General features: G+C 71.4%; 106 protein-coding genes, 5 pseudogenes and 1 riboswitch (2 of these 112 running past the window's edge). Of the genes and pseudogenes, 66 read left to right on the forward strand and 45 right to left on the reverse strand.

Annotated features, from left to right (window positions below):
* Positions 1 to 162: the 3' end of a GntR family transcriptional regulator gene (locus G3I78_RS02785; protein WP_164421093.1), read on the forward strand. The gene continues 702 nt to the left of window position 1, outside the view; 162 of the gene's 864 nt are visible here — the last part of the coding sequence; its start codon lies beyond the left edge, outside the window; its stop codon occupies positions 160 to 162.
* Positions 163 to 656: 494 nt separating this feature from the next.
* On the opposite strand, the gene G3I78_RS02790 is transcribed toward G3I78_RS02785, so the two are convergent.
* Together G3I78_RS02790 and G3I78_RS02795 are read right to left on the reverse strand one after the other, a co-directional pair.
* Entirely contained in the window at positions 657 to 1,430 is a 774-nt protein-coding gene (locus G3I78_RS02790; protein ID WP_164421094.1) for a hypothetical protein, read from the reverse strand.
* A gap of 127 nt (positions 1,431 to 1,557) precedes the next feature.
* Positions 1,558 to 3,231 (reverse strand): PucR family transcriptional regulator ligand-binding domain-containing protein, encoded by a 1,674-nt coding sequence (locus G3I78_RS02795; RefSeq protein WP_164421095.1) that lies wholly within the window; start codon positions 3,229 to 3,231, stop codon positions 1,558 to 1,560.
* Positions 3,232 to 3,574: 343 nt separating this feature from the next.
* On the opposite strand from G3I78_RS02795, the gene G3I78_RS02800 reads away from it, so the two are divergent.
* The 5 genes from G3I78_RS02800 to G3I78_RS02820 all read left to right on the forward strand — a co-directional run bounded on the left by G3I78_RS02800 (position 3,575) and on the right by G3I78_RS02820 (position 10,223).
* Positions 3,575 to 4,465 carry a xanthine dehydrogenase family protein subunit M gene (locus G3I78_RS02800; protein ID WP_164421096.1) on the forward strand — a complete coding sequence of 297 codons (891 nt, stop codon included), beginning with the start codon at positions 3,575 to 3,577 and terminating at the stop codon, positions 4,463 to 4,465.
* Positions 4,465 to 5,001 carry a (2Fe-2S)-binding protein gene (locus G3I78_RS02805; RefSeq protein WP_164421097.1) on the forward strand — a complete coding sequence of 179 codons (537 nt, stop codon included), beginning with the start codon at positions 4,465 to 4,467 and terminating at the stop codon, positions 4,999 to 5,001. Before G3I78_RS02800 ends, G3I78_RS02805 begins: the two co-directional genes overlap by 1 nt.
* Positions 5,002 to 5,003: 2 nt before the next feature.
* Positions 5,004 to 7,391, forward strand: a complete 2,388-nt coding sequence (locus G3I78_RS02810) for a molybdopterin cofactor-binding domain-containing protein (protein WP_164421098.1) — start codon at positions 5,004 to 5,006, stop codon at positions 7,389 to 7,391.
* 171 nt (positions 7,392 to 7,562) lie between these two features.
* Positions 7,563 to 9,020, forward strand: coding sequence for an NCS2 family permease (locus tag G3I78_RS02815; RefSeq protein ID WP_164421099.1), 1,458 nt, complete (start codon positions 7,563 to 7,565; stop codon positions 9,018 to 9,020).
* A 45-nt stretch (positions 9,021 to 9,065) separates the two neighbouring features.
* Positions 9,066 to 10,223 carry an XdhC/CoxI family protein gene (locus G3I78_RS02820; RefSeq protein ID WP_164421100.1) on the forward strand — a complete coding sequence of 386 codons (1,158 nt, stop codon included), beginning with the start codon at positions 9,066 to 9,068 and terminating at the stop codon, positions 10,221 to 10,223.
* On the opposite strand, the gene G3I78_RS02825 is transcribed toward G3I78_RS02820, so the two are convergent.
* Together G3I78_RS02825 and G3I78_RS02830 are read right to left on the reverse strand one after the other, a co-directional pair.
* Complete coding sequence (locus tag G3I78_RS02825; RefSeq protein WP_164421101.1) at positions 10,175 to 11,467, reverse strand: lanthionine synthetase LanC family protein; 1,293 nt, start codon at positions 11,465 to 11,467, stop codon at positions 10,175 to 10,177. The two genes, G3I78_RS02820 and G3I78_RS02825, sit on opposite strands and share 49 nt — an antisense overlap.
* Positions 11,468 to 11,622: 155 nt before the next feature.
* Entirely contained in the window at positions 11,623 to 12,054 is a 432-nt protein-coding gene (locus G3I78_RS02830; RefSeq protein ID WP_164421102.1) for an SRPBCC family protein, read from the reverse strand.
* Positions 12,055 to 12,239: 185 nt separating this feature from the next.
* Here G3I78_RS02830 and G3I78_RS02835 point away from each other — a divergent pair, with 185 nt between their 5' ends.
* The 3 genes from G3I78_RS02835 (at position 12,240) to G3I78_RS02845 (ending at position 15,186) form a co-directional block, all read left to right on the forward strand.
* Entirely contained in the window at positions 12,240 to 13,253 is a 1,014-nt protein-coding gene (locus G3I78_RS02835; protein ID WP_164421357.1) for a DUF2278 family protein, read from the forward strand.
* Between the two features lie 79 nt (positions 13,254 to 13,332).
* On the forward strand, positions 13,333 to 14,547 hold the full coding sequence (locus tag G3I78_RS02840; protein ID WP_164421103.1) for a cytochrome P450: 1,215 nt from the start codon (positions 13,333 to 13,335) through the stop codon (positions 14,545 to 14,547).
* A gap of 69 nt (positions 14,548 to 14,616) precedes the next feature.
* Positions 14,617 to 15,186 carry an HAD-IIIA family hydrolase gene (locus G3I78_RS02845; protein ID WP_164421104.1) on the forward strand — a complete coding sequence of 190 codons (570 nt, stop codon included), beginning with the start codon at positions 14,617 to 14,619 and terminating at the stop codon, positions 15,184 to 15,186.
* Between the two features lie 30 nt (positions 15,187 to 15,216).
* On the opposite strand, the gene G3I78_RS02850 is transcribed toward G3I78_RS02845, so the two are convergent.
* The 6 genes from G3I78_RS02850 to G3I78_RS02875 form a co-directional block, all read right to left on the reverse strand.
* Positions 15,217 to 15,525: a DUF3040 domain-containing protein gene (locus G3I78_RS02850; RefSeq protein ID WP_164421105.1), complete on the reverse strand. Its 309-nt coding sequence runs from the start codon at positions 15,523 to 15,525 to the stop codon at positions 15,217 to 15,219.
* A gap of 77 nt (positions 15,526 to 15,602) precedes the next feature.
* Entirely contained in the window at positions 15,603 to 17,042 is a 1,440-nt protein-coding gene (locus G3I78_RS02855; RefSeq protein WP_164421106.1) for a family 43 glycosylhydrolase, read from the reverse strand.
* Positions 17,043 to 17,080: 38 nt separating this feature from the next.
* Positions 17,081 to 18,553 carry a family 43 glycosylhydrolase gene (locus G3I78_RS02860; RefSeq protein WP_164421107.1) on the reverse strand — a complete coding sequence of 491 codons (1,473 nt, stop codon included), beginning with the start codon at positions 18,551 to 18,553 and terminating at the stop codon, positions 17,081 to 17,083.
* Between the two features lie 188 nt (positions 18,554 to 18,741).
* A complete protein-coding gene (locus G3I78_RS02865; RefSeq protein WP_164421108.1) occupies positions 18,742 to 19,293 on the reverse strand; it encodes a DUF305 domain-containing protein in 552 nt (183 codons plus the stop codon).
* Positions 19,294 to 19,346: 53 nt separating this feature from the next.
* On the reverse strand, positions 19,347 to 19,724 hold the full coding sequence (locus tag G3I78_RS02870) for a DUF6153 family protein (RefSeq protein WP_164421109.1): 378 nt from the start codon (positions 19,722 to 19,724) through the stop codon (positions 19,347 to 19,349).
* A 35-nt stretch (positions 19,725 to 19,759) separates the two neighbouring features.
* A complete protein-coding gene (locus G3I78_RS02875) occupies positions 19,760 to 21,547 on the reverse strand; it encodes an FAD-binding dehydrogenase (protein ID WP_164421110.1) in 1,788 nt (595 codons plus the stop codon).
* Positions 21,548 to 21,731: 184 nt separating this feature from the next.
* Between G3I78_RS02875 and G3I78_RS02880 the strand changes: the two genes are divergently transcribed.
* Positions 21,732 to 22,859 (forward strand): helix-turn-helix domain-containing protein, encoded by a 1,128-nt coding sequence (locus G3I78_RS02880; RefSeq protein WP_164421111.1) that lies wholly within the window; start codon positions 21,732 to 21,734, stop codon positions 22,857 to 22,859.
* Positions 22,860 to 22,935: 76 nt separating this feature from the next.
* Positions 22,936 to 23,787: an isocitrate lyase/phosphoenolpyruvate mutase family protein gene (locus G3I78_RS02885; protein ID WP_164421112.1), complete on the forward strand. Its 852-nt coding sequence runs from the start codon at positions 22,936 to 22,938 to the stop codon at positions 23,785 to 23,787.
* Here G3I78_RS02885 and G3I78_RS02890 read toward each other — a convergent pair.
* The 4 genes from G3I78_RS02890 to G3I78_RS02905 all read right to left on the reverse strand — a co-directional run bounded on the left by G3I78_RS02890 (position 23,762) and on the right by G3I78_RS02905 (position 26,259).
* Positions 23,762 to 24,373, reverse strand: coding sequence for a hypothetical protein (locus G3I78_RS02890; protein ID WP_164421113.1), 612 nt, complete (start codon positions 24,371 to 24,373; stop codon positions 23,762 to 23,764). The two genes, G3I78_RS02885 and G3I78_RS02890, sit on opposite strands and share 26 nt — an antisense overlap.
* A gap of 93 nt (positions 24,374 to 24,466) precedes the next feature.
* Positions 24,467 to 25,195 (reverse strand): DUF1775 domain-containing protein, encoded by a 729-nt coding sequence (locus tag G3I78_RS02895; protein ID WP_164421114.1) that lies wholly within the window; start codon positions 25,193 to 25,195, stop codon positions 24,467 to 24,469.
* Positions 25,196 to 25,265: 70 nt separating this feature from the next.
* Positions 25,266 to 25,901, reverse strand: a complete 636-nt coding sequence (locus G3I78_RS02900) for a hypothetical protein (protein ID WP_239157580.1) — start codon at positions 25,899 to 25,901, stop codon at positions 25,266 to 25,268.
* 136 nt (positions 25,902 to 26,037) lie between these two features.
* On the reverse strand, positions 26,038 to 26,259 hold the full coding sequence (locus G3I78_RS02905; RefSeq protein ID WP_164421116.1) for a twin-arginine translocase TatA/TatE family subunit: 222 nt from the start codon (positions 26,257 to 26,259) through the stop codon (positions 26,038 to 26,040).
* 204 nt (positions 26,260 to 26,463) lie between these two features.
* Here G3I78_RS02905 and G3I78_RS02910 point away from each other — a divergent pair, with 204 nt between their 5' ends.
* The gene (locus tag G3I78_RS02910; protein WP_164421117.1) at positions 26,464 to 26,850 is read left to right on the forward strand and encodes a BlaI/MecI/CopY family transcriptional regulator; all 387 of its coding nucleotides are present in this window, start codon (positions 26,464 to 26,466) and stop codon (positions 26,848 to 26,850) included.
* Positions 26,851 to 26,856: 6 nt separating this feature from the next.
* Positions 26,857 to 27,939: a M56 family metallopeptidase gene (locus G3I78_RS02915; RefSeq protein WP_164421118.1), complete on the forward strand. Its 1,083-nt coding sequence runs from the start codon at positions 26,857 to 26,859 to the stop codon at positions 27,937 to 27,939.
* A 35-nt stretch (positions 27,940 to 27,974) separates the two neighbouring features.
* Here G3I78_RS02915 and G3I78_RS02920 read toward each other — a convergent pair whose 3' ends face one another.
* Positions 27,975 to 28,943 (reverse strand): sporulation protein, encoded by a 969-nt coding sequence (locus tag G3I78_RS02920; RefSeq protein ID WP_203614082.1) that lies wholly within the window; start codon positions 28,941 to 28,943, stop codon positions 27,975 to 27,977.
* Positions 28,944 to 29,150: 207 nt separating this feature from the next.
* On the opposite strand from G3I78_RS02920, the gene G3I78_RS02925 reads away from it, so the two are divergent.
* From G3I78_RS02925 to G3I78_RS02940, 4 genes are all read left to right on the forward strand, one after another.
* Positions 29,151 to 30,467 carry a hemolysin family protein gene (locus G3I78_RS02925; RefSeq protein WP_164421120.1) on the forward strand — a complete coding sequence of 439 codons (1,317 nt, stop codon included), beginning with the start codon at positions 29,151 to 29,153 and terminating at the stop codon, positions 30,465 to 30,467.
* Positions 30,464 to 31,486, forward strand: a complete 1,023-nt coding sequence (locus G3I78_RS02930) for a hemolysin family protein (protein ID WP_164421121.1) — start codon at positions 30,464 to 30,466, stop codon at positions 31,484 to 31,486. The genes G3I78_RS02925 and G3I78_RS02930 overlap by 4 nt, the downstream gene beginning before the upstream one ends.
* A 144-nt stretch (positions 31,487 to 31,630) precedes the next feature.
* Positions 31,631 to 32,953, forward strand: coding sequence for a hemolysin family protein (locus G3I78_RS02935; RefSeq protein WP_164421122.1), 1,323 nt, complete (start codon positions 31,631 to 31,633; stop codon positions 32,951 to 32,953).
* On the forward strand, positions 32,950 to 33,993 hold the full coding sequence (locus tag G3I78_RS02940) for a hemolysin family protein (RefSeq protein ID WP_164421123.1): 1,044 nt from the start codon (positions 32,950 to 32,952) through the stop codon (positions 33,991 to 33,993). Before G3I78_RS02935 ends, G3I78_RS02940 begins: the two co-directional genes overlap by 4 nt.
* Here G3I78_RS02940 and G3I78_RS02945 read toward each other — a convergent pair.
* From G3I78_RS02945 to nac, 4 genes are read right to left on the reverse strand one after another with little or no spacing between them, the layout of a single operon-like run.
* A complete protein-coding gene (locus tag G3I78_RS02945) occupies positions 33,990 to 35,015 on the reverse strand; it encodes an L-idonate 5-dehydrogenase (protein WP_164421124.1) in 1,026 nt (341 codons plus the stop codon). The genes G3I78_RS02940 and G3I78_RS02945 overlap by 4 nt on opposite strands.
* Positions 35,016 to 35,049: 34 nt before the next feature.
* Positions 35,050 to 35,820, reverse strand: coding sequence for a glucose 1-dehydrogenase (locus G3I78_RS02950; RefSeq protein WP_164421125.1), 771 nt, complete (start codon positions 35,818 to 35,820; stop codon positions 35,050 to 35,052).
* Entirely contained in the window at positions 35,817 to 36,812 is a 996-nt protein-coding gene (locus tag G3I78_RS02955; protein ID WP_164421126.1) for a D-glycerate dehydrogenase, read from the reverse strand. The genes G3I78_RS02950 and G3I78_RS02955 overlap by 4 nt, the downstream gene beginning before the upstream one ends.
* Before the next feature lie 55 nt (positions 36,813 to 36,867).
* A complete protein-coding gene (gene nac, locus G3I78_RS02960; RefSeq protein WP_164421127.1) occupies positions 36,868 to 37,764 on the reverse strand; it encodes a nitrogen assimilation transcriptional regulator NAC in 897 nt (298 codons plus the stop codon).
* Between the two features lie 199 nt (positions 37,765 to 37,963).
* Between nac and G3I78_RS02965 the strand changes: the two genes are divergently transcribed.
* The 14 genes and pseudogenes from G3I78_RS02965 to G3I78_RS03030 all read left to right on the forward strand — a co-directional run bounded on the left by G3I78_RS02965 (position 37,964) and on the right by G3I78_RS03030 (position 52,813).
* Positions 37,964 to 38,746: a 5-oxoprolinase subunit PxpA gene (locus G3I78_RS02965; RefSeq protein WP_164421128.1), complete on the forward strand. Its 783-nt coding sequence runs from the start codon at positions 37,964 to 37,966 to the stop codon at positions 38,744 to 38,746.
* A 1-nt stretch (position 38,747) separates the two neighbouring features.
* Positions 38,748 to 39,497, forward strand: coding sequence for a carboxyltransferase domain-containing protein (locus G3I78_RS02970; RefSeq protein WP_164421129.1), 750 nt, complete (start codon positions 38,748 to 38,750; stop codon positions 39,495 to 39,497).
* Positions 39,490 to 40,488, forward strand: a complete 999-nt coding sequence (locus tag G3I78_RS02975; protein WP_164421130.1) for a biotin-dependent carboxyltransferase family protein — start codon at positions 39,490 to 39,492, stop codon at positions 40,486 to 40,488. The genes G3I78_RS02970 and G3I78_RS02975 overlap by 8 nt, the downstream gene beginning before the upstream one ends.
* A 120-nt stretch (positions 40,489 to 40,608) precedes the next feature.
* Entirely contained in the window at positions 40,609 to 41,922 is a 1,314-nt protein-coding gene (locus G3I78_RS02980; RefSeq protein ID WP_164421131.1) for an MFS transporter, read from the forward strand.
* A 36-nt stretch (positions 41,923 to 41,958) separates the two neighbouring features.
* A complete protein-coding gene (locus G3I78_RS02985; RefSeq protein ID WP_164421132.1) occupies positions 41,959 to 42,702 on the forward strand; it encodes an SDR family oxidoreductase in 744 nt (247 codons plus the stop codon).
* A 4-nt stretch (positions 42,703 to 42,706) separates the two neighbouring features.
* A complete protein-coding gene (locus tag G3I78_RS02990; protein ID WP_164421133.1) occupies positions 42,707 to 43,924 on the forward strand; it encodes an aspartate transaminase in 1,218 nt (405 codons plus the stop codon).
* Positions 43,921 to 44,595, forward strand: coding sequence for a 4-carboxy-4-hydroxy-2-oxoadipate aldolase/oxaloacetate decarboxylase (locus G3I78_RS02995; RefSeq protein WP_164421134.1), 675 nt, complete (start codon positions 43,921 to 43,923; stop codon positions 44,593 to 44,595). The genes G3I78_RS02990 and G3I78_RS02995 overlap by 4 nt, the downstream gene beginning before the upstream one ends.
* 147 nt (positions 44,596 to 44,742) lie before the next feature.
* A complete protein-coding gene (locus G3I78_RS03000) occupies positions 44,743 to 45,831 on the forward strand; it encodes a LacI family DNA-binding transcriptional regulator (protein ID WP_164421135.1) in 1,089 nt (362 codons plus the stop codon).
* 102 nt (positions 45,832 to 45,933) lie between these two features.
* Positions 45,934 to 47,238 (forward strand): sugar ABC transporter substrate-binding protein, encoded by a 1,305-nt coding sequence (locus G3I78_RS03005; RefSeq protein ID WP_164421136.1) that lies wholly within the window; start codon positions 45,934 to 45,936, stop codon positions 47,236 to 47,238.
* A gap of 10 nt (positions 47,239 to 47,248) precedes the next feature.
* On the forward strand, positions 47,249 to 48,217 hold the full coding sequence (locus G3I78_RS03010) for a sugar ABC transporter permease (protein ID WP_164421137.1): 969 nt from the start codon (positions 47,249 to 47,251) through the stop codon (positions 48,215 to 48,217).
* Positions 48,214 to 49,056: a carbohydrate ABC transporter permease gene (locus tag G3I78_RS03015; RefSeq protein ID WP_164421138.1), complete on the forward strand. Its 843-nt coding sequence runs from the start codon at positions 48,214 to 48,216 to the stop codon at positions 49,054 to 49,056. The genes G3I78_RS03010 and G3I78_RS03015 overlap by 4 nt, the downstream gene beginning before the upstream one ends.
* A 56-nt stretch (positions 49,057 to 49,112) precedes the next feature.
* Positions 49,113 to 50,093, forward strand: coding sequence for a hydroxyacid dehydrogenase (locus G3I78_RS03020; protein WP_164421358.1), 981 nt, complete (start codon positions 49,113 to 49,115; stop codon positions 50,091 to 50,093).
* Positions 50,094 to 50,132: 39 nt separating this feature from the next.
* Positions 50,133 to 52,061: pseudogene (locus G3I78_RS03025) on the forward strand (DUF2264 domain-containing protein).
* A complete protein-coding gene (locus G3I78_RS03030; protein WP_164421139.1) occupies positions 52,058 to 52,813 on the forward strand; it encodes a TIM barrel protein in 756 nt (251 codons plus the stop codon). Before G3I78_RS03025 ends, G3I78_RS03030 begins: the two are co-directional and overlap by 4 nt.
* A gap of 5 nt (positions 52,814 to 52,818) precedes the next feature.
* On the opposite strand, the gene G3I78_RS03035 is transcribed toward G3I78_RS03030, so the two are convergent.
* Entirely contained in the window at positions 52,819 to 54,465 is a 1,647-nt protein-coding gene (locus tag G3I78_RS03035; protein WP_164421140.1) for an allantoin permease, read from the reverse strand.
* Between the two features lie 284 nt (positions 54,466 to 54,749).
* Between G3I78_RS03035 and G3I78_RS03040 the strand changes: the two genes are divergently transcribed.
* On the forward strand, positions 54,750 to 55,193 hold the full coding sequence (locus G3I78_RS03040; RefSeq protein WP_164421141.1) for a DUF664 domain-containing protein: 444 nt from the start codon (positions 54,750 to 54,752) through the stop codon (positions 55,191 to 55,193).
* Between the two features lie 275 nt (positions 55,194 to 55,468).
* On the opposite strand, the gene G3I78_RS03045 is transcribed toward G3I78_RS03040, so the two are convergent.
* Positions 55,469 to 55,924, reverse strand: coding sequence for a TerB family tellurite resistance protein (locus G3I78_RS03045; RefSeq protein ID WP_164421142.1), 456 nt, complete (start codon positions 55,922 to 55,924; stop codon positions 55,469 to 55,471).
* Positions 55,925 to 56,133: 209 nt separating this feature from the next.
* On the opposite strand from G3I78_RS03045, the gene G3I78_RS03050 reads away from it, so the two are divergent.
* Positions 56,134 to 57,048: a squalene/phytoene synthase family protein gene (locus G3I78_RS03050; protein WP_164421143.1), complete on the forward strand. Its 915-nt coding sequence runs from the start codon at positions 56,134 to 56,136 to the stop codon at positions 57,046 to 57,048.
* Positions 57,049 to 57,102: 54 nt separating this feature from the next.
* Here G3I78_RS03050 and G3I78_RS03055 read toward each other — a convergent pair whose 3' ends face one another.
* Positions 57,103 to 57,366 carry a GlsB/YeaQ/YmgE family stress response membrane protein gene (locus G3I78_RS03055; protein WP_164421144.1) on the reverse strand — a complete coding sequence of 88 codons (264 nt, stop codon included), beginning with the start codon at positions 57,364 to 57,366 and terminating at the stop codon, positions 57,103 to 57,105.
* Positions 57,367 to 57,541: 175 nt separating this feature from the next.
* Here G3I78_RS03055 and G3I78_RS03060 point away from each other — a divergent pair, with 175 nt between their 5' ends.
* Together G3I78_RS03060 and G3I78_RS03065 are read left to right on the forward strand one after the other, a co-directional pair.
* Positions 57,542 to 58,117, forward strand: a complete 576-nt coding sequence (locus G3I78_RS03060; protein WP_164421145.1) for a TerD family protein — start codon at positions 57,542 to 57,544, stop codon at positions 58,115 to 58,117.
* Positions 58,118 to 58,142: 25 nt separating this feature from the next.
* Entirely contained in the window at positions 58,143 to 58,712 is a 570-nt protein-coding gene (locus G3I78_RS03065; RefSeq protein WP_164421146.1) for a hypothetical protein, read from the forward strand.
* A gap of 38 nt (positions 58,713 to 58,750) precedes the next feature.
* On the opposite strand, the gene G3I78_RS03070 is transcribed toward G3I78_RS03065, so the two are convergent.
* On the reverse strand, positions 58,751 to 59,017 hold the full coding sequence (locus G3I78_RS03070; RefSeq protein ID WP_164421147.1) for a GlsB/YeaQ/YmgE family stress response membrane protein: 267 nt from the start codon (positions 59,015 to 59,017) through the stop codon (positions 58,751 to 58,753).
* Between the two features lie 273 nt (positions 59,018 to 59,290).
* Here G3I78_RS03070 and G3I78_RS03075 point away from each other — a divergent pair, with 273 nt between their 5' ends.
* The 8 genes from G3I78_RS03075 (at position 59,291) to G3I78_RS03110 (ending at position 66,379) form a co-directional block, all read left to right on the forward strand.
* A complete protein-coding gene (locus G3I78_RS03075; protein ID WP_164421148.1) occupies positions 59,291 to 59,656 on the forward strand; it encodes a metalloregulator ArsR/SmtB family transcription factor in 366 nt (121 codons plus the stop codon).
* Positions 59,657 to 59,701: 45 nt separating this feature from the next.
* Positions 59,702 to 60,361, forward strand: a complete 660-nt coding sequence (locus G3I78_RS03080; RefSeq protein ID WP_164421149.1) for a lytic transglycosylase domain-containing protein — start codon at positions 59,702 to 59,704, stop codon at positions 60,359 to 60,361.
* A 183-nt stretch (positions 60,362 to 60,544) separates the two neighbouring features.
* Positions 60,545 to 62,245 carry an LCP family protein gene (locus G3I78_RS03085; protein WP_203614084.1) on the forward strand — a complete coding sequence of 567 codons (1,701 nt, stop codon included), beginning with the start codon at positions 60,545 to 60,547 and terminating at the stop codon, positions 62,243 to 62,245.
* A 71-nt stretch (positions 62,246 to 62,316) separates the two neighbouring features.
* A complete protein-coding gene (tatA, locus tag G3I78_RS03090; protein ID WP_164421150.1) occupies positions 62,317 to 62,514 on the forward strand; it encodes a Sec-independent protein translocase subunit TatA in 198 nt (65 codons plus the stop codon).
* A 59-nt stretch (positions 62,515 to 62,573) separates the two neighbouring features.
* Positions 62,574 to 62,656: riboswitch (cobalamin riboswitch) on the forward strand.
* 161 nt (positions 62,657 to 62,817) lie between these two features.
* The gene (locus tag G3I78_RS03095) at positions 62,818 to 63,840 is read left to right on the forward strand and encodes an iron ABC transporter permease (protein WP_203614293.1); all 1,023 of its coding nucleotides are present in this window, start codon (positions 62,818 to 62,820) and stop codon (positions 63,838 to 63,840) included.
* A gap of 2 nt (positions 63,841 to 63,842) precedes the next feature.
* Positions 63,843 to 64,595 carry an ABC transporter ATP-binding protein gene (locus tag G3I78_RS03100; protein ID WP_164421152.1) on the forward strand — a complete coding sequence of 251 codons (753 nt, stop codon included), beginning with the start codon at positions 63,843 to 63,845 and terminating at the stop codon, positions 64,593 to 64,595.
* 40 nt (positions 64,596 to 64,635) lie between these two features.
* Positions 64,636 to 65,634, forward strand: coding sequence for an ABC transporter substrate-binding protein (locus G3I78_RS03105; RefSeq protein WP_164421153.1), 999 nt, complete (start codon positions 64,636 to 64,638; stop codon positions 65,632 to 65,634).
* Positions 65,635 to 65,698: 64 nt separating this feature from the next.
* Positions 65,699 to 66,379, forward strand: a complete 681-nt coding sequence (locus G3I78_RS03110) for a DNA alkylation repair protein (RefSeq protein ID WP_164421154.1) — start codon at positions 65,699 to 65,701, stop codon at positions 66,377 to 66,379.
* 12 nt (positions 66,380 to 66,391) lie between these two features.
* Here the strand turns inward: G3I78_RS03110 and G3I78_RS03115 are convergent, their stop codons facing one another.
* The 3 genes from G3I78_RS03115 to G3I78_RS03125 are packed head-to-tail and all read right to left on the reverse strand — an operon-like array spanning position 66,392 to position 69,409.
* Positions 66,392 to 67,885 carry a tripartite tricarboxylate transporter permease gene (locus G3I78_RS03115; protein ID WP_164421155.1) on the reverse strand — a complete coding sequence of 498 codons (1,494 nt, stop codon included), beginning with the start codon at positions 67,883 to 67,885 and terminating at the stop codon, positions 66,392 to 66,394.
* A gap of 1 nt (position 67,886) precedes the next feature.
* Positions 67,887 to 68,429: a tripartite tricarboxylate transporter TctB family protein gene (locus tag G3I78_RS03120; RefSeq protein WP_164421156.1), complete on the reverse strand. Its 543-nt coding sequence runs from the start codon at positions 68,427 to 68,429 to the stop codon at positions 67,887 to 67,889.
* A complete protein-coding gene (locus G3I78_RS03125; RefSeq protein WP_164421157.1) occupies positions 68,426 to 69,409 on the reverse strand; it encodes a tripartite tricarboxylate transporter substrate binding protein in 984 nt (327 codons plus the stop codon). Before G3I78_RS03125 ends, G3I78_RS03120 begins: the two co-directional genes overlap by 4 nt.
* 115 nt (positions 69,410 to 69,524) lie before the next feature.
* On the opposite strand from G3I78_RS03125, the gene G3I78_RS03130 reads away from it, so the two are divergent.
* Positions 69,525 to 70,247, forward strand: a complete 723-nt coding sequence (locus G3I78_RS03130) for a response regulator (protein WP_164421158.1) — start codon at positions 69,525 to 69,527, stop codon at positions 70,245 to 70,247.
* Between the two features lie 7 nt (positions 70,248 to 70,254).
* Here G3I78_RS03130 and G3I78_RS03135 read toward each other — a convergent pair whose 3' ends face one another.
* Positions 70,255 to 70,608 (reverse strand): VOC family protein, encoded by a 354-nt coding sequence (locus G3I78_RS03135; RefSeq protein WP_164421159.1) that lies wholly within the window; start codon positions 70,606 to 70,608, stop codon positions 70,255 to 70,257.
* Positions 70,609 to 70,693: 85 nt separating this feature from the next.
* Positions 70,694 to 71,581: a helix-turn-helix transcriptional regulator gene (locus G3I78_RS03140; protein ID WP_164421160.1), complete on the reverse strand. Its 888-nt coding sequence runs from the start codon at positions 71,579 to 71,581 to the stop codon at positions 70,694 to 70,696.
* 128 nt (positions 71,582 to 71,709) lie between these two features.
* On the opposite strand from G3I78_RS03140, the gene G3I78_RS03145 reads away from it, so the two are divergent.
* Positions 71,710 to 72,483: an MBL fold metallo-hydrolase gene (locus G3I78_RS03145; protein WP_164421161.1), complete on the forward strand. Its 774-nt coding sequence runs from the start codon at positions 71,710 to 71,712 to the stop codon at positions 72,481 to 72,483.
* Positions 72,484 to 72,689: 206 nt separating this feature from the next.
* Entirely contained in the window at positions 72,690 to 73,364 is a 675-nt protein-coding gene (locus tag G3I78_RS03150) for a polysaccharide lyase family 7 protein (RefSeq protein WP_164421162.1), read from the forward strand.
* Positions 73,365 to 73,461: 97 nt separating this feature from the next.
* Here the strand turns inward: G3I78_RS03150 and G3I78_RS03155 are convergent, their stop codons facing one another.
* Positions 73,462 to 75,099 carry a serine/threonine-protein kinase gene (locus G3I78_RS03155; protein WP_164421163.1) on the reverse strand — a complete coding sequence of 546 codons (1,638 nt, stop codon included), beginning with the start codon at positions 75,097 to 75,099 and terminating at the stop codon, positions 73,462 to 73,464.
* A 134-nt stretch (positions 75,100 to 75,233) separates the two neighbouring features.
* Between G3I78_RS03155 and G3I78_RS03160 the strand changes: the two genes are divergently transcribed.
* The gene (locus G3I78_RS03160; protein ID WP_164421164.1) at positions 75,234 to 75,803 is read left to right on the forward strand and encodes a PH domain-containing protein; all 570 of its coding nucleotides are present in this window, start codon (positions 75,234 to 75,236) and stop codon (positions 75,801 to 75,803) included.
* Here G3I78_RS03160 and G3I78_RS03165 read toward each other — a convergent pair.
* Both G3I78_RS03165 and G3I78_RS03170 read right to left on the reverse strand, forming a co-directional pair.
* Positions 75,800 to 76,843, reverse strand: a complete 1,044-nt coding sequence (locus G3I78_RS03165) for a CU044_5270 family protein (protein ID WP_164421165.1) — start codon at positions 76,841 to 76,843, stop codon at positions 75,800 to 75,802. The genes G3I78_RS03160 and G3I78_RS03165 overlap by 4 nt on opposite strands.
* On the reverse strand, positions 76,840 to 77,517 hold the full coding sequence (locus G3I78_RS03170) for an RNA polymerase sigma factor (RefSeq protein ID WP_164421166.1): 678 nt from the start codon (positions 77,515 to 77,517) through the stop codon (positions 76,840 to 76,842). The genes G3I78_RS03165 and G3I78_RS03170 overlap by 4 nt, the downstream gene beginning before the upstream one ends.
* Positions 77,518 to 77,709: 192 nt before the next feature.
* Here G3I78_RS03170 and G3I78_RS03175 point away from each other — a divergent pair, with 192 nt between their 5' ends.
* The gene (locus G3I78_RS03175) at positions 77,710 to 79,275 is read left to right on the forward strand and encodes a serine/threonine-protein kinase (RefSeq protein WP_164421167.1); all 1,566 of its coding nucleotides are present in this window, start codon (positions 77,710 to 77,712) and stop codon (positions 79,273 to 79,275) included.
* Positions 79,276 to 79,400: 125 nt separating this feature from the next.
* Here the strand turns inward: G3I78_RS03175 and G3I78_RS03180 are convergent, their stop codons facing one another.
* Complete coding sequence (locus tag G3I78_RS03180; RefSeq protein ID WP_164421168.1) at positions 79,401 to 80,186, reverse strand: CPBP family intramembrane glutamic endopeptidase; 786 nt, start codon at positions 80,184 to 80,186, stop codon at positions 79,401 to 79,403.
* 98 nt (positions 80,187 to 80,284) lie between these two features.
* Here G3I78_RS03180 and G3I78_RS03185 point away from each other — a divergent pair, with 98 nt between their 5' ends.
* Positions 80,285 to 81,943 (forward strand): penicillin-binding transpeptidase domain-containing protein, encoded by a 1,659-nt coding sequence (locus tag G3I78_RS03185; RefSeq protein WP_164421169.1) that lies wholly within the window; start codon positions 80,285 to 80,287, stop codon positions 81,941 to 81,943.
* 830 nt (positions 81,944 to 82,773) lie between these two features.
* Here G3I78_RS03185 and G3I78_RS03190 read toward each other — a convergent pair.
* Positions 82,774 to 83,502: an SDR family oxidoreductase gene (locus G3I78_RS03190; protein ID WP_164421170.1), complete on the reverse strand. Its 729-nt coding sequence runs from the start codon at positions 83,500 to 83,502 to the stop codon at positions 82,774 to 82,776.
* Positions 83,503 to 83,594: 92 nt separating this feature from the next.
* Here G3I78_RS03190 and G3I78_RS51685 point away from each other — a divergent pair.
* Positions 83,595 to 83,723: pseudogene (locus G3I78_RS51685) on the forward strand (MerR family DNA-binding transcriptional regulator); the annotation flags it as partial.
* Between the two features lies 1 nt (position 83,724).
* Here the strand turns inward: G3I78_RS51685 and G3I78_RS51040 are convergent.
* Positions 83,725 to 83,895: pseudogene (locus G3I78_RS51040) on the reverse strand (IS5/IS1182 family transposase); the annotation flags it as partial.
* A gap of 68 nt (positions 83,896 to 83,963) precedes the next feature.
* Between G3I78_RS51040 and G3I78_RS03200 the strand changes: the two are divergent.
* The 3 genes from G3I78_RS03200 (at position 83,964) to G3I78_RS03210 (ending at position 86,263) form a co-directional block, all read left to right on the forward strand.
* Positions 83,964 to 84,347, forward strand: a complete 384-nt coding sequence (locus G3I78_RS03200; protein WP_164421171.1) for a DUF1963 domain-containing protein — start codon at positions 83,964 to 83,966, stop codon at positions 84,345 to 84,347.
* Positions 84,323 to 84,892, forward strand: a complete 570-nt coding sequence (locus G3I78_RS51045) for a hypothetical protein (protein WP_203614088.1) — start codon at positions 84,323 to 84,325, stop codon at positions 84,890 to 84,892. The genes G3I78_RS03200 and G3I78_RS51045 overlap by 25 nt, the downstream gene beginning before the upstream one ends.
* 843 nt (positions 84,893 to 85,735) lie before the next feature.
* Positions 85,736 to 86,263 (forward strand): helix-turn-helix domain-containing protein, encoded by a 528-nt coding sequence (locus G3I78_RS03210; protein WP_239157581.1) that lies wholly within the window; start codon positions 85,736 to 85,738, stop codon positions 86,261 to 86,263.
* A 94-nt stretch (positions 86,264 to 86,357) separates the two neighbouring features.
* On the opposite strand, the gene G3I78_RS03215 is transcribed toward G3I78_RS03210, so the two are convergent.
* Positions 86,358 to 87,248: a TIGR03619 family F420-dependent LLM class oxidoreductase gene (locus G3I78_RS03215; protein WP_164421172.1), complete on the reverse strand. Its 891-nt coding sequence runs from the start codon at positions 87,246 to 87,248 to the stop codon at positions 86,358 to 86,360.
* 478 nt (positions 87,249 to 87,726) lie between these two features.
* Positions 87,727 to 88,776, reverse strand: a complete 1,050-nt coding sequence (locus G3I78_RS03220; protein ID WP_164421173.1) for a methyltransferase — start codon at positions 88,774 to 88,776, stop codon at positions 87,727 to 87,729.
* Between the two features lie 374 nt (positions 88,777 to 89,150).
* Between G3I78_RS03220 and G3I78_RS53085 the strand changes: the two genes are divergently transcribed.
* Entirely contained in the window at positions 89,151 to 90,065 is a 915-nt protein-coding gene (locus tag G3I78_RS53085; protein WP_343243634.1) for a helix-turn-helix domain-containing protein, read from the forward strand.
* A gap of 22 nt (positions 90,066 to 90,087) precedes the next feature.
* Positions 90,088 to 90,300 (forward strand): annotated as a pseudogene (locus tag G3I78_RS03230) (IS110 family transposase); the annotation flags it as partial.
* Positions 90,301 to 90,640: 340 nt separating this feature from the next.
* Here the strand turns inward: G3I78_RS03230 and G3I78_RS03235 are convergent.
* Complete coding sequence (locus G3I78_RS03235) at positions 90,641 to 91,564, reverse strand: trimeric intracellular cation channel family protein (RefSeq protein WP_239157582.1); 924 nt, start codon at positions 91,562 to 91,564, stop codon at positions 90,641 to 90,643.
* Positions 91,565 to 92,136: 572 nt separating this feature from the next.
* Between G3I78_RS03235 and G3I78_RS03240 the strand changes: the two are divergent.
* Positions 92,137 to 92,289: pseudogene (locus tag G3I78_RS03240) on the forward strand (peptidase); the annotation flags it as partial.
* A 270-nt stretch (positions 92,290 to 92,559) separates the two neighbouring features.
* Here G3I78_RS03240 and G3I78_RS03245 read toward each other — a convergent pair.
* Positions 92,560 to 93,732, reverse strand: coding sequence for a magnesium and cobalt transport protein CorA (locus G3I78_RS03245; RefSeq protein WP_203614090.1), 1,173 nt, complete (start codon positions 93,730 to 93,732; stop codon positions 92,560 to 92,562).
* Between the two features lie 152 nt (positions 93,733 to 93,884).
* Between G3I78_RS03245 and G3I78_RS03250 the strand changes: the two genes are divergently transcribed.
* Positions 93,885 to 94,994, forward strand: coding sequence for a winged helix DNA-binding domain-containing protein (locus G3I78_RS03250; RefSeq protein ID WP_164421176.1), 1,110 nt, complete (start codon positions 93,885 to 93,887; stop codon positions 94,992 to 94,994).
* A gap of 162 nt (positions 94,995 to 95,156) precedes the next feature.
* Here G3I78_RS03250 and G3I78_RS03255 read toward each other — a convergent pair whose 3' ends face one another.
* The 4 genes from G3I78_RS03255 to G3I78_RS03270 all read right to left on the reverse strand — a co-directional run bounded on the left by G3I78_RS03255 (position 95,157) and on the right by G3I78_RS03270 (position 100,771).
* On the reverse strand, positions 95,157 to 95,804 hold the full coding sequence (locus G3I78_RS03255; protein WP_164421362.1) for a LysE family translocator: 648 nt from the start codon (positions 95,802 to 95,804) through the stop codon (positions 95,157 to 95,159).
* Between the two features lie 168 nt (positions 95,805 to 95,972).
* Positions 95,973 to 96,764: a serine protease gene (locus G3I78_RS03260; RefSeq protein ID WP_164421177.1), complete on the reverse strand. Its 792-nt coding sequence runs from the start codon at positions 96,762 to 96,764 to the stop codon at positions 95,973 to 95,975.
* A 216-nt stretch (positions 96,765 to 96,980) separates the two neighbouring features.
* Entirely contained in the window at positions 96,981 to 99,797 is a 2,817-nt protein-coding gene (locus G3I78_RS03265) for a helix-turn-helix transcriptional regulator (RefSeq protein WP_164421178.1), read from the reverse strand.
* A gap of 143 nt (positions 99,798 to 99,940) precedes the next feature.
* Positions 99,941 to 100,771 carry a LuxR C-terminal-related transcriptional regulator gene (locus G3I78_RS03270; protein ID WP_343243635.1) on the reverse strand — a complete coding sequence of 277 codons (831 nt, stop codon included), beginning with the start codon at positions 100,769 to 100,771 and terminating at the stop codon, positions 99,941 to 99,943.
* A 117-nt stretch (positions 100,772 to 100,888) separates the two neighbouring features.
* On the opposite strand from G3I78_RS03270, the gene G3I78_RS03275 reads away from it, so the two are divergent.
* Together G3I78_RS03275 and G3I78_RS03280 are read left to right on the forward strand one after the other, a co-directional pair.
* Entirely contained in the window at positions 100,889 to 102,556 is a 1,668-nt protein-coding gene (locus tag G3I78_RS03275) for an AMP-binding protein (RefSeq protein WP_164421179.1), read from the forward strand.
* Positions 102,553 to 104,139, forward strand: coding sequence for an AMP-binding protein (locus G3I78_RS03280; protein ID WP_164421180.1), 1,587 nt, complete (start codon positions 102,553 to 102,555; stop codon positions 104,137 to 104,139). Before G3I78_RS03275 ends, G3I78_RS03280 begins: the two co-directional genes overlap by 4 nt.
* A 142-nt stretch (positions 104,140 to 104,281) precedes the next feature.
* Here the strand turns inward: G3I78_RS03280 and G3I78_RS03285 are convergent, their stop codons facing one another.
* Positions 104,282 to 104,965 (reverse strand): hypothetical protein, encoded by a 684-nt coding sequence (locus G3I78_RS03285; RefSeq protein WP_164421181.1) that lies wholly within the window; start codon positions 104,963 to 104,965, stop codon positions 104,282 to 104,284.
* Positions 104,966 to 105,121: 156 nt separating this feature from the next.
* Here G3I78_RS03285 and gcl point away from each other — a divergent pair, with 156 nt between their 5' ends.
* Positions 105,122 to 106,906, forward strand: coding sequence for a glyoxylate carboligase (gene gcl / locus G3I78_RS03290; protein WP_164421182.1), 1,785 nt, complete (start codon positions 105,122 to 105,124; stop codon positions 106,904 to 106,906).
* 550 nt (positions 106,907 to 107,456) lie between these two features.
* Here gcl and G3I78_RS03295 read toward each other — a convergent pair.
* Positions 107,457 to 108,347 carry a 2-hydroxy-3-oxopropionate reductase gene (locus G3I78_RS03295; RefSeq protein ID WP_164421183.1) on the reverse strand — a complete coding sequence of 297 codons (891 nt, stop codon included), beginning with the start codon at positions 108,345 to 108,347 and terminating at the stop codon, positions 107,457 to 107,459.
* Between the two features lie 28 nt (positions 108,348 to 108,375).
* Positions 108,376 to 109,197 carry a TIM barrel protein gene (locus G3I78_RS03300; protein ID WP_164421184.1) on the reverse strand — a complete coding sequence of 274 codons (822 nt, stop codon included), beginning with the start codon at positions 109,195 to 109,197 and terminating at the stop codon, positions 108,376 to 108,378.
* A gap of 137 nt (positions 109,198 to 109,334) precedes the next feature.
* Here G3I78_RS03300 and G3I78_RS03305 point away from each other — a divergent pair, with 137 nt between their 5' ends.
* The 6 genes from G3I78_RS03305 to G3I78_RS03330 form a co-directional block, all read left to right on the forward strand.
* Positions 109,335 to 109,586 carry a hypothetical protein gene (locus G3I78_RS03305; protein ID WP_164421185.1) on the forward strand — a complete coding sequence of 84 codons (252 nt, stop codon included), beginning with the start codon at positions 109,335 to 109,337 and terminating at the stop codon, positions 109,584 to 109,586.
* Between the two features lie 47 nt (positions 109,587 to 109,633).
* The gene (locus G3I78_RS03310) at positions 109,634 to 109,942 is read left to right on the forward strand and encodes a helix-turn-helix domain-containing protein (protein ID WP_164421364.1); all 309 of its coding nucleotides are present in this window, start codon (positions 109,634 to 109,636) and stop codon (positions 109,940 to 109,942) included.
* 83 nt (positions 109,943 to 110,025) lie between these two features.
* On the forward strand, positions 110,026 to 110,535 hold the full coding sequence (uraD, locus tag G3I78_RS03315; RefSeq protein WP_164421186.1) for a 2-oxo-4-hydroxy-4-carboxy-5-ureidoimidazoline decarboxylase: 510 nt from the start codon (positions 110,026 to 110,028) through the stop codon (positions 110,533 to 110,535).
* Between the two features lie 5 nt (positions 110,536 to 110,540).
* Positions 110,541 to 110,933 carry a hydroxyisourate hydrolase gene (gene uraH, locus G3I78_RS03320; RefSeq protein ID WP_164421187.1) on the forward strand — a complete coding sequence of 131 codons (393 nt, stop codon included), beginning with the start codon at positions 110,541 to 110,543 and terminating at the stop codon, positions 110,931 to 110,933.
* A gap of 6 nt (positions 110,934 to 110,939) precedes the next feature.
* Positions 110,940 to 111,836, forward strand: a complete 897-nt coding sequence (pucL, locus tag G3I78_RS03325) for a factor-independent urate hydroxylase (RefSeq protein WP_164421188.1) — start codon at positions 110,940 to 110,942, stop codon at positions 111,834 to 111,836.
* 14 nt (positions 111,837 to 111,850) lie between these two features.
* Positions 111,851 to 112,144 carry the 5' end (the start) of an 8-oxoguanine deaminase gene (locus tag G3I78_RS03330; protein WP_164421189.1) on the forward strand. It continues 1,083 nt past the right edge of the window, so only the first 294 of its 1,377 coding nucleotides appear in the window; it begins with the start codon at positions 111,851 to 111,853; its stop codon lies off the right edge, out of view.

The following is a 112,144-nucleotide window of genomic DNA, read 5'->3' on the forward strand; positions in this document are numbered from 1 at the left end:
CGGCGGTCGCAGTGGCCGTTGGAGGGTGGGGTGGGGGTTCGGGGGCGGGTGGATCTTGTTGCGGATGCGGCGGAGCATACGGCGTTGTTGGACGCGTTGATCGCTCGGGATCTGGATGTGGTGCGGGGGTTGGTGGGGGAGCATTTTGCGTCGGTGGGGTGAGGGGTGGGTGTCTGCGGGTGCGGGTGTCGTCTGCGGGTTCGGTGGGGGCGGGCGTTTTGCGCAGTTCCCCGCGCCCCTGAGATGCCTGCGGCGGCCCGCTCGGCCCCGGTGGGGGCTTGTGTAGCGCGTGCTGGTGCGTTGTGGGTCGGGGCCGGGGTGGGGGGTATCCGTCCTCGGTCCGGCGGCTCGGTCACTCAAAGAGGTGCTCGGTTATGGACGCCGGCCGCTGCGGGCGGACACCCCCCACCCCGTCCCCTGCGCACCGTCCGCGGCCAACGGCCCGTGGTGGCGCGCGTCAGGTGCAACCCCCCAGGGGCGCGGGGAACTGCGCGACAAGCCACGACGGACCCGCACCCGCCAGACCACACCACGAGGCACCCTCATAGGCGCCCGGCTCAAGCCCAGCGCAGCTGCCCGCGGGGAACTGCGCGACAAGCCACAACTCACCCGCACCCGCAACACAACCGAACCTGGCACCCCCCTAGGCGAACAGCTCACGCACTCGCAGCCGGTGGAGTCAACTGGCGGGCCAGCCACGTCGGTACGCCGCCCAGCAATCGGTACAGCCGGCGCGCCTCCTCGCGGAGTCGGGATGCCTCGGGTTCTGATTCCGCGTCGGCGAGGGAGGCCAGGGCCGGGGCTGTTCCTACGAGGTAGCCCAACTCCTCGCGGATGCGGAGGGATTCGGCGAAACCGTGGCGGGCTTCGGTCAACTCGCCGTCGCGCAGGGCGAGTCCGGCGAGGTGGCGCCAGGTGAAGGAGAGGAGCAGGGGGTCGGACTGGGCCGTGGCGCCGGCGTGGGCTCGGCGGTAGGCGGCTCGGGCCGACTGGGGGGAGTGGGCGAGGTTCTCCGCCAGGAGGCCGCGGCGGAAGTCGAGGAGGGCTCTGCCCTCGGCTCCGGGAGGGATCAGGGCCGCGGCCCGGCCCAGTGCCGCCCGCGCCTCGTCCGCACGGTCGCGGACCCCGTGCAGCGTCGCCGCGTACGCAAGGTGCCCGCGTTCACAAGCGGCCGCCCCCCGCTCGTCGTCGCTGTGGGCCAGCGCCTCCGCGGTGCGCAGGGCGTCCTCGGCCTCGGGCCAGCCCTGTTCGGTGTAGAGACAGCGCTCCACCAGCAGTGCCGTGCGTTGGAGCGCCGCCTGTGCCGTGACCGGTTGGAGCAGGGCGGCCGCGTCGGCCCAGCAGGCCCTTGAGCGCAGCCGCCATACCGCGGTCTGGAGTGGATCGTCACCGGCGGTCGTTCCGTTACCAGACATGGCGGTATCCGCCACATTGCCCTCCCCGAGCGCGCCATCGAGCTATGAGTGGTGGGCGCAGTTCAGCATGAATCCGCGGGCCCGGCCAAGGGGGTGGGTGAAGGAATTCACAAAGTCGTGGGGGCCCGACGGCTCACAGGTTTCAGCTCATCCGCAGTGCCAGGAAGAAATCCAGCTTGTCCTCAAGGCGTGACAGGTCACGGCTCGTCAACTGCTCGATGCGGCCGACGCGGTAGCGCAGCGTGTTGACGTGCAGGTGGAGGCGGGTGGCGCAGCGGGTCCAGGAGCCGTCGCAGTCCAGGAAGGCCTCCAGGGTGGGGATGAGTTCGGCGCGGTGGCGGCGGTCGTACTCGCGGAGCGGGTCGAGGAGACGGGCGGTGAAGGCTCGTCGTACGTCGTCGGGGACGAAGGGGAGCAGCAGGACGTGGGACGCCAGTTCCTGGTGGCCCGCCGCGCAGACCCGTCCCGGGCGGGCCGCCGCCACCCTGCGGGCGTGCCTCGCCTCCTCCAGGGCGCCGCGCAGGCCCTCCGCCGAGTGGACCGACGCGCTGACGCCCAGGGTGACCCTGCCGTCGTCGTCCAGGCCCGCGGAGAGGGGGTCGCGGACAGACTCCAGGAGGGCGTCCGCCAGGATGCCCGTCTCCGAGCCGTCGTGTTCCGCGGCGACCGCGGGGAGGGGCACCAGGGCGATCGCCTCGTCGCCGGTGTGGGCCACCGCTATGCGGTCGGAGGGCTCCGGGCCCATGGCCGCGGGGTCCACCAGGATCTCCTCCAGCAGGGACTGGGCCACCGGGCCGCCCTCCAGGTCGGCGTCCTGCCATTCGACCCGCGCCACGACCACCTGCCAGTGCGGGGCCGCTCCGAGGCCGGGGAGGAGGACCGGGGCCGCGACGCGCAGGCGGGCCGCGATCTCGGCGGGGGCGGCTCCCGTTTGGACCAGTTCCAGGACCTCCTGGGCCAGGCGGCGGCGGACCGTGCGGGCCGCGTCCCTGCGGTCGCGTTCCACCGAGATCAGCTGGGTGACGCCCTGGAGGAGGTCCAGGCGCTCCTCCGGCCAGTCGCCCGCGTCCGCCTCCACCGCGAGCAGCCAGTCCGACAGGACCGTCTCGCGGACGTCCCGCGAGGCCTGGGGGGAGCGGCCGCTGCTGCGGACCGGGAACAGGGAGTACGTCGACGGGCCGAGCGTGACTCTGTGCGGGCCCCGGCGGCCGGTGCGGGCCGCCGCCAGGTGCTCCGCCGCGAGCTTCGCGCAGGTGTCCGCCGGGAGGCCGGGGCCCGCCGCCTTCGGCCCCGCGATCAGGCGGCCCGTGGGGGACATGACCCAGGCGCGCAGGTCCAGGTCGGAGCCCAGGAGGTCCAGGACCACGTCCGGGCCGCCGCCCGCCGGGCCCGACGTCATCATGCGCCGGTGCCGGTCCACCACGGCCGCCAGGTCACCCGCGCGCTCGCCCGAGACCTGCCGTACGACATGCTCGGTGATCGTCGCGAACGCCACCGACTCGTGCACGGCGAACAGGGGGAGGCGGTGGCGGGCACAGGCCACCGCGAGGTCGTCCGGGACGTCACCCAGCTCGGCCTCGCCGGCCGCCAGCGCGACCACTCCGGCCTGCACGAGGAGTCGTACGAACGGCTCCGAGTCGGCCGCGTCCCGGCGCCAGGCGAGGCCTGTCAGGACCAGTTCCCCGCCCGAGAGATAGCGGCTGGGGTCGCGCAGGTCCGTGGTCATCACCCCGCGCACGGTGCGATCCAGTTCGTCCTCGCCGCCGAGCAGCCGCAGGCCCAGCGCGTCGGTGTCCAGCAGTGCGCGCAGCCGCATTCTCGTCGCCGCCGATCTTTGTCTCGAAATCTACGATGGGGAGGGGGTCCGGTGGAGGGGGGAGCGGCTTCTGCCGTCTCCGGGGCTGTGTCGCAGGTCACGTGGCCTGTGGCGCACGTTTCCGCAGGAAAGCATGGAGGTTACCGGTGACCTCCGTTCATACGAATCTACAAGATGAGGGCGCCGACCAGCCAACTCCTTCATGGTTTCCGTGACTGACCCCGTCGGAGTACACCGCTGTGTACTGGCTCCACTCCACGTAAACAGCACATGAACGAGCCGGGCCCGCCGCACACGATCTGGCTCGATCCGAACGATCACGAGACGTAGAAGAGAGCCGGTCATGGACTTCCTTCGCCCCGCCAGCTGGGAGGAGGCGCTCGCCGCCAAGGCTGAGCACCCCACCGCTGTGCCCATCGCGGGCGGCACCGATGTGATGGTCGAGATCAACTTCGACCACCGGCGGCCCGAGTACCTGCTCGACCTCAACCGGATCACCGAGCTCACCGAGTGGGAGGTGGGCCAGGACTCCGTGCGGCTCGGCGCGTCCGTGCCGTACACCGGGATCATGGAGCACCTGCGCGGCGAGCTGCCGGGCCTGGCCCTCGCCTCGCACACCGTGGCCTCCCCGCAGATCCGCAACCGCGGCGGCGTCGGCGGCAACCTCGGCACCGCCTCCCCGGCCGGAGACGCCCACCCCGCGCTCCTTGCGGCGGGCGCCGAGGTCGAGGTGGAGTCCGTACGGGGATCGCGTCTCATCCCGATCGACGAGTTCTACACCGGCGTGAAGCGCAACGCGCTGGCCGCCGACGAACTCATCCGCGCCGTTCACGTGAAGAAGGCCGACGGGCCTCAGCAGTACTCCAAGGTCGGCACCCGCAACGCCATGGTCATCGCCGTGTGCGCCTTCGGGCTCGCGCTGCATCCCGAGACGCGGACCGTGCGGACCGGGATCGGCTCCGCTGCCCCCACGCCCGTGCGGGCCAAGGCCGCCGAGGAGTTCCTGAACGCCGCGCTGGACGAGGGCGGGTTCTGGGAGAACGGCAAGATCATCACCCCTTCGGCCGTCAAGCAGTTCGCGGACCTGTGCGCCGCGTCCTGCAACCCGATCGACGACGTCCGCGGCACGGCGAGCTACCGCCGCCACGCGGTCGGCATCATGGCCCGCCGCACGCTGACCTGGACCTGGGAGTCGTACCGCGGTACCCGCCGCGCCACGGAGGGAGCTGCGTAATGCGCGTCAACTTCACTGTCAACGGTCGTCCGCAGGAAGCCGACGACGTCTGGGAGGGCGAGTCCCTGCTGTACGTGCTGAGGGAGCGGCTCGGGCTGCCGGGGTCCAAGAACGCCTGCGAGCAGGGTGAGTGCGGGTCCTGCACGGTCCGGCTCGACGGTGTTCCGGTGTGCTCGTGCCTCGTCGCGGCCGGGCAGGTCGAGGGGCGCGAGGTCGTCACCGTCGAGGGGCTCGCCGACTACGCCAAGCAGCGTGCGTGTGGGCATCCGGCTCCCGAGGGCCAGGACTCCCAGACCGGCGAGGGCGCCGAGCTCTCCCCGATCCAGCAGGCGTTCATCGACGCTGGTGCCGTCCAGTGCGGCTTCTGCACACCGGGGCTGCTGGTCGCCGCCGACGAGATGCTGGAGCGCACCCCCAACCCGAGCGACGCGGACATCCGTGAGGCGCTGTCGGGCAACCTGTGCCGCTGCACGGGCTACGAGAAGATCATGGACGCGGTCCGCCTCGCGGCCGCCCGGCAGTCCGAGGGGGTCTGAGCATGCCCGCCAAAGGCGCTCCCACGAAGATCAACCAGGGTTCCCAGACCAAGGGCGGCATCGGCGAGTCCACGCTCCGCCCGGACGGCACCCTCAAGGTCACCGGCGAGTTCGCGTACTCGTCCGACATGTGGCACGAGGACATGCTCTGGGGGCAGATCCTCCGCTCGACCGTCGCGCACGCCGAGATCGTGTCCATCGACACGAGTGAGGCCCTCGCCATGCCGGGCGTGTACGCCGTCATGACGTACGACGACCTGCCGACCGAGGTGAAGAACTACGGCCTGGAGATCCAGGACACCCCGGTCCTCGCCCACGGCAAGGTCCGCCACCATGGCGAGCCGGTCGCCATCGTCGCCGCCGACCATCCCGAGACCGCTCGTCGCGCCGCCGCCAAGATCAAGGTCGAGTACCGGGAACTGCCCGTCATCACCGACGAGGCCTCCGCGACCGCCCCGGACGCGATCCTCGTCCACGAGGGCCGCGACGACCACCACATCGGGCACGTCCCGCACCCGAACATCGTCCACCGCCAGCCGATCGTCCGTGGCGACGCCCGACAGGCCGCCGAGCGGGCCGACTTCGTCGTCAAGGGCGAGTACACCTTCGGCATGCAGGACCAGGCCTTCCTCGGCCCCGAGTCGGGACTCGCGGTGCCGGACGAGGACGGCGGTGTCCATCTGTACATCGCCACCCAGTGGTTGCACTCCGACCTCCGGCAGATCGCGCCCGTGCTCGGGCTGCCCGAGCGCAAGGTCCGTATGACGCTGTCCGGTGTCGGCGGGGCCTTCGGCGGTCGCGAGGACCTGTCGATGCAGATCCACGCCTGCTTGCTGGCGATGCGGACGGGGAAGCCCGTCAAGATCGTCTACAACCGGTTCGAGTCCTTCTTCGGACACGTCCACCGGCACCCGGCCAAGCTGTACTACGAGCACGGGGCCACGCGTGACGGCAAGTTGACGCATGTGAAGTGCCGGATCGTCCTCGACGGGGGCGCGTACGCCTCCGCCTCCCCGGCCGTGGTCGGCAACGCCTCCTCGCTGTCCATCGGGCCGTACGTCGTCGACGACGTCGACATCGAGGCCATCGCCCTCTACACCAACAACCCGCCCTGCGGCGCGATGCGCGGCTTCGGCGCGGTCCAGGCCTGCTTCGCCTACGAGGCCCAGATGGACAAGCTCGCCGACGCGGTGGGCATGGACCGGGTGGAGTTCCGGCAGCTCAACGCCATGGAGCAGGGGACCATCATGCCGACGGGGCAGCCGGTGGATTCGCCCGCCCCCGTCGCCGAACTCCTGCGCCGCGTCAAGGCGATGCCTCTTCCTCCGGAGCAGCAGTGGCTCTCCGCCGGCGAGGCCGCGGACGTACGACAGCTGCCGGGCGGTCTGTCCAACACCACTCATGGCGAAGGCGTGGTGCGGGGCGTGGGCTACGCGGTCGGCATCAAGAACGTCGGTTTCTCCGAGGGGTTCGACGACTACTCCACCGCCAAGGTGCGCATGGAGGTGGTCGGCGGTGAACCCGTCGCCACCGTGCACACCGCCATGGCGGAGGTCGGGCAGGGCGGGGTCACCGTGCACGCCCAGATCGCCCGCACCGAACTCGGCGTCGCCCAGGTGACCATCCACCCGGCGGACACCCAGGTGGGCTCGGCCGGTTCGACCTCGGCCTCCCGGCAGACGTACGTCACCGGCGGCGCCGTCAAGAACTCCTGCGAGCTGGTCCGGGAGAAGGTCCTGGAGATCGGGCGCCGCAAGTTCGGTTCGTACCACCCCGCTTGGGCCACCGCCGAGCTGCTCCTGGAGGGCGGCAAGGTCGTCACCGACGGCGGCGAGGTCCTCGCGGATCTGGTCGACGTGCTGGAGAACGAGTCCGTCGAGGTCGAGGCGGAGTGGCGGCACCGGCCCACCGAGGCCTTCGACCTGCGCACCGGACAGGGCTTCGGACATGTCCAGTACTCCTTCGCCGCCCACCGCGCGGTCGTCGAGGTCGACACCGAGCTCGGCCTGGTCAAGGTGATCGAGCTGGCCTGCGCCCAGGACGTCGGCAAGGCGCTCAACCCGCTGTCCGTCATCGGCCAGATCCAGGGCGGCACCATCCAGGGTCTCGGCGTCGCGGTGATGGAGGAGATCATCGTCGACCCGAAGACCGCCAAGGTCAGGAACCCGTCCTTCACGGACTACCTGATCCCCACCATCCTCGACACGCCGACCATCCCCGTCGACGTGCTCGAACTCGCCGACGACCACGCGCCGTACGGGCTCCGTGGCATCGGCGAGGCACCCACGCTGTCCTCGACTCCCGCTGTGCTCGCGGCGATCCGCAACGCGACGGGGCTGGAGCTGGACAGGACGCCGGTCAGGCCCGAACACCTCACGGGCCAGGCGTAGCAAGACTCTCCGGGCGGCGCCGGGAACGTCACACTTCGCCGCGCCGCCCGGAGTGCCCAGTTCGTTCGTCTCGGGCCGTCCCCCGGGTCGTGCGGCCGAAGCAGTTTCCCAAATCCCGCAGCCGCAGAGGCGGTTGACGGGGGCCCCTGTGAACCTTGGGAGTAGGCCCACATGACCCAGCAGTCACTGGAGCCGGAGACCGTCGCCGAAGACGCGGGAGAAGGCACCCGCGTCCCGGCCGGACGGTCCTGGCTCGACCGGTACTTCCACATCTCCCAGCGAGGGTCGACCGTCGCCCGCGAAGTGCGCGGCGGCACCACGACCTTCATGGCGATGGCGTACATCCTCCTGCTCAACCCCCTGATCCTGTCCGGCAAGGACGTGGCGGGCGACACCCTCGGCCAGAAGGCGCTGATCACCGCGACGGCCTTCGCGGCGGCCTTCACCACGCTGCTGATGGGCTTCTTCGGCAAGGTGCCCCTCGCGCTCGCCGCCGGCCTCTCCGTATCCGGAGTGCTGTCCTCGCAGGTCGCGCCCGCGATGACCTGGCCGCAGGCCATGGGCATGTGCGTGATGTACGGCGTGGTCATCATGCTGCTGGTCGTCACCGGCCTGCGCGAGATGATCATGAACGCCATTCCGCTGGCCCTCAAGCACGCGATCACCATGGGCATCGGCCTGTTCGTCGCCCTGATCGGCTTCTACAAGGCCGGCTTCGTCCACCAGGGCAAGGCGACCCCGGTCACCCTCGGCCCGACGGGTGAACTCGCGGGCTGGCCCGTCCTGTTGTTCGCCGTCACCCTGCTCGCCATCTTCATGCTCCAGGCCCGTGGAGTGCCCGGCGCGATCCTGATCGGGATCGTCGGCGGGACCGTACTCGCCGTAGTGCTCAACGCCGTTGGCGCCATCGCCCCCAAGCAGTGGGCGAGCGGAGCCCCTGAACTGCACGGCAGCGCGGTGTCGATGCCGGACTTCTCGATCTTCGGGAAGGTGGAGTTCGGCGGCTGGGGCCAGGTCGGCGCGATGACGGTCGGCATGATCGTGTTCACGCTGGTGCTCGCCGGGTTCTTCGACGCGATGGCCACCATCATCGGCGTCGGCACCGAGGCCAAGCTCGCCGACGCGCAGGGCCGGATGCCGGGCCTGTCCAAGGCGCTGTTCATCGACGGCGCGGGCGGTGCGATCGGCGGAGTGGCGGGAGCCTCAGGCCAGACCGTCTTCGTCGAGTCGGCGACGGGTGTCGGCGAAGGAGCCCGCACGGGGCTGTCCTCCGTCGTCACCGGCCTGTTCTTCGCGGCCTGTCTCTTCTTCACCCCGCTCACGGCGATCGTGCCCGGCGCGGTCGCGGCCGCCGCCCTGGTGGTGATCGGCGCCATGATGATGATGAACGCCCGCCATGTCGACTGGGCCGACCGCGCCACCGCGATCCCGGTCTTCCTGACCGTCGTGATCATGCCGTTCACCTACTCGATCACGGCGGGTGTCGCCGCGGGCGTCATCTCGTACGTCGCGATCAAGACCGCCCAGGGCAAGGCCCGCGAGATCGGGGCGTTCATGTGGGCCCTGACGGTGATCTTCGTCGTCTACTTCGCCCTCAACCCCATCGAGAGCTGGATGGGCGTGCACTAGCAGCCCCCAACTCCCCTGTACGCAACCGCTGTTAAGGAGACCGAGATGCTGGACATCGCCGAAGAGCTGCACCGGTGGGTCGAGCAGGGACGTGACTTCGCCGTGGCCACCGTGGTGGCCGTCGGCGGCAGCGCGCCCCGCCAGCCCGGCGCCGCCCTCGCGGTGGCCGCCGACGGCACGGCGATCGGCTCGGTCTCCGGCGGCTGTGTGGAGGGCGCGGTGTACGAACTGTGCGGGCAGGCCCTGGAGGACGGCGAGTCGATCCTCGAACGCTTCGGCTACAGCGACGACGACGCCTTCGCGGTCGGTCTGACCTGCGGCGGAGTCATCGACATCCTCGTCACCCCGGTCCGGTCCTGCGACCCCGTCCGCCCGGTCGTCACGGCCGCCCTCGAAGCCGCCGTGAAGGGCCGGGCGGCGGCGCTGGCCCGGATCGTCTCCGGCCCGCGCGAACTCGTCGGCCGCGCGCTCGTCGTACGTCCCGAGGACGGCCCGGCGTACGACGGCGGCTTCGGCGCCCATCCCGAACTGGACCGCACGGTCGCCGCGGAGGCCGCCGCCGTCCTCGACGCCGGCCGCACCGGCACCCTGGAGATCGGCGAACAGGGCTCCCGCTGCGAAGCCCCCCTCACGGTCCTGGTGGAGTCCTCCGTCCCCCCGCCCCGGATGATCGTCTTCGGCGCGATCGACTTCGCCTCGGCACTGGTACGCGTCGGCAAGTTCCTCGGCTACCGGGTCACGGTGTGCGACGCCCGCCCGGTGTTCGCGACGCGGGCCCGCTTCCCGGACGCCGACGAGATCGTCGTCGAGTGGCCCCACAAGTACCTGGAGCGCACCGAGGTGGACCCCCGCACCGTCCTGTGCGTCCTCACCCACGACGCCAAGTTCGACGTCCCCCTCCTGCGCCTCGCCCTCAAGCTCCCGGTCGCCTACATCGGCGCCATGGGCTCCCGCCGAACCCACCTCGACCGCAACGACCGCCTCCGCCAAGTAGGCGTCACCGAACTGGAGTTGACCCGCCTCCGGTCCCCGATCGGCCTCGACCTCGGCGCCCGCACACCGGAGGAGACGGCCCTGTCGATCGGCGCGGAGATCGTCGCGAACCGGCGGGGCGGGAGCGGGGTGTCACTCGCCGGGGCGCATACGCCGATCCATCATGACGGGGCGGCGGTACCGGCCCGGCGGATCGGCTCGGTGGCCTGAGCCGACACCGGCGGCTGGTCCGGCCAGCTGAACGCGTACCCCGTCTCCCCACCCCGGCTCACCCGCACGAACCGCAGCAGTTCGCGCACGATGCCCGCGTTGCCCTGTGCCCAGTCCGGGCGGGGTGCCAGGTCGCTCGGGGTGGCGCGGTGTTCGGTGTTGGACCAGCGGGCTCCCGTGCTGTCGTGGGTCGCCCGGGTGGTGAGGTCGGTGACGAGCAGGGTCGCGAAGTCGTGGGCGTCCCGGCCTTCGGCGAGGCGGTCGCAGGCCAGGGCGAGGACCCCGGCGGTGCCGCAGCAGCGGCCGTTGTTGTCCCAGAAGCCGGGGTGCCGGCGGCGGGGGAGGCCGGAGTGGGTGACGGTGTGCCAGCAGCGGTCGGCGAGGGCGGACCAGGACGGGTCGCCCTGGGTGTCGCGCAGCAGGCGGAAGAGCTGGGCGTCGCCGGTCGGACCGTGGCACCAGCCGTAGCTGATCGGGTCGATCACGTCCGGGCGGAACTGCGGGGTGGAGTGGCGGACCAGGAAGCCGTCCGGGCCGTCCTCGTCACGGGCCACGACGTCCCCGACCCCGGCCAGCGCCGTCCCGACCAGGTCCGCCCGGCCGGTCGCGTGGCCGATCCGGGCGAGGGAGTAGGCGATGCCGAGGGTGCCGTGCGACATGTGGTGCATACGGGCGTCCGTGCCGGGGCGGTGCGGCCACGTGACACCCGTCGGGGTGGGCTCCGCCGCCCGTAGGTACGGCTCCACCGCGAGGACGGCGAACTCCGGGTCACCGCAGGCCAGGGCCGCCAGACCGATCCCGCCGTTGCCGCCCATCAGCTCGAACAGCTCGCCCCAGCGCTCGCCGTCGAAGTGCGCGCGTACGAGGGCCAGGGCGCGGTCGGACGCCGTACGGCAGGCGGTGTCGCCCAACTCGTCGTGCAGGGCCCGCAGGGCGAGCGCCATGCCGGCGCGGCCGAAGTACAGGGAGTCGTCCTCGTGGTCGTCGACGGCGGCCGCCACGCTGCGGCCCGCGCGCAGCGCCAGGTCGGCGTAGGAGTCGTCGCCGAAGTGCCGCCAGGCCTCCAGCAGTACGGGGACGATGCCCGCCGTGCCGCTGTAGAGGGTCGGGTTCGAGGGGGACGACGACCAGGAGAGGCCCCCGTCCGGCGTCTCCCCGGCCTCGGCCACCAGCCACCGCAGCCCGTCCACCGCGAGCTGCTCGACCTCGTCCACCCGCACCGTCGTACCGTCAACTGCCGTCATGGCGCCCACTTTCGCACGTCGGTCACCGCTCCGGCAGCAGCCCGGATCAAGGCCTGCCGGGCGCCGTCCGCCGGTCCCCGCACATGCCTGCCGAACACCGCCCGCCCCGTCACCCGCCCCGCGGCAGCCGATTCACCACCACCACGGCAACCGATTCACCGCCCCCGCAGCAACCGATTCAACGCCCGCCCGAACACCGACCTCGCCGCCACCCCCAGCACCACCCCCGGCACCAGCGGAACCCGCAGCTCCTCCCGCCAGATCACCCGGGCCCGGCCGCCGGGGCCCGGGCGTACCTCCAGTTCGGCCCAGCCCCGCACCACCCGGCCGCGCTTCTCCAGCCGGCACAGCCCTGAGACGCCCTCTGCGGGCGGGCGCCAGACGGTGACCTCCATGGTGTCGTCGAAGGCGAGCGGGCCCACCCCCGAGCGGGCCACGACGCGTGTGCCCTCGGTCGTCGGGCCCGGTGGGACGACGGTGACGCGGGTCAGGGGGACGACCTCGCCATGGCGGGGCCACTCCGTGAGGCGGCGCCAGGCCTCGTCCTGGGAGAGCGGGGCCGTGCGTTCGAGGAGGAAGGTGACCACGGGGCCGATCTTAGGGAATCCGGCCTGCTCAGCGGGGATTTCATAGCGGTCTCACATACATGGCGCAGCCGGACCCGGGCGCGCGGACGTACGTCGGGTGAACTCGCCCTCGCGGCAGGCCGGGGAGTCCTACCCTTTGCCCCATGGAGGGGCAGTCCGTCCCTCTTCAGGGGGAGTTGATCGTCATGCCTTTGAAGACCTACGGCGTACTGATCACGCGGGCCGACGACACCCGGCGCGAGGGTGGCCACGACACACCGCACTACCAGATCCACCTCGCCGACGACGCGGGCACGCACTACCGCGCGGCCGTCAACGTCCTGTCCTCGGAGCAGCCCTCCGAGCTGCTCTATCTCGTCAGCGAGGACTTCCGGCACCCCGTCACGGACCGGCTGGAGGGGCTGGAGGGCGGCTGGAACACCCTGCCGTCCGGACCCGGCGGGCCCAACCTCGACTTCGTGCGCGGCAACCTCTTCGACCCGGCGCTCCTGCGTACCCTGCCGCCGGACGTCTCCGGGCCCGACAACGACCTCGCCGACCTCCTCGACCACCACGTCCGACGTGCCGTCGCCGACCCGCAGGCCCGGCTGTACGTGTTCGGTGAGCGCTGGGGGCCCGAAACCGGCGTCAAGGACAAGGTGTTCGGCTTCAAGCCGGGCAACGGCATCCACGACATCCACATGAACCAAGGCAACAGCAGGCGCTTCCAGGGCGACGACGGCGTGTGGCAGGACGGCGGCCTCCTCATCCACTTCCCGGCACAGCGGCGCTGGGTCGGTGTCTTCCTCGCCTTCCAGAGCCAGTCCTGGCACACCGACGACCTCACCGGCCACACCCTGGAGGGCGTCGACCCCACCCGGCCCGAGCCCGGCACCCAGCCCGTCCGGCTCGTCGCCGCGCTCGTCAACCCTCGCGGCCCGGCCCCCGAACCGGAGAGCGTGACCCTCCTCAACGCCTCGCCCGACCCCGTCGACCTGACCGGCTGGCGTCTCCTCGACCGCCTGGGCCAGTCCTCCCCGGTACCGCCGGGGCCGCTCGCCGCCGGCGCCACTCTGCTCGCGCCCCTCGGCGGCGGCGGTGCCCAACTCGGGAACCACGGCGGCGAGATCACCCTCCTCGACGCCAACTCCCTGAAGGTGCACGGGGTTTCGTACACCGCCGAGCAGGCCGGGCGCGAGGGCTGGTCCGTCGTGTTTTGACGCGCGCTTGCATGTACACCCCCGCGGCCGTACGGGACCATGAGCGCGACTCGCACCGACCGGCCGCAGGGGGCGTCCCGTGGACAGCGAACGGCACGGCAGACTCGACGCGTTGCAGAGCGACCCGTACCCGCACTACGACCACGCACGGAACGCCGACGGCCTGGCCCGCGTCGCCGAACTCGACGCCTGGCTGGTCGCCCGGGACGCCGACGTACGCGAAGTGCTGCGCCGCCCCGAGGACTTCTCCTCGGCCAACGCCCTCGTGCCCGACGTCCTGCCGTCTCCCGCCGCGCTCGCCGTCCTCGGCGGCGGGTTCGGCGGGCGCCCGGTCGTCGTGACCGCCGACGGCGACCTGCACCAGCGGCTGCGCGCGCCGATCGTGCGCGGACTCTCGCCGTCGCGGGTCGCCGCGGTCCTTCCGTACGCCGCCGAGCGCGCGGCCGCCCTCGTCGACGGGTTCGCCGAGGACGGCCGGGTCGAGCTGATGTCGGCGTACGCCCAGCGGCTGCCCGGCGATGTCATCGGGCGGATCGTCGGCCTCGACCCCGCCGACGTCCCGGCCGTCGTGCACGGCGGGCACCGCGCCGAGGAGCTGCTGTTCCGGCCGCTGGAGGAGGCCGAGCAGGTCGCCGCCGCCGAGGACGTGGTGGCGATGCAGCACCTCCTCGACCGGTACGCGCGCGAGCGGCACGCCGGACCGCGCGAGGACCTGTGCACCGAACTCGTCGCGTCCCTCACCGAGCCGGGCGAACTCACCCTCGACCACCGCCACGAACTCGTCGCACACCTCCAGAACCTGCTGATCGCCGGGCATTTGACCACCACCGCGCTGATCGGCACGACCGTTCTGCATCTGTTGCGCCACCCCGGCCAGTGGGAGCTGCTGTGCGCGGAGCCGGAGCGCATCCCGGCCGCCGTCGAGGAGGCCGCCCGTTACGACGGAGCCCTCCAGGGCTTCCGCCGGGTCACCACCCGTGCCGTCACCCTGGCCGGTACCGAACTCCCCGCAGGCGCAACGGTGTTCGTGGCCTTCGCCGGCGCCAACCGGGACGGAGTACGGCATCCGCGCCCCGACGCCTTCGACATCACCCGCCCGCCCGGCCGCCATCTCGCCTTCGGATTCGGGGTGCACAGCTGCCCCGGCTCCCAACTGGCCCGCGAACAGCTCCGCCTCACCCTCCAGGAGCTGACCCGCCGGCTGCCGGGGCTGCGGCTCGCCGAGGGAGAGCCGGTCACCATGCGGCCGACGATGATCCACCGCTCGCCCCAACGCCTGCACCTGACCTGGTAGATCACACTCGTCTCGCATGGAAGGACCCCGTCGGGTTACCCGGACCGAGGAGAACCGGGAGGTGGCCCCATGGCGCGCACCCGCACGCGTACGGTGCTGTTCGACCGCGACAGCATCCTCGCCGACGACACCCTCGACCCGGACCGGCTGCGCCCGGCCCCCGGCGCCGGCGAGGCCCTCGGCCTGCTGCGCCTGCACGGCGTGCGCACCGGATTCCTCGCCGTGGGGAAGGGGGCACGGAAGGACCTGAGCGACGCCGACGTACGGGCCCTCAACCACCGCGTCGACGCACTCCTCGGCCCCTTCGACATCCGCGGAGTGTGCCCGCACGGCCCCGACGAGCACTGTCACTGCCGGCCACCCGAACCGGGCCTGATCCTCTGGGCGGCGGGCCGTCTGTGCACGGCCCCCGCCGACTGCGCGGTCGTCGGCACCGCCGCGGACGCCGAGGCCGCGGCCCGGGTGGGCGCCCACGGGATCCTCGTGCCGGACGAGCGGACCCGGCCGGAGGAGACGGCACGGGCCGAACAGGTGGCGCCGGACGTCCTGACCGCCGTACGGGCGCTGCTGACCGGGCCGCCGCAGGGGCGGGTCCTGGTGGACGAACGGCCGATCGAGGAGGCCTTCGGGGACGGCTGACCGAGTGGGCCCCCGGCGGCGGCCGACCGCTCAGCGTTCCGTCCACCGGCACACCAGCCGGAACACCGCGAACAGGGTCAGCGGCCAGACGCCCGCGAAGGCCCAGATCACCGGGGGCCGGGCGGTGACGATGCCGGTCACCAGGAGTGCCGTCGAGACCGCGAGCAGCAGGCTCACGGTCAGGACGTGCGGCCGGTAGTGGGTGACCCGGGACAGGTCAGGCCGCCGGCGCAGCCGCAGCGTGCGCAGCCGGCGGTCCAGACGGCGGTCGCGACGCAGGGCGCGTTCCACCTCGTCCAGAATGCGCTGCTCGTGATCGGGGAGTCGCCCTGTCGTCACTGTCGCTCCTCGCGGATCCGGAGGGGTCCTTCTCCGAGTGCCCGGAGAAGGACCCGCGAACCGTCCGGTGACCGGGCTCACTGGGCGTAGAAGGTCGCGTCCCCCTGGTCCGTGGCCGTGCCCGGAGTCTGCACGTACAGCAGGTAGTTGTAGTGCCGGACGTAACGGCCCGCGTAGTTGTACGACTCGTACGAGACTCCCGCCGAGTCGGCGAGCCCGGCCCGCTGGTAGAAGCTGGCGTCGGCGGCGAAGGCCGTCGTGCCGTCGTTCTTCTCCAGCCACACCTCGAAGTTCTTGTGGCGCAGGTAGTAGCCGGGGAAGTTGGCCGACTCCAGGGAGACCGTGCCGGTACCGGCGAGCCCGGTGACGACCCTGAACTGCGAGTCCGCCAGCGGCGACACGTTCGTCTCGATCTTCGCCCGGTACTCCCAGTGCCGCACGAAGCGGTCCGCGAAGTTGTACGACGAGAAGCGCTTCGGAGTGACGCCGTCGGCGACCGGGATGCCGAAGTCGGGGGTGCCGTCGGCCTTCCAGTAGACCTTCTGCACGCGGGTGCGGCGGTTGGGGTCGTTCAGCGGGTCGCCGCTGATGTCCTTGTAGCTGCGGTCGTGGTAGACGAGGATGTCCGACTTGCCGTCCTCGGACGTGGTGAAGGAGTTGTGGCCCGGACCGTACTGCGAGGTGGCGGCGCTGGACTGGAAGACCGGGGTCTGGGACTTCGTCCAGGACGCCGGGTTCGTCAGGTCGGCCGTCGCGGACGCGGTCAGCATCCCCAGACAGTAGTTGGCGTCCGTCGCGCTCGCCGAGTACGTCAGGAACACCTTGCCGCCGTGCTGGATCAGCGCGGGGCCCTCGTTGACCTTGTAGCCGATCGTCTCCCAGGACAGCGTCGGCTGGGACAGCTCGGCCGGAGTCCCGCTGATGGTCCAGGGGTTGGCCAACTTGGCGATGAAGACACTGGTGTTGTTGTCCTCGGCCGGGTTGCGCTGCGCCCACGCGAGGTAGCGCACGCCGTTCACGACGAAGGTCGTCGCGTCCAGCGAGAAGCTCTCCCAGGTGGTCTTGATCTGCCCCTTCTCGGTCCAGGTCGCGGTCAGCGGGTTGGCGCCGGTACCTTCGAGGACGTACATCCGGATCGCCCACACGTCACTGGTCGACCCGGCGGCGAAGTACACGTACCACTTGCCGTCGATGAAGTGGATCTCCGGCGCCCAGATGTGCGCGCCCATGACCCCGCTGGAGTGCTTGGTCCAGATCGTGGTCTCGGCGGCCGTCGCGAGGCCCTGGATGGTGGTGGCCCGGCGCAGCACGATCCGGTCGTACTCGGGGACGGTCGCGGTGAAGTAGTAGTAGCCGTCGGTGTGTTTGAAGATGTGCGGGTCGGCCCGCTTCTCGGCGATCGGGTTGGTGTAGGTCACGGCGGGGGAGTCGGGCACGGCGGCGTGGGCGGGGACGCCGACGCCTATCAGGACGGCGGCGAGGACGGCTGTCAGCAGCCGAACGACGGTGCGTCTCAAGGGAGTTCTCCAGTTCCGGGCGGGCCCGGTCGGGCCGGTCACGTCGTCGGTACGAGGCGCCACTGCTGGCAGTTGTTGTTCAGCCAGGTCCACTGCCGTACGTCGGCTCCGTTCGCGGTGGAGCAGTCGGCGACGTCGGCGACCTTGCCGGTGGACTCGTTGACGAGCCGGACGTAGTCACCGCCGGCGGTGAACACCAGGCGGAAGCGCTGGCACTTGTTGTTGAGCCAGGACCACTGGCGGATGTCGGCGCCGTCCGCGCTGGAGCAGTCGGCCACGTCGGCCACCTTGCCGGTCGCCACGTTCACCAGCCGGTTGGTGTCGTCGGCGAGATCCTCGATCCGCCACTTCTGGTTGGAGCCGCCGGTGCAGGTCCACTGGAAGATGTTGGCGCCGTCGGCCGTCGAACCGTTGTTGAGGTCGAGGCACTTGCCGCTGTTGCGGTTGACCAGGGTGTACGACGTCGGCGTGGCCGCGGTCTCGCCGGACGGGCCGGGCAGGCTGGTGCCGAGGGCGACCGGGGTGCCGAAGTTCGGGGTGCCGTCGGCGTTCCAGGTGAACTCCTGGGCGCGGGTGGTGCGTCCGTTGCCGCAGCCGCCGTTCGCGGCGGAGTTGGCGTGGTAGACGATCCAGTTCTCGGTGCCGTCCGGCGAGGTGAAGAAGCCGTTGTGGCCGGGCCCGTACACGCCATTGGCGTCACTGCGCTGGAAGACCGGGGTCTGCTTCTTCGTCCAGGACGCCGGGTTCAGCGGGTCGGAGCCGGTCAACTCCAGTTGGCCGAGCTTGTAGTCGGCCGTTGCGCAGAAGCTCGCCGAGTAGGTCAGGAAGGTGCGGCCGTCGTGGTACAGCGGCTCGGGGCCCTCGTTGACCGCGCCGCCGGAGGTCTCCCAGCTCAGCGTGGGGCTGGAGATGACGGTGAAGGTGTTGCTGGCCAGCGTGTACGGATTGCTCATCGGCGCGATGACCAGGCTCTGCGTACTGCCGTTGACGAACCCGCTTCCGACCAGGTACAGACTCCCGTCGTGCTGGAGCACGCTGGCGTCGATGAGCCAGCCGCTCGGCGTGAGGTTGGAGCCGGTGAGCGTGTTCTTGTAGGTGTAGGGGCCCATCGGGTCGGTCCCGGCGCTCTCCAGCACATGGGTGCGCTGGGAGTCGCAGCAGGCGACCCCGCTCTGGCCGGCCGAGTAGTACAGGTACCAGTGGCCGTCCAGGAAGTGCAGCTCCGGCGCCCAGATGTTGGTGTTGCGGGTCGACGTGGTGTCCGACCACACCTGGACGTTCGGCGCGGTGGCCAGACCCGCCAGGGTCGGGGACTTGCGGATGCCCAGGATGCCGGTGAACGTCGTGGTCACCAGGTAGTAGTTGCCGTCGTAGTACTCCAGCCAGGGATCCGCGCCCTTCGACGACTTGAGCGGATTGGTGTAGGGGCGGCCGTCGGCCGCGGTGGCCGAGGGGTTCGCCGACACCAGGGCGAGCAGCAAGGCGAACACACAGACCAGCAGTCGACGCATCCGGGACCGTCCGTCCTGTCCGTAATTTCGAACGCAGTTCGTAACTTCGGTCAGAAGATAAGGGCGGGTCAAGAACTCGTCAACGCTTCCGTCACACGCATTTCATCTGCACGAGACACCCCAACCGCCCCGGGAGGCCGCGGTGTCCGCACCGAGGGGCGCGGACACCGCGGCGACAAGCGGACGTGTCACTTCTCGCCGAGCAGCTTCCTCATCTCGCTGATCTCGGCGTTCTGCGTGGTGACGATGGAGTCGGCCATGGCCGTGGCGTCCTTGTACTCGCCCTTGGCCTTCTCGGCCGTGGCCATCTCGACGGCACCCTCGTGGTGTTCGACCATCATGGTCAGGAACAGGGAGTCGAAGTCCTTGCCGGACACCTTCTCCAGCTTGCCCATGTCGGCGTCGTCCATCATCCCGGCCATGCCGGAGTGCGCGGAGTGGTCCATCCCGGCCATCGACGACGGGACGTCCTCGCCCCAGGTCTTCAGCCAGCCGCTCATGGTCCTGATCTCGGGCCCCTGCGCCTTCTCGACGCGTGCGGCGAGGTCCTTGACCTGGCTGGAGGAGGCTCGCCCGTCGGCGAGTCGGGCCATCTCCACGGCCTGCCGGTGGTGCGGGATCATCCCCTGGGCGAACGAGACGTCCTGGGAGTTGTGCGACTCGGCGCCGTCACCGCCCCCACAGGCGGCGAGGGCGAACACGGCGCTGACGGACAGCGCGGCGAAACGGGTGGTGCGCATGCTGGAACTCCTGTTGTGCGAAACGGATCCGGACGCGACGAAGCACGCTGTCTCTAGATCCGCAGCAACTGGAGTTCCGACAGGGAGGGCGGCGCCCGGGCCCCGTCCTGCGACGCGACCACCTCGGAGCACGGCTCGTCCTGGCCCACGACGGTCAGGGCCGGGTCGGGAGCGAGCGCGGGCAACACCGGCCCACCGCTCAGCGCTCCCGACGCACAGGTCGAGTCGGCATGGTGAAGATGCCCGGACCCGCACCCGTCATGACAGCCCTCGTCGAGGGTCACCGCATGGGCGGACTCCACCCGTTCATGCCCATGGACCCCGCCCCCGGGAGCCAGCCCGTGCATCCCGAGGAGCCCGACGAGCAACGCGAGCAGGAGCAACGCCCGCCACCGGGGCGGGCGCGCGTCACTCTGCTTCGGTCGGGTCATCGGGCTCATCCTAGAGCCACGGCACCGACCGGGTGCTACGCCGTCGCCGCGGCCGCCGCCTTCCCGGCCTGCCGCCCCGAGAACAGGCACCCGCCCAGGAACGTCCCCTCCAGCGACCGGTATCCGTGCACCCCGCCACCCCCGAACCCGGCAACCTCCCCGGCCGCGTAGAGCCCGGGCACCGGCGCTCCGTCGGCGCCCAGCACCCGCCCGGCCAGATCCGTCTGCAGCCCCCCGAGCGTCTTCCGGGTGAGAACGTTCAGCCGTACGGCGATCAGCGGCCCGGCACTCGAATCGAGGATCTTGTGGATGGCGGCCGTCCGACTCAGCGAGTCCCCGGGGTAGTTGAGCGCGTTGCGAATCCCCATCACCTGGAGGTCCTTGGTGTACGGATTGTCGATCTCGCGGTCCCGCGCCTCGATCTGCCGCTTCAGATCGGCGAGTCGGATCAGGTTGTCCCCGGTCAACTTGTTCATCCCGGCGACGAGTTCGGACAGCGTGGACGCGACCACGAAGTCCTCCCCCTTCTCCTTGAACCGCTCGATCGGCTCCGGCGTCTGCCAGATCCGGGACAGCAGCTGCCAGATGTCCTTGTTGGTGAGGTCGGGGTTCTGCTCGGACCCGGAGAGCGCGAACTCCTTGGCGATGATCTTCTGCGTGGTGACGAACCACGAGTAGTCGTACCCGGAGTCGGTGATCGACTTGAGGGTGTGGAGGGTGTCGTAGCCCGGCAGGTCGGGTGCCCCGAAGCGGCGGCCCTTCGCGTCGAACCACATCGAGGACGGGCCCGGCAGGATGCGGATGCCGTGACCGGGCCAGATCGGGTCGTAGTTGCGCAGGCCCTCGGTGTAGTGCCACATCCGGTCGGGGTTGACGATCCGCCCGCCCGCCTGCTCGGTGATCGCCAGCATCCGGCCGTCGACGTGCGCGGGCACCCCCGTCACCATGAACTTGGGCGGGGTGCCGAGCCGGGCCGGCCAGTTCTGCCGTACGAGGTCGTGGTTGGCGCCGATGCCGCCCGAGGTGACGACGACCACCGGGGCGCGCAGCTCGAAGTCGCCGACGACCGTACGGGAGCTGGGCTTGCCGCGGGCGGCGCCGCTCGGCTCCAGGATCGCGCCGCGCACACCGGTGACCGTCCCGCCGGTGGTCACCAGCCCGTCCACGCGGTGCCGGAACTTGAAGGTGACCTTGCCGGCGGCGACCGCGGCCCGGACTTTCTTCTCGAACGGCTCGACCACGGCGGGACCCGTGCCCCAGGTGACGTGGAAGCGCGGCACCGAGTTGCCGTGTCCGTCCGCGAGGCCGCCGCCGCGCTCGGCCCAGCCGACGATCGGGAACCACTGCACGCCGAGCCCGGCGAGCCAGGACCGCTTCTCGCCGGACGCGAAGTCCACATATGACTCGGCCCACTTGTAGGCCCAGTAGTCCTGGCCCGAGGGGTCGTCGATACCGCGGTCGAAGCCGGCCGTGCCGAGCCAGTCCTGCCAGGCGAGTTCCCTGGAGTCCTTGACGCCCATCAGGCGCTGTTCGTCGGAGTTGACGAAGAAGAGCCCGCCGAAGGACCAGAACGCCTGGCCGCCCAGGCTCGCCTCCGGCTCCTGGTCCAGGAGCAGCACCTTGCGTCCCGCGGCGGCGAGTTCGGCGGTGGCGACCAGTCCGGCGAGGCCGTGGCCGACGACGATGGCGTCGGCGTCCTGCGACTCGGCGGCGAAGGCCGGGAAGGCGCTCTGGGCGAGGGCGGCACCGGCCAGCACACCTCCGGCCACGGTCAGGGCGTGGCGGCGGGTGACGCCGTCGCCGGCGGATACGGGTGTGTCCATGGAGCACCTCCGGGGCAGATGACAGGGGAAGTCAAGAGAGGGCAAAGGGTGTTGCTGCGCCAACTGCGCTGTTACCGTCGGTAGCCCACAGGAAAGCAGCACGTCGTTCCGGAGCGGTAGTGGCCGGGTGTCAACGCGGCCCCCCTCGCGTTGTGTCCCGGAGACAGTCGCGGGAGGGGAGCTCATGACCGTGGTCCACGGCCCCGAGCCGGTCATCGGCATCCTGCTGGACATGGCCTCGGACACCGACGTCTGCGGAGAACTCGTCCGCGCAGCCCGCACCCGCTCCCCGGAACTGGCCAGGATCGGCGAGGCGGAGACCCGCTCGCACGTCACGGCGCTGATCCGGGCGGCCGGACCCTGGCTCGCCGCCCTGGGACGCGCCGAGGCCGTCGACGAACAGGACTTCGGCGCCGCCCTGTTGCTCGGCGCCGACCGCGCCGTGCAGGGGGTCGCCGTGACGGCCGTGCTCCAGGGCGTCCAGGCCGGGCTCACCCGCGCGGTGGAACTGGCCGTCGACCGCTGCCGCGACGCCGGGATCCCCGACGCCGCACTGCTCTCGGTCGTGCTGCGGATGAAGGAGTACGGCGACGCGGTCGAACGCCATGTCGTCAACGGCTACCGGGCCGCCGAACAGGAGGCGCCCAGGGAGGCGGGCGCGGTCCGGGGACGGCTGCTGCGGCAGCTGCTGATCGACGGAGTCGTGCCGCCCGCCGAGGAGTTGACGCGGGCGGGCCTGCACCCGAACGCCGACGGACTGCACCACTGCTTCGCCGCCACCGCGGCCCGTCCGCACACCCTGCCCGTCTCCGCCCTCCTCGACGGCCGTGTGGCCGGCCTCGCCCCGCGCCCGCCGGACCCCGGGGAACTCCCGCCCGGCGCCCTGGTCGGCGTGGCCCCGGCCGCCCCCGCCGCCGAACTGCGCGCGCTGTACCGGCTGTGCGCCCGGGCCGTCGACCTCGGCGGACCCCAGGGCCGGGTCGGCCTGTACGACCTCACCGACCTCGCCGCCGAACTCGCCCTCGCCGAACAGCCGCTCCTCGGCGCCCACTTGAGCAGCCGCCTGCTCGGCGCGCTGGACCCGGCGGACGACTTCCACCGCCAACTCGCCCTGACCGCACGGACCTTCCTGGAGCACGGCCGACGGCTCGACCAGACGGCGGCGGCCCTGTTCACCCACCCCAACACCGTCCGCTACCGCCTCGGCCGGTTCCAGCAGATCACCGGCGACCAGCCGGGGGAGGGCAGTTCGGGCCCGCTGCACACCCTCCAGTGGTGGTGGGCGCTCACGACCTGGCTCGGCGTGGCGTAGCCGACATGCGCCGCCGGGCCCCGCGGCGTACCTTCGCCGTGAGCCCGTCGAGGGGCGACGGGCCGGGAAGGACCGCGTGGACACCGACAGCCGAGCCAAGGCGCAGCGCTTCGCCGACCTGCACCGGGAGGGCTGCTTCCTGCTCCCCAACGCGTGGGACGTGGGCAGCGCCCGCGTCCTGGAGGCGGCCGGGTTCCCGGCCGTGGCAACCACCAGCGCGGGCGTCGCGTTCTCTCTCGGACGGCCCGACCACGACTTCTTCGCCGAACAGCCGCCCGAGGACCGCGTCGACCGCGACACCATGCTGGGCCGGGTCCGGGAGATCGCGGCCGGGATCGCCGTACCGCTGAGCGCGGACCTGGAGGACGGGTACGGCGAGTCGCCCGAGACCGTCGCCGCCACCGTCGCAAGGACGCTCGCCGCCGGGGCCGCGGGCGGCAACATCGAGGACTTCACCGGCGACCGCGCCCGCCCGCTCCACGACGAGAAGCTCTCCGCCGACCGCATCCGCGCCGCCCGCGAGACCCTGGCGGCCGGCGGCGAGCCCTTCGTCCTGGTCGGCCGCACCGACGTGCTCCTCGTCGGCGGCCCGCTCGACGAGGCCGTACGGCGGGCCAACGCCTATCTGGAGGCGGGCGCCGACTGCGCGTTCGTCCCCGGCGCCGCCGACGCGGAGACCATCGCCACCCTGGTCCGGGAGATCGACGGCCCCCTCAACGTGGTGATGGGCCTGACCGGCAACGCCCTCTCCCTCGACGACCTGCGCGAACTCGGCGTCCGGCGGGTCACCGTCGGCGGCAGCATCGCCCGCGCGATGTACCGCCATCTGCTGGACGCGGCACGGGAGTTGGCCGACCGGGGCACCTTCTCCTACGCCTCGGACCAGCTCTCCCAGACAGAGCTCAACGACCTGTTCCGGCAGGGCTAGCCGACACGAGCGCACAGCTCGGCGCCTCGGGGGCGTCCTCGGCGTGCCGGGTCAGCCCGCAGACCGTGCGCAGGGCGACCTTCCAGTTCCCGTCCTGGAGTACGGCCGCCCCCGGGCCGCCGGTGTCCAGCCGGCGGTCGTCGAGCGTGAGGTCGTAGGCCACCCGGGCGGCCGTGTCCGAGGTGTACGACACGGAGGTCACCTCGGCGCGCAGCCTGCCGCCGGTCCGGTCGCGGAAGAGGTTGTCGATCATCAGGGCGTTCTCGTCGCCGTCCTCGACGACGTCACTGCGCTCGTCCAGGGAGGACTTCGGGTCGAAGAGCACCGTCCACGCCTCCCGGACGTCCCGCTCGGCGCCCTCCGGGTCCGCGGGCGCGGTGGCGGTCGGCGTCGGGGAGGGGGAGGGCGCCGGGGAGCCCCCGGTCGAGGGCGGGCCCGGTGAGCCGGTGGCGGAGGGCCGGGCCGTCCGGGACGCCCCGGCGTCACCACCGTCGCCGTCGTCGCAGGCTCCGGTGAGGACAAGGGCGGTGACGGCGAGGGCCACCGCCCAGATCCCGTGCCGTGTGGGGGAGTTCGTGCAGGTCATGGCACTCCATCTCCGGGTACGCCGTGTGGCTGGCCTACCCGGAGGCGGGAGATTCATCCGGGACCCGCGGGAAAACCCCGGGACCGGGAGCGCCTACTCCTCGGTGCCGGTGCCGGTGTTGGTCGCGCCCCGGCGCCGTACCGCGAAGACCACGGCGGCCACCGCCACCAGGACGCCTGCGCCGATGCCGGTCCAGGCGCCCGCGGACAGCCCGCCCTCGTCGTCCTTCGCGGTGGCGGCGGCCTGCGGGGAGGACTCGGGGGCCGTCTCCTCCGGGGTGGTCCGCGCGGGTGCGGGCGTGGGGCTCGCCGTCACGCTCGGCGAGGGGCTGACCGCCTTCGCGCCCGGTGCCGCCGCCTTCAGCTTCAGCGTCGGTGCCGGGGTCTCGCTGTTCTCGTCCAGCTCGATCCAGCGGTCCACGTGCCCGTCGCCGTAGGTCTGGAGGGTCTTGAAGGGCACCTCCTCGGCGTCGGGCAACTGCCGTACGACGACGGAGTACTCGGCGCTCGCACCGGTCTTCAGCTCCGGGCCCCCGACCGTGTAGCCGTCGGCGCTCGCGGTGAACTTCCAGCCCTTGGGGCCCTCGCCGTACTTCACGTCGGCCGGGGCGATCCCCTCGGGCAGGACCACGCGCACCGACGTGATCCCGGAGCTGTCGGACTCGGCCTCGGCGTGGAACGAGACGGTGACGTTCTCGGCCAGGGCCTGCGCCTTGTCGGCCTCGACCTCGGTGTGGGCGGCGGCCGGAACGGCGGTGAGCAGCACGGTGGTTGCCGCGAAGGCGGCGGCGACGGACAGGCGGGGCAGGGTGATACGGGACATGCGTGTCTCCAGGCAGGGTGGTACGACGGGACAGCTGTCCGGGGTGGCCGGACCGGCGCCCCGGTCGGGGTCAGTGGGCGAGAGCCGTGCCCGCCGCCGGAGGACCCCGCCGTACCACCGCGTGCGCCAGCAACGGCCGTGCGGTGAGCGGCCGTTCGTCGTACACCGGCACGGCGGTCACCGAGGCCGTGCGCGCCGGTGCCGTGGGCCGGGCGAACAGCAGCCGGGCGGCGGCCAGTCGGGCCCGTACCGCGTCGAGCGCCGCCGTCACCCCGCGGGCCACCGTCCAGCAGGCCGCGTCCGCGCGGTGCAGCAGGACGGCGACGAGCGTGGCGGCCACCGCGTGCGCCGCCGTCATGGCCAGGGAGCCGTGCAGCCGCTCGTGCCACGCCAGATGGGCTCCGTGCGGTTGCCCGCCGTGCCGATGGAGGGCCGGAGTGTGCGCGGTCAGCGACAGCCACAGATGCAGCCCGGACTGTCCCGCCACACTGCACGCGACGACCGCGGCCAGACTCCGGGGCCGCTGCGCGCCGACCAGCCCCACCGCGAACAGCACCGCCGCCGCGGCCGCCCCCTGCCTCCAGGGCACCGGGCCCTCGGCGAGCAGATGATGGGCGCTGACCCCGAGCACCGTGCCGACGACGGCGAACACCGCGGCCCGCGGAACGGGCAGAGGCGCGCGAGTCGTCGTGACGGAACTGTGCATGGCCCGCTCATCATGGGCCATCCCGGGCCCCCTTGGCAGGCGGGTCCGGCAAAGGCCCGTGCTCCCGGCAGCGTATGTACCGATCGGTCCCCGCCCTCACGGCGGGAACGTGAAGATCCGGAGGCCGCGGTACGGCTCAGCGGCTGCCCGGCCCCTGCGGCTCCGAAGCCGTGCCGGGCTCGACGACCTCGCCCTGGATCACCTGGGGCGCCGGCTGCCCCTCCTGCGCGGCCCGCTTCTCCGCCTTGAGGATGCGGGCCGACTTGCCCGCCGAGCGCGCCAGTTCGGGGCCCTTCTTGACGGCGAGGACCGCTATGACGACGATCAGGATGATCGCGAGTTCGCTCAGTCCGAACATGTGAAGTCCTCCGTCAGACGTAGACGCCGAAGTCGGACGCGACGCCCGCCGGACCGGCAGCGTACCCGCATCCTCCCGCTGTGCGAAGCGCTGGACGAGCGTGACTCTACAGCACTGTAGAAATCACGTCAGGGGCGCGCGGGGCCCCGGTGTCCTTACGATGGACCGCCCGTGACGTGCGCGGCAGCGGAAGGGAGACAGAGCATGACGGACCACCGGCGACCCCGGCGGCGGGGACAGGGCGAGCTGGAGGTGCAGGTCCTGTCGGCCCTGCGGGCGGCGGACGGACCGGCGACCGCGGGCTGGGTGCAGGAACGCCTCGGCTCCGACCTCGCCTATACGACGGTCATCACCATCCTGACCAGGCTGCTGGCCAAGGGCGCGGTCACCCGGGAGCGCTCGGGCCGCTCCTTCGCCTGGACCCCGGTCGCGGACGAGGCCGGGCTCGCGGCGCACCGGATGCGCAGGCTGCTGGACGGCGAGAGCGACCGGGAGGCGGTGCTGGCGAGCTTCGTCACCTCGCTCGACGCCGACGACGAGAAGCTGCTGCGGGAGCTGCTGGGTCGGACCCGGGACGAAGGGGAAGACTAAAGCCTCATGGGGTTGTTCGTCTTTCTGCCACTGGTCCTGCCGCTCACGGCCTGGCCCATCGCCCGGCTCGCCGAGCAGCATCTGCACCCACGCGTCGCCACCCGGCTGCTGACCGCCGTGGCCGGCGTGATGGCCCTGTGCAGCACGGTCTGCCTCGGCCTGCTCATGGTCGTCGGCACCGCGCAGCTGCCCGGCAACCCGCTGCCCGACGGCTGGTCCGACCCGGAGGTGCGGGCGGCCGTGCCCTACGACGAGGTCGCGGGCAAGGCCGCCATCCCGGGCCTCCTCGCCGTCGCCGCGGTGGGCTTGCGCACGCTGTGGCGGCACGGCCGGGTGCGCCGCCGCGCCCATCGCGCGCTGACCGGGCTGCCGGGCACGGAGGTCGCGGTGCTCGCCGACGAACTGCCGTACGCCTACGCCCTTCCCGGCGGCACCCGCGACCGCATCGTGGTGACCACGGCCCTGCTCACCGGCCTGCGGCCCGCCGAGCGCCGCGCCCTGTTCGCCCACGAGCGCGCCCACCTGGCCGCCCGCCACCACCGCTTCCTGCTGGTCGTCCAGCTGGCCGCGGGCGCCAACCCCTTCCTGCGGCCCCTGCGTACGGCCGTCTCGTACACGGCGGAGCGCTGGGCCGATGAGGAGGCGGCCCGCGTGGTCGGCGACCGCAGGACCGTGGCGCAGGCGATCGGCAGAGCGGCCCTGATCTCCCGCGGCACACCGGTCCCGACGCTGGCGGGTTTCGCGGCCCCGGGGCGCGGGCGCACCGGTCTCGGCTTCGGCGGGGCCCGGTGTTCCGGTCCCGCCGCTCCGGTGCGGAGGCTCGTCGCCCGCCGCGGCCCGGCGCCGGGGTCCTCCGGTTCGGGCGACCCGGGCTCCGCGCTGCCCCGTTTCGCCCTGCCGGGCCCCGTGCCACGGCGGGTGGCCGCCCTGCTGGGGCCCGCGCCCGCGACCCGCAGCTGGCCCTCGCTGTTCACGGCCGTGGGGGCGGCGGCCTGGACGGCTGCCGCCGGTACGGCCATGTCGGCGATGTCCTCCGCGAACTCGGCGCTGACCCTGGCCCTGGTGCTGCACGCGGCGACGCCCCTGTAGCCGACGCGGGCCGGGAGGGCGTCCCCGCGCGTGACTCAGTCCTCCTCGTCGCCCTCGAAGAAGTCGCCGACCTCGTCGATCACCTCGGCCGCGACCATCCCGCCCACGACACCGACCGCGAGTCCGGCCGCGCCCGCGGCCACGGCGGTGCCGATGCCCGGTCCCGAGCGGTGGCCGTCGTGGCGGTCCTCGTGGTGGTGCTCGCCGTGCGCGTAGTGGCTCTCGTGCCCGTACGACCCCCGGTGCTCGACCAACTGGCTGATCCACCCGTCCACTTCGGTGTTCCAGTCCCGGACGTCGTGGTGGCCGACGAAGACGCGGGTCAGGGCGTCCTGGCCCGACGAGAAGAGCCCGCCGCGCTTGTCCGCCTCCAGGACGACCTCCAGACCCGCGGGGCCCGCCAGGAAGGTCACCTCGATCTCGTTCACCTGGTGCGCGTAGCGCGGGGACGGGGTGATCTCGATCTCCTGGTAGAACGGCAACTGCTGGCCGGTGCCGCCGATCCGCCCGTACTCCAGGTCGGCCGACCTGAAGCCGAAGCCCAGCTGCCCGAAGGCCTCCAGGATCGCCTCCTGCGCCGGCAGCGCCGTCACGGTCAGCTGGTCCAGGTCGCCCTTGTCCTTCGCGCCGGCCACCGCCAGCTCGGTGCGCAGCCCCAGCACGACGCCCAGCGGCTGGCCGTACAGCTCGGTGATCGGTGTCTCCCACGGCAGCGTCACCGTGAACGGCACGCTGTGCCGCTCGCCCGCCGCGAGCCGGAAGCCGCCGCCGACGGTGAACCGCTCGAAGACGACGACCCCCTCGCTCTCGCCGTCCTCGTGCTCGGCCTCGACCCGCGCCACCAGTTCCAGGCCGATGTGCTCGATGTCGAAGTCGGCCTCGCCGCCCACCAGATGGACCTGCCCCGACAGTCCGCCGCCCGGCCGGACCGCGCCCGGGTCGAGGACCGTGTCCACCGTGGGCCCGCCCACGCCGAGCGAGCCGAGCAGCCGTTTGAACACCATGGCGGTATTCACTCCCCATTCTCCGTTGCTTTTCTCTACAGGTGCGTAGAAGCATAGGGTGATCGCACCCCGCCAGGTTGCTTTGCCTGTCCTTTACCATTGGGTGAGACCAGTCCCGACCCGAAGGAGCCACGGACCCGCAATGGGTGAGCCTCCCAGTACCGACCGCGCCGCGTCCCACCCGTACGGGCGAGCGGGGGTGGCCAGGTGACCGAGATCCTGCTGCTCGCGCTGGCCCTGCTGCTGACGCTGGCGTGTGCCGTGTTCGTCGCCGCCGAGTTCTCCCTGACCACCGTCGAGCGCGGTGACCTGGAGCGGGCCGCCGAGTCCGGTGAGCGGGGCGCCGAGGGCGCCCTGAAGGCCGTACGCCGGCTGACCTTCCAGCTCTCCGGCGCCCAGCTCGGCATCACCGTCACCTCCCTGGTGATCGGCATGCTCGCCGAACCCTCCCTCGCGGCCCTCCTCAGAGGCCCGCTGGCGGCGATCGGCCTGGGCGGAGCCTCCGCGCCGGTGGCGACCGCGCTGGGCGTGGCCCTGTCCACCGTCGTGCTGATGGTGGTCGGCGAGCTGGTGCCGAAGAACTGGGCCATCTCCCGCCCCCTGGCCGTCGCCAAGGTGGTGGCCGGACCGCAGGCCGCCTTCACCGCCCTCTTCGGCCCGTTCATCCGGCATCTCAACAACACCGCGAACCGGTTCGTACGACGCTTCGGCCTGGAGCCCGCCGAGGAGCTGGCCTCCGCCCGCAGCCCCGAGGAGCTGGTCGCGCTCGCCGAGCGCTCGGCCGCCGAGGGCGCCCTGGAGGCCGACTCCGCCGAGCTGTTCGTGCGCACCCTGCACCTGGGCGAGCTGACCGCGGAGAACGTCATGACCCCGCGCGTCGACGTCAAGGCCCTGGAGACCCACGCGACCGCGGCCGACGCCGCGAACCTCACCCACGCCACCGGCCTGTCCCGCTTCCCGGTCTACCGCGACAGCCTGGACGAGGTCGTCGGCACCGTGCACATCCGGGACGTGCTCGCCCTGGAGCCCGGCAAGCGGGCCGTCACCCCGGTCACCGAACTCGCCACCGCGCCCCTGCTGGTCCCGGACAGCCTCACCGCCGACCGGCTCCTGGAGCGGCTGCGGGCCACCCGCACCATGGCCGTCGTCATCGACGAATACGGCGGCACCGCGGGCGTGGCCACCGTCGAGGACATCGTCGAGGAGGTCGTCGGCGAGGTCCGCGACGAACACGACCCCGTCGAAGTGCCCGACCTGCGGCCCGCCGGTGCCGGGACCTGGGAGGCGGAAGGCTCCGTCCGCGTCGACCGGCTCGGCGGAATAGGCCTCACCGCGCCCGAGGGGCCGTACGAAACCGTGGCCGGACTGGTCGCCACCCGGCTCGCCCGTATCCCCGCCAAGGGCGACGACATCGAGGTCGACGGCGGCTGGCGCCTTGAGGTCCTGGAGGTCGAGCACCACCGCGCCGACCGGGTCCGGATCACCGCGCCGGTCCTGGTCCGGACGGGGGAGGAGTCCCGATGACCACCGTGCAGCTGCTCGTCGGCGCCCTGACGCTGCTGACCAACGCCTTCTTCGTGGGCGGCGAGTTCGCCCTGATCTCCGTGCGCCGCAGCCAGATCGAGCCACGCGCGCGTGCGGGCCACAAGCGGGCCCGGATGACCCTGTGGGGTCTCGAACACCTCTCCGCGATGATGGCCACCGCCCAGCTCGGCATCACCGTCTCCTCGCTGGTCCTCGGCGCAGTCGCCGAACCGGCCGTCGCGCACCTCCTGGAGCCCGGCTTCGAGGCGGCCGGCGTCCCGGACGGGCTGGTCCACCCGATCGCCTTCGTGATCGCGCTCTCGCTGGCCACCTATCTGCACATGCTGATCGGCGAGATGGTCCCGAAGAACATCGCCCTCGCCGCCCCCGTGCCCACCGCGCTCCTCCTCGGACCGCCGCTGGTGGCGCTCACGCGCGCGCTCAGGCCGTTCGTGTTCGGCATCAACGCCTTCGCCAACACCCTGCTGAAGCTGCTGCGCGTGGAGCCCAAGGACGAGGTCGAGTCGGTCTTCACCGACGACCAGCTCGCCCGGATGGTCGTCGAGGCCGGTGAGGCGGGGCTGCTCTCGCCCGCCGACGGCGAACGGCTCAGGGACGCCCTGGAGCTGGGCACCCGCCCGGTCGGCGAGATCCTCGTCCCGGTCCCCAAGATGCGGACCGTCGACGCCTCGGTCACCCCGGCCCGCCTGGAGCGGCTGGCCGCCGACGCCGGCTACTCCCGCTTCCCGGTCACCGGACCCGACGGCACCCTGCTGGGCTATCTGCACATCAAGGACACCCTCGGGGTCACCGACCGCGACCGGCCCTTCCCGCGCTCCGCCCTGCACCCGGTCACCCGGGTCCGCATCGACACCCCGCTGGACGACACCCTCACCGCGCTGCGCGCCGGTGGCAGCCACCTGGCCGCGGTCACCGGGGAGGCCGGTGCCGTGCTCGGCTTCGTGACCATGGAAGATGTCCTGTCCGAGCTGGTCGGCCCGGCACCGGCCGCGCTGTGACCGGCGCGCGGGCGTGACGTACGGCTGGTAGACCTGGGAACGCCGTTCCCGGCCCGGCCGTTCACCCGATGAACATCACTATCGAAGGAGCAAGCCCGTGTCCGCCCCATCGACGGACTCCCGCCCGACGCGATCGACGCGCCGTTGAGTACCACCAGTGCCGTCCTGGGCCTGCTGGCCGTGTTCCTGCTGACCGCGGGCACCGGCTACTTCGTCGCCCAGGAGTTCGCGTACGTCTCGGCGGACCGCCTCGCCCTCGCCCGCGCCGCGGAGGCCGGTGACAAGAAGGCCGCCCGCGCGCTCAAGGTGCTGGAGCGGCTGTCGTTCATGCTCTCCGGCGCCCAGCTGGGCATCACGGTCACCGGTCTGGTCGTCGGCTTCATCGCCGAACCCTCGGTCTCCGCGCTGCTCAAGCCGGTTCTCACCGGCATGGGCATCCCCGAAGGGGCGGTCGGCGGCATCTCCGTCGTGCTGGCGTTCGTCCTGGCCACCGTCGTCCAGATGGTCCTCGGCGAGCTGGCCCCGAAGAACCTCGCGATCGCCGTCCCCGAGCAGCTGGCCAAGGCCCTCGCGCCCTCCACGATCGCCTACCTCAAGGTCGTCGGCCCGCTGGTGCGCGTCTTCGACGGCGCCGCCAACCGGCTGCTGCGCGGGATCGGCATCGAACCCGTCGAGGAACTCCACCACGGCGCCACCCTGGAGGAGCTGGGCCATCTCATCGGCGAGTCCCACGAACAGGGCGAGCTGCCCAAGGACACCGCCGAACTCCTCGACCACGCCCTGGAGTTCTCCGAGCGCACCCTCGACGAGGTGATGGTGCCGCGCGTCGACGCCGTCTTCGTCCGCAAGGACGCCACCGCCGCCGAGGCCGTCGACCTGATCGCCAAGCACGGCCACTCCACCTACCCCCTGCTCGGCGACCACCCGGACGACGTCCCGGGCGTCCTGGGCGTACGCGAGCTGATGCGGCTGTCCGCGGACGAGCTGTCCCGGGCCACCGCGGGCGCCCTCGCCCGCACCCCGCTGCTGCTGCCGGACACGCTTCCGCTGCCGGAGGCCGTCGAGCAGATGCGGGAGCGGGACGACGAGTTCGCGGTCGTCCTCGACGAGCACGGCGGGGTCGCCGGGATCGTCACCTACGAGGACATCGCCGAGGAACTGGTCGGCGACATCGCCGACGAGACCGACACCGTCACCGAGATCGCCGTCGCGGACGGGCCGGGCTGGCTGGTGGACGCGGGCCGCCGTCTCGACGAGGTCGCCGAGGCCACCGGTGTCGAACTGCCCGAGGAGGACGACTACGACACCGTGGCCGGCCTGATCGTCGACCGGCTCGGCCGCTTCCCGGCGATCGGCGACCGGATCACCGTGGACCTGCCGGACGGCGGGTGCGCGCGGATCGACGTACGCACTCTGGACCGGCATGTGCCGGAGCGGGTCCGCATCGAGAGGACGGGCGAGGCATGAGCTTCCCTACGGCGATCTTCGTCACCGTCCTGCTGCTGATCGGCAGCGGGTTCTTCGTCGCCGCCGAGTTCGCGCTGGTCGCCGCCAAGCGGCACCGCATGGAGAAGGCCGCCGCGGAAGGCCGTCGCGGTGCGAAGGCGGCGCTGGCCGGGATGCGTGAGCTGTCCCTGATGCTGGCGGGCGCCCAACTCGGCATCACCGTCTGCACCCTGGGCCTCGGCTCGGTCTCCAAGCCCGCGATCTCCCACGAACTCGACCCGCTGCTCCATGACCTGGGCCTGCCCAGCGCGCTCAGCTACGGCGTGGCCTTCGTGTTCGCCATGATCGTCGTGGTGTTCCTGCACATGGTGGTCGGTGAGATGGCCCCCAAGTCCTGGGCCATCGCCCACCCCGAGAGTTCCGCGATGCTCCTCTCGCCGCCCTTCCGGGGTGTCGTCAAGGTCGTCCGGCCGCTGATCTCGGTGCTCAACCGGATGAGCAACACGCTGGTACGGCTGTGCCGGGTCACCCCGCGCGACGAGCTGACCGCCGTGCACAACCGTGAGCAACTGACCCATCTGGTCGAGGAGTCGGAGCGGCTCGGACTGATCAGCGAGGCTGACTCCGAGCTGCTCACCCGCTCGCTCACCGAGCCCGATACGCCGGTGCGTGAACTCCAGATCCCGGCCGCGGAGATCACCTCGGTACCGGGCACCGCCGACCTCGACGCGATCCTGCGCACGGCCGCCGAGCACGACCGTACGCGGATGGTGGTGCGCGAGGGCCGGGAGGGGGACGGGGTCCCGGGGGACCGGATCCTCGGCTCCCTGCACGCGCGCGACGCGCTCGTCGCCCGCGCGCAGGGCCGCGCCGGCACCGCCCGCACCCTCGCCCGCCCGATCCCGGAGCTGACCTGCACCACCACGGTCGCCGACGCGATCGACCTGCTCCGCAGACACCGGGCGTCGCTGGCGGTCGTACGGGACGAGAACGGCGAGCTGACGGGCCTGGTGACCCTGGACGACCTCCTCGCCCGGTACCTCCAGCCTCAGGGAGGCTAACGCCGGTCGTCGAGATCCAGCAGCACCTTCGAGGCGACCCTCCGGTCGTGGGCGATGTCGAAGGCCGCGCGGGACTCGGCGAGCGGGAAGGTGTGGGTCACGATCGCGTCGACCGGGAGGTCCCCGGCGAGCAGGGTGAGGGCCTCGTCGAACTCCGTGTCGAAGCGGAAGGCCCCGCGCAGGTCGAGTTCGCGGGTGACGGCGATGTTGCCCAGGAGGGGGACCTCGCCGGGCGGCAGCAGGCCGAGGAGGACGACGGTGCCGCCGCGCCGGACGCGTTCCACGCAGGTGCGCAGGCCCGCGGGGGCTCCGGAGGCCTCGACGGCGATGTCGAACTCCCCGCCCCAGGCGCCGGGTTCGTCCGCACGGACCGTCGCGGTGGCGCCGGACGCCGAGGCGATCCGCAGTGGGGTCTCCAGGAGGTCGCTCACCACGACCTCGGCGGCGCCCCGGTGGCTCAGTACCGCGGTGACCAGACAGCCGATCGGACCGGCCCCGGTGACCAGGACCCGCCGTCCGCGCACGTCACCGGCCCGGTGCACGGCGTGCAGGGCCACCGACAAGGGCTCCGCCAACACCGCGCGGCGCAGGGGGAGTTCCGGCGGCAGTGGACGGATCTGCGCGGCGGGCACGGTCACCCGCTGGGCGAACCCGCCCTGGACGTGCGGGGTGCGGGCGGCGCTGCCGAGGTAGCGGGTGTCCGCGCAGATGTTGCGGTGCCCGGTGGCGCAGTGGACGCACCGGTCGCACGGGGTGGCCGGGTGCACGGCGACCGGGGTGCCGACCGCGGGACCGTCGGTGCCGGGGCCGACGCCCGCGACACGGCCGACGATCTCGTGCCCGAGCACCATCGGCTCCCGCACGTCGAAGTCCCCGACCCGGCCGTGCCGGTAGTAGTGCAGATCCGAGCCGCAGATCCCGCCGAGGGCGACCGACACGGTCACCTGACCGGGGCCGGCGGCGACGGGCTCGCGCTCCTCGACGCGGAGGTCTCCCGCCTTGTGGACGACGCAGGCGTGCATGTGGACGTCTCCTTCGATCACTGGAACAGGGGCCTCACAGGACGGACAGCATGCCTCCGTCGACGTACAGCACCTGGCCGTTGACGAAGTCGGACGCGGGGGAGGACAGGTAGATCAGGGCGCCCACCAGGTCCTCGACGTTCCCCCAGCGCCCGGCCGGGGTCCGCTTGCGGACCCACGCGCTGAACTCCTCGTCGGCGACCAGGGCCGAGGTGAGCTCGGTGTCGAAGTAGCCGGGGCCGATGCCGTTGACCTGGATGCCGAGCGGGCCGAGGTCGGCGCACATGCCCTTGGTGAGCATCTTCAGACCGCCCTTGGTCGCCGAGTAGGGCGCGATGCCGGGGCGGACCGCCTCGCTCTGCAACGAGCAGATGTTGACGATCTTGCCGTGGCCGCGCGGGGCCATGCGGCGGGCGACCTCGCGGCCCACGAAGAACGCGCTGGTGAGGTTGGTGTCGACGAGCCTGCGCCAGTCCTCGTCGGTGAACTCCAGCAGGGGCGTGCGGTGTTGGACCCCGGTGTTGTTCACGAGGATGTCGAGCGGACCCGTCTCCTCCTCGACCCGGGCGATCCCGGCCGCGACCTCCGCCGAGTCCGTGACGTCGAAGGCGGCCGTGCGCACCCGGTCCCCGAAGGCGGCGGCGAGTTCCGCGCGGGCCTCCTCCAGTGTCTTGGCGTCCCGGCCGTTGAGGACGACCGTGCAGCCCGCCTCCAGGAGTCCCTTGGCCAGCGCCTTGCCGATGCCCCGGCTGGAGCCGGTCACCAGGGCCACCTTGCCGGTGATGTCGAACAGGGGGTGGCTCACGCGGCCACCCCCGCGCGGGCCGCCGTACCGGGAAGCGGGGTGCGGGCGGGCCGGCCGTCCAGGACGTCCAGGATGTTGTCGACGGCCAGGTCGACCATCGCCGCCCGGGTGGGCTCGGTGGCCGAGCCGATGTGCGGCAGCGTCACCACGTGCTCCTCCGCCACCAGCGGCGACAACTCCCGTCCCATCGGCTCGCGTTCGTAGACGTCGAGCCCGGCGGAGTGCAGCCGCCGCGACCGTACGGCGTCCAGCAGGGCCGCCTCGTCCACGACCCCGCCGCGCGAGGTGCTGACGAGGGTGGCCGTGGGCTTCATCGCCGCCAGTTCGCGGGCCGCGATCAGATGCCGGGTCTCGGCGGTGAGCGGGACGTGCAGGGAGACGACGTCCGACTCGGCGAGCAGCGTGGTCAGGCTCGCCGGGGTCGACAGGCCGTCGTCGGAGGTGACGTCCGCGTAGGGGTCGTAATGGAGTACGCGCATGCCGAATCCCTGCCCCCGGCGGGCCACCGCACGCCCGATCTGGCCGTAGCCGATCAGGCCCAGCGTGGCGCCGTGGACGTCCAGGCCCAGGTAGTCGTGCATGCGGAAGACGTCCCAGGACCCGGCGGCGAGGCTCTCGGTCGCGGCGCCCAGGCGGCGGCGGGCGGCCAGGATCAGGGCGAAGGTGAGGTCGGCGGTGGTCTCCGCGAGGACGCCCGGGGTATGGGTGACGACCACACCGCGTTCGGCCGCGGCGGTCCGGTCCACGTTGTCGTAGCCCATGCTCGCCAGCGCGATCACCCGCAGGGAGGGGCCCGCCGCGTCCATCAGGGCGGCGTCGACGGGGTCGTTGCCCAGCGCCAGCACGGCGCTCACGCCCGGCGCCAGCGCGGCCAGGTCCGCGGGACCGGGCTTGGCGGCCGCGGACCAGGCCACCACGTCGGCCGCCTCGGACAACCGGTCGAGGCCGTGGCCGGGCAGATTCTCACGGGTGGTCAGCACACGCTTTTTCATGGCGTGGACGCTAACCGCGACAGGGGCCGGAGACAAATAGCAATTCGATGTGACGCTATTGCTGTTCCTTATCCAGGGCGGTGACCAGTTCCAGGAAAAGATCGTGCACGGCGAGTGCGGGCTCGGAAAGCGGCTGGCCGTCCGCGGTCACCACGGAGAGTTTCACCGGGATCACCGGGTCCACGATCCGGCGCACCGCGAGCGCGCGGACGTCGAGGATCGCGCGGGCGGCCGACCAGGGCAGGACCGTGGCCCCGAGCCCCGCGTCCACGGCGTTGACGAGGGTCAGCGCGGACTCGACCTCGCCGACCACCCGGGGCCGCAGCGAGGCCTGCTGGAACGCGGAGTCGACCACCTGCCGGATGGTGTGGATACGGCTCGGGAGCAGCAGCGGCACCTCCGCGAGCTCCTCCAGCGGCACCTCGCCCGCCCCGCCGGGCGCGCCGATCAGGAACAGGTCCTCGGAGCGTATGGGCTCGAACTGCACCCCTTTGAGCGGCCCGGCGCCGTAGATGAACGCCATGTCCATCCGCCCGGTCATGATCGCTTCGCTGATCACCCCGCCGAAGTTCTCGTTGATGTGCAGCAGGATGCCGGGGTAGCGCTCGCGCACGCTCTTGAGCAGGGGGAGCGCGAGGGCCGCGCCCATGCTGTACGGGGCGAGGCCCACCGACACCCCGCCGGCGGGGGCCCGGCCCGAGACCTCCACGGCCGCGTGCGCGAGGTCGACCTGGCGGAGGATGAGCTGGGCGTGCCGGTACAGCGCCCGGCCCGCCTCGGTCGGGGCGATCCCGCGCTTGCTGCGGATCAGCAGCTGCTGCCCGAACTGCGCCTCCAGTGCCGAGAGCTGCTGGCTGAGGGCGGGCTGCGCGATGTGCAGGATGTCCGCCGCGCGCGTGATGCTCCCCGCGTCGACGATCTTGATGAACGAGTAGAGACGCCTGGTGTCCATGCGGGGCCCTCCGATCGAGCGGAGCCTCATCGTAGGGAGCGGGGCGTGTGACCCGGGTCATAGCGGTCCGCGATAACGCCAAAGTGAACGCGTATTGGTCGCCGGGCGAGCGGCGCACTACGTTGTGGGAAACACATTCCAGGCCGTGCCGCCAAGGCGCCGGAATTCCTTTTCTTCTTTTCCTCGTTCGGAGGGCCCCATGACGCATACGGTCGATCTCGTGGCCGATCTCGGCGAGGGATTCGGCGCCTACACGATGGGCGACGACGAAGCCCTTCTCGAATTGCTGACGTCGGCCAATGTCGCCTGCGGATTCCACGCCGGGGATCCGCGCATCATGGACACGACGGTTCGGCAGTGCGTGGAGAAGGGCGTGGCCGTCGGCGCGCACCCGAGCTTCCCCGACCTCGTCGGGTTCGGGCGCCGCGCGATGGACCTGACCCCGGACGAGGTCCGCACCGACGTGCTCTACCAGGTCGGCGCGCTCCAGGCCTTCGCCGTCGCCCACGGCACCCGGGTCCGCCATGTCGCCCCGCACGGCCGCCTCGGGAACCTGGTCGCCGTGCGCGACGACTACGCGCGGGCCGTCGTGGACGCGGTCGCCGCCCTCGACCCGTCGCTGATCGTCCTCGCGCAGGACGGCGAACTCGCCGACGCGGCCCGCAAGCGCGGGCTGCGCGTGGGGATCGTCGGGATCGCCGACCGGGCCTACCGCGACGACGGCACGCTCGTGCCGCGCTCCGAACCGGGGGCCGTGATCCACGACGCCGAGGAGATCGCCCGGCGGACGCTGAGGATGGTCACGGAGGGGGTGATCCGCAGCGTCGGCGGACGTGACGTCCCCGTCGACTGCGACACGGTCCTCCTGCACGGCGACACCCCGGGGGCACTCGCCCTGGCCGCCCGGGTCCGGGAGCAACTCCTGGCGGCAGGCGTGAAGTTCGCCGCTCTGGACGAGGTCCTCGACGCCAAGGGGGCCTGACATGACCGGCCACCTCACCGTCAAGGACTGCGGTGACTCCGCCGTCGTCGCCAGGGCCGTCGGCCTCGACCAGGAGGCCGCCTGGCGGCTCGTGCACACGCTCGCCGACGCTCTCGACGCCGTGCACCTGCCCGGTGTGCACGGGCTGGTGCCGGCGTACGACGCGCTGCTCGTGGAGTTCGACTGCGCGGACACGGGCCACGAGACCGTACGACGGCTGCTGTGGCACGAGGCCGCACGGCTCGGCGTCGATCCCGGGCCCACGGCCGCGCCCCGCCGTTTCGTCGTCCCCGTCGTCTACGGCGGTGAGCACGGCCCCGACCTGCCCGTGGTCGCCGCCCAACTCGGCCTGACCGAGGGCGAGGTGGTCGCCCTGCACTCCGGGTCCGACCTCACCGTGCGCTGCCTGGGCGCGCCCGCCGGAGCGCCGATGACGGACGGACCGCCCTTCCCGGTGCCGGTGCCCCGGCTGGCCTCGCCCCGTACCCGGGTCGACCCCGGCTCGGTCGCCGTCGCCGGCCGCCAGGCGGTGATCTGCCCGATGCCGTCCCCCGGCGGCTGGCCCCTCCTCGGCCGCACCCCGGTACGCGTCCTCGACCTCCATGCCGACCCCCTCACGCCGTACCGGCCCGGAGACACGTTCCGGTTCGTGCCGATCGGGGCGGAGCGGTGGGGGGAGTTCGCGGGGGTGTCGCTGGCGGAGTGTGCGGAGGGACGGGCGGATGGCCCGAGGCTGGTCCGGCATGGCTGACACCCTCACCGTCCGTACCCCCGGTCACACCACCGTCCAGGACCTCGGCCGCACCGGTCGCTCCCGGCACGGCCTCCCCGCCAACGGAGCCCTCGACCAGCACTCCGCCCGCGTGGCCAACATCCTGTGCGGGAACGACGAGCGCGCGCCCCTGCTGGAGCTGACCGCCCTCGACTTCGCCTGCGTCCCCTCCGCCGACATCCTCGTCGCGGTCACCGGCGCCCCCGCCGACGTGACCGTCTCCGCCGCCCCCCGACCCCAGTGGGAGCCGTTCGTCGTCCGCGCCGGGGAGCCCCTCCGCGTCGCCGGCATCCGGCAGGGACTGCGGGTCTACCTCGCCGTCCTCGGGTCGGTCGAGACCGAGTACCTCCAGGGCAGCTGCGCCCCCGACACCGTCCTCGGCTTCGGCCCCGCCCTGCGTGCCGGTGACGAACTCACCCTGCGCGCCTCCTGCCCGCCCCTCGACCACCCCTACTCCCGCATCCCCCTCTTCCGCCTGGCCGCCCCCGCCGCCGCCGCCTTCCCGGCGACCACGTGGACCATCGACGTCACCGACGGCCCCGACCGGGCCGAGTTCGGCGACACCGCATCCCGGCTCTTCGGCGCGCCCTTCACCGTGAGCCCGCGCAGCAACCACATCGGACTGCGGCTGGGCAGCGAAGGGCGCCTGCCCCGTCGTACCGATACAGGCGAAGTGCTCTCCCGGGGCGTACCGATCGGCGCCGTCGAGGTGCCCGCCGGGGACGAACTCCTCGTCCTGCACCGCGGGCGCGGTGTGACGGCCGGCTACCCCGTCCTCGCCGTCGTCACCGCCACCGGCCTCTCCGCCCTCGGCCAGGTCCGCCCCGGCCAGGCCCTCCGCTTCCGGCACCGCACCCTCGACGAGGCGGTCACGGCGTACCGCGCACAACGCGCCGCCGTGGACGCGCTCCGGGCCAGGGTCCGCACCGCCTTCGACACCCTCCGCATTCCGGTCCACGCCGGCGGCTGACCCCGACTGCCCCGCGTATCCGGGCCCAGACACCACAGGCCCCGCCCCCGCCCCCTCCCCCGCCCGCCCCCACCGAGCCGAGCCCACCTCATCCCGCCCCTCCTCCCCGACAGGAGAGCCATGAGCACCGTGGCCGCCGCTCAGCCGATACCGAACACCGTCGATCCCAGAACCGCCCGGAAGATCACCCTCGCCGGATGCGTCGGCATCTTCGCCGAGCTCTACGACAACGGCATCTTCGGCTTCATGGCCGGCACCCTCGCCGCCGTCTTCTTCCCCGGCTCCGAGAACGCCGTCCAGCTCGTCTTCCTCGGCTACGCCGTGTCGTTCTTCTTCCGCCCCCTCGGCGGGATCATCTGCGGCCACCTCGGCGACCGCATCGGCCGCCAGCGGATGCTGGTCTTCGTCATCATGCTGATCAGCGTCGCGACCGCCGCCATCGGCGTCCTGCCGACGTACGCCAGCATCGGCGTCGCCGCCCCCGCCCTGCTGATCCTGCTCCGCGTCGCCCAGGGCTTCTCCGTCGGCGGCGAGGCCTCCGGCGCGATGAGCTTCCTCGCCGAGCACGCCCCCGAGGGCAAGCGCGGGCTCTACACGAGCTACGCCCAGATCGCCTCGTTCCTCTCCCTGCTCACCGGCACCCTGATCGCCGCCGCCATGACCAGCGGACTCGGCGCCGAGCGCATGGAGTCCTGGGGCTGGCGCATCCCGTTCCTGCTCGCCGTGCCGCTCGGCATCACCGGCATCTACATCCGCAAGCGGATCAGCGACACCCCCAACTTCACGCGCCTGCAAGAAGAGGGCGGTCTGTCCAGGAACCCGCTCAAGGAGGCGTTCTCCTCCGCCGAGCACCGCCGCGCGATGCTGCTCGCCCTGTTCATCCCCCTGATGAACGGCTCCGGCTACTACGTCCTGTTCAGCTACATGCCCACCTTCATGAGCAGCGAGCTGGACTTCAGCAAGGTCCAGGGGCTCCTCGTCACCGCGTCCAGCCTGGTCGCGATCTGTATCGCCATCCCGTACATGGGCCGGCTCTCCGACCGGGTCGGCCGCAAGAAGGTCATCGCCGGGGCCGCGGTCGCCATGGCCGTCGTGGGCATCCCCTGCTACCTCCTGATCGGCACCGGCAACGTCGCACTCGCCGTCCTCGGCGCCTGTCTCATGGCCCTCGTCTTCGCCGGGCACACCGGTGTCATCCACATCCTGCTCGTCGAGCTCTTCCCGACCCGGGTCCGCTACTCCGCCTACGGCCTCGGCTACAACGTCTCCGCCGCCCTCTTCGGCGGCACCGCCCCGCTGCTCATGACCTACCTCATCGACCGCACCGGCGACGTCCACATGCCGGCCTACTACGCCGTCGTCACCGCCCTGGGCACGCTCCTCGCCGTGTCCCGGGTCAAGGACCGGGCCCATCTGCCCCTGCGCGACGTCTGACACCCCCCCGAAAAACACCGAACAAGGAGCACCCGCATGCCCATCTCCGACTACAGGACCGCACTCGTCACGGGAGCGTCCACCGGAATCGGAGCCGTGGTCGTGGAACGCCTGGCCAAGCGTGGGCTCGAAGTCCACGCCGTGGCCCGCAACGCGGAACGCCTCGAAGCCCTCGCCGACGCCACCGGCTGCGTCCCGCACGCCGTCGACATCACCGACACCACCGCGCTCACCGCCGCCCTGGGCGGCCTGGAGATCGACGTCCTCGTCAACAACGCGGGCGTCTCCCGCACCGGCAACATCCTCACCGCCGACGAGTTCGCCGTGGACGAGCAGGTCGCCGTCAACATCCAGGCCGTGCTGCACCTCGTACGGCTGCTCATGCCGGGCATGGTCGAGCGGGACCTCGGCCACATCGTCAACATCAGCTCCATCGCCGGGGTCTACAACTTCGGCGGCAACACGATCTACCACGCCACCAAGGCCGCCGTGCACACCCTCTCCCGCCAGCTGCGGGTCGACGGCTACGGCAAGCGGGTCCGGGTCACCGAGATCTGCCCCGGCCGGGTGGAGACCGAGATCTTCGGCCGGCTCCTCGGCGACATGGCGGAGGCCCAGCGGCAGTTCTACGACGGCTACGAGTCCCTCAAGCCCGAGGACATCGCCGACTCCATCGAGTTCGCCGTCGACTCGCCCCGGCACGTCAACATCGGCCACATCGAGATCCTGCCGACCTTCCAGGTCCCCGGCGGCCTCAACTTCGAGCGCAGGGAGGGCTGATCGCATGCCTACGGCAGCACGGGTCCGCCGTATCAAGCCCTCGCCCAGCACGGCGGCGGCCCAGCGCGTCCGCGAACTCAAGGCCCAGGGCCACACGATCCTCGACCTGACCGTGGGCGAGCCCGACTTCGACACCCCCGACCACGTCAAGGCGGCCGCGATCCGCGCGATCGAGGCGGGGGAGACCAAGTACACGCCGGTGAACGGCACTTCGGAGCTGCGCGCGGCGATCAGGGGCAAGCTCCTGGACCGCCACGGCCTGAAATACGACGACTCGCGGATCACCGTCGGCGGCGGGGCCAAGCAGGTCATCTTCCTCGCGCTCATGGCCACCCTGGACGAGGGCGACGAGGTCGTCGTACCGGCCCCGTACTGGGTGTCGTACCCCGACATGGTCCGCGCCAACGACGGCACCCCGGTGATCGTCGACTGCCCGGAGTCCGACGGCTTCAAGCTGACCCCGGCCGGCCTGCCGGCCGCCCTCACCGACCGCACCCGCTGGCTGATCCTCAACACCCCCGGCAACCCGACCGGCGCCGCCTACACCACCGGCGAACTCCGGGCGCTCGCCGAGGTGTTGCTGGACCATCCGCAGGTCCGCGTCCTCACCGACGAGATCTACGACGAGATCTGGTACGACGAGGGTGCCGGGCTGTCCCTCGCCGCCGCCGAACCCCGCCTGGCCGACCGGGTGTTCCTCACCAACGGGGTCTCCAAGACGTACGCCATGACCGGCTGGCGGATCGGCTACGGGGTCGGTCCGGCCGACCTGGTGACCGCGATCAACACCCTCCAGTCGCAGATCTCCTCCTGCCCGTCCTCCGTCAGCCAGGCCGCCGCGGCCGCCGCGCTCACCGGACCGCAGGACTTCGTCCGGGAGACCGTCGAGGTGTACCGGGCCCGCCGGGACACCACCGTCAAACTCATCGGCGAGATACCGCAGTTGAGCTGCACCAGCCCGAGCGGCGGCTTCTATCTGCTGGTGAACTGCCGTGCGGCGCTGGGCCGGTCGACCCCCTCCGGTGAACTCCTGCGAGACGACGAGGACTTCGCCCGCTACCTCCTCGACCGTGAACAGGTGGCGGTGATCCACGGCTCCGCGTACGGCGCGCCCGGCTACTTCCGTATCTCCTTCGCCACGTCGGCGGACGTCCTGACCGAGGCGTGCGCGCGTCTCGCCGCCGCCTGTGCCGAACTGACCCCGTCCGAAAGGCCGTCATGATCCGCGTCAGCACGAAGTTCGACCGTCCCGCGCCGGAGTTGGTCGAGCGGCTCGGCACGTACTCCTCGGCCACCATCCACGAAGCGCAGGGCAGGCTCGGCGCGCTGGACTCGTCCATCAAGCCGGTCGACCACCGCATGTCGCTGTGCGGACCCGCGTTCACGGTCCAGTGCGCGCCCCGCGACAACCTGATGCTCCAGACCGCCATCGCCTACGCCCGCCCCGGCGACGTGGTCGTGGTCTCCGCCGGCGCCTACACCGAGGCCGGCTCCTTCGGTGACGTCCTCGCCAACGCCTGTCAGTCCAAGGGCCTCGCCGGCCTCGTCACCGACACGGGCGTTCGCGACACCGAGGACCTGCGCGCCCTCGGCTTCCCGGTCTTCTCCCACAGCGTCTGCATCAAGGGCACGGTGAAGGAGACCGTCGGCCCGATGTGCGAACCGGTCACGATCGGCGGCCAGTTGGTGCGCCCCGGTGACGTGGTCCGCGCGGACGCCGACGGCGTGGTGGTCGTCCGCCGCGAGGACGCCGAGCAGGTGGCCGAGGCTTCCCGGCAACGCGTCGACACCGAGGCCGAGTACATCGCCGCGTACCGGGCCGGGAAGACGGTGACGGAGATCTGCGGACTGGAGCCGCTCCTCGCGGCCAAGGGACTGGTCATCGAGGAGTAGAGGAGTAGAGGAGCAGCGGGGTAGGGGGGAGGAGCAGAGGCGCGGGCAGTCCGCCGTGGGCAGCGCCCGCATCCGCCGCCCTCACCTTCTGATCGATTGATCGGTACGATGACACCGTCCCGGACAATCGATCGGAAACGGTGAGCCATGCGGGAGTCGGCGCGGCAGCGGCAGGCCCGGATCGCGGAGCTGGTGCGCGTGCGGGGGGTCGCGCGGATCGCCGACCTCGCCGACGAGCTCGGGGTCTCCGTCGTCACCGTGCGGCGGGACGTCGAGGAACTGGCGCACCGGGGGGAGGTGCGGCGGGGGCACGGGGTGGCGCGGTCGCTGCGGCCGGTGCCGGAGCAGAGCCCGGCCGGCGGGGACGCGGTCGCCATGATCGTGCCCGAGCGCAACACCTACCTCACCGACGCCGTCCAGGGCGCCCGGGAGGCCGCCGAGAAGGCCGGACTCCGCGTCGAACTGCACATCGCGCCCGGCGACGGCGGCGCCGAGCGCGAGGCGGTGCGCCAGGCACTGGACGGCGGCGCGCGCGGCCTGCTGCTCTCCCCGCACTGGCGCACCCGCGCCGAGGAGCTGGACGCGGACCACTCCTGGCTCACCGAACTGGACGTCCCCGTCGTCCTGGTGGAGCGCCGACCCGCCCGCACCAGCGCCATCTACCCCATGGACTCGGTCCGTTCGGACCACGCCTACGGCGTCCACCTGGCCCTGGAGCACCTGACCGCCCTCGGCCACCGCCGTGTCGTCCTGGCCGCCCGCGACGACAGCCCCACCGCCCGGGTGATCCGCGGCGAGTTCGCGGGCCAGACCGGTGCGAGAGGCCTCGCCGAGGGCTGCCGTACGATCCTCAGCTCCCGCGCCGCCGGCCCCGACCCGTCCGCCGCCGGCCCCGGCGCCGCCGACCTCGTGGCCGCCGTGCGCGAGGCGGGCGCCACGGCCGTGCTGATCCACAGCGACATGGACGCCCTGGTCCTCGTGCAGCGGCTCCAGGCCGCCGGGATCGACGTGCCGGGACGCTGCTCGGTGGTGGCGTACAACGACGTCGTCGCCGACATGGGCCCGGTCCCGCTGACCGCCGTCGCCCCGCCCAAGACCGAGCTGGGCCGCATCGGCCTCGGACTCCTGCTGCGCCGCCTCGACGCGGCCCGCGAGGGACTGCGGCCCATCGCGACCCGGCACGTGGAACTGCTCCCGGGCCTGGTGGTGAGGGGATCGACCGCCCCGGCCCCCTGATTTGTTCGTTTGACCGCTTTATTTTCTTCTGTTCGATCCATTGACGCTTTTTTCGTCGCCCGCCCAAGATGCTGATGACCCAGCAGAGACGCGGGAGGCCCCATGCCCGGCCGACGTGCCGCCGTACTGATCGTCACCGTCGCCCTGATCCTGGCGGGCTGCTCCTCCTCCAGGAGCGGCACCGGCACCGGGAGCGGGCCCGTGCACCTCACCTTCTGGTCGGCCCTGCGCGGCACCCAGGAGGTCGTGGACGAGTACAACCGCAGCCAGGACAGGATCCGCGTCGACTACCAGCAGGTCCCCTCCGGACCCCAGGGCGGCTGGGCCAAGCTCAGCAACGCCGCCCGCGCCGGCAACGCCCCCGACGTCGCCACCATGGAGTACCCCCAGCTCCCCGGCTACGCCATCGACGGCGTCCCCCGCGACCTCACCGACCTGCTCCCCGCCTCGGTACGCGCCGAGTTCCTCCCGCAGGCCCTCGACCTGACCACCCTCGACGGCCGTGTCTACGCCGTACCGGTGGACATCGAGCCGATGATGTTCTTCTACCGCAAGGACGTCTTCACCAAGTACGGCATCCAAGTCCCCAGGACCTGGGCGGAGTTCGAGACCGCGGCCCGCAAGCTGAAGAAGGCCGACCCCGGCACCCGGATGGCCAGCTTCTTCACCAACGGCTCCCAGCACATGGCCGGTTTCGCCTGGCAGGCCGGCGGCCAGTGGTTCAGGGCCGTCGGCGACACCTGGCGGATCACCATGGCCGACGCCCCGACGAGCAAGGTCGCCGCCTACTGGCAGAACCTCGTCGACCAGGACCTGGTCCGGGTCGAACCGGTCGACAGCCAGCAGTGGCGGGCCCACCTCCAGAACGGCGAGACGGTCGGCTACATGGCAGGCGCCTGGGCCGCGGGCTCCCTGATGAAGTCCACCCCCGACGGCAAGGGCAAGTGGGCCATCGCCCCCCTCCCGCAGTGGAACCCCGCCGAACCCTCGCTCGGCACCCAGGGCGGCTCCACCTTCGCCGTCACCAAGGACAGCCGACACCCCAAGGAGGCACTGGAGTTCATCACCTGGATGGTCACCAGCCCGGACGCCCTGCGCGCCAAGCTCTCCAGCGGGGTCAGCAGCGCCTACCCCGCCGTACCGGCACTCGTCCCCGTGGCCCGCAAGGAGATGGACACCTCCTACTACTCCGGCCAGGACATCTTCGGCCTCTTCCAGCAGTCCGCCGAACTCATCTCCCCGCGCTGGCAGTGGGGTCCGCGGATGACCTCCACGATCACCTCCGTCGAGGACGGCTTCGCCAAGGCGGGCGCAGGCAGCGGCAGCATCATCGGCTCCCTGCGCGAAGGAGAACGCCGGACCCTGCCCGATCTGAAGAGCCTCGGCCTGTCGGTGACGACCAAGTGAGGTGCACCCCGTGAGCACAGTCCTTACCCCCGGCGAACGCACGGGGACCAAACCGCCCGCCCCGAGCGAGCCCCGCCCCCGCCGCGCCGGCCGCCGTCAGCAACTCCTCGCCTGCGCCACGCTCCTGGCCCCCTTCACGGCCCTGCTCGTCGCCGTCTTCCTCATCCCGGTCGGCTACGCGATCTACCTCAGCCTCTTCTCCCAGGACCACGAGGGCCTCGGCTTCGGCGGCGGCACCACCGTCTTCACCGGCCTGCGCAGCTACCTCGCGGTCCTCGGCGACCCGAGCTTCCGCTCCGGCTTCGGCGTGATCGCCCTCTACTGCCTGATCTTCGTCCCGGCGGTCGTCGTCGGCGCGCTCGCCCTCGCCCTGCTCCTGGACTCCGGCCTGGTCCGGCTGCGGCGCACCGCGCAGATGATGCTCTACCTGCCGCACGCCGTGCCCGGCATCATCGCCGCCGTCATCTGGCTGTACCTCTACACACCCGGACTCAGCCCCGTCATCAGGGCGTTCGGCGCGGCGGACATCCACATCGACTTCCTCGGCCTGCACACCGTGCTGCCCGCCATCGTCAACATCGCCCTGTGGAGCGGCCTCGGCTACAACATGGTCATCTTCTACGCCGCCCTCCAGGCCCTGCCCCGCGAGGTGATCGAGGCCGCCCGCATCGACGGCGCGGGCGGGATGCGCACCGCGCTGCTCGTCAAGGTCCCCATCATCCGCGGCACCGTCGTGATGGTCTGCGTGTTCGCCCTGATCGGCGCGCTCCAGCTGTTCACCGAACCCACCCTGATGAACCAGGCCACCCCGATGGTCAACTCCCGCTACACGCCCAACATGTACATCTACGACGCCGCCTTCCGCCGCAACAACTACGGCCTGGCGTCCGCCGCTTCCGTGATCCTCCTCCTCGTCACCTGCGCCCTGTCGTACGCGGTGACCCGCTGGACCGGCCGCAAGGAGCGCAGCCCCCGATGACCACCAGCCGACTCACCAGCCGCAGCGTCGCCAACGCCGTCGTCCTGATCGCGGCCCTCTACACCCTGCTGCCCGGCCTGTGGCTGCTGCTCGCGTCCACCAAGAACTCCGACGCGCTCTTCGGCAGCGACATCCTCTCCCTCGGCGACTTCTCGCTCGGGCAGAACCTGCGCGACCTGTTCTCCATGGAGGACGGCGTCTACGACCGCTGGTACCTCAACAGCCTCCTCTACGCCGTCGGCGGCGCCCTCGTCGGCTCGCTGATCAGCGTCGCCGCGGGGTACGCCTTCGACAAGTACGCCTTCCCGCACAAGGAGAAGCTGTTCGGCCTCGTCCTCGCCGGAGTCATGGTCCCGCCGACCGTCCTCGCCCTGCCGCTCTACCTGGTGGCCTCCGGCATCGGCCTGGTCAACACCTTCTGGGCGGTGTTCGTCCCCGTCCTCTTCAACCCCTTCGGCGTCTACCTGGCCCGCCTGCTCAGCAACGGCTATGTGCCCAACGAGGTGCTGGAGGCGTCCCGGGTCGACGGCGCGGGGGAGCTGCAGACCTACGTCCGGGTCAGCCTGCGCATGCTCGGACCCGGCTTCGTCACCGTCTTCCTCTTCCAGCTGACCGCGATCTGGAACAACTTCTTCCTGCCGATGGTGATGCTCTCCGACGAGCACCTGTATCCGCTCAGCCTCGGCCTCTACACCTGGAACAGCTCCGCCACCGTCTCACCCGAGTACTACCCGCTCGTCGTCATCGGCTCCCTGCTCGCCGTCGTCCCGCTGATCGTCGCGTTCGTGACGCTCCAGCGGTACTGGAAGTCCGGACTGACCGCCGGGAGCGTCAAGTGACCAGCAAGGAGCCCCGGTTGACGCAGATCCGCCGCCGCCCGCGCACCGTCCTCGCCATGGCGCACCGGACCGCACGCCAGGTCCTCGACACCGACGTACGGCGCAGACTCGCGGCCCTCACCGACCTCGAACCGGACCTCGTCCTCGACGACTTCACCACCCGGGAAGCCCACCGTGCCCTCGCGGACGCCGAGTTGCTCGTCACCGGCTGGGGCTGCCCGCCCGTCGACGCCGAAGTCCTGGCCGCCGCACCCCGGTTGCGGGCGGTCGTGCACACCGCGGGCACGGTACGCCACCACATCACGCCCGCCTGCTGGGACCGCGGCCTGCTGGTCTCCTCCGCCGCCGCGGCCAACGCCGTACCGGTCGCCGAGTACACCCTCGCGATGATCCTCCTCGCCGGCAAACGGGTCCTGGAGACCGCCCGCGTCTACCGCGCCGAGCGCCGCCGCCTGGACTGGAACGACCGGCTCGCCGACGACGGCAACTACCACCGCACGGTGGGCATCCTCAGCGCCTCCGTCATCGGCCGCCGCGTCATCGAGCTGCTGCGCCCCCACGACCTGACGGTCCTGCTCCACGACCCCTACGTCACCGCCGCCGAGGCACACGACCTCGGAGCCGAACTCGTCCCGCTGCCCGAGCTGTTCACCCGGGGTGACGTCGTCAGCGTGCACACCCCCTTACTGCCGGAGACCCGCGGACTGGTCAGCCGCGAGTACCTGGCCCGGATGGGCACCGGCGCCACCCTGATCAACACCGCACGCGGAGCCGTCGTCGACCAGAACGCCCTCGTCGACGAAGTCGTCCCGGGCCGCCTCCACGCCGTCCTGGACGTCACCGAACCGGACGTCCTGCCCGCCGACTCGCCGCTTTACGACTGCCCGAACGTCCTGCTCACCCCGCACATCGCCGGCTCCAAGGGCGGTGAGCTGCGCCGCCTCGCCGAACTGGCCCTGGCCGAGGTGGAGTCGTACACGCTGGGCCGTCCCTTCGCCCACCCCGTCCGCCCCGAACGCCTGGCCCGCCTCGCCTGACGCGGGAGCCCTGCGAAGAAGAGGAGGCGTGGCCCGGCCATGCTCCGACTGCCGCCCGAAGACCGCACCCTGAGCCCGTACACCGGCTGCACACGAGCCCACTGGGAGGCCGCGGCCGACCAACTCCTCGACGCGGCCCTCCGGTACGCCACCCCGGGCCACGCCCTCCTCGACCTCCCCGGCCCGCCCTCCAGGTCCGGAGTCCGCTCCGACGGCCTCGAAGGCTACGCCCGCACCTTCCTGCTCGCCGCCCTGCGCACGGCGGGCGCCTCCGGCAAGGACCCGCGCGGCTACCTGGAGCGCTACACCGCGGGGCTCGCCCGGGGCACCCGCACCCCCGGCCGCGACGACACCGAGTCCTGGCCGGAGATCGGCCACCACGGCATCCAGGGCCAGCCCATGGTCGAGTCCGCGTCGGTCGCCCTCGCGCTCCGCCTCACCACGCCCTGGACCTGGGACACCCTCCCCGGCGCCGACCAGGACCGCGTCGAGCACTGGCTGCGCGGCGCGCTCACCCACACGCCCGCGCCCAACAACTGGTACCTCTTCCCGCTGACGGTCGCGGGCTTCCTGGAGTCGGTCGGACGCGGCGACACCGACACCCGGCGGGCGATCGAGCGGGGCCTCGGGCTGCTGGAGGGCTGGTACCAGGGCCAGGGCTGGTACTCCGACGGCGACGGCCGCGCCTTCGACCACTACAACGGCTAGGCCCTGCATCTCTACCCGCTGCTCCACGCCCACCTCGCCGAGGACCGGGCACTCTCCGATCAACTGGGCCCGCGACTGCGGGAGTTCCTCGACGGCTTCTCCCTGCTCTTCGACGCGAACGGCGCCCCGATCCACCACGGCCGTTCCCTGACCTACCGTTTCGCCGCGACCGCCGCCGTGGCCCTCGGCGCCCTCACCGGCCACACCCCGCTCACCCCCGGCACCACCCGCCGCCTCCTCAGCGGAGCCCTGCGCCACTTCCTCGACCGGGGCGCCCTCACTCCCGACGGCCTCCTCACCCTCGGCTGGTACGGCCCCCACGCGGCGACCCTCCAGCGCTACTCCGGCCCCGGCTCCCCGTACTGGGCGTCCAAGGCATTCCTCGCCCTGCTCCTTCCGCCCGAACACCCGGTGTGGACGGCCACCGAGGAGCGCGCGCCCGCCGAGGGCCCCGACCGGGTCCTCGCCCTGTCCGCACCCGGACTGCTCGTCCAGACCACCGCCCGGGACGGTCTCGTACGGCTCCACAACCACGGCAGCTTCAAGCCGGACCCCCGTGAGCCGGCGCGCGAGACCCTCGGCAACCCGCTCTACGCCCGCCTCGCCTACTCCACCCGCACCGGCCCGACGAGCGCCGCCAACACCCCGGACAACCACATCGCGTTGGAGTCCCGGGGCACCCGCAGCGCCCGCCTCCGCGTCAACCCCCTCGCGGCGGGCCCGAACTGGCTCGCCTCCTGGCATCACCCGGTCTTCCCCGACGGCGGCCCCGTCCTGCCCTCGGCCCGCGTCGAGAGCCTCACGCTGGCCCGCGGCCGGTTCGAACTCCGTGTGCACCGGACGGTGGGCGTGCCGCCGGGAACGCCGGTCCATCACTCCGGCTGGGCGGTCGCCCTGCCCCCTGAGGCACAGCCCGACGACACCGGCGACGAGATCCGCCTCGACGGCCCGGAGGTGACCGGCCAACTCCTGGGCCTGCACGGCTGGTCGGCCGACCGGGTCCGCCGCGCCCCCGAGGGCACCGCCTACGGCCCCTGGGCCCTCGTCCCCGAACTCACCGGAGCAGTGCGGGAGTTCCCGCCTGGCACCGTGTTCGTGGCGCTGGCCTCCCTCACCTCCGAACCCGACCCGCCCCCGCTCGCCGGCCAGGTCACCGCCGAGGTCGCCGACCTCACCGTCGTCGCGCGCTGGGCCGACGGCGGCCGTACCGTCGTACGACTCGGCGACGGCGCTCCGACCGTGTCCGAGGAGCCGTCATGACCCCGCGCATGGGCCTGTGTTCGGTCACCCTGCGCCACCTGGACGTGCCGGACGTGCTGAGGGCGGCGGCGGACGCCGGTCTCGACTGCGTGGAGTGGGGAGCCGACGTCCATGTCCCGGCCGGCGACACGGACACCGCGGCCCGGGTCCGGGACGACACGGCCGCCGCGGGGCTGGCGGTCGCCTCGTACGGGTCGTACTACCGCGCGGGGCACAGCGATCCGGCGGAGTTCAAACCGGTGCTCAGGTCGGCCGTCCGGCTGGGCGCACCCCGCATCCGGATCTGGGCGGGCGCGACGGGCACGGAGGCGACGAGTCCGGAGCGGCGTGCGGCGATCGTCGACGACACCCGGCGGACGGCGAGGGCGGCGGCCGAGGCGGGCATCGAGCTCGCCTACGAGTTCCACCGCAACACCCTCACCGACGGCGCCGAACACACCCTGCGGCTGCTCGACGAGGTCGACCGGGCCGCCGTACGGACGTACTGGCAACCGCCGTTGGACCTGGCGGACGCGGAGGCTCTCGCCGGTCTCGACCTGCTGGGCGACCGGGTGGCCGCCGTGCACGCCTTCTCCTGGTGGCCCGGGACGACCCGGCTGCCCCTCGATGCCCGAACCGGCCTGTGGCGGGCGGCCCTTGGGCGGCTCCGGGACCGGGACCTCGACGTGCTGCTGGAGTTCGTCCCGGAGAACGACGAGAGAGTACTGACCCGCGAGGCCCGGACGCTCCGGGCACTCGCGGGTGCGGTCTGAGACCGTCAGACGGTGGCGGGCAGCACGTGGTCGCCCACCTTGTCGGTGCTCAGGCACAGCGAGCAGACCACCGCGTCGTGCGTGGCGCAGGCGGCCAGGTCGGGGCGCTCGTAGGGCTGGTGGCAGACGTGGCAGTCGTAGGTGACCGCGCTCGGGTTGCCGTCGGCGTCCAGCATCGGCTCGTCGATGCCGTCGTCGGTGCGGCGCAGGTAGTACTTGCCCTTCGTGACGATCGCCATCAGCGGGGTGAGGACGAAGGCGATGACGGCCGCGGCGACGGGGGAGTACGGCTGGAGGGTGTCGCCCAGGGCGTGGAAGTACATCGCGATGGACAGGCCGGAGGCGGCGACGAAGGCGACCACGCCGACGGGGTTGACGGCGTAGAGCATGCCGCGGCGGAACTCGGGGGCGTGCGGGGAGAGTTTGAGCAGGTACTTGTTGATGCCGATGTCGGTGGCGACGGTGACGACCCAGGCGATGGCGCAGTTCGAGTAGAAGCCGAGGATGTCGTTGAGGAAGCTGAACATGTCGGCCTCCATCAGGGCGAGCGCGAAGCCGAGGTTGACCAGGACGAAGACCATGCGGCCGGGGTAGTGCTTGGTGATGCGGGTGAAGGAGTTGGTCCAGGCGAGCGAGCCGGAGTAGGCGTTGGTCACGTTGATCTTGATCTGGCTGATCACGACGAGGACCACGGCCAGCGGGAGCACCAGCCAGGACGGCATCATCGCGTCGAAGGCGCCCTTGAACTGCTGGATCGGTTCGGGCGCGACGTCCGGGCCGACCTTGGCGAGGATGTACACGGCGAGGAAGACACCGATGGCCTGCTTGAGCGCGCCGAGGACGACCCAGCCGGGTCCGGCCATGATGACGGCGGTCCACCAACTGCGCTTGTTCGCCTCGGTCTTGGGCGGCATGAAGCGCAGGTAGTCGATCTGTTCGCCGATCTGCGCGATGAGCGAGAGACACACACCGGCGCCCAGCAGCACCGAGGCGGTGTTGACCCCGCCTTCGCCGTCGGTGCCCGCGTAGGCGAGGAAGCGGTCGACCGTGCCCGGGTCGGTGGAGATCAGGTAGACCAGCGGGCCGACCATCAGCAGCAGCCAGATCGGGGTCGTCCACACCTGGAGCTTGCTCAGCGCCTTCATGCCGTAGATGACGAGCGGGATCACCATGAGCGTGGAGACCAAGTAGCCCAGCCAGAGCGGGAGTCCGAGGCCGAGCTTGAGGCCCTGGGCCATGATCGAGCCTTCGAGGGCGAAGAAGATGAAGGTGAAACTGGCGAAGATGACGCTGGTGAGCACCGAGCCGTAGTAGCCGAAGCCGGAGCCGCGGGTGATCAGGTCGAGGTCGATGTTGTAGCGGGCGCCGTAGTAGGCGAGCGGGAAGCCGGTGACGAAGATGACCACGGCGGCCACGGCGATCGCCACGAGCGCGTTGCCGGTGCCGTGCGCCAGGCCGATGCCGGCGCCGATGGAGAAGTCGGCCATGTAGGCGATGCCACCGAGGGCCGTGGTGGCCACGACCATCGGGGTCCAGCGGCGGTAGGTGCGGGGCGCGAAACGGAGGGTGTAGTCCTCCAGGGTCTCCTGGGCCGCCTGGTCGGCGGACTTCGTCGGGTCTGCCGTTGCCGACCGTGACTCGGTTGTGCTCATGTCACGCCTCCCGGTGGGGCTCGGAGCGGATGGTGGGGGGACGCGTGGGAACCCCGCCGGGCGTCGTCGGCCGGAGGCGGTCGCCGGGTCGTCGTCAGCTGCCCGGCGGCCCTGTATACGACTGCGATCCCACGGCCCGCCACGTTAGAAAGGGGTTGTTACCGAGGAGTCGGGCCGTAGTGAACGCGGTGTTTCCGGAAGCTCACGCGGGGAGCGCGGGGAGCGAGCGGGGCGGAACGGAGCGTGGCTGGACGGAGCGTGGCGGAACGGAGCGTGGCTCGGCGGTGCGGGCGAAATCCGTTTGGCGGCGCGCGCCCCGCAACCTCGATGGACCCAGCCCCGAAGGGGAGTTGGCCACCCTCCAGGACGTCCTCACCAACTTCCGTCTGACCCTGCGCATGAAGTGCGAGGGCCTGGACCCGGAGCAGCTCGCCCGCAGGTCCGTCCCCCCGTCGACGATGTCCCTGCTCGGCCTCCTGCGCCATCTCGCCGAGTCCGAGCGGGACTGGCTCAACTGGATCAGCGGCTCCGACCCGCTGCCGAAGCTGTACGGCGAGCAGTCCGCGACCGACGCCCTGCTGGCCCGGCACCCCGACCCGGCCGAGCGGCTGGGCGAGGGCGGGGCCTCGGTCCGGGAGCTGATGGTGCACCGGGTCGAGGAGTACGCCCGGCACTGCGGTCACGCCGACCTGTTGAGGGAGTGCGTCGACGGCAGGGTGGGGCAGTAGGGCCCCTGCGCCGACGGGAGGCCGGCACCCTCGACGACACCGGCGCGCCATGTCCGGCCCTCACCGGGAACCATGGGACGCGTCGGCCGAGCCGATGACGGGCGGCCCGTCCAACGCCGGGATCACCGACCTGCTCGTGGTCGGCGAGAGCGCGGTCGCCAGGCTCATCGACAGCATCCTCGCCGGTTCCTGCGCGTGGCCTGAGCCCGGCCCGGGGGAGAGGCGCCCCAGCCGGAAGTACGGCCACGGCCGAGGGCGCCCGCACCACAGGTCGGTCAGAGGTCGAACTCGTGCGGCGCGAGCCCCAGCGCGAAGCACGCCTCCCGGACCACGGCCTGCTCGGTCTTGTCGAAGTCGCCGTCCGCGCCGCCGATGACGATGCCGATCTGGACCACGGCACGCGCCTCGGCGGGCTTCTTCTTCGCCTTGGCGATCTCCTGGAGCACGCTGACCTTGCCGAAGTCGAAGTCGGCGGTGAGCTTGTCGAGGTTCGCCTCGAAGCGGCGGCGCAGGTCGTCGGCGGCGAAGTTCTGCAACACCTCGTTGGTGGCGATGAGTTGGGCCACGCGCTGCCGCTCCGACGGATCGATGGTGCCGTCGGCCGCCGCGACCAGGGCGCACATCGCCATGCTCGCGTCCCGGAACGCGCCGCTCTTCAGGTCGTTCTTCGTCGCCACCAGCTGGGTCTGCATCGTCGACGCGGACTCCTTGATGCGGTCCCACAGGGCCATGAGCACTCCATACGGTCGGTCGAGGCCGGGACGCACCTCGTGGCGGCCCCGGTCCCTCAATCTCTACAGCAATGTAGAAACTAACGGACGGCCGCACAAGTTCCCACGATCACCGCCCGGGTCCGCCCGCGCCCGCTCGTGTCTACCCGCCGGTGACCGGCGCGCCGGCGGCTAGGGTCGGTCGTGACGACAGGAAAGGGCGGTACGACGTGCCGAGTTGGGATCGCAGGCTGAGCGCGGCCGGTGTCCGGGACCGTGCCCTGCGCGCGGACTACACGACCGCCGCCCGGGTCTTCGCCCGCAGAATCCTCGCCCACTACGCGGCCGTACGGCTGCTCGTGGCCCCGGAGCTGCACCCGCACGTGGTCGCCGCCTACGCCTTCCTCGCCCGCACCGACGACCTCGCCGACCAGGGCCCCCTCGACGAGCGCCTGCCCCGCTGGCACGCCTGGTCCGAACAGGTCACCGCGGGGCTGGAGTCCGGGCACGCCGACGACCCGGTGCTGCGGGCCTTCCTGCACACCGCGACCGCACGGCGGCTGCCGCACCACTGGGTGCACACCTACCTCAAGGCCACCACCGAGGAACTGCACTTCGCCGGGCACGCCACCGAGGCCGACTTCCAGCGCTACGTCGACAACCTCGCCCTGCCCGCCCTCATGCTGATCGAGGACCTTCAGTACGAGGGCGGCGGCGACGAGGAGTTCCGCGCCCGCTGCCGTTCGTTCGCCGAGGGCCTGCAACGCCTCGACTTCCTCACCGACCTCACCGAAGACCTCGGCGAGGGCCGCCTCTACCTCCCGCAGGAGGACCTGGACCGCTCCGGAGTCACCCGCGCCGACCTGGAAGGGGGCCAGGACACCGCGGCCGTAAGGGAGTTGGTCGCGCTGAGCTGTCGTAGAACCAGGAAGTCGCTGACCGACTCACGGGCCCTGGTGGACTCCACCGTGCCCGGCTTCCGGCCCTTGCAGCGCGCCCTCCTCGACCTGGCCGAGCACCAGCTGTCCCGGGTCGAGACCACCGGTACCGCCGTCACCCGCCGCACGGTCGGCTACGGCGTGCGCGTCCCGCTCGCCGTCCTGTTCCGCGAGCGGCGTCGGCTCCGGGACGGCGGCCGGTCGTGACGTGGGCCGTCCGGCGACTCCCTCGCCGGACGGCCCACGTCACGCTTTTGTCGGTCAGTGCCGCACCTTCACCTTGCTGACCGCCGCCACTCCGACCGCGGCCACGGCGATCTGGATCAGCCACTCGACCCAGTCGACGCCCTTGGTGTCCGCGACGTCGAGACCCGCCGCGATGCCCGTGCCGATGAAGGCGGCGACGATGCCGATCAGGATCGTCCACAGGATGCCGATGCGCTGGCGCCCGGGCACCACCAGCCGGCCGAGGACGCCGATCACGATGCCGATGACAATCGCGCTGATCACGCCTGAGATCTCCATGCGGTGCCACCCCATCCGTAGTTGGTGACGCACGAGTGCCCGCCGGAGCGGGACACAGTCCACAGCTTTGGCCACCGGTTCACGCCCAGCGGCCCGCCGGTCACTTCTACAGTGTTGTAGATTTCAGATGGGGTCCGTGGCGCGGGCCCGTACCGATCGTGTGGAGGGATGCAGCATGGGTGTTTCGCTGGCCAAGGGCGGCAATGTCTCGCTGAGCAAGGAGGCGCCGGGCCTGACCGCCGTCATCGTGGGGCTGGGCTGGGACGTGCGCACCACCACCGGCGCCGACTTCGACCTCGACGCCTCCGCGCTGCTCCTGGACGCCTCGGGCAAGGTCGTCTCGGATCGGCACTTCGTCTTCTACAACAACCTCACCAGCCCCGACGGTTCGGTCGAGCACACCGGCGACAACCTCACCGGTGAGGGCGACGGCGACGACGAGAGCGTCAAGGTGAACCTCGCCGCCGTGCCCGCCGAGGTCGAGCGGATCGTCTTCCCGGTGTCGATCCACGATGCCGAGGCGCGCGGACAGAGCTTCGGGCAGGTGCGCAACGCGTTCATCCGCGTGGTGAACCAGGCGGGCGGCGCCGAACTCGCCCGCTACGACCTCTCCGAGGACGCCTCCAGCGAGACCGCGATGGTCTTCGGCGAGCTGTACCGCAGCGGCGCGGAGTGGAAGTTCCGTGCGGTCGGCCAGGGTTACGCCTCCGGCCTGGCCGGTATCGCGTCCGACTTCGGTGTCCACGTCTGAGCGCGGCGGCGGTGAGGGGGGTCGTGTGATCGGCGTGTCCGGGCTCCGTCCGCAGGACCGGGCGGACTTCGAGGGCGTGCTCCAACTGGCCCTCGACGACAGCGGTATCCGCTCGGCGCTCCGCGCGGACCCCACCGGGAGCGCCGAGGGGCGGCTGCGGATGCGTGCGCGGTCGGCGGCCGAGGAGATCGCGGCCGCCGCCGGGGACGAGTACCGCGCCTACCTGGCCGCCGAGCGGGCCGTGGGCCGACCGGGGTCGGGGGCCACCGAGGCCACCGGGTGGCTCCTGGTGGTGGTCCTCGCGCCCCTGGTGGCAGCGGTCGCGGCGACCGTCCTGCTGCTCCTCGGCTATGTCCTGCGGCTCACCGCCCCCGCCGTGGAGTTCGGCGGCCCGGTGATCACGGCCGGTTGGACCCTCGCCTCCGTCGCGGCCGTCACCGGTGGCCTCAGCGTCTGGGTCCTGCTGCGCACCGCCCTGGGGCAGCGCGGGGAGCGCTCGGTGGCCCGGGCTCGCGAGCGGTGGCGCCGGGCCCTCCTGGAGCGGGGCGTGCTGCCGTATCTGCGCGGCCAACTCCCGGACTCCGCGGGGCTGTAGGCGACGTACGGGCCCGCAGGCCCGGTACGTCCGCCCGTCTAGTTGCGGGAGTTGCCGAACAGCAGCCGGTACCCGATCAGCAGCACCAGGGAGCCGCCGATCGCCGCGCCCCAGGTGTAGAGGTCGAAGAAGTGGCTCTCCACCGGGCGGTCGAGGAAGCGTGCCGAGAGCCAGCCGCCGACGAAGGCGCCCGCGACGCCGATGAGGGTGGTGCCGATGAGGCCGCCCGGGTCGCGGCCGGGCAGCAGGACCTTGGCGATGGCTCCGGCGAGCAGGCCGAGGATGATCCAGCCGATGATGCCCACGTCGTTGTCCTCCAGTCGGTCGGGTCGGGACGGGCGGGTTCACCCGGCGCGCCGACTCCGTGAATTGCCTGATTGCGCAAGCCTAGGGAGCGAGTTGAGGCGGGGGCGAGCCCTGCCGGTGACTGGTGGCGAGTCGTCGACGTTCTTTCACACACTTATTACATTGCGCAATCGATGAACTGCCGGCATGGTCGCAGGACCCGGCCCCGCGGACCCCTACACTGAGACAGCACATGTGTGTCGACAGTGACCGGGGCGGGACAGGAGGGGATCGTGGCGACATTCGCCGGCGGCTTCGAGGACCCGTCCGCGGAGGTGCTGACGGAGGCGGCCGCCGCGTTCGGACTGCTCGCCTCCTCGGCCCGGCTGCACCTCATGTGGGCCCTCTCCCAAGGTGAGAGCGATGTCACCCACCTCGCCGACCGGGTCGGCGGCGCGCTGCCCGCGGTCAGCCAGCACCTGGCCAAGCTCAAGCTGGCCGGACTGGTCCGCTCCCGCCGCGAGGGCCGCAGGCAGGTCTACTACGTCGACGACCCGGACATCGTGACCGTGGTGCGCGTGATGGTCGGCCAGCTGACCGCCCGTACCCGCGAGGTCCCCGTGCCCCGCCCGCACAGCATCGGCTCACGCCGCTCTTAACGCCCCTGGGATAGAAGGGTGCTGTGCCGAAGAGGGGGGTGAGGCATGCCGGACGCCCGGGTGTCCCGATACCGGCGCCTGCTTCCCGTGCTGGTCCTCGCCCTGGCGCTGTACGTCATCGTGCGCGCCGCGAACACCTCGCAGGGCGACTCCTCGCCGCCTGCCGAGCGGCCCGCCGGCACACCGACCCCGTCCGCCTCCGCGAAGGCCGGCGTGTCCTACGACCCCGCCGACTACGCCTCCGAGGTCCGCACCCGTGCGCGGCAGGCGGGCGTGAGTGCCCGGCTGGTGATGGCGATCCTCTACAACGAGGCCTACAAACCGCACGACCCGGCCGTGGAGCGGGCCTGGCAGAAGTACAAGCCGGACGCGGCCTTCGGCATCGCCGACATGCACCGGGCCACGTTCGACGCGGTGAAGAAGGGCCGCGACTTCGCGGACCGCGCCTGGACGGAGCTGCCCGACGACCGGGACCTCGCCATCGAGGCCGAGGCCTGGTACCTGCACGACCTGGCCGCCCAGCTGCCCGCCACGCGCTCCGGCGCGTACACCGAGGACGAACTGCTGGCCCTCGGCTACAACACCGGCGCGGGCAACATGCTCGCCTTCGCGAGCGGGACGCCTCCCGGCAGCCAGGCGAAGTCCTACCTCGACCGGTTCCGGGCCAACTGGGCCAAGGCCGGAAAAGCCGTCACGACAGCCTGAACCGGCCCGCCCGCGTGTGAGATCCGACGGGCTCCGTGCTGCGCGGGCCAGGGATTTGTTAGATTGCGCAACTACGCAACCTAGGCGGCGTTCCGGCTCCGCCTGTCCGTACACCGCCGCGTACGCCAGGCCGCCACCCCTCGGCCCGGCCTCACGGGCCCGACCGTTTCCTGGGAGTGGAAGATGAGCGACCCGTGGGACGGCCCGGGCGGTCAGGCCACCCGCAGCCGCGGCGCCCGGGTGCCCGGCCAGCGGGCGACCGGACCGGAGGGGCCGCGACCCGGCGGTCGCGCCGCGGCCCGGGCGGCGGCCTCCCGCGGGAAAGGCGGCAAGCGCTCGCGCCGCAGGGCCCGTCCGGTCCGGCGCGGCAGGCGGGTGCTGAAGATCGCGGGGATGTGCGTCGCGTTCCTGGTGCTCGCCACGGCCGGGGCAGGCTGGTGGTTCTACGAGCACCTCAACGGCAACATCAACAGCGTCGCGCTGGACGGCAAGGGCGGTTCGGAGAAGGCCGACGCGTTCGGCCGCACCCCGATCAACATCCTGGTCATGGGCTCGGACGGCCGGACCAGCAAGGCGGACTGCAAGCTCGGCGGCGGCTGCTCCCAGACCGGTGTGCAGACCGGCAACGGCAACGCCGACGTGCAGATGGTGGTCCACATATCCGCGGACCGCTCCAACGCCACCGTCATGAGCATCCCCCGGGACACCATGGTCAACGTCCCGGCCTGCAAGGACAGCGAGTCGGGCCAGTCCACCTCCGGCTACTACGGCCAGATCAACAGCGCCCTCCAGTACGGCCCCGCCTGCCAGGCCGCCACCATCCACCAGCTCACCGGCATCCCCATCGACCACTTCGTCAAGCTCGACTTCTCGGGCGTGGTCAAGATGTCCGACGCGGTCGGCGGTGTCTCCGTGTGCGTCAGCGACAACGTGTACGACACCTACTCGCATCTGAAGCTGTCCAAGGGCACCCACACCCTCAAGGGCGAGGCGGCCCTGGAGTTCGTCCGCTCCCGGCACGGCTTCGGGGACGGCAGCGACCTCGGCCGTACGGTCTCGCAGCACATCTTCCTCAGCGCGATGATCCGGAAGTTCAAGAGCGCGGGCACGCTCACCGACCCCACCGCGGTCTACGACCTCGCCGACGCCGCCACCAAGGCGCTGACCGTGGACGACGGCCTCGGCAGCGTCAAGAAGCTGATCGCGCTCGCGGCCGACGTGAACAAGGTCCCCACCAAGCGGATGACCTTCACCACCATGCAGACCGCCCCCGACCCGACCGACGACAACCGGGTGGTGGTGGGTGCGGGCGCCAAGTCGCTCTTCGCCAGCATCGCGGGCGACCAGTCCCTGACCACGGGCTCCGGCAAGAAGGCCACGAAGGCCACGCCCTCCGCCTCGGCCGTGCCCGCCGCGCAGATCGCCGTGACGGTCGAGAACGGCACCGAGATCACCGGCCGCGCCTCCGAGGTCGCCGACGCGCTCACCGGACAGGGCTTCAGCTCCGCCACGACCACGGCCAACGCGCCGAGTTCCGCGAGCACCACCACGCTCACCTACGGCGCCGGGCAGAAGGGCGAGGCGCAGACCGCCGCCAGGGCGCTGGGCCTGTCCTCCGCGCATCTGGAGCAGGGCACGGGCACCGGCCTGACCCTGGTGATCGGCGCGGACTGGACGAGCGGGACCACGTATCCGGGCGGCTCCTCCTCGCCCGCGCCCGCCGACACGAAGGCCGCGGTCTCCGACGCGCACGCGCAGACCGCCGACCAGGCCAAGACCTGCGCCAAGGTCAGCCCGTACCGGACGGTCTCGCTGAACGGGGTGCCCATGACGCCGGCCCAGGCGTACGCGGCGGCGACCAGCAAACCCGACTCGGACCAGTGAGGACGAGCCGGGGTTCGTGGTTGTACAGTTGCGCAAGCTGGCAACAATGAACGTAGAGAAAGGGCGGCGGGATGCTCCGCAACGGACTGGAACCCTGGCACCTGCTGGTCGTGGCCATCATGATCATCCTGCTGTTCGGCTCGAAGAAGCTGCCCGAGGCGGCCCGCGGGCTCGGCAAGTCGATGCGCATCCTCAAGAGCGAGGCCAAGGCCATGAAGGACGACGACGAGGCCCAGCCCACCGCGACCGAGCGCAACCCGGCGCTCTGAGCCCGGGGCGGCCGTGAGGAGGGCCGCGGGGGTTTGTTACGCTCCCGCTGCCTCCCGCGGGGGAAGTCCGGTGAGAGTCCGGCGCTGACCCGCAACGGTGTGCGCGGCGACCCCCGGGTCCGCCGCGCGAGCCCGATCGCCCGGGGGTGGCGCGACCCGTCGACTGCTCGCCGTGGACTGCGAGAGGGGACCGCGCGGCCCAGGTGCCGTTCGGGGCCGTCTTGTGCGTGACGTCCGCCCGGCGGCCCCACCCCGAAGGACCGCCCCACCGTGCGCCGAAGTACGGCCCCCAGCCGCACCCCCCTGCTGCCCCGCACCCTCGGGCTCGCCCTGCTGCTCGCCGTGTCGCTGTGGTGCGGGGTCGCCCTCGGTGCCAGCGGCATCGGCGCCACCGAGGTGGGCCGGTTCCTGTGGGCCGGGCTCACCGGCGGCACCGTGCACGCCCGCGACGCCGCCGCCTACACCATCGTCTGGGAGATCCGGCTGCCCCGGGTCGTGCTCGGCGCGATCGTCGGGGCGGGCCTCGCCTCGGTCGGCGTGGCCGTCCAGGCCATGGTCCGCAACGCGCTCGCCGACCCCTTCGTGCTGGGCATCTCCTCCGGCGCCGCGGTGGGCGCCAACGCCGTCATCCTGCTCGGCGCGTTCGCCGGACTCGGCGTCTGGGCGCTGTCGCTGTCCGCGTTCGCCTCCGCCCTCGCCGCGATGGTCCTGGTGTACGCCGTGGCCCGCTCACCGCAGGGCCTCACCCCGCTGCGGCTCATCCTGACCGGCACGGCACTCGCGTACGGCTTCGAGGCCGTCACCACCGTCATGGTGTTCGGCGCGGCCCGGGGCGAGGCCGCCCGCTCCGCGATGATGTGGCTGCTGGGCAGCCTCGGCGGGGCGAGCTGGGCGCAGGTACCGCTCGCCGCGGTCACCGTGGCCGCCGGCTGGACCTGGCTCAGACGGCGGGCCGAGTCCCTGAACGCCCTCGCGATGGGCGACGAGACCTCCGCCGCGCTCGGCGTCCGACCAGGGCGGTTGCGGCGGGAGTTGTTCCTCGTCACCGCCGCCGTCACCGGAACCGTGGTCGCGGTCAGCGGGGCCATCGGCTTCGTCGGACTCATGGTCCCGCACGTCGTACGGATGCTCGTCGGCGCCGACCACCGACGCGTCCTCGCCGTCGCCCCCCTCGCCGGAGCCGTCCTGCTGGTCTGGGCCGACATCCTGTCCCGGCTCCTGCTCGCCCCCGCCGAACTGCCCGTCGGCGTGATCACCGCCGTGGTCGGGGTGCCCGCCTTCCTGCTGCTCATGCGGCGCGGCGGCTACTCCTTCGGAGGCCGGTGACCATGCGGCTCGACATCGAGGACGTGAGCGTCGCCGGAATCCTCCGGGACATCCGGCTGACCGTGCGCAGCGGGGCCTTCGTCGGGCTCGTCGGCCCCAACGGCAGCGGCAAGTCGACCCTGCTGCGCTGTGTGTACCGGGCCCTGCGCCCGACCGCGGGAGTGATCGGGCTCGACGGCGACGACGTGCACGCCATGAACCCGCGCGCCGCCGCCCGGGTGCTGGCCGCGCTGCCCCAGGAGTCGTCGGCCGAGTTCGACTTCACCGTCGCCGAGGTGGTCGCCATGGGCCGGCTGCCGCACCGGGACCGTACCGCCGCCTCCGACCACGAGATCTGCGCCGCGGCCCTGCGCCGGGCCGGTGTCGACCACCTCGCCGGACGCGGCTTCCTCGCCCTGTCCGGCGGCGAGAAGCAGCGCGTGCTCATCGCCCGCGCGCTCGCCCAGCAGCCCCGGGTGCTCGTCCTCGACGAACCCACCAACCACCTCGACATCGCCCACCAGTTGGACGTGCTCGGCCTGGTCCGCGACAGCGGCCCGACCGTGCTGGCCGCCCTGCACGACCTCAACCTCGCCGCCGCCCACTGCGACCTCCTGTACGTCATCCAGGACGGCCGGATCGTCGCCTCGGGCCCGCCGCACGAGGTGCTCGAACCCGCCCTGCTCGCCGAGGTGTTCGGGGTCCGCGCCCATCCCGTACGGCACCCGGAGACCGGCGCCGTACAGCTCCTGTTCGACCTCCTCCCACCGGCCTAGCCGTCCCGAACGCCGCCGTCCCCCTTAAGGAACCCCCCTCATGCGCAAGCCCGTCGCCCTGTCCGCCGCCCTCTGCCTCGCCGTGCTCGCCACCGGCTGCGGCGCTCACGTCGAGTCGTCCGCCGACGCCAGGTCGACCGCCGTCACCCTCACCAACTGCGGCCGGAAGGTGACGTACGACAAGGTCCCCGAGCGGGTCGTCACCAACGACGTCGGGATCACCGAGCTGATGTTCGCCCTCGGCCTGGAGAACCGCATGGCCGGGTTCGCCATGCCCGACGACAAGGGCGACCTGACCGACGTGCCCTGGAAGGACGGCTACGACAAGGTCAAGTGGATCTCCAAGGACCAGCTCACCAAGGAGAACGTCCTCGACGCCAAGGGCGACCTCGTCTTCGCCGGCTGGAACTACGGCTTCCGCGACGACAGCGGCTTCACCCCGGAGGCCCTGAAGAAGCTCGGCATCCCCTCGTACATCCTCACCGAGTCCTGCCGCAACGGCCGCACCAAGACCTCCCGCGGCATCATGGCGCCGCTCGACGCCCTGTACGCCGACCTCACCAACCTCGGGAAGCTGTTCGGGGTGGAGCGGCGCGCGGCCGCCCTGATCGCGGACTTCAAGAAGCGGATCGCCGCCGTGCAGGCCGAGGCGCCCGCGGACCGGCCCAAGGTCTTCCTCTACGACAGCGGCCAGGACCAGCCCTTCACCTCCGGCCGCTGGGCCACCCCCGACGAGATCATCGCCAAGGCCGGCGGGGTCAACGTCATGCACGACGTCGACGACTCCTGGACCACGGTCGGCTGGGAGAGCGTGGTCCAGCGGAACCCCGACGCCATCGTGATCTGCAACTACGGCGACGTCAGCGCCGAACAGAAGAAGAAGTTCCTGCTGTCCTACGCCCCGCTGCGGAACGTCTCCGCCGTCAAGCACAAGCGGATCTTCGTCCTCGACTACGTCGACCTCGTCGAGAGCCCCCGCAACCCGTCGGCCATAGCCCGCCTCGGCGCCTATCTGCGGACGGTCGCCGCACAGCGCTGAGCAGCGGCACCCGTCGTAGGGTGAATCCCGGACAGGACGGACAGGCGACGCACAGGAGGCCGGCGTGACCGGGACGACGGTGGCCGAGGTGCTGGCCGAACTCGCGACGCTCGACGACCCGAGGACCCGCGCGGTCAACGAGCGGCACGGCGACGACCACGGCGTGAACCTCGGCAAGCTGCGCGCCCTCGCGAAACGGCTGAAGACCCAGCAGGACCTCGCACGCGGGCTCTGGGAGACGGACGACACCGCGGCCCGGCTGCTGGCGATCCTGATCTGCCGCCCGAAGGCGTTCGAGCGCGACGAGCTGGACGCCATGCTGCGCGCGGCCCGCACCCCCAAGGTGCACGACTGGCTCGTGGGCTACGTCGTCAAGAAGAGCCCGCACGCCGAGGAGCTGCGCGTGGCCTGGTTCGCCGACCCGGACCCGGTCGTCGCGAGCGCCGGGTGGGCGCTGACCACGGAGCGCGTGGCGAAGCGGCCCGAAGGTCTCGACCTCCCGGGACTGCTCGACCTCGTCGAGGCCGGCATGAAGAACGCCCCGGATCGCCTCCAGTGGGCGATGAACCACTGCCTGGCCCAGATCGGCATCGAGCACCCCGCACACCGCGCCCGCGCGCTGGAGATCGGGGAGCGCCTCGAAGTCCTCAAGGACTACCCGACCTCCCCGGGCTGCACCTCGCCCTTCGCACCGGTCTGGATCACCGAGATGGTCCGCAGACAGCAGGACGGCACGCCGGCTTGAGCCCGGGCGCGGTCAGGAGCGGGACCGAACGCGCGCGAACAAGGGCTTGAGCAGGGGCCACAGCAGAAGCAGCAGGACCACCGCGTACACCGTGACCGAGAACGGCGTGTTCACCAGGCCCCGCACACTCCCGTCGCTGATCTGGAGCGCCCGCCGCAACTGGTTCTCGGCGCCCGGGCCGAGGATCACGCCGATGACGGCGGGCAGCACCGGGAGGCCGTAGCGGCGCATGCCGAAGCCGATCAGGCCGATGATCAGCAGGATCACCAGGTCGATCACCTCACCGCCGACCGCGTAGGCGCCGACCGCGGCGAAGAAGAGGATGCCCGCGTACAGATACGGCCGCGGGATGCGCAGCAGCTTCGCCCACACCGGTGCCAGCGGCAGGTTGAGGGCGAGCAGCAGCACCATCCCGACGAAGAGGGACGCGATCAGGCCCCACACCAGGTCGGGTTCGTTCGCGAAGAGCAGGGGGCCGGGCTGGATGCCGTACTGCTGGAAGGCGGCCAGCATGACGGCGGCCACGGCGGTCGTGGGCAGGCCCAGCGTCAGCATGGAGACCAGCGTGCCCGCCGCCGACGCCGAGGCGGCCGCCTCGGGACCCGCCACGCCCTCGATCGCCCCCTTGCCCCACTCGTCCTTGTGCTTCGACAGCCGCTTCTCCGTGACATAGGAGAGGAACGTCGGGATCTCGGCGCCGCCCGCCGGGATCGCGCCGAACGGGAAGCCGATCAACGGGCCGCGCAGCCACGCCTTCCAGGTGCGCCGCACGTCCGCCCGGCCGAGCCAGGGCCGTCCGACGGGGATCGCCTCGCCCGTCGTACGGCGCAGATGGGCCGCCACCCACAGGGCCTCGCCGATCGCGAACAGGCCCACCGCGACGATCACCACGTCGATGCCGTCGGCGAGTTGGAGCGAGCCGAACGTCAGCCGCTGCTGCCCGGTCATCTGGTCCAGGCCGACCAGCCCGAGCGTCAGACCGATCAGCAGGGACGCGAGGCCGCGCAGCCGGGACGAGCCGAGCACGGACGTCACGGCGATGAACGCGAGGACCATGACGGCGAAGTAGTCCGGCGCGCCGATGTCCACCGCGAGGTCGGCGACCGTCGGGGCGAGGGCGACCAGCAGGATCGTGCCGGTCAGACCGCCCACGAAGTGCCCGACGGCCGCCGCGGCGAGAGCCTGCGCGCCCCGGCCCGACTTGGCCATCGGGTTGCCCTCCATGGCGGCCACCACCGCGGCGCTCTCACCCGGGGTGTTGAGGAGGATCGAGGTCGTCGAACCGCCGAACATCGCCCCGTAGTAGATCCCGGCGAACATGATGAACGCGCCGATCGGGTCGAGCCCGTACGTCACCGGCAGCAGCAGCGCCACCGCCATCGCGGGCCCGATGCCGGGCAGCACCCCGATGGCCGTGCCGAGCAGCACACCGAGCGCCGCCCACAGCAGGTTGACCGGGGTGAGGGCCGTACCGAAGCCGTCCAGAAGGGAGTTGAGGGCATCCATGTCACAGCACTCCCATCAGTGGGCCGCCGGGCAGCGGCACTCCGAGCAGGTTGTCGAAGAGGGCGTAGGTGGCGAGGGAGAGCACGGCGGCGATCAGCGGGTCCCGGTCGAAGCGGCGGCTGCCCAGGGCGAAGGCGGCGCCCCAGAAGAGCAGGGCGCCCGCGAGGGGGAAGCCCAGCGGCTCGATGAGGACGGCCGCGCCGAGGAACACCCCGGCCAGCAGCAACACCGTGCGCCAGTCGGCGGGTTCGGACAGGTCGACGTCCTCACCGGCCTCCGCCTCGCCGTGTCCGCCGCGCAGCACGTCCACGGCGAGCAGGGCCGCGATGAGGAGGAGTCCGCCGCCGACGACGATCGGCACGGTCCGCGGACCGACCGGGCCGCGCTGCGCGATGTCCACGTCCATGGTGAGCGCGTCGGTCAGGACCAGCACGCCGAGCGCCAACAGCAGGACGCAGACGCCGAGTTCGGAGCGGTCGCGCAGCCAGGAGCTCCGCTTCGGTGCCGTTGCCGCTGTCTGTGCCGCTGTCTCCGGGGTCGTCACAGTCCCAGCTCCTTCAGTACGGACACCACGCGCTCGTCCTGGGCGTCGAGGAAGGCGCCGAACCTGTCGCCGGTGAGGAAGGCGTCGTCCCAGCCGTTCTCCTTCAGGGACTTCCGCCACTGCGGCGACGCGTGCAACTCCTCGACGAGGCGCACGAGTTTGTCCCGCTCGGCGTCGGACAGGCCCGGCGGGGCGACGATGCCGCGCCAGTTGGTGAAGTCCACGTCGTAGCCGGACTCCCTGAGCGTCGGCGCGTCCAGGCCGGACACCCGCTTCGGTCCGGTGACGGCGAGCAGCCGCAACTCGCCCGCCCTGATCTGCTCCTGGTACTCGCCGACCCCGGAGACCCCGAAGGCGACCTTGCTGCCGAGGATCGAGGCGAGCAGTTCGCCGCCGCCGTCGAAGGGGATGTAGTTGACATCCTTCGGCGCGATACCGGCGGCCCGCGCCATCAGCATCGGCGCGAGATGGTCGGGACCGCCCGGCGACGAACCGCCGCCGACCGGCAGCTTGCCGGGGTCCTTCCGCCAGGCCGCGACGAGCTGGTCGATCGTCTCGTACGGCGAGTCCGCGGCCACCACGACGACGTCCTGCTCCTCGGTGAGCCGCGCGATCGGCGTGGTGTCGGCGAGGGTCCTGGGCGAGTCGTTGGAGCGCGCGGCGCCGACTACGCCCAGGCCCATGGACATCGCGAGCCTGCCGTTGCCGTGCTCGCTCACCAGCCGGGCGAGACCGACGGTGCCGCCCGCGCCGGGCAGGTTGAACACCTCGACGTTGTGCGTGAGCCCCGCGTCCTCGGCGTTCCTGGCCGCGGTGCGGGCCGTGATGTCGTAGCCGCCGCCGGGGGAGTTGGGGACCATCAGACGCAGACCGGGGATCTGGGTGCCGGTCGCGGAGCCGTCGCCGGCCGCGAGCAGCGGCGGACCCACCAGCAGAAGCGCCGCGGCGCCGAGCACGGCGAGCGGGGTGCGTAGGCGCACGGGGCCACCACCTGTCGATACGGGGTCGGGGGAGTGGCCACATGGTGCCCGCGCACCGGCCGTCTGTCCCGCTTCCGCAAGCAACGGAGGTTGTGGTCTTTACGGTTTCTTGGTCATGATGGGGCGAACCGGAGGGCGGGGACGAAGGAGCGGCCCTGTGCAGGAGACGATCGACGTCCTCGTGGTCGACGACGACTTCATGGTCGCGCGGGTGCACCGCACCTACGTCGACCGGCTGGCCGCCTTCCGGGTCGTGGGCACCGCGGGCACCGGCGCGGAGGCCATCACGGCCGTCGGTGAACTCCGCCCCGACCTGGTCCTGCTCGACCTGTATCTGCCGGACGTGTTCGGCCTCGACGTGGTCTCCCGGCTGCGCGCCGACGGCCACGACTGCGACGTCATGGTGGTCAGCGCGGCACGCGAGGCGGACACGGTCCGCGGCGCCGTACGGCACGGCGTGGTCGACTACCTGCTCAAGCCCTTCGGCTACGAGGAACTGCGGGCGCGTCTGGAGCGGTACGCGGCCCGCAGGGTCAGCCTCCACGCGGCCGTCGTGCGCGGCCAGGCCGATGTCGACCGCGTCCTGGCGGGGACGGCCGCGCCCCCGGCCCGGCCGCTGCCCAAGGGCATGAGCGTGGAGACCGCCGAGCTGATCGAACGCACCCTCCGCGACGCCGAAGGCACCCTCTCCGCCACCGAGTGCGCCGCCCGCACCGGCATCTCCCGTGTCAGCGCCCGCCGTTACCTGGAGCACTTCCACTCCACCGGCAGCGCGGACGTGTCCCTGCGCTACGGCGCCGCGGGCCGCCCGGAGCGCCGCTACACCTGGCGTCCGTGACCGCAGGTCACGCGGGCTGCCACAGCTCGATCCGGTTGCCCTCCGGATCGGTGACCCAGCCGAACCGGCCGATGCCGTCCATGTCCTGGGTCTCGGCGGCGACGTCCGCGCCCCTGTCCCGCAGCTGGGCGAGCATCGCGTCCAGGTCGCGGACCCGGAAGTTGAGCATCGTGCCCTGCGAGCGCGACCCGAAGTAGTCGGTCTCCGCCTCGAAGGCCGCGAACACCGTGGGCCCGGCCTCCTGGAGCCACAGGCCGTGCGCGTCGGCGTCCAGGCCGAGGCAGTCGCGGTACCAGGCGCTCAGGGCGCCGGGGTCGGTGGCCCGCAGGAAGTATCCGCCGATTCCAAGTACACGTTCCATGCGGCCATCGTGCCAGGAGAGCGCCCGGACGGCCCGGCCGGACACCGGTGCCCGTCCCGCCCGGGGCCCTGGACGGTCGTACTCCTCACTGATGGGTCCGGCGGAAGGCGCCGGGGGTCACGCCGGTGTGGCGGGCGAAGAACTTGCGGAAGTTGGTGGGCTCGGGGAAACCCAGGCGGCGGGCGACGGTCGCCACCGGTTCGTCGGTGTGGGCGAGCAGCCGCTGGGCCTCCAGGGCGACACGGGCGTCGATGACGTGCTTCACGGGCCGCCCGGTCGCGGCCACGCAGGCGCGGGTCAGCGTCTTGACGGTGTACCCGAGCCGGTGGGCGTAGTCGGCGGCGCGGCGGGTGTCGGCGTAGGACCGCTCCAACTCGGCGCGGAAGCGGGCGTAGACCTCGCCGCCCGCGTGCGGGTCCGCGTCCGCGCCGGAGTGCGGCAGCCGGTCTATCTGCAACAGCGCGGTGGCCAGCAGGAGTTGGAGGATCTCCGCCGACACGTCCGGCCCCGGCCGCCCGTACTCGGCCCGCAGCTGGCTCAGCAGGGTGGACAGGGCGGCGTACGCGGGGCTCGGGCCCAGTTGCCGGCACACCGGGCCGTACCGCTCGTCCACCAGCCGGTCGGCGCCGCTGAAGCGGGGCGGGAAGGAGGGCCGGAAGAGCAGATGCGTGCCCTCGGTGGTCCCGGGGTCGGTGAACCGCTGGACCTGGCCCGGCCGGATCCAGAGCAGGGTGCCCGGGCGGCAGGGGTACGTCACGAAGTCGACCGTGTGCTCGCCGCTGCCCGCCGTGATCAGCGTGAGGGTGTGGAAGTCCAGCCGGTGCACCGCGTCGGAACGGCTGCCCCGGAACCCGCGCCGCTCCCGCAGGGTCGCCAGATCCAGGATCTCGAAGCCGGGGACGCGCGCGTCGGGCGGGTTGAAGCCGAGCCGGGGGATCGCCGGGTCCGCGGCGCCCAGGTCGGTGGCACCCATCTCGGTCTCCAGATGTCCTCGATCTACCATCCCGCGTCTTCAGCGTACCTCGCCCGCCTGCGGTTTCACGGCGAGAGTGGAGGTCGCAAGGGCGGTGCAGGGCCGCCTTCACCCCAAGGAGCCTCCCCATGAACGGCACGGTCACGGTCCTCGACAGGGGCGCGGTACGCGTCCACAGCTACATGTCGCCCGCGGACACCTTCCACGCCACCACCCAGCTGATCGAGACCCCGGCCCGGATCGTCGCGATCGACGCACAGCTGCTCCCGGCCTACGCCGACGAGGCCGTCGCCTACGCCCAGGGGCTCGGCAAGCCGCTGGACCGCCTCGTCGTCACCCACGCCCACCCCGACCACTACAACGGCGCCGCCCGCTTCGGTGTCCCGGTCCACGCGCTGGCCCGAGTACGCGAGCAGATCGTCGCCCGCGGCGACAGCGACCTGCCCACCGGACAGGTCATCCCGGTCAGCGAGTTCACCCCGTCCGTGGCCGTCATCCCGGGCACCGAGGTCATCGACGGCGTTCCGTTCGTCTTCGAGGCCGTGTCCGGCGGCGAGGCCGCCGACGAACTGCTGATCAAACTCCCCGAACAGGGCGTGCTGATCGCCCAGGACCTCGTCTACAACGACGTCCACCTCTACCTCGGCAACAACGACATCACCGGCTGGCAGCGGGCCGTCGACACCCTGGCCGGGGAATCCGGCTACGACACGATTCTTCCCGGCCACGGCCTGCCCACCGGTCCTCAGGTCTACGAGGACGTACGGCGCTATCTCACCGACGCCCGCGAGCTGCTCGGTGACGACGGGGAGGCGTACAAGGCGGCGATCGTGGACCGGTATCCCTCGTATGCCGGGCCGTTCATCATCGACATCGCCAATCGGTCGCTGTTCGCGGGGTGAGTGCCGCTCGGTCGGGCGGTCGGAGGGTCGCGTGATCCGGCGGTCGGAGGGTCGGGCGGGATACATCGGGTGTGTCGGAGGTTTTCGACTCCCGTCGCCTGCCCGAAAAGCGGCGCTGCCCGGACTTGGTCTCGTCCAAGTCGTTGACTCCTCCGATGTATTGGTATTGCCTGCGACCTCCACTCCCTCACCGGAAAGGACACGCGATGAACCGGAGATCAGTCCTGCGGGCCGGGGCGGGCCTGCTGGCGGGCGGTGCCGCGCTCACCCTGCCGCGCGCGCCGCTCGCGGTCGCCGCCGCCGATCCGACGGACGGCTGGACGCAGACCTCGTTCACCTACAGCTGGCAGAAGCCCTGGAACCTCGACCTGAGCGAACGGCACAGCAGCAGCGGTGGGGTCCACCGGATGTGGGTGTACGACACCGACGAGCCCTTCGAGGAAGGCAGTTCGACCGATCCGCGCACCGAGATGCGCTGGAAGGTCGACTACACGACGGGCAACCGCATGTGGGACGCCGACGTGTACCTCCCCTCGGGCACGGACGGCGCGTCCTTCGTCCAGATCCTGCGCGGCGTCCACCCCTCGGGCACCCCGGCCACCGACATCATGCTCAACGTCTACGACACCGGCGGCGGCACCGTGCGCCGCTACGACGGCACGGTGCTGAAGACAGGGGCGTACGACACCTGGTTCAACGTGAAGATCGCCCACCAGGCGACCACCGGCACCGGCACGGTCAAGGTCTACCTCGACGACTCCCTCGCCCTGACGGTCGCCGACCGGGGCCCGGCCACCCGCTACTTCAAGAACGGCGTCTACAACCACGGCTCGGGCCGCGCGGAGGCCCGTTTCCGCGACATCCGGTACTGGACGCGCTGACCCGGACTGATCACCCCCCATGTCCGGTGCGTCCGCGGTCGCTTCGGCCGGTGACGTGGAGGCGGCGGTGCAGCTGGTCCGCCAGGGCGCGGAGCCCTCAGGAGGTCCGCGTCAGCTGTGAGGGCGAGCCCGCCGCCTGGCCTCCTTCGTCGTTCAGGGTCAGGGTGTCCGTGCCGGTCTTCGTCAGGGTGTAGACGTTGCCGCGTACGCACAGCACGCCCGCCGACGGATCGGTGGCTGTGCTGGTGGCCGCCTCGAAGACCATGGAGGTGCCGCGCGCCTCCGACAGGCGCAGGGTCTCGGTGCACCCGATGTCCCGGCCGGTGTCGTCCGTGATGTGACTGACCTGGCGGCCCACGATGTCGCCCTCGGCCGCCGCGTGCAGGGTGACGGTCACGGACACCCCGGTCGTACGGGAGTTGACCACCCCGTCCCCTGAACCGCTGCCGGGCCCGGTGCCCTTCCATGTGCCCGTCCAGGACGCGGGCAGGGCGTCGTCGGTCGCCGCGGAAAGGGAAGGGGATGGGGAGGAGGGCCGGGTGCCGTCCGCGCCACCCGTGCCGTTCTTGTCGTCGTCGGAGCCGTTCGGCAGGGCCAGCGCGATCACGGCGGCCACGACCGCCACCGCGCCCACGACCAGCAGGGCCGTTCCGGCACGGCTCCCCGGCGCGCGAGCCGGGCTCATCGGCGCACCCGGCAGCGAGGCGTACGGCGGCGGAGGGACGGGCGGTCCGAAGACGCCCGGGGCGGGCGGGACCTCGGTCGCGGGGTACCCGAGCGGTGGCCCGAACCCGGCGCTCCGCGTGGGGAGTTCAGGCACCGGTACCGGGTGCGAGCGCTCCAGCAGCGTGCCCAGTTCGGCCTCCCGAGCGGCGATGTCCTCGGCGAGGCCGGCCGGCAGCGCACCGGCCCACGTGCCCGAGGCGGCGGTGAGCCGCTTCAGCAGTCCGTCCGCCGTGGGCCTGGCCTCCGGCGACTTGTGCAGACAGTCCGCCAACAGCCGTACGAGCGCCGGGGGTACGGCGTCGAGCACCGGCTCCTCGTGCACGATCCGGTAGAGCAGCCGGGCCGCCGACGGCGCCTCACCGGGCCGTAGGAAGGGACCCTGCCCGGTGGCGGCGTGGACCAGCACCGCCCCCAGCGAGAAGACGTCGCCGGGCCCGGCCGAGATCCCGCCGGACGCCTGCTCCGGTGCCATGAAGCCGGGGGAACCGATGACCCCGCCGGTCCTGGTGTGCCGGGTGTCGTCGACGGCCCGGGCGATGCCGAAGTCGATGAGCAGCGGGTGGCGGCGGGCCAGCAGGACGTTGGACGGCTTCACGTCACGGTGGGCGAGCCCCGCCCGGTGCACGGCCCGCAGGCCCTCCGCGAGTTCGGCCGCCAGCGCCAGGACGGCCGGCTCGGACAGCGGCCCGTGCCGCTCCACCCACTCGGCGAGGGACGGCGCGGGCACGTACTCCGTGGCCAGCCACTGCGGCCGGTGCCCCGCCGGGCTGTAGTCGACGACCGCCGCCGTCCACGGGGAGCGCACCTGGTCGCTGCTGGCGATCTCGCGGGCGAAGCGCTCCTCGAACCCGGCGTCCGCGCCCAGTTCGGCGCGCACGGTCTTCAGCGCCAACGGCCGCCCCGACGCCGTACGCGACAGATACACCTGCCCCATGCCCCCGGCCCCGAGCCGCGCCAGCAGGGGGTAGCCGCCGACGGCCGGCGGGTCCTCGGGATCCAGACTGCTCATGACGCTCTCCGGGCGGTACTCGGCGACGCGGTGCGGCGGGCACCGCGCGCTGGGCGCACCGGCCACCGCCGTGGATCCGCACGAGCTTATCCTGCACCTGAAGCGTTCATCTCAGTTGACGAAATGGGGTTCGGGTGGCGACGACCGGGAGTCGGCGGGACGCGGTCACCGTCGATGTCTTCGAGGCGCGGCTCGCGGCCATGTGGTTCTTCGCGGCCTTCCTGGCCGCCGGGTTCCTCGGTGCCTGTCTGTCGGTCTCCGGAGCGCTCCCCATGGGGCCGGTGCTGTCCGTCTCCGCCTTCCCGGCGCTCGTCACCGCGCTGCTGTATCCGCTGCTCAGGCGCCGGTTCCTCGTACGGTTCGACGCGGCGGGCGTGACCGTCGTACGCCCCCTCGGCCGGCGGAACGTCCCCTGGCCGGACGTCGCCGGGTTCTGCTTCGCCCTCTCGGACGGCGACAGCGAGTCCTGGCAGATCCGGATCAGCCGCACCGCCGCCGCGCCGACGGGCCGACTGGTCCACGTACTCGCGGAGTTCGCCGGCAGCCGCGTCGACGAACGCCGAACGGCCGTGCACGGAGCGCTGTTCCGCCAGTTCGCGCTGCGGGGACTGGGGCTCGTCGAGGACCCGTGGCCGGAGCAGTGGCAGCGCGACCACGTGGCACGGGCCCTCGGCGAGGCCGGTCGGGGCGAGGGGATCGGTTAGGAGGCGGGGGCCGGTTCCTGGCCCGTGCGGTCGGTGACGCCGACGGACAGGAGCGCGGACCTGGTCGTGCCGAGGTAGCGCAGGGTCGACGCGTCGAAGACCCAGGCGTAGCCCTTCGGGGAGTCCGCGAAGGCCAGGCCGACCCCCTTGCGTCCGGCGGCGTCCTCGGCATGCTCCACGACACGTGCGCCCGGGAGTTGGGCCATGGCCCGGTAGAGCGCGGCGCTCAGCTCGGGGAGCAGGGTGGCGCTGTCGATGACGGCGCCGATGTTCTCCAGGGCCGTCTCCGCGCGACGGCTGGGCTCGACGCCCCCGGTGTCGCCGTAGAGCCTCCTCAGGAGGGCGTCCGGGTCGGTGGGCAGGGCCTGGAGCTGCCGGAAGCTCAGGTAACCGACCCCGTACATGCGCATGGTCATCCGCAGGGAGGGGTCCGCGACCGCGACGCCGGTGCGCAGACCGTCCCGCTTCCCGTCCACCGACCGCCACTCCTCCTGGCGTACAGCCCCCTTGTACTCCGGGACGGTGAAGGGACCCTGCTCCTGCCTCTCGGAGAGTTCCCTGGGGTCGGTGAAGTCGACACCCAACTCCCGTGCGGAGCCTTGGGACTTGGTGTAGATGAACTGGTCGTCGCGGACCGTGACCGGGGGTCGGTCCGCCGCCGCCAGGGCGATGCGGGCCAGCAGCCGGGTGGCGTCGCGGCGGTCGTCGGCGGTGGCCGATGCGCTCTTCCCGTCCTGCGCGCTGTCGACGGCCACCGCGCCCAGGGCGACAGCGGTGGCCAGGACCAGGGAGGCCGCGACGAGGACGAGGCGGCGGGTGGGGCGGGGGCGGACGGGGGTTGTGGGCGTGGTGTCCGCGGTATCGGTGGTGCCCATCGTGCCCGTGGTGCCGGGCTGTTCGCGGGTGATGTGTGCCATCAGGTGCTCCCTCAGGACGCGGTGGCGGTCCCGCGTGAGCACCGGGTGGGCGGGAGCGGGCAGCGCCTCGGCCAGGTCGTGCTGGTCGGCCGGCTGGTCCCGTCGTCGCGGGGTGGTGTTCATCGCTTCTTCTCCTGCGTGGACCGAGCCGCCGGAAGGCGGCGGCTGCCCAGTGACTGTCCGACCGGGGTGGGGTGTTGCGTGCCGGGTGGTGCGGCGGGGGTGACGCCCTTGATGTCGCGGTCGCCGCCGCCTTCTAGTTCGAGTTCGGTGAGCCGGCGCAGGCGTTTCCTCGCGCGCGAGAGGCGGGACCGTACCGTGCCGACGGCCACGCCCAGGGCCTCGGCGGCGGTGGCCGCGTCCAGGCCCTCCCACACACAGAGCGTGAACACCTCGCGCTCCCCGCGCCGCATCCGGCCCAACGCCCGCTGTGCGGCGGCCAGTTCCTCGCTGTCGGCCAGCCGCCGGGCCACCTCGTCGGCGTGGTCGGGCACCGGGTCCGGGGGCGGGATCCTGCCGAGCGCGGCCCGGTGTCTTCGCGCGGCCCGCGTGGTGTTGCGGGTGACGTTCGTCGCGATGCCCAGCAGCCACGGGCGCAGACTGTCGTCCCCCTCCAGCACCCGCTCATGCAGCCGCCACGCCTCCAGAAAGGTCAGCGACACGATGTCGTCGGCCGCACCCCGGTCACCGGTCAGCCGTACGGCGTGCCGGTGCACCACCGAGGCGTGCTCGTCGAAGAGTTGCCCGAACGCGTCAGGGTCCCCGGCGCGTACCCGGGCCCGCAGTGAAAGTTCCACACTTCTCCCTGTCCGCATCCGGGCCCATGCTGCGGTGACTCGCGTCACACCATGGAGGCACCCCTGAGACCCCCCTCAAATGGTCTTCGGCGCAAGGGAGTTGAAGACGGATGGGTCCGATGTGCTCCGCTATGCTCATGCCGTTCGAACAGGCTACGACCGGTGGGCGCCCAGCCCCGCCGGGAAGGAATCGTGAGCGAGCGCGTGATACCCGGAGATGGCGATTCCCACGCGGCGACGAGTTTCCCGCGCGGCGCGGAACGGTTGATCGCCGGTCGGTATCAGTTGTACGAGGTCCTGGGCAGGGGCGGCATGGGCACGGTCTGGCGGGCCCACGACCAGCTGCTCGACCGCCCGGTGGCCGCCAAGGAGCTGCACATCCTCGCCCACGGCGACGAGGAGCACCGCACCCGGCTGCGCAGGGCCGTCCGGGAGGCCCGCGCGGTCGCCCGGGTACCGCACCCGCATGTGGTCGGCGTCCATGACCTGGTCGAGTTCGAGGACCGGCTGTGGATCGTCATGGAACTCGTCGAGGGCCCCTCGCTGGCCAGCCGGCTCGCCGAGTCCGGACCGCTCGCCCCGCACCACACCGCTGTCCTGGGCCTGCAACTGCTGGACGCGCTCGACGCGGTGCACGCGGTCGGCGCCCTGCACCGGGACGTCAAGCCCGCCAACGTACTGGTGCGCCGCGACGGCAGCGCCGTCCTCACCGACTTCGGCATCGCGGCCCTGGACGACGGGGAGTTCCTGACCACCACCGGTGAACTCGTCGGCTCCCTCGAGTACATGGCACCGGAGCGGGTCACGGGAGCCGAGGCGGGCCCGGCCTCCGACCTCTGGTCCCTGGGCGCGACGCTCGCCACGGTCTGCGGCGGCCGGTCCCCGTTCCGCAGGCCGGCGGCCCCCGCGACGCTGCACGCGGTGGCGTACGAGGAACCCGTCCTCGCCGAACAACTCGGCCCGCTGCGACCGGTGGTGGAGGCGCTGCTGCGCAAGTCCCCGCTGGAACGCCCCTCTTCGGCGGTCGTACGGGACGAACTGCGCCGGGTCGCGGCGGGGCAGCCCGCCACCGGACCGCTGCCCCCGGCGACCGTACGGGTACGCCGTCCCTCCGCGCCGATCGCCGAGGCGGACACCGTGACCAGTGGCCGGCAACCGGTCGCCGCGCAGGGGGAGCCGGTCCCCACGGCGTGGGGCACGACCTCCCTCGGAGCACCGGGACACGGACCGTCCCGCCCGGCCGGCCGGAAACGGCTGTGGTGGGCCCTCGCCGGTACGGCCGTGCTGGCGGCCGGCGCCCTCGGCGGGCTGTTCCTCGCCGGAGCGCCGCCGTTCGAGGGGGCGCCGGAGACGACGACCGTCAGCCAGGTCGTCCAGTCGGCGACCGGATGGCAGCCGGTCGCCGGTGTGTCCGTCCACCAGGGCGACAAGGTCACCCTCCGGTTCGTGTCGGGACAGTGGACGGCCGACCACCGCAGCATGCCCATGACCGGCCCGGCCGGCTACGACACGGCGACCGACCGACAGCTTGAGTTCGCCAAGGACTGCAAGGTCAAGCCCACGGCCCCCTTCGGCGCCCTCCTCACGGTCCTCGCCGGAGTGAAGAACGCCCCCGTCCACACCGTCGGCCGCCGACTCACCTTCCGCGCCGCCGGGAACGGGACGCTGCAACTGGGCATGAACGACACGGCGGGCGCCTGCTCCGACGACAACCGGGGTGAGGTGACGGTGCGGGTGAGTGTGGTGCACTCGGACTGAGTGCGGGGGCCGGCACGGAGCTGTCGGGGTGCGAGGCGGGCGGTGCCGCCTTCGGTCCCGCACAGGGAGAGCCGGGAGCGCAGGGAGGTCCGGGAGCACTGGAAGACCCGGGAGTCCCCGGCCCGTCAGTCGAGCGTCCCCGCTCCCTCGGGACGTTCGTCGGGGTCGGCGGAGTCCCCCGGCACAGGGACGCCCTCGGCGCCGTACCGGCGTAGCAGCCACAGGCCGTAGACGGCGTAGAAGACGAGCACGCACGCCTGCCACCAGTCCGGTGCCGCACCCGGCGAGCGGATCTGGAAGAAGTCGTCGAGGCCGTGGACGGCGACCAGCGGCCAGATGGAGCCGAGGGCGTGGCGCAGTGCGGCGCAGGTGAAGCCGAAGAGGGCGGCCGACAGCATCTGCCACAGGGTGTCCTCCAACTCCGCGTCGAAGAACAGGTAGTTCTGGAGGTGCCCGGCGCCGAAGAGGACGGCCACGCCGAGCGCGGTGCGGAGCGGGCCGAGTGGGCTCAGGGTCTGCTGGACGAGACCGCGGCTGTAGATCTCCTCGTTCACGCCGACCCACAGCAGCGAGACGAGCGAGCCGACGATCACCGTGGTGCCGCCGTCCACGCCGGCGACCGCGTACGAGCAGGCGATCAGCAGCATCGGCGCGGCAAGCCACCAGCGCCGCGGACGCCCGAGCGTGGTCACCCCCGCGGCACGCAGCAGGCCCCACCGCCACAGCACGCACCACACCCCGGCCGCGCAGAGGGCGTTGACCAGGGTGGCGCCCAGGTCGGGGAACCAGGAGGGCGCCAGCGGAGGCAGCACGACCTCGGCGAACAGCAGCAGCACGGCATGCCACGCGAGGGTCAACTCCACCGCGCCCCAGAGGGGATGACGGATGACGTGCCCTTTCCACCGTTCCATCACGGGGAGAGGTTATCCGCAGGGGGTGGCCCATGCTCTGGTAACGATCTACTAATGGCCGACACCTGCACGGTGCGGACAAACGTAGGCTCCACAGCATGAACAGAGGTGTGAAGATCGGCATAGCCGGTACCGGTGCCGCGCTGCTCGTTGTCGGGGGCATCGGCGCGTACAACGTGGTGCAGGCGATGTCCTCCGGGCCGACGGGGAGCGTCGAGCCCAAGATGGCGCACACCTTCGACTCGGCGGCCGTGTCGAGCGAACCGCCGTCCGACGCCAAGGCCGTGGCGCTGACCCGGACCTTTCTGGACGGCTGGGCCGGGCAGCGGCTCACCGCGGCGGCGGGCGCAACGGACTCGCCGACCGCGGCCGCTTCGGCCCTGCGGGGGTACGCGGATGGTCTGCATCTGCAGAAGCTGGAGTTCAAGCAGGTCGCGTCGGCGGGGGCGTCGACCGTGACGGCGGGGGCCACCAAGGTCACGTTCGAGGTCACGGCCCGGGTGGCGGACGGCACCTGGACGTATGCGAGTGCGGTGGCGGTGCGGCAGGACACGGCGGGTCAGTTGGCCGTGCACTGGAACAACTCGGTGCTCTACCCGGGCCTGGGCGACGACCAGTCGCTGACCGCGGGCAAGCTGCCCGAGGGCGTCAGCACGGCCAAGGTCGTGGCGAGCGACGGAAAGACGGACCTGGCCCGGTTCTCCTCGCTGAGCGACATCGTGGCGACGATCCGCAAGAACGCCAAGCCCGCCGGGGGCACCACCGGCACCGGCGTCGCCGTGGTGGACGCCGGCGGGGAGGGCGTCAAGATGCTGAAGGTCTTCGCCAAGGGCAAGGACCCCGTCATCACGACGACCATCGACGCCTCCCTCCAGGCGGTGGCCGAGACCGCCGTGACGGACTCGCACCTCCAGGACAAGCCCGCCGGGACGGTGGCGCTCGACTGGCGGACCGGACACATCCTCGCGCTCGCCCACACCGGGGCGGACGGCGACATCGCCATCAACGGCATCAAGTCGCCGGGCTCCACGATGAAGATCGTCACCTCGGCGGCCCTCTTCGACCAGGCCGGTCTCACACCCGCCAGCCCCGCTCCGTGCACGGACTCGCTGACGGCCAACAGCCAGCTGTTCCACAACGACTCGGGCGTGACGGCCAACCCCGGTTCCACGCTCGCCCAGGCGTTCGCGGTGTCGTGCAACACCGCCTTCATCAAGGACGGGTTCCACTACCTGGTCCACGACGGCGACGCCTCCGCCCTGCACGACGAGGCCGTCAACGTCTTCGGCATGGGCAGCTGGTCCATCGGCGGCGGAGTCGCCACCACCGACCCGAGCATTCCGGCGGACGTCGAAGGCGGCGACCAGGCGGCCCAGTTCATCGGCCAGGGCAGGGTCACCGCCACCCCGCTGTTCATGGCGTCCGTGGCGGCCACCGTCCGGGGCGTCGGCTTCAAGCAGCCGGTCATCCTGCCCGGGCAGGACCAGGCGACCGCGCCCCGGCCCATCTCCGCCCGCACGGCCGGCTACCTGCAGTCGATGATGCGCGGTGTGGCCACCGGCGGCACCGCGGCTCCCCGGCTCGGCGGCCTGGCCGGAGTCGGCGCCAAGACCGGCACCGCGGAGGAGGGCGACCACACCAACGGCTGGCTGACCGCGTACAACTCGAACATCGCCGTCGCCGCCCTGGTCGAAGGCGGCAGCTCCGGAGTGGACTCCGCCGGATACGTCGTCCGTCACCTGCTCACCGGGTCCTGACGCGCGGTTCCGTACGCGGGCCGGGAGTTGGGCACGTGTCGTATCCGGGACCGCCCTTCGGAGACGGGTCCCGGACAGAGACGGTGACTCGCGCCCCGTTGACGTGAGTTGTCCGGTACTCGTGGAAGCAGCGGCGCAGGGTGTCTCTTCCAGAGGGTCGGCCGACGAGGGCGTGCGCGCCGCGCGGACGGCGACGATCGGGTCGTACGCCGGCATGCGTGCCGCGATCTCCCGGGCGGGAAGCTCGACACCTGGACGTGCAGCTGTGCCTCGCCGTCGGCGAGGTACCTGAAGTAAGGACGGCGGATCGTCCGGCCGGGGGTCGAAGATCAGCACCTCCGCGCCCCGGGACGCCGCCGGGTCCAGGGCCCAGCCCGCACTGCCCCCGCACTCCACGACGAACGACCAGTCACCGCTCTGCCCGACGCGGCCCACGCAATAGACCTGCGCGAGGTCGACCATCCGAGACGCTTCCCGCACGGTGAGCGCGGCGCCGACCTCGACCGGCTCATGATCCGCCATCCGCTCGACGAGCTGCCGGGGGCCGAGGTCGCGGGCACAAGTGATGTACAGATCACCGGCGTTGAGGTCCGGACCGCGCCAGGCACCGGCGATCCGGGCAAGGGTGTCGGGCATTGCTGTCTGTTCCCTCTGAGCACAACGTGGGGTCGGTGGGGCACAGCGAGAAACAGCGCTGTGCCCCAGCAGCGGTCAGCAGGGTGTCACGGCTTGGGCACCGTGCCGTCAGGTGGAACTCGTGGTGTCGTAGGAGCTGACGGTTGGCCGTCGGCCGCGGTAGCCGACCGAGGTACGTGCGGCCCCCGAGACCCTTATGCCGCCATCAGCGACGCCATGGCGCGCTCCATCGCGGCCTGGAACTCCTCCGGGGTCAGCGGCAGACGGGACTTGACGTCCCGGCTCCACTGGTCGGCGAGGACCTCGGCCGAGCCCGCCTCGACACCGTCGAGCGCGGCGTCGGCCAGGTCCGACGGCGCCATCTTCGCCACGGGCCAGCCCGCGGCCATGTCGGTGTCGGCCAGGCCGAGGTGTACCGCAGTCACCAGCGTGCCCTGCTCGGCGAGTTCGAGGCGGACGCCGTTGGTCATGGCCCAGGCGGCGGCCTTGGTCAGGTGGTAGGCGCCCGCGCCCCTGCCCCCGAACCACGACATGGCGGACAGGACGTTGACGATCGCGCCCCCGCCGTTCCCGGCCAGCGCCGGAGCGAACTCCCGGACCAGTGCCAGGTGGCCGAACATGTTGGTCTCCAGCTCGTGGCGCACCGCGTCCAGCGAACCGGTCAGCAGGTCCGTCCCCGTACTGATTCCTGCGTTGTTGACGAGCAGTGAGACGTCCGGGGCGGCCTCGGCGGCGGCTCGCACGGATGCGGGATCGGTGATGTCGAGGGGCAGCACCTCCACCCCGGGCAGGTCCACGGTCTCCGGCCGGCGAGCCGTCGCGTAGACCTTGCGGGCGCCCCTCTCGAGCAGGCGCTGGGCGAAGGCGTGGCCCAGGCCACGGTTGGCACCGGTGACAAGGGCAACGGAGTTGTTGATGTCCATGCCCGGTACGCTAAAACCTGACGCTAACGTCAGAGGCAAGCGCCGACCGTCAGGACCCGGATGACGTCAGGGCCGGGACGAGAGGAATCGCCGTGACCGCCACAGAGGCCGCGGCCGAGGAGCTGATCCGCATCGGCGAGGTGGCACGGGGCGCCGACGTCTCGGTACGCGCGGTGCGCCACTTCGAGCAGCAGGGACTGCTCACCGCGGAGCGCAGCCCGTGATGAGGCCGGCGTCGTCGAGCCGGTGCGGCACGGCTTCGTGCAGGCGGCCCCAGGGCTGACCAGGACGTAGATGATGGCTGCGGACAGCGCCTCATCAGGTGTCCGGCGTTCCGCCGCCCCGCGGGCGCACCGTCGCTGGTGGGATCAGCGGCTTCGCGATCTCCCACAGCCCATCCGGAACAGTCCAACTCCACGACGGCCCGCCCCAGTTGCATCCCTATGGCACAATGCGCCGCCATGAATCATCGAGAACGATTCCACAGTGCGGCCGTCGAGCAGGGCATCCCGGAGGACGAGGTCAGGAGGTTCGCCGGATTCCTGCGGTTCGCGATCGGGACGAGCCCCGGCTACGACGGTGTGCCCGTCGGGCAGATGGGCGGACTGGCCCGGCTGCCCGAGGGGATGCCGTGGCCGGCCTGCGACTCGATGCCGCTGCCGTTCATCGCCTCCTTCGACTGTGCGGCTCTTCCCCGGGTCGACGACCTGCCGCTGCCGGCCGACGGCTCGTTACTTTTCTTCCTGCACCACGACCGGGCGTACGACGAGCGCGAGGAGTTCGACAAAGACGATGAGATGGCGTACGCGCGGGTCGTGACGTGCCGGCCGGCAGCCCGATGGTGACCGCCCCGAAACCCGTTCACCCCGATGAGGTCTTCTACAACACGACGCTGCCCTTCATCGGCGAGGAGCATCAACTCGCCGCCGCGGTGATGGCGGAGTTGCCGAGCTGGCTCGAGGACGACGAGATGGGTACGCCGAGCACGCCCATATCGGACGACGACCACTTGGGCCTCCGGTTGCCGCACAAAGCGCAGCTCCGCGATCTCGCCAGGAAGCTGTGGCCGCAGAACTGGCCCTCTTTCCAACTCGGCGGATACACCAGGGGCATCGGCGCACTGGCCACCGATCACATGTGGCACACCCCGGAGGTCGAGATGGCCGAGCGGAACCTCGACGCGCGGAGGCAGGCCGGGGAACCGGTCATCGGACGGGGTGAGAAGGACGGGCATCTCGAACGGGAAACTCTGCGGGTCATGCGGGAGTGGGTGACACTGGCCCAGTTCGTGCCGGAGGAGGTCTATCGGGCGCGGTTCCTGATCCGCCGCGACGATCTCGCCGCCGGGCGGTTCGACCAGGCGCTGTCCCTCACCGCGTTCACCGAATAGGCCACGCTGCCGACGTACGTCTCGGACGTGCGCCAGCCAGTGCTCTCGCCGCCGCCTCGAATCCTGGCTGAAGAACCGTGGCGTCATGTGAGAAGAGGTTGGCTCGATGCGGGTTCGGACCTTGTAACGCTGCACGTCGTTCCCGGTCGACCAGGTGAACCGGCGAGTAACCGTCATCCTGCGGTATAGCCTGCTGTACCACTTCTCTGGGTGTGGGCGGCAACGACCGCAGGGGCATGTGGCCGATGTACTTTCCCCAGCGCATCAGCCACCCCTTGAAGGAACACCGTGGTGAACTCCGAAGTACCCGTCACCGTGCCTGGTCCAGCCGATGAACTGACCATTCAGGAAGTGATGTAAGCAGTGAGCAGGGCTGGCCAGCAAGGAAGTGAACCGCCCGGTGCATGCACGTTTGACTCCCCCAACCCGAACGCGGCATCACAGGGATTCGAGAATTTCCGGCGTGAATGGGAGTCCAAGTTCGGCGGCACCTTTCGGTTGCCGCACTTCAGTCAGGGCACGGTGAGTAACTTTCGGGTCGTGAGTCGGGGTGTCAAACTGGACGACGTAGTAATAGTCGACGTTCACGGCTTCACACGAACCGAGGGTACTCCGCAGGGAATCGAGAATCAGGTTCGGATGTATGTTGTCCGGCGCGGGACATACGGTTTGCGTAGCTCGTGCGGCCGAAAAGGGAGTGCCGTGTCGTCCGGACGGTTCCATCTTCAGCACTTTGGGTCACCGCCTCGATTTGAGACGGCACCTCGCACTACCGTGAAGATAGTCCTTCTCCCTGCCTCCATGTTCAAGCCGCTGCTGCGGAACAAGATCATAGTCGGGTCCATGGATACGGCCGAGATGCGCATACTGCTGGCTCACTCGGAAATGATTCGCGCGAACATTGCCAATCTTGGTCCATTTGGTGTTCAAGCTGCTAAAAATACGCTGACGGAGTTGGCCAGGGCGGTCGTGCTGGGTCGGCTTGACGATACGGAAACCCGGTTTGCTCCCGCGCTCGCCGAAGCTGCAAAAAATCTTGCAAACAGACTGCTTAACGATCCTGAACTCTCTGTGGCGATGTTGGCTCGTGAACTCAATGTGTCTGTCAGGACTCTGCAACGGTCATTTGCGTCATCGGGAGATTCAATTAGCTCCTACATTCGCAACCGGCGGCTGGAAGGGGCGAGGCTTGAACTCGCCAAACCGCACGCTCAACTGAGTATTTCTGAGATCGCCGCACGTTGGCAATTCGCGGACAGCAGCCACTTCATTCGTTCTTTCAGGAAGCGCTACAGTCAAACCCCGAGTGAGTATGCAAGGTCTAACAATTTTCCGATCGGTCAAGGAGGTGAAATTCGGCCGGAAGGGTGAGTTGAACGGCGACGGCTGCTCAAAAGGCGCCAATGTGCGGTAACCGGTCTTCCATGGATTGATGACGATCTCGTTTTCGTCCCCATGGAAGTGGTCACAGCTGACCGGTGCGCGCGATCAATCGGTCGGCGAAGTCCAGGGTCTGGTCGAGGGTGGGAAACGCGGCGAATGCGTCCACGAACGCCTCGCCCACACCGGACTCGGCGTGGCGTCTGAGCTTGGCGGCGAGCGAGTCAACGGATGTGTTCGGGTCGAGGTTGATTCGCATGGCTGTCTTCAGCATGTCGGGATCGCGGCCCGCGTCTTCGGCCGTGCGGCGCGCTATCGACCACCAAGCATCGATCACGTCGTCCGGCAGCCCCTCGAACGCCAGCCAGCCGACGCCACTGCGGCCGACCCGGCGCATCGCGGCAGCGCTGGCACCACCGATCCAGATGGGCGGCCCGCCGGCCTGTACCGGGCGCAAATCGGCGTGGGTCGGCGGCAGAGTGAAGAAGGGACTGTCCCAGGCCACCGGATTGGTCGTCCACCACGCCTGCAGGAATGCCAGCATGTCGTCGAGAATCTTGCCGCGCTGATGCCAATCCGCGCTGCGGGCGATATCGTGCTCGTCCTTCATCCACCCCAGCCCTACGCCGACTTCGAGGCGACCTTCACTGAGCACATCGAGCGTAGTGAGAAGCCGGGCGAGGTGCGGTGGCTCGTAGTAGAACGTGTTGAGCGTGCTGGCGTTGAGCCGCACCCGCCTGGTCGCTGTCGCGGCCACGGTCCAGAGCAACAGAGGATCGAGGGAGCGGGTCATCTCCGGGGGGAACGGCTGCTGTTTGCCGGGGTAAGGCGTGTGCGGTGCGACCGGAGTGACCAGCCGATCGGCCACCCACAGCGAGTCATAACCGAGGTCTTCGATCCCACGGCAGAAGGCGCTCAGGCCGTGCGCGCTGCCGACGGCGGGTCCGACGGCGGGGATTCCGAAACCAAGCTTCAAAGTGATCCTCCGGGAACGAGAATGAGCGATCGCTCTTCAGGGCGGGGTGGCCATCGCGCAACTCTGCGAGTGGCGATGCTCGTTGGAACGAGAGATGACGCGATGGCCTGTCCCGGCGTCCGAGGTCGGGGCCAGTGAGCCCGCCGCGCGGAGTCGGCGGACCAGCAGCCCCGGCCCGGTGCGGAAGTCGGGTACTTGTGCTGATCGGCGGCCGATGACCATGGCGCAGGTCATCGGGCAGGTCCGGCTCCGGCGGGATGCCGGGTTCGGCTGCGCGCACGACCGGTCCCGCCTACGGTCCGTCAGCAGGTCGGCGCCGTGAGAACGGGGGAGGGCGCGGGCGACCGTCATCTGCCGGGGCGAACCACCGGGTCGCTCCCCTCCCCGCACCTCAACTCGCATGCCACGCAGTGAAGTCGCGGCGTGAATCGGGGTACGGCATCGAGGGAGCGACCCGGCAATCGAGCCGTTGGCCGGGTCAGACGGCGACGAGTTCCAGGCCGAAGTAGCCGTTGCCCACGGGGTACGTCTTCGACCGGCGCCATCCCGAGGCCTCGAACAGGGCGTCGAACTCGGCCAGGTCGCGTTCCATGCCGTTCGTCGTGGTGAGCATGGCCATGTCCGACAGGGCGGCCAGGTCGGGCGTGCCGATCTCGCCGACGACCATCTCGACGACCAGCGCGCGTCCTCCCTCGTGCACGGCGGACCGGCAGTTGCGCAGAATGGTCGTGCACTGGTCGTCGTCCCAGTCGTGCAGGATCGTCTTCACCAGGTAGAGGTCGGCCGGGGGAACCTCCACGAAGAAGTCGCCGCCCACCGCGGAGAAACGGCCGGACAGGCCGCGCTTGTCGGCCTCGCCACGGGCGGCCTCTACGACGTGCGGCAGGTCGAGGACCTGCCCGCTCAGCGCGGGGTCGGCCTCCAGCAGCGCCAGCACGAAGTCACCGTTCGAACCACCGACGTCGACGACGGTGGACACACCGGCGGTGGACACGGCGGCCACGGCGCCCTGCGTCACCAGGCCCGACAAGTCTCCCATCGCCTGGGCGAAGAGGGCCGCCTCCTCGGCGTTCTCCGGCTTCGCGTAGTACTCGAAGATCCCCATCCCCAGCGCCTTCTCGGTCTGGGTCCTGCCTTCCCGCACGGCCTCGGAGAAGGTCGCCCAGGACTGCCAGAGTGCCTGGCCGGTCTGGGCCAGCACCAGGGAGCGCATGGAGCCGGGGGTCCCGGAACGCAGCAGGCAGCCCCGGCCGGTGAGCCCGAAACGACCGTCCCCCTCGTAGCTCAGCAGGCCGATCGAGGAGCCCGCGCGCATCAGACGGTAGGTGGCCTGCGGATGACTGCCCTCGCGTTCGGCCACCTCCTCGGCCGTCATCGCTCCGTCGGAGAGGTGGTCGGCGATGTGCAGCGCCGCTATGCCCCTCAGCACCTGGGCGCGGACGAGGCCGATCAGCAGGTCGAAGACAGCGCCGGCATCGGCAGCCGGGTCGCTCGACGAAACGTCGGTGCCGAAATTGGTGTCAGACATGACAGCTAGAACCCTTCAGTACTCACCATGAGGCGGAAGCATGCAAGCAAGCGCGCTGTCTCTGTCTCCGCGCGCTGCGACAACGATGTCCGCGTTGCTCACCGTAGGGAGACCGCAGCGGCGTGCGCTTGTACGACAGCGTCACGCTGATGGAACGTCGGTGCCGCGCGATGCGGGACGTGGCGGATTGCCGTGGTGGAATCAGGCCGCGAGGGTGCGGCGGACGCAGGCAGGCGAGGCGAGGTGTCGAGATGAACGCTACGGAACACACCGAACCTCGACCGGGTGGACCGGCACCGAGAAGGAAGTTCTTCGTCGATACGACGGCCCCGACTACCCCAACTACCCCGACCACCGCGACTGCACCGATTGCCGTGCGGAACGGCTTCGACGTCTTCCGGCGTGCGTGGGAGTCGCAGATCGGCGAGGCGCTTCCGCTGCCGCCCTGGGAGCCGGTCGGATCGGGTGAGTTCCGGGTCCGGGTCCGTGCGTTCACGGTGCACGACACGGTGATCTCGGGCGTCTACGGCGAGTTGATGGCCGGCGGCACCCGGGGCGCCTCCCACCACCTGGAGGACCGGGTCCTGGTGCATGTGATGGGACGCGGTGAGTGGCGCTTCGTCTCTCCACGCAGCCGGGGCGAGACCGCCGTACCGGCCGGGCAGTTCATCGTGCGCCACAACGGCCCTCCGGCCCGCTTCGAGGTGGCACCGCATTCGACCGCGAAGGTACTGATCCTGCCGGCCACGCCGCTCAGTCCGCTGATCCGCGACCGGGCGACCGTCGGACCGGCCGACTCGCCCGAGCTACGACTGCTCATGGCCTACATCGAGATAGTCGAGGCGACGCTCGACGACCTGACCCCCGCCGGTGCACGAGCCGCCCGCAACTCCCTGCTCGAACTGGCCAAAGGGGTGCTCACGCAGACCTTCGACGACACCGAACCCCTGCTGGCCCCCGCGTTGGCCCAGGCGGCCAGGGACATCGCGGACAGCCGCCTCACCGACCCCGACCTCTCGCCTGTGGCTCTGGCCCGCGAACTCAACGTCTCCGTACGGACGTTGCACCGGGCCTTCGCCGAGACCGACGACTCGGTGGCCGCGTACATCCGCCGCAGACGCCTGGAGCAGTCCCGCCTCGAACTGACGGCGCCGGGCCGCCGCCCGAACGTCTCGGAAATAGCCGCACACTGGCAGTTCGCCGACAGCAGCCACTTCGTCCGTGCCTTCAAGAAGGAGTACGGCCAGACGCCCGCCGAATACGCCCGCGGACCGGCTTCGACAAGCTGACCGCGAAGTTCGGCACCGTGCGATCGGAGCCCTGTTCCTGACGGTCGCCCTGGGCTCCGGCTGCAAGGTTGCCCACCTGCCCGGACTCTCGATGCGGCGAATCGCCGGTCTCTACCCGGGCGAGGCGAGGACCGACGCGAAGGACACCGAGCTGACCGTGCCGATCGGCTTCGACCAGGACCTCACGGCCGAGGCCCCCGGCCCCTCCAACCGGATCCGCGGGCTGCTCACCCAGTTCCCCCCAGTCTCCTCCGGACGGCCGAAAGGCACGGCGTCCCCGGGCCGGTCGCGCAGGAGATGCTCACCGGATCCCGGCCGTGCCTCCACCTGGTCCCCTTCCAGGGACTGACCCTCGCCCCGCGGGAAGAGGCCCGTCCCGCCGCGCGCACGGGCGGCCTCCCCGCCCTGCCTGACGGATCGTCAGAAAGGGGTGGTGCGAGCAGCGCGGAAGGAAGGGAGAGGGGCCCGGTTGTGGTGCGTGGAGCCGTCTCGAAGTGAAACGGTTGCCCGACGTGTCGGAAGGGGAACTGCCGGGAATGCCCCACGCGAGCCGTCAGCCACGGCCTCCGCATGTCTCACACGGTCTGATCACCCCGTGCGTTCTGGTCCTGTTCACGCCGATCTGGTCGCACGGACTGACGGAGGAGGAGCCGCGGGTCGAGGCCGGGGTGCGGGGGTTGAGTGAGGGGACGTTCGCTGCGGTGGGGGAGCTGCCGGGCGTCGATGCGTGGCAGTTTGACTGTTGTCTCGGTCGTTGAGGGGGGCGGTGCGCTCGTGTCCCATTCTGGGGAGGGCGGCATGACCGTACCTGGCTCTGTGAAGGGTGACGGTGCGTAGCCCGCGGCCGGGTTCACCGTTGACGGCTGCTGCCGCAAGCCCGCGAACGGATTGCGCCAGAAGCGGGCACGCGGGGTTCGCCAGTTGTAGCGCAGGGCCAGGAGCCGTAGCCCGAAGGCGAACAGTGAGGTGCCGAGGGCGGTGGCGACGTTCAGCCATCCGATGTAGTGCAGCAGAGCGGCCGAGGTGGCTCCTGCGAGGGCGGGCAGTGCGTACAGATCGCGGTTCCAGCGGAGTAACGTCGGCTGTTCGAGGGCGAGGAGCTGGGCGAGCACGCCGCCGCCGACGGCGCTGGAGATGCCGAGCGTGACCGCGGCGGGGATGTTGAGACCGTGGGAGAGTGCCTTGATGGTGCCGGTGACGCTGAAGAGCCCGAGCGCCGCCGCGTCGGAGACGTCGAACAGCCTGCTCTGACCCGCTTTGTCGTCGTGGCGCAGCCGGTGTCCGAAGTACACGATCGCTGCTGCGGCGCAGGGCGTGAAGAAGTAGCCGAGATCGGTGAAGGCGACGGGGGCGACCCTGAGGACCAGGTCGCGGAAGAGGCCGCCGCCGAGGCCCGCAGCCTCGCTGAGGATGACCGTCCCGAAGATGTCGTAGTCCTTGCGTACCGCGAGGAACGCCCCCGACAGCGCGAAGGCGAAGATGCCCAAGAGATCCATCATGTACTGGACGGCATCGCTCAGTTCCGCTATCGGCATCGGTCAGGGCCTCTCTGAATGCTGGTGAGAATGTGTCGCGACGCTTCCGGGGCCTGTCGGGTGCCGTGAAATGCCGTGCGCAACGGCATTGGTGTCGCCGAACATCGCCGCAGTGTAGCCATACGTTTTCGGACCTGTCCTGTGCGAGGTGGTGCTGAAGTGGCAATTCAACTGGAGCCACTGCTCCGGGACTTCCTGGTGGCGCGCATGTTCCACACGGATGACGCTGTGGTTCAAGCGTGTGCTTCACCCCCTGTCTAGGCTGCGAGGGGTACGCACGGGGTATCTCGGCGGCCGTTATGGGCAATGCCAAGCGGCAAGCGAACAAAAGGAATTCACATCACGAAAGAACTCGCTCATCGCGCGATTGTGGGTGGGATGAGAATTCGCAGTGCCGAGTTCCGGAGACTGTGGGCTCGGCACGACGTGGGCCGGGGGTCTCTGTCGTGAGCCGCACGCATATCGTCTGCCGTACGCGGTGCGGCCGTTGTCGCCGGGCGGCGAAGCTCGCGGTGGTCGCCGCACTTCCTGCCCTGCTGTTGTCCACGCTGACGGCCCCCGCCGCCCCCGCCGCCGAGGGCGACCCGGTGAGCCTGCTGTCCCGGTCGTGGCAGTTGTCCCGGGGTGCCGGCGTGACCGTGGGCGTGGCGGACACCGGGGTCGGCGGCTCGGCACCCGCACTCGACGGCGATGCGCAGGGAGGCGGTCTGTCGAACGAGCGCCGGTAGTTCCGCGAGGGGATCAGGCTCAGGGTGGCCGAGCAGTTCGCACGAGGGGAGCCGAGTGCAGCGATCGCGACACCACCGGCGCCGGCCGGCTTGCCGCCGGCCAGGACCGTATGCTCCCGCGCCGCTGGTGCCATCGCGCCGTCCCAGAGACTCCCCGGAGCCGATTCCGGCCCGACCCGTGCCCGGTGCGAGAGCAAAGGCCGCACAGGAGCCGAGCTCGGCAAGAGGGGCTCAGAGCCAGTCCCGTCGCTTGAAAATGACGTACAGACTGACGCAAACCAGCCCCATCAGGCCGATCGCAAAGGGGTATCCGAAGCTCCAGCCCAGCTCGGGCATGTTCTCGAAGTTCATTCCGTAGATCGTCCCGACCAGCGTCGGCGCGAACAGAATCGCCGCCCACGACGAGATCTTCTTGATCTCCTCGTTCTGTTCGAACCCCGCCTCCGCCAACGCCCGCATCTCCGCGTTCTGTTGCTGCGTGACCAGGGTCGCGTTGACCGTGAGGATGTCGGTGAGGGCCTGGCGGAAGCCGTCGACTCGTTCGCTGGTGTGGGTGACGTGGTCGGCGACGTCTCTGAGGTAGCGCTGGAGTTCCTCGTCCGTGCCGTACTTGGCGAAGCCGGCCATCAAGGCGTGCAGCATGCCGACCAAGGGGCGCGTGGCGCGCTGGAACTCGACCATCTCGCGGGAGAGTTCGTAGATGCGGCGGGAGACTTCCGGGTCGCCGCGGAAGACCTCCGTCTCGATCTCGTCGATGTCGTTCTGGACGCCGGAGACGACCGGCGCGTAGCCGTCGACCACCGCGTCCAGGATGGCGTAGAGGACCGCCTCGGGGCCCAGGCTCAGCAGTTCCGGGGTCTTCTCCATGCGGTCGCGGACCGCCGACAGGTCAGGGGCCGCCCCGTGTCTGACCGTGATGACGAAGTCCGGGCCCACGAACACGTGCAGCTCGCCGAAGTCGACCTCCTCCGGGGCGTCGAGATAGCGGGCCGCCCGCAGGACCACGAAGAGCGTGTCGCCGTAGCGCTCCAGTTTCGGGCGCTGGTGGGCCTCCATCGCGTCCTCGACGGACAGCGGATGCAGGTCGAACTCCGCGGCCAGGGAGAGGAGTTCGCTCTCCGTGGGCCGGGCGAGACCGATCCACGCCATGCCCGAGGGCTGGTCGCGCAGCTCTCGGAAGGTGTCGGCGAGCGTGGCGGGGGAGGAGACGCGGACGCCGTCGCGGTAGAGGGCCGCCTGGACGATGCTCGGCGGCTCGGCCGTCTCCGGGGCGGTCGGCTCGGCAGCGGGCGCCGGGGTCGCCGGCGGAGCGGAGGGCGGGGGCAGGGCGCGGCGCCGGACGAACCTCCTGAAGCCCTTGGCGGCGGGGTTCTGCGCGGCGGGACGGGCGCGTCGCTCGGACATCGTGGCTGCCTCTCGCTCTCGGGTCGAGCCGATGTCGGCGTGATCACGGAGCAGGGTATACGGGGCAAATGACATCGTGGGGCGATCTCCCACCGCACTTCGGTGAGAGTTGCGGACCGAACCTGTCCGCAAGCGCCGCTAGCGTGCCTCTCATGACGAAGACGACCGCGACGGCCCCCGTGCTCGGCATCCGCGCCCTCAACCGCGCGACCCTCGACCGCCAGCTGCTCCTGCGCCGGTCGGACCTCTCCGCGAAGGACGCCGTCGGACATCTCCTCGGCCTCCAGGCGCAGAACGTCAAGCCGCCGTACTACGCCCTCGCCGCCCGCCTCGACGGCTTCGCCCCCGAGGACCTGTCCACGCTGATGGCCGACCGCGAGGTCGTCCGGATCGTCACCATGCGCTCCACCATCCACACCCACACCGCCGAGGACTGCCTCACCCTGCGCCCCCTCGTGCAGCCCGCCCGCGACCGCGAACTCGTCAACTTCCGCAAGGGACTCGAAGGCGTCGACCTCGACCGCCTCGCCGCCCTCGCCCGCGAGCTCGTGGAGACCGAGCCGCGGACCATGAAGCAGCTGCGCGAGGACCTCCTCGTCGAGTGGCCGGACGCCGACCCGCAGTCCCTCGCCATCGCCGCCCGCTGCAAACTCCCGCTCGTCCAGGTCACCCCGCGCGGACTGTGGGGCAAGAGCGGCCAGGTCGCGCTGACCACCGCCGAGCACTGGCTGGGCCGCCGTCCCGCCGAGTCCGCCCCCGCCCCCGACGCCACCGTCCTGCGCTACCTCGCCGCCTTCGGGCCCGCCTCCGTGAAGGACATGCAGACCTGGGCCGGACTCACCCGCCTCCGCGACGCCTTCGAACGGCTCCGCCCCCGGCTGCGCACCTTCCGCGACGAGAACGGCGTCGAGCTCCACGACCTCCCCGACGCACCCCGCCCCGCCGAGGACACCCCGGCCCCGCCGCGCTTCCTGCCGGAGTTCGACAACCTGCTGCTCTCCCACGCCGACCGCACCCGCGTGGTGCCGCCGCAGTACTGGGGCCGCAGCTGGCAGGGCAACCAGGCCCACTGCACGCTCCTCGTCGACGGCTTCCTCGCGGGCATCTGGAAGCTCACCGCGGACGCGCTCGTCGTGGAGCCCTTCGGCCGGCTCACCAAGGCCCAGCGCCAGGACGTCACCGCCGAGGGGGAGCGGATGCTGGCCACGCTGCACCCGGGGACGCCGTACGACATCCGGTTCGGGACCGTCGTAGAGAAGTGACGGCCCACGACCGTAGAAAAGTAACGGCCTACGACCGTAGAGAAGTGATGGCCTACGACCGTAGAGAAGTGATGGCCTACGACCGTAGAGAAGTGACGGCCCACGACCGTAGAAAAGTGACGGCCCACGACCGTGGAAAAGCGGGGGCCCAAAGATCCCCTGTCAGTCCGCCCGCCCCGTCACCGCCACCGTCAGCCCCAGTCCGATCATCGTGAAGCCGCCCGCCCCGCCGATCAGGGAGAGGCGGCGGTCGGAGCGGGCGAACCAGGTGCGGGCCGCCGACGCGGTCAGGCCCCACAGGGTGTCCGTGATCAGGGCGATCGTGATCGGCACCAGGCCGAGCAGCAGCATCTGGGCCGGGACGCTGCCCGCCGAGTGGTCCACGAACTGGGGGAGCACGGCGGCGAAGAAGACGACGCTCTTGGGGTTGGTCACGCCGATCAGGGTGCCGTCGAGGACGGTCCGCAGGTCGCCCCGTGCCGGTCCGGCCGACCCGGAGGTGATCGCCGAGGACTTCAGCTCCTTGCGGTGGCGGAAGGCCTGGACGCCGAGGAAGACCAGGTACGCGGCGCCCGCCAGTTTCACCGCCAGGTAGACGGCCACCGACTGCTCCACCAGCGAACCGATCCCGACCGCGACCGCCACGACCAGCAGATACGAGCCGAAGACGTTGCCGACCGCCGTCGCCACCGCGGTCCTGCGGCCGTGGGCGAGGGCGCGGCCGATGACGAACAGCACGCTGGGCCCGGGGATCACGATCACCAGCAACGACATCGCCGCGAAGGCGAGAACACGGTCCGTGGACACCATGGCGGTCATTCAAGCAGGCGTCCGCCGTCCGCCTCTAGTGCGCGGCCGTCCGTCTCCAGGGCCCCGGCACATGGACAGAGGGCGTTGCGGGCCGCTCGTGGTGGCCCGCAACGCCCCCTTGCTTCTCACCCGAGCATCTGTCGGATGCTCAGGAGGACTTCTGGGGAGCTATGAGTTGACCTGCGTGGTCACGAGGCTGGAGAAGGTGGTCAGCCGGGTGTAGACACCCGGGTAACCGGCCTGCGCGCACCCCTCTCCCCAGGAAGTGATCCCTGCCAGGACGCCCCCGATGAGCAGGGGACCGCCGCTGTCGCCCTGGCAGGTGTCTGTGCCGCCGGAGGTGTATCCGGCGCAAACCATGTCGCTCGCGACGAAGTCGGAGCCGTAGGAGCTTGCGCAGCTCGAGTTGGAGACGGTCGGGACCGTCGCGGTCCGCAGCTGGTTGGAGGAGCTGCCGTTCTCCGAGGTGGTGCCCCAGCCGACGATGCGGGCGGTGGTGCCGGCCGCGTACACACCGGTCTGGGACGAGGAGACGTACGACGCCGTGGTGTACGGCATCGACGTCGACAGGGTCAGGACGGCCACGTCGTCGCCGTTGGTGGCGTCGGTGTAGCTCGGGTGGATCCAGATCTTGCTGACCCGGGCGACCGTGCCGTTGGTGCCGTTCAGGTAGGTGCGGCCGCCGACGACTCTGACACTGCTGGTGGTCTCGCCGACCATGCAGTGGGCCGCGGTGACGACCTTGGTGGCGGAGACCAGGGTGCCGCCGCAGAACTGGTTCTGCGAGGCGTCCGTGATCTGCATCATGAACGGGTACGACGTCGTGGTCGTCGTCGTACCGCCGACGATGGGCTGGGGGGCGGCGACAGCGGTGGGGGCGCTGAGCAACGCGGTGGCGGCGGCAGCGGCGGTCGCCAGGGCGACGGCGCCGGCCTTCTTCGCACGGGTGAGCCCGAACATCAGTGAGTCTCCTCAGGGTTGCCGGTGGGGGGTCGCGCGGGTGTGGGGGGTGGTACACGGGGGTCGCGGGACCGACCCCCGTATGCCCGGGCGAGCGGCACGTTCATAAGCTAGAACGCGGAAGTTCCCCTTCCCAATGAGGGAACCCCCTAAGGGAGTTGGGCAGGGAAAACCCTCGGTCGGCCCTGGGCTGCCCCGGCGTGTCCCGCGTTTCGGCTACGGCCGCCGTCCCGCCGCCAGCCGGACGATGTCCACCCGGGAGCGGATCCCGAGCTTGCGGTAGACCCGGGTGAGGGTCGCCTCGACGGTCTTGACGCTGATGAACAGCCGCGCGGCTATCTCCCGGTTGGTGGCGCCCTCCATGACGAGCGCGGCCACCTGACGCTCCATCGAGGCGAGCCCTTCGAGACCGTCGAGCCCGTCCGGCGCGGCGACCGGCACGACCGCGGGCTCCGGGACCGGCGCCATCGCGGCCGCCTCCACCTGACGCAGCCAGGGCAGCGCCCGGCAGCGCCGGAAGAGCCGAGCCGCCTCGTCGTACGACGTCGGAGCGGGCCGCCGGGTGCGCAGCTGGGCCAGGGCGAAGGCGGCCCGGGCCTCCTCCAGGCCGTGGCCCAGCTTGGCGAGACGATCCTGCACGGAGGTCAACTGGGCGAGCGCGGCCTCGTGTTCCCCCCGCGCCGCCCGCACCAGGGCCTCGGCCCGGTCCAGTACGGCGAGCACGCTCTCCCGGCCCAGCCGGAGCGCGTTGCGGCGGGTCACGTCGATGACGTCCTGCGCCTCCCCGACCTCCCCGATCCGTACCAGCGCCTCGGCCAGGTCGCCCTGCCAGCGCCCACGCGCCGGGTCGGTGATGCCGAGCCCGTCCTCCAGCTCGCGTACCCGGCGCAGCGAACGGACCGTGCCGTGCGCGTCCCCGGCCACGAACTGGGCGTATCCGAGGGCGGTCAGGCCCCGGGACTCGTACATCTGGTCGCCGTTCTCCTCGGCGTGGCCGACCGCGTCCCGGGCCAGTTCCAGGGCCCGCTCGACATTGCCGCCGGAAGCCTCCGCGAGGGAGGTGAGCACGGCCGAGGCGACCTCGCCGATCCCGGTGTCGCGGGCCATCGACAGGGCCTCCCGGGACAGGTCGAGGGCCCGTCCGCAGTGCCCGGAGCGCAGCTCGGTCTCGGCGACCCCGCGCAGGAAGTGCACCTCGCTCTCGACCGACCCGCGCCGCCGCACCTCGCGCAGCAGCGCGGTGACCGTGGCGCGGGCCTCGGGCAGCTGGTCGCTCATGATCAGCCAGCGGAACCGGGAGTACCCGGCGCCGTTGTGATGGCAGGCCACCCGCGGGTCCTGAGGCTCCTTCAGGGCCCGCTTGATGGTCGCGGGGGCGTCCGGGTGGCCCATGAGGGTCTCCAGCTGGGCCTGGAAGGAGAGCGCCATCAGTTCGTTGTAGCGGTCGCCGGCCCGCGCGGCGAGCGCCGCCGAATGGGCGGCCTCCTCCCGGGCCCGGTCGAAGTCGCCGTCCACGAGGACGTGCCGCCAGGTCAGCTGATAGTGGATCAGCGAGAGCAGCTTGGGGTCGTCGCCCGCGTCGGCCAGCGCCTGTGGGAAGACCGCGTCGACCTCCGTCATGGCGTGGCCCGCGGTGTCGATCACGATGATCCAGGCCCGCACCCGGTCGGCGGCCACGGTCGCCCGGGTCAGCACGTCCCGGGCGATGTCCCGGGCGAGGTCCAGCTCACCGGCGGTGATCGCGTCCTCGGCCGCCTGGAGCCGCCGTACGTCCGGGCCCTGCGCGCTGTCGGCGGGGGTGTGCCGGGCCGACAGCAGTCCGAGGGAGGCGGCCACCGAGGGGGCGCCGCGGTCCCGGGCCAGGGCGGCTGCCTCGGCGAGCCGGGCGGCGACCACGGGGTCGGTGCCGGTGGTCGCGAGGGCCAGATGGCGGGCCCGTTCGATGGGGTCGGAGGCGGCCGTGGACAGCGCCTGATGCGCGTCCCGCCGCTCCTGCGCGGGGGCCTCCGCGTACAGGGCGGCCGAGATCAGCGGATGCGCGAAGCGTACGGCGGGCCCCTCGGCCTCCGTCGCCAGCAGACCCAGCGCCGCCGCCTGGGCCATCTCGGCCTCGGCGTCCGGACGGCCGGCCGCGTGCAGCAGGGCCGGGGTGGGGCGGGCGCCCGCGCTCGCCACCAGGAGGGTGCGGCGGGCCTCGGCCGACAGCATCTGGAGGCGGCTGAGCACCAGGGCCCTGAGCGAGGTCGGCACCGGCAGCGGCTCGCCGGGGCGCGGCGGGGTCGGGTTCTCGCTGAGCGCGCGGCCCAGCTCCAGGGCGTAGAAGGGGTTGCCGCCGCTGGTGCGGTGGATGTCCCGGACGGTGGAGCGCTGGAGGCCGGTGTAGCCGCGGTGGTCGAGCAGGGCGGCCACCTGGGCGCGGGTGAGCGGGTTGAAGCGGACGGCGAGGCTTTCCGGGGGCAACGCGCGTAGATGGCGGTCGTACTCGGGACCGTCGGTCCGGACCGCGCACACCATCCGCACCGGGATGTCGCCGAGCCGGCGGGCGGCGAACCCGAGCAGCTCCAGGCTCGCCGGGTCCAGCCACTGCACGTCGTCGGCGACGACCAGGACCGGGCCCTCGGCGGCCAGGGCGCGCAGAGCCGAGAGCACGGCCAGGCGCAGGGCGAGGCCGTCGCGCTGGAGGGTGGACTCGCCGCGTCCGGTGAGCGCCGACTCCAGCGCGGTGCGCTGGGCCGCGGGCAGCTTGTCGGACACGTCGTCGAGGACCAGGCCGAAGAGGTCGGCGAGGGCCAGGAAGGGAAGGTGGGATTCCGACTCGGTGGCCGAGCAGCGCAGCACGGTCGTGGCCGCTTCGCCGCATTCCGCGGCCAGGGCCCGCAGGACCGTCGACTTTCCTATTCCGGCGGGGCCGTGCAGCAGCACGCTGCCGCCCCGGGCGAGCTGCTCGCGTGCCTCGCCGAACAGCTCGTCGCGACCGATGACCAGGTCAGGGCGGCATCTCGCGGGCTCCTGGAAGTCGCGTGGCACGGTCACCGCTCCCCTCCGTGTGTCGTGTCCTGGCCAATATTAGGCAAGGTGCATTGAAATTCGGAGGGAAGCGGTGGTGAGGGAGATAACAACCGGTTCCGCATGGGGAAATTCAAAGCGACCGTGCATGAATGAGATGTCTGCGGATGTTACGGAAGCAGCCCCGCCCGACGCGCCGCGACCACCGCCTCGCCCCTGGTCCGGGCCCCCAGCCTGCGCATCGCCGACCGCAGGTACGCCTTCACCGTCTCGGGGGCCAGCCCGAGCCGCTCCGCCGCCACGGCGTTCGTCGCCCCGGCCGCCACACAGGCCAGTACGTCCAGCTCGCGTGGTGCCAGGGCGACGCCGTCCGCGGCCGCGGGGTCGGTGGCCAGCAGGGCGCAGGCGTCCAGCAGTTCGGTCCTGAGCGCGGGGTCGGTGATCCGCGGGGCCAGCGCCCGCAGCGCCGCGTGCGCCTCCCGGACCTGCTCCCAGGCGGAGGTGTCGGCGCGGTCCGGCTCGGCCTGCGCCGCCGACAGCACGTCCCGCGCCTCGTCGCCGACGACCAGCGCCTGCTCCACGTCCCGGGCCGCGTCCACCGCCGCCGTCAGCGTGCGGTTGCCGAGCGGCCGGGGGTCGCGCAGGGCGCCGTACAGCACCCCGCGCACCCGCCGCCGTACCACCACCGGCACGGCCAGCACCGAGCGCAGGCCCTCGGCGGCGACCGCGGCGTCGTACTCGTGGCTGATCCGGGTGGAGACGGAGTAGTCCGCGACGGCGCACGGGCGGGCCAGCGCGACCGTCCTGCCGCCGAGGCCGTTGCCGGAGGTGACCGCGAGGGCCAGGAGCGAGGTGGTGGCCGTGCCGCTCAGTTCGCTGATCCGCACCTGCGGCCGGCCGGGCTCCACCAGCCCGCCGAAGGCGACCGGGAGCCCCGTGCCGCGCCGCAGTCGCGCGAGTGCCCGCCGGATCTCCACCGAGCCGGCCGTGTCCACTGACACCTGTTCGTCCCCTTCGCCGCGGCACACACCCCCGTTCGGGGGTAGTGAGACCTGCACCACGGATTACACGATGGCAGAGAGCCGCCCGGCAATGGTCCGGCACGAGGAGGACGACAGATGACGGCTACGGAGGACTTCCGCGGGGCACGGGACTTCCTGCTGCGGCACCGCGAGGACTACGCCACGGCGTACGAGGGCTTCGACTGGCCCCGCCCGCACCACTTCAACTGGGCGCTCGACTGGTTCGACGTCATCGCCGAGGGCAACGACCGCACGGCCCTGCACATCGTCGAGGAGGACGGCAGCGAGGTCCGGCTGTCCTTCGCCGAGCTGGCCGAGCGGTCCGACCGGGTCGCCAACTTGCTGCGCGAGCGCGGGGTGGAGGCCGAGGACCGCGTCCTCGTCATGCTGGGCAACCAGGCCGAGCTCTGGGAGACCGCCCTGGCCGCCATGAAGCTGCGGGCCGTCGTCATCCCGGCGACCCCGCTGCTCGGCCCCGCCGACCTGCGCGACCGCGTCGAGCGCGGCCGGGTGCGGCACGTGCTGGTGCGGGCCGAGGACGCCGGCAAGTTCGACGAGGTGCCCGGCGACTACACCCGCACCGCGGTCGGCGGGGTGCCGGAGGGCTGGCAGCCGTACGAGGACGCGTACGCCGCCTCCGCCGAGTTCCTGCCCGACGGGCCGACCCTGGCCGACGACCCGCTGATGCTCTACTTCACCTCCGGGACGACCGCCCGCCCCAAGCTCGTCGAGCACACGCACACCTCGTACCCGATCGGGCACCTGGCGACCATGTACTGGATCGGCCTCAAGCCCGGTGACGTGCATCTGAACATCTCCTCGCCGGGCTGGGCCAAGCACGCCTGGTCCAATCTGTTCGCGCCGTGGAACGCCGAGGCCACCGTCTTCATCCACAACTACACGCGCTTCGACGCGGCACGGCTGATGTCCGAGATGGACCGGGCCGGGGTGACGACCTTCTGCGCCCCGCCGACCGTGTGGCGCATGCTCATCCAGGCCGACCTGACCCAGCTGCGCACCCCGCCGCGCGAGGTGGTCGCGGCCGGGGAACCGCTGAACCCCGAGGTCATCGAGCAGGTCCGGCGCGCCTGGGGCGTCACCGTCCGGGACGGCTTCGGCCAGACCGAGACGGCCGTGCAGGTCTCCAACAGCCCGGGCCAGCCGCTGAAGACCGGCTCCATGGGCCGCCCCAGCCCCGGCTACAGGGTGGAACTCCTCGACCCGGTCTCCGGCGCTCCCGGCGCGGCCGAGGGCGAGATCGCGCTGGACCTGTCGGCCCGGCCCGTCGGCCTGATGACCGGCTACCACGGCGACCCGGACCGTACGGCGGAGGCGATGGCCGGGGGGTACTACCGGACCGGTGACGTGGCGTCGAGGGACGAGGACGGCCATCTCACCTACATCGGCCGCAGTGACGACGTCTTCAAGGCCTCCGACTACAAGATCAGCCCCTTCGAGCTGGAGAGCGCGCTCCTGGAGCACGAGGCGGTCGCCGAGGCGGCCGTCGTGCCCGCGCCGGACGAAGTGCGGCTCGCGGTCCCGAAGGCGTACGTCGTGCTCACGGAGGGCTGGGAGCCCGGCCCCGACACGGCGAAGGTGCTCTTCGAGCACTCGCGCGAGGTGCTGGCGCCCTACAAGCGCATCCGGCGGCTGGAGTTCGCGGAGCTGCCCAAGACGGTGTCAGGCAAGATCCGGCGGATCGAGCTGCGGGAGGCGACGGCGGCCGGGTCGGCGGCGGAGTACCGCGAGGAGGACTTCCGGTGAACTCGTACGCGCACGGAGTGAGCACGACGCAGCTGCTCGGCGACACCATCGGCGCCAACCTGGAGCGGGCGGTGGCCAATTGGCCCGACCGGGAGGCGCTGGTCGACGTGCCCTCCGGACGGCGCTGGACGTACGCCCGCCTCGGCGCCGAGGTCGACGAACTGGCGTCCGCGCTGCTCGCCTCCGGGGTCGTCAAGGGCGACCGGGTGGGGATCTGGGCGGTCAACTGCCCCGAGTGGGTGCTCGTGCAGTACGCCACCGCCCGCATCGGCGCGATCATGGTGAACATCAACCCGGCGTACCGCACCCACGAGGTGGAGTACGTCCTGCGGCAGGCCGGGATCTCCCTGCTGTTCGCCTCCCTGAGCCACAAGAGCAGCGACTACCGGGCGATGGTCGACGAAGTGCGGGGCGGCTGCCCGGAGTTGCGGGAGGCCGTCTACTTCGGCCACCCGAGCTGGGACGAACTGCTGCGGCGCGGGGGCCCGGGAGCGGTGCACCCGGAGCTGTCCTGCGACGACCCGATCAACATCCAGTACACCTCAGGCACGACGGGCTTCCCGAAGGGAGCCACGCTCTCCCACCACAACATCCTCAACAACGGTTACTTCGTCGGTGAGTCGATCGCCTACAGCGAGCAGGACCGGATCTGCATCCCGGTGCCGTACTACCACTGCTTCGGCATGGTGATGGGCAACCTGGCGGCCACCTCGCACGGCGCCTGCATGGTCATCCCGGCCCCCTCCTTCGACCCGGCGGCGACGCTGCGCGCGGTCGAGCGGGAGCGCTGCACCTCGCTGTACGGCGTACCGACCATGTTCATCGCGGAGTTGAACCTCCCCGACTTCGCGTCCTACGACCTCTCCTCCCTGCGCACCGGGATCATGGCGGGCTCGCCCTGCCCGGTGGAGGTGATGAAGCGGGTGGTCGCCGAGATGCACATGGCGGAGGTGTCCATCTGCTACGGCATGACCGAGACCTCCCCGGTCTCCCTCCAGACCCGCAGGGACGACGACCTCGAACACCGCACCGGCACGGTGGGCCGCGTCCTGCCGCACATCGAGGTGAAGGTCGTCGACCCGGCGACCGGGGTCACTCAACCCCGGGGCACGGCAGGGGAGTTGTGCACCCGCGGCTACAGCGTGATGCTCGGCTACTGGAACGAGCCCGGGAAGACCGCGGAGGCCGTCGACCCCGGGCGCTGGATGCACACCGGGGACCTGGCGCTGATGCGTGAGGACGGGTACGTCGAGATCGTCGGCCGCATCAAGGACATGATCATCCGGGGCGGCGAGAACATCTACCCGCGCGAGATCGAGGAGTTCCTCTACGGGCACGCGAAGATCGCGGACGTCCAGGTCGTCGGGGTCCCCCACGAGCGGTACGGCGAGGAGGTCCTGGCCTGCGTCATCCCGCGCGACCCGGCGAACCCGCCGACCCTGGAGGAACTGCGCGCCTTCTGCGAGGGCCGGCTGGCCCACTACAAGATCCCGAGCCGGCTGCGGATCCTGGAGTCGTTCCCGATGACGGTGTCCGGGAAGGTGCGGAAGGTGGAGCTGCGGGAGACGTACGCGCAGGGGTAGCCGGGGAGTCCGGGGAGTCCGGGGAGGGCGGGGAGGGCGGGGGCGCGGGGAGGGCGGCAGGGCAGAGAGGTCGGCCCTGCCTGCCGCTCACAGGCGAGCGGTCAGGGAGGTCGGCCCTGCCCGACGCCCACCGGCGAGCGGCCTACCCGTCCAGTTCGTCCGCCAGGCTGTTCACCGGCTGCGGTGTCCCCGTCAGGTCGAGGACGAACAGGGGGACGCCGAGGGAGTCGGCGCCGGCGCGGGCCTCGGTGGTGTAGCCGGCGAGCGAGAAGTACACACAGTGCGCGGACTCCGTCATGGCGGTGAGCCACAGGCACTCCACGTCCCGCAGTGAGGCGGGGCGCACGGTCGGGTCCACCTGGGCCAGCAGACCGCGCGCGGCGATGCCTATGCCGGACGGCGGCCGCTGGTCCGCGCGCCGGATGTCCTCGTAGCCGAGCCAGCGCAGATACAGCGCGGCGACGGTGACCGCGTCCCGCGCGGTGCGGATCGTGATCGGCTGGAAGGCGCGGCGCGGGGGAGCGGCGGCGTCCGGCTCCGGGTCCGCCTCCGGCGCGCGGGCCGGGCCCCCGGTCACCGGGATGCGCAGGACGGTCCCGCAGGCGCAGCCCAGCTCGGGCCGCGGCCACTCGGCCCTGAGCCCGCAGACCGGGCACTTCACCGCGACCCACGCCTCGTCCCACACCTGGTGGGTGACGGCCGTGGGCACGCCGTCGCGGTCCAGCGACGGCGAGACGGGGGCGCCGCACTCGCAGGGGTACGACGGCGCCGCGTAGAGATGCTCGCGCCGGCAGACCGGACAGCGCACCGACACGCTCTCGGACATGGCCTCATCGTCCTCCTGCGCGCACCCCGTTGTCCGCCTCTTGACGGTGTTCACCCGCCGACCTACATTTCTTCCAGATAGTAGAAAATCTATTCCACTATACGGAAGTGCTCGCGGCGGGGCGCGACGGGAGTACGCATCCGACAGGAGTACTCGATGGCTCGAATGACCGCTGCCCGCGCGGCAGTTGAGATCCTCCGGCGCGAAGGTGTCAGCGACGCGTTCGGCGTGCCCGGCGCGGCGATCAACCCCTTCTACGCGGCGCTCAAGGCATCCGGGGGCATCCACCACACCCTCGCCCGCCATGTCGAGGGCGCCTCGCACATGGCCGAGGGCTACACCCGCACCCACCCGGGCAACATCGGCGTCTGCATCGGCACATCCGGACCCGCGGGCACCGACATGATCACCGGCCTGTACTCCGCGATCGGCGACTCCATCCCGATCCTGTGCATCACCGGCCAGGCGCCGACCGCGGTGATCCACAAGGAGGACTTCCAGGCCGTCGACATCGCCTCGATCGCCAAACCGGTGACCAAGATGGCGGTGACCGTCCTGGAGGCGGCCCAGGTCCCCGGCGTCTTCCAGCAGGCCTTCCACCTCATGCGCTCCGGTCGCCCCGGCCCGGTCCTGATCGACCTGCCGATCGACGTCCAGCTGACGGAGATCGAGTTCGACCCGGATACGTACGAGCCGCTCCCGGCCTTCAAGCCGGCCGCGACCCGCCCGCAGATCGAGAAGGCGCTGGCCCTCCTCAACGAGTCCGAGCGCCCGCTGATCGTCGCCGGCGGCGGGGTCATCAACGCCGACGCCGCCGAACTCCTCGTCGAGTTCGCCGAGTTGACCGGCATCCCGGTGGTCCCGACCCTGATGGGCTGGGGCCTGCTGCCCGACGACCACGAGCTGAACGCCGGCATGGTGGGCCTGCAGACCTCGCACCGCTACGGCAACGCGACCTTCCTGGAGTCCGACTTCGTCCTCGGCATCGGCAACCGCTGGGCCAACCGCCACACCGGCAAGCTGGACGTCTACACGGCCGGACGGAAGTTCGTCCACGTCGACATCGAGCCCACCCAGATCGGCAAGATCTTCGCGCCGGACTACGGCATCGCGTCGGACGCCAAGGCCGCGCTGGAGCTCTTCGTCGAGGTGGCAAGGGAGTTGAAGGCTGCGGGCAGCCTGCCCGACCGCAGCGCCTGGGCGGCCTCCGCGCAGGAGCGCAGGGCGACTCTCCAGCGCCGTACGCACTTCGACGACATCCCCATCAAGCCGCAGCGCGTCTACGAGGAGATGAACAAGGCCTTCGGCCCGGAGACCCGGTACGTCTCCACGATCGGCCTCTCCCAGATCGCCGGCGCCCAGATGCTGCACGTCTACCGGCCGCGCCACTGGATCAACTGCGGTCAGGCGGGCCCGCTCGGCTGGACCGTCCCGGCCGCGCTCGGTGTCGCCAAGGCCGACCCGGACGCACAGGTCGTGGCCCTCTCCGGGGACTACGACTTCCAGTTCATGATCGAGGAGCTGGCCGTCGGGGCGCAGCACCGGATCCCGTACGTCCATGTCCTCGTGAACAACGCCTACCTGGGCCTGATCCGCCAGGCCCAGCGCGGCTTCGACATGGACTTCCAGGTCAAGCTGGAGTTCGAGAACGTCAACTCGCCGGAACTGGGCGTCTACGGCGTCGACCACGTCAAGGTCGCCGAGGGGCTGGGCTGCAAGGCGATCCGGGTGACCGACCCGGCGGAACTGGGCGCGGCCTTCGAGCAGGCCAAGAAGCTCGCCGCGGAGTTCCGGGTGCCGGTCGTCGTCGAGGCGATCCTGGAGCGCGTCACGAACATCTCCATGTCGACGACGAACGACATCGGGAACGTGGTGGAGTTCGAGGAGATCGCGACGGAGCCGGCGCATGTGCCTACGGCGATCAAACCGCTGAAGGTCTGACGCCGGGCGTCAAACATGAGAGGCCCGCCGCCCCCGTGCCGGCGGGCCTCTTCACGTGTCGAGAATGTGCCCGCGGCAGGGGCTGGTTGAAGCCCCTTGAACCGTATTCAGAGCTTGATTTGAGGGTTTCGTAGGTGGGATACGCCTGGTGCCGTAGAGCGGCTGCGGCTCGGTGGGGGCTGGTCGGTACAGCTGGACCTGCTGCCTTTGAGGGGCGCGGGGAACTGCGCGGCCAGCCACGAAGCACCCGCAGCCGCCACCCGACAGAACCCAGTACCCCGGAACGCGAAGAAGCGCAGGACACGGAAATCCGCGTCCTGCGCTCACTCCACGCCGGCTCGACCGGCACCGCGACGGCGGCGACGGCACCGAGGGACCCTCCTTCCCTCAGGTCGAAGAAGGAGGCCCCGGTGCCTTCACCACCGCACTGGCTCGCCCACCGCCGCGGTTGTCCGCTGATTCACCGAAGGTCTTGGTTCCGGGCGGGGCCACCGCCTGGGCGCGACAGGACAGATGTCAGCGGTGGCGCCGCCCGGGGTCTATGGGGGTGTCAGAGCCGGGCGCCGGAGAGCCGCTCGACCGCCCGCAGCAGCGCGGAGTGGTCCAGCCCCCCGTCGCCCTGCGCACGCAGACTGGCGACCAGCTGGGCCACCACGGCCCCCACCGGAAGCGCCGCGCCGACATTGCGGGCCGCGTCCGTCACGATGCCCATGTCCTTGTGGTGCAGGTCGATCCGGAAGCCCGGCTTGAAGTCGCGCTGGAGGAAGTTGTCCTTCTTGCGCGTCAGCACGGTCGAGCCGGCGAGCCCGCCGTTGAGGACGTCGAGGGCGGCCTTCAGGTCCACGCCCGACTTCTCCAGGAAGACCACGGCCTCGGCGCACGCCTGGATGTTCACGGCGACGATCAGCTGGTTCGCGGCCTTCACGGTCTGGCCCGAGCCGTGCGGACCGCACAGCACGATGGTCCTGCCCAGCGCCTCGAAGATCGGCTCGGCCTCGTCGAAGTCGGCCTGCCCGCCACCGACCATGATGGACAGCACGGCCTCGATCGCACCGGCCTCACCGCCGGACACGGGGGCGTCGAGGACCCGGATGCCCTTCTCGGCGGCGGCCTTGGCCAGGTCCACCGAGGTCTGCGGGGTGATCGAGGACATGTCGATCAGCAGGGCGCCGGAGCGGGCGTTCTCCAGGATGCCCGCGGGGCCGTACGCGATGGCCTCGACCTGGGGGGAGGCGGGCACCATCGTGATCACCACGTCGGCGTCCCGCACGGCCTCGGCGATCGAACCGGCGGCGGTGCCACCGGCGGCGGCCAGGCGCTCCAGCTTGTCCTGTTCGAGGGTGAAGCCGGTGACGTCGTAGCCCGCCTTGACCAGGTTCTCGGACATGGGGGAGCCCATGATGCCGAGGCCTATCCACGCGATCTTGGGGAGGTTGCTCATGATTGGGGGTGCCTCTCGGTAAAGGGGGTCAGCGGGCGAGCCAGTCGAAGGCCTCGGCGCTCGGGCGGTCGCCCGGCTTGTACTCGAGGCCGACCCAGCCGTCGTAACCCGCCTTCTTCAGCTGGTCGAGGAGGTCTTCGAGGGGCAGCGAGCCGGTGCCGGGCGCGCCGCGGCCGGGGTTGTCGGCGATCTGGACATGGCCGGTGACCGGCGCGAACTCCTCGATCACCGCCGGCAGGTCCTCGCCGTTCATGGACAGGTGGTAGAGGTCCATGAGGAAGCGCGCGTTGTCCAGGCCCGTGGCCCGGTTCACCCGGTCGACGACGGCGACCGCGGCCGGGGCCGACACCAGCGGATACCGCGGCGACTCCGGCTTGTTGAGGGCCTCGATCAGGAGGATCGCGCCGATCCGGTCGGCCGCGCGGGCCGCCAGGACCAGGTTCTCCAGCGCGAGCGCGTCCTGCTCGGCCGGGTCCACGCCGTCGACGCGGTTGCCGTACAGGGCGTTCAGGGCCGTGGCGCCGAGCGACCGGGCGAAGTCCGCGGCCACGTCGATGTTGGCGCGGAACCGCTCCGACTCCGCGCCCGGCACCGAGAGGGCGCCCCGGTCGGGACCGGGCAGCTGACCGGCGTAGAAGTTCAGGCCCGTGAGCTGGACGCCCGCGTCCTCGATCGCCTTCTTCAGGGCGTCGAGCTCCGACCGCTCGGGGGTGGGGGTGTCGATCCAGGGCCACCACAGCTCGACCGCGGAGAAGCCGGCCGCGGCGGCTGCCGCCGGGCGCTCCAGGAGCGGGAGTTCGGTGAAGAGGATCGACAGGTTGACGTTGAAGCGCTGCTCTGCGAATCCCATGTCGCCGGCGCTCCCTTCCGTGTCGAGTGTTTCCGTGATGCGGAAGTTAGTTTCTGCTTATTGGAAGATTGCCGTCGGGTCGGAGGGGTTGTCAAGAGGGCCCGGCGGAAAACGTCACCGCGCGTTAGGTTGAGCGCGTGCGATTGAGAGTGGAGTTCACGACCGAGCCCTTCGACCTCGACGAGGCGCCGGCGCACGCGCTCGTGGCCCGTGAGGTCATCGAGGCGGCCGACCTCGACGCGGTGGACGTCGGTCCCTTCGGCAACACGGCGGAAGGCGGTGCCGGTGAGGTGCTCAACGCCGTCGACGCCCTGCTGCGCAAGGCCCTGGACTCCGGCGCCACCCGGATCTCGCTCCAGCTCAACGTGATCGGGGAGGGCGGCGAGTGACGGCCGACGAGCCCTTCGTCGCCGCGGTCAAGCCGCTGGTCGACGCCATGGGCGGCGAGATGCTCCCGCCCGACGAGGCCGGCCCCGACGATGTCGTCCTCGCCTGGGAGGGCGCCGACGTGGTCGCCGTACGGCTGCCGCAGCTCGCGGACTCCCTCGATCACATCCTGGCCGCCATGGAGCGCAGGCGGGGCATGCCGCTCGCGGACCTGGACCGCAAGGCCAAGCAGGAGGTCGTCCGCGTTCTCGAGGCGCGCGGCGCCTTCTCCGTGCGGCACGGCGTGGAGACCGTGGCGAGCGCGCTCGGGGTGAGCCGCTTCACGGTCTACAACTATCTGAACCGGGACAAAGCGTAGGGAATGGCCTTCGCCGGGGTCCGTAACCCCGAATTTTCAACAAAGTGTTGACGTGATGTCGCGTCGGGGCGTTAGCTGAGCCCGTGACTTCGACTACCACGCCCCCCGGCCTGGCCCGGTTCAACGTCCTGGAGGAGCACGCGGCCCACGCCCTCCTCCTTGAGGCGTGCGCCTCCACGGCGTGGGCTCGGCGTCTGCTCGCCGCCCGGCCCTACGCGACCGCGGCGGACCTGTACGAGGCGAGCGACGCGGCCACGGCCGGGCTGACCCCCGGCGACCTCGCCGAGGCGATGGCCGGCCACCCGCCGATCGGCCGCCCCAAGGCGGGCGACCCGACCTCGGCCCGCGAACAGCGCGGCATGGCGGGTGCGACCGAGGAGCTCAGGGCGGAGATGCTCGAACTGAACCTGGCGTACCAGGAGCGGTTCGGCCATGTCTTCCTGATCTGCGCCACCGGCCGCACCGGCGAGCAGATGCGGGACGCGGTCAAGGAGCGGATCGGCAACGCGCCGGAGCGGGAACGCGAGATCGTCCGCGCCGAGCTGGGAAAGATCAACCGTATTCGCCTCGCCCGAATCGTCGAAGAGGACTGAGCAGCATGAGCACCAGCACCACCGCCTCGGTGTCGACGCACATCCTCGACACCAGCGTCGGCCGTCCCGCCGCACAGGTCGCCGTCCGGCTGCTGGCCCGGTCGGGCCGGGACGCGGACTGGCAGGCGCTCGGCGGCGGCGAGACCGACGCCGACGGCCGGTGCAAGGACCTTCCGGCCCTGCCGGAGGGCACCACCCACGTACGGCTCGACTTCGCCGTGGAGCCGTATTTCGAGAAGAAGCAAGCCGATGCGCAGCAGGACGCCCCCACGAATCGGGACAGCGGTGCCGTGTTCTTCCCCGAGGTGGCGATCACTTTCGCCGTACGGCCCGGGGAGCACTATCACGTACCGCTGCTGCTCAACCCGTTCGGCTACTCCGTATATCGAGGGAGCTAGCTAGAGATGCCCACCATTCTGGGACAGAACCAGTACGGCAAGGCCGAGAACCGAGTCGTCAAGATCACGCGGGACGGCGCCACCCACCACATCAAGGACCTCAACGTCTCCGTCTCGCTCAGCGGCGACATGGACGAGGTCCACTACTCCGGCTCCAACGCCCACGTCCTGCCGACCGACACCACCAAGAACACGGTGTACGCGTTCGCCAAGGAGCACGGCATCGAGTCCGCCGAGCAGTTCGGCATCCACCTCGCCCGGCACTTCGTGACGAGCCAGGAGCCGATCAGGACCGCGCGGATCCGTATCGAGGAGTACAGCTGGGAGCGGATCGAGAACGCGGGCAAGGGGGCGCACTCCTTCGTGCGCAAGGGCCAGGAGACCCGGCTGACCCAGATCACCTACGACGGCTCGTCGTGGGAGGTCGTCTCCGGGCTGAAGGACCTGACCGTCATGAACTCGACGGACTCCGAGTTCTGGGGCTACGTCAAGGACAAGTACACGACGCTCCCCGAGGCGTACGACCGCATCCTGGCCACCGAGGTCTCCGCCCGCTGGCGCTTCAACTGGACCGACGACGCCGAGCCGATGCCGGCCTGGGAGGAGTCGTACGCCCAGGTCAAGGGGCACCTGCTGAGGGCCTTCGCGGAGACGTACTCGCTCTCGCTCCAGCAGACGCTGTACCAGATGGGCTCGCGGATCATCGAGAACCGCGACGAGATCGACGAGGTCCGCTTCTCGCTGCCGAACAAGCACCACTTCCTGGTGGACCTGGAGCCGTTCGGGCTCAAGAACGACAACGAGGTCTATTTCGCGGCCGACCGGCCCTACGGACTGATCGAGGGCACCGTGCTGCGGGACGGGCGCGAGGCGAAGATCCCGGCCGACCTGACCAACCTCTGAGGGGCGCACGCACCATGGCAGCAGTTCAGCGCATCGTGATCGAGAACTGTTCGATCGCGACCGTCGACGCGCACGACACCGAGTACGCGAACGGCCATGTCGTCATCGCCGGCAACCGCGTCGAGTCGCTCGGCGCGGGCAGGGCCCCCGAGGGCCTCACGGACGTCGTACGCCGTATCGACGCCACCGGCCATCTGGTCACCCCCGGCCTGGTCAACACCCACCACCACTACTACCAGTGGATCACCCGGGGCCTGGCCACCGACCACAACCTCTTCGACTGGCTCGTCGCGCTCTACCCGACCTGG

This window comes from Streptomyces sp. SID13726, assembly GCF_010548375.1.
GTDB lineage: Bacteria > Actinomycetota > Actinomycetes > Streptomycetales > Streptomycetaceae > Streptomyces.

Coding starts and splice junctions, on each gene's coding strand:
- G3I78_RS02795 (WP_164421095.1), bottom strand. CDS start 3,231: ATGCGGCTGCGCGCACTGCTGGACACCGACGCGCTGGGCCTGCGGCTG.
- G3I78_RS02800 (WP_164421096.1), top strand. CDS start 3,575: ATGGACTTCCTTCGCCCCGCCAGCTGGGAGGAGGCGCTCGCCGCCAAG.
- G3I78_RS02805 (WP_164421097.1), top strand. CDS start 4,465: ATGCGCGTCAACTTCACTGTCAACGGTCGTCCGCAGGAAGCCGACGAC.
- G3I78_RS02810 (WP_164421098.1), top strand. CDS start 5,004: ATGCCCGCCAAAGGCGCTCCCACGAAGATCAACCAGGGTTCCCAGACC.
- G3I78_RS02815 (WP_164421099.1), top strand. CDS start 7,563: ATGACCCAGCAGTCACTGGAGCCGGAGACCGTCGCCGAAGACGCGGGA.
- G3I78_RS02820 (WP_164421100.1), top strand. CDS start 9,066: ATGCTGGACATCGCCGAAGAGCTGCACCGGTGGGTCGAGCAGGGACGT.
- G3I78_RS02825 (WP_164421101.1), bottom strand. CDS start 11,467: ATGACGGCAGTTGACGGTACGACGGTGCGGGTGGACGAGGTCGAGCAG.
- G3I78_RS02835 (WP_164421357.1), top strand. CDS start 12,240: ATGCCTTTGAAGACCTACGGCGTACTGATCACGCGGGCCGACGACACC.
- G3I78_RS02845 (WP_164421104.1), top strand. CDS start 14,617: ATGGCGCGCACCCGCACGCGTACGGTGCTGTTCGACCGCGACAGCATC.
- G3I78_RS02860 (WP_164421107.1), bottom strand. CDS start 18,553: ATGCGTCGACTGCTGGTCTGTGTGTTCGCCTTGCTGCTCGCCCTGGTG.
- G3I78_RS02865 (WP_164421108.1), bottom strand. CDS start 19,293: ATGCGCACCACCCGTTTCGCCGCGCTGTCCGTCAGCGCCGTGTTCGCC.
- G3I78_RS02870 (WP_164421109.1), bottom strand. CDS start 19,724: ATGACCCGACCGAAGCAGAGTGACGCGCGCCCGCCCCGGTGGCGGGCG.
- G3I78_RS02875 (WP_164421110.1), bottom strand. CDS start 21,547: ATGGACACACCCGTATCCGCCGGCGACGGCGTCACCCGCCGCCACGCC.
- G3I78_RS02880 (WP_164421111.1), top strand. CDS start 21,732: ATGACCGTGGTCCACGGCCCCGAGCCGGTCATCGGCATCCTGCTGGAC.
- G3I78_RS02890 (WP_164421113.1), bottom strand. CDS start 24,373: ATGACCTGCACGAACTCCCCCACACGGCACGGGATCTGGGCGGTGGCC.
- G3I78_RS02895 (WP_164421114.1), bottom strand. CDS start 25,195: ATGTCCCGTATCACCCTGCCCCGCCTGTCCGTCGCCGCCGCCTTCGCG.
- G3I78_RS02900 (WP_239157580.1), bottom strand. CDS start 25,901: ATGCACAGTTCCGTCACGACGACTCGCGCGCCTCTGCCCGTTCCGCGG.
- G3I78_RS02905 (WP_164421116.1), bottom strand. CDS start 26,259: ATGTTCGGACTGAGCGAACTCGCGATCATCCTGATCGTCGTCATAGCG.
- G3I78_RS02910 (WP_164421117.1), top strand. CDS start 26,464: ATGACGGACCACCGGCGACCCCGGCGGCGGGGACAGGGCGAGCTGGAG.
- G3I78_RS02915 (WP_164421118.1), top strand. CDS start 26,857: ATGGGGTTGTTCGTCTTTCTGCCACTGGTCCTGCCGCTCACGGCCTGG.
- G3I78_RS02920 (WP_203614082.1), bottom strand. CDS start 28,943: ATGGTGTTCAAACGGCTGCTCGGCTCGCTCGGCGTGGGCGGGCCCACG.
- G3I78_RS02930 (WP_164421121.1), top strand. CDS start 30,464: ATGACCACCGTGCAGCTGCTCGTCGGCGCCCTGACGCTGCTGACCAAC.
- G3I78_RS02940 (WP_164421123.1), top strand. CDS start 32,950: ATGAGCTTCCCTACGGCGATCTTCGTCACCGTCCTGCTGCTGATCGGC.
- G3I78_RS02945 (WP_164421124.1), bottom strand. CDS start 35,015: ATGCACGCCTGCGTCGTCCACAAGGCGGGAGACCTCCGCGTCGAGGAG.
- G3I78_RS02955 (WP_164421126.1), bottom strand. CDS start 36,812: ATGAAAAAGCGTGTGCTGACCACCCGTGAGAATCTGCCCGGCCACGGC.
- nac (WP_164421127.1), bottom strand. CDS start 37,764: ATGGACACCAGGCGTCTCTACTCGTTCATCAAGATCGTCGACGCGGGG.
- G3I78_RS02965 (WP_164421128.1), top strand. CDS start 37,964: ATGACGCATACGGTCGATCTCGTGGCCGATCTCGGCGAGGGATTCGGC.
- G3I78_RS02970 (WP_164421129.1), top strand. CDS start 38,748: ATGACCGGCCACCTCACCGTCAAGGACTGCGGTGACTCCGCCGTCGTC.
- G3I78_RS02975 (WP_164421130.1), top strand. CDS start 39,490: ATGGCTGACACCCTCACCGTCCGTACCCCCGGTCACACCACCGTCCAG.
- G3I78_RS02980 (WP_164421131.1), top strand. CDS start 40,609: ATGAGCACCGTGGCCGCCGCTCAGCCGATACCGAACACCGTCGATCCC.
- G3I78_RS02985 (WP_164421132.1), top strand. CDS start 41,959: ATGCCCATCTCCGACTACAGGACCGCACTCGTCACGGGAGCGTCCACC.
- G3I78_RS02990 (WP_164421133.1), top strand. CDS start 42,707: ATGCCTACGGCAGCACGGGTCCGCCGTATCAAGCCCTCGCCCAGCACG.
- G3I78_RS02995 (WP_164421134.1), top strand. CDS start 43,921: ATGATCCGCGTCAGCACGAAGTTCGACCGTCCCGCGCCGGAGTTGGTC.
- G3I78_RS03000 (WP_164421135.1), top strand. CDS start 44,743: ATGCGGGAGTCGGCGCGGCAGCGGCAGGCCCGGATCGCGGAGCTGGTG.
- G3I78_RS03005 (WP_164421136.1), top strand. CDS start 45,934: ATGCCCGGCCGACGTGCCGCCGTACTGATCGTCACCGTCGCCCTGATC.
- G3I78_RS03015 (WP_164421138.1), top strand. CDS start 48,214: ATGACCACCAGCCGACTCACCAGCCGCAGCGTCGCCAACGCCGTCGTC.
- G3I78_RS03020 (WP_164421358.1), top strand. CDS start 49,113: ATGGCGCACCGGACCGCACGCCAGGTCCTCGACACCGACGTACGGCGC.
- G3I78_RS03030 (WP_164421139.1), top strand. CDS start 52,058: ATGACCCCGCGCATGGGCCTGTGTTCGGTCACCCTGCGCCACCTGGAC.
- G3I78_RS03035 (WP_164421140.1), bottom strand. CDS start 54,465: ATGAGCACAACCGAGTCACGGTCGGCAACGGCAGACCCGACGAAGTCC.
- G3I78_RS03045 (WP_164421142.1), bottom strand. CDS start 55,924: ATGGCCCTGTGGGACCGCATCAAGGAGTCCGCGTCGACGATGCAGACC.
- G3I78_RS03055 (WP_164421144.1), bottom strand. CDS start 57,366: ATGGAGATCTCAGGCGTGATCAGCGCGATTGTCATCGGCATCGTGATC.
- G3I78_RS03060 (WP_164421145.1), top strand. CDS start 57,542: ATGGGTGTTTCGCTGGCCAAGGGCGGCAATGTCTCGCTGAGCAAGGAG.
- G3I78_RS03080 (WP_164421149.1), top strand. CDS start 59,702: ATGCCGGACGCCCGGGTGTCCCGATACCGGCGCCTGCTTCCCGTGCTG.
- G3I78_RS03085 (WP_203614084.1), top strand. CDS start 60,545: ATGAGCGACCCGTGGGACGGCCCGGGCGGTCAGGCCACCCGCAGCCGC.
- tatA (WP_164421150.1), top strand. CDS start 62,317: ATGCTCCGCAACGGACTGGAACCCTGGCACCTGCTGGTCGTGGCCATC.
- G3I78_RS03100 (WP_164421152.1), top strand. CDS start 63,843: ATGCGGCTCGACATCGAGGACGTGAGCGTCGCCGGAATCCTCCGGGAC.
- G3I78_RS03105 (WP_164421153.1), top strand. CDS start 64,636: ATGCGCAAGCCCGTCGCCCTGTCCGCCGCCCTCTGCCTCGCCGTGCTC.
- G3I78_RS03115 (WP_164421155.1), bottom strand. CDS start 67,885: ATGGATGCCCTCAACTCCCTTCTGGACGGCTTCGGTACGGCCCTCACC.
- G3I78_RS03130 (WP_164421158.1), top strand. CDS start 69,525: ATGATGGGGCGAACCGGAGGGCGGGGACGAAGGAGCGGCCCTGTGCAG.
- G3I78_RS03135 (WP_164421159.1), bottom strand. CDS start 70,608: ATGGAACGTGTACTTGGAATCGGCGGATACTTCCTGCGGGCCACCGAC.
- G3I78_RS03140 (WP_164421160.1), bottom strand. CDS start 71,581: ATGGGTGCCACCGACCTGGGCGCCGCGGACCCGGCGATCCCCCGGCTC.
- G3I78_RS03145 (WP_164421161.1), top strand. CDS start 71,710: ATGAACGGCACGGTCACGGTCCTCGACAGGGGCGCGGTACGCGTCCAC.
- G3I78_RS03150 (WP_164421162.1), top strand. CDS start 72,690: ATGAACCGGAGATCAGTCCTGCGGGCCGGGGCGGGCCTGCTGGCGGGC.
- G3I78_RS03155 (WP_164421163.1), bottom strand. CDS start 75,099: ATGAGCAGTCTGGATCCCGAGGACCCGCCGGCCGTCGGCGGCTACCCC.
- G3I78_RS03165 (WP_164421165.1), bottom strand. CDS start 76,843: ATGAACACCACCCCGCGACGACGGGACCAGCCGGCCGACCAGCACGAC.
- G3I78_RS03180 (WP_164421168.1), bottom strand. CDS start 80,186: ATGGAACGGTGGAAAGGGCACGTCATCCGTCATCCCCTCTGGGGCGCG.
- G3I78_RS03185 (WP_164421169.1), top strand. CDS start 80,285: ATGAACAGAGGTGTGAAGATCGGCATAGCCGGTACCGGTGCCGCGCTG.
- G3I78_RS03190 (WP_164421170.1), bottom strand. CDS start 83,502: ATGGACATCAACAACTCCGTTGCCCTTGTCACCGGTGCCAACCGTGGC.
- G3I78_RS03200 (WP_164421171.1), top strand. CDS start 83,964: ATGAATCATCGAGAACGATTCCACAGTGCGGCCGTCGAGCAGGGCATC.
- G3I78_RS03210 (WP_239157581.1), top strand. CDS start 85,736: ATGGATACGGCCGAGATGCGCATACTGCTGGCTCACTCGGAAATGATT.
- G3I78_RS03220 (WP_164421173.1), bottom strand. CDS start 88,776: ATGTCTGACACCAATTTCGGCACCGACGTTTCGTCGAGCGACCCGGCT.
- G3I78_RS03235 (WP_239157582.1), bottom strand. CDS start 91,564: ATGATGGATCTCTTGGGCATCTTCGCCTTCGCGCTGTCGGGGGCGTTC.
- G3I78_RS03245 (WP_203614090.1), bottom strand. CDS start 93,732: ATGTCCGAGCGACGCGCCCGTCCCGCCGCGCAGAACCCCGCCGCCAAG.
- G3I78_RS03250 (WP_164421176.1), top strand. CDS start 93,885: ATGACGAAGACGACCGCGACGGCCCCCGTGCTCGGCATCCGCGCCCTC.
- G3I78_RS03255 (WP_164421362.1), bottom strand. CDS start 95,804: ATGGTGTCCACGGACCGTGTTCTCGCCTTCGCGGCGATGTCGTTGCTG.
- G3I78_RS03260 (WP_164421177.1), bottom strand. CDS start 96,764: ATGTTCGGGCTCACCCGTGCGAAGAAGGCCGGCGCCGTCGCCCTGGCG.
- G3I78_RS03275 (WP_164421179.1), top strand. CDS start 100,889: ATGACGGCTACGGAGGACTTCCGCGGGGCACGGGACTTCCTGCTGCGG.
- G3I78_RS03285 (WP_164421181.1), bottom strand. CDS start 104,965: ATGTCCGAGAGCGTGTCGGTGCGCTGTCCGGTCTGCCGGCGCGAGCAT.
- gcl (WP_164421182.1), top strand. CDS start 105,122: ATGGCTCGAATGACCGCTGCCCGCGCGGCAGTTGAGATCCTCCGGCGC.
- G3I78_RS03295 (WP_164421183.1), bottom strand. CDS start 108,347: ATGAGCAACCTCCCCAAGATCGCGTGGATAGGCCTCGGCATCATGGGC.
- G3I78_RS03300 (WP_164421184.1), bottom strand. CDS start 109,197: ATGGGATTCGCAGAGCAGCGCTTCAACGTCAACCTGTCGATCCTCTTC.
- G3I78_RS03310 (WP_164421364.1), top strand. CDS start 109,634: ATGGGCGGCGAGATGCTCCCGCCCGACGAGGCCGGCCCCGACGATGTC.
- uraH (WP_164421187.1), top strand. CDS start 110,541: ATGAGCACCAGCACCACCGCCTCGGTGTCGACGCACATCCTCGACACC.
- pucL (WP_164421188.1), top strand. CDS start 110,940: ATGCCCACCATTCTGGGACAGAACCAGTACGGCAAGGCCGAGAACCGA.